This window comes from Rhizobium sp. NZLR1, from assembly GCF_017357385.1.
Taxonomy (GTDB): domain Bacteria; phylum Pseudomonadota; class Alphaproteobacteria; order Rhizobiales; family Rhizobiaceae; genus Rhizobium.
In genome coordinates this window covers 338947-454289 of record NZ_CP071633.1, presented here as the reverse complement: position 1 = coordinate 454289, position 115343 = coordinate 338947, and the positions used below count along the sequence as shown (strand labels likewise).

At 60.4% G+C, this 115343-nt stretch carries 97 protein-coding genes and 2 pseudogenes (1 of these 99 running past the window's edge); 44 read left to right on the top strand and 55 right to left on the bottom strand.

Going from position 1 to position 115343, the window contains the following annotated elements:
* Positions 1 to 133: 133 nt before the first annotated feature.
* Entirely contained in the window at positions 134 to 7177 is a 7044-nt protein-coding gene (locus tag J3O30_RS24520) for a DUF4082 domain-containing protein (RefSeq protein WP_207585164.1), read from the bottom strand.
* Between the two features lie 578 nt (positions 7178 to 7755).
* Between J3O30_RS24520 and J3O30_RS24515 the strand changes: the two genes are divergently transcribed.
* Both J3O30_RS24515 and J3O30_RS24510 read left to right on the top strand, forming a co-directional pair.
* Positions 7756 to 9066, top strand: a complete 1311-nt coding sequence (locus J3O30_RS24515; protein WP_207585163.1) for a polysaccharide biosynthesis/export family protein — start codon at positions 7756 to 7758, stop codon at positions 9064 to 9066.
* A gap of 192 nt (positions 9067 to 9258) precedes the next feature.
* On the top strand, positions 9259 to 10767 hold the full coding sequence (locus J3O30_RS24510; protein ID WP_207585162.1) for an O-antigen translocase: 1509 nt from the start codon (positions 9259 to 9261) through the stop codon (positions 10765 to 10767).
* A gap of 72 nt (positions 10768 to 10839) precedes the next feature.
* Here J3O30_RS24510 and J3O30_RS24505 read toward each other — a convergent pair whose 3' ends face one another.
* Genes J3O30_RS24505 through J3O30_RS24480 form a run of 6 tightly spaced genes read right to left on the bottom strand, consistent with a single transcriptional unit; the run spans position 10840 to position 16383 of the window.
* Positions 10840 to 12069 carry a DegT/DnrJ/EryC1/StrS family aminotransferase gene (locus tag J3O30_RS24505; protein WP_207585161.1) on the bottom strand — a complete coding sequence of 410 codons (1230 nt, stop codon included), beginning with the start codon at positions 12067 to 12069 and terminating at the stop codon, positions 10840 to 10842.
* Positions 12066 to 13037: an NAD-dependent epimerase/dehydratase family protein gene (locus tag J3O30_RS24500; protein WP_207585160.1), complete on the bottom strand. Its 972-nt coding sequence runs from the start codon at positions 13035 to 13037 to the stop codon at positions 12066 to 12068. Before J3O30_RS24500 ends, J3O30_RS24505 begins: the two co-directional genes overlap by 4 nt.
* Positions 13034 to 13753 carry an acyltransferase gene (locus J3O30_RS24495; protein ID WP_207585159.1) on the bottom strand — a complete coding sequence of 240 codons (720 nt, stop codon included), beginning with the start codon at positions 13751 to 13753 and terminating at the stop codon, positions 13034 to 13036. The genes J3O30_RS24500 and J3O30_RS24495 overlap by 4 nt, the downstream gene beginning before the upstream one ends.
* A complete protein-coding gene (locus tag J3O30_RS24490; protein ID WP_207585158.1) occupies positions 13743 to 14846 on the bottom strand; it encodes a DegT/DnrJ/EryC1/StrS family aminotransferase in 1104 nt (367 codons plus the stop codon). Before J3O30_RS24490 ends, J3O30_RS24495 begins: the two co-directional genes overlap by 11 nt.
* Positions 14843 to 15880 (bottom strand): Gfo/Idh/MocA family oxidoreductase, encoded by a 1038-nt coding sequence (locus J3O30_RS24485; protein ID WP_207585157.1) that lies wholly within the window; start codon positions 15878 to 15880, stop codon positions 14843 to 14845. The genes J3O30_RS24490 and J3O30_RS24485 overlap by 4 nt, the downstream gene beginning before the upstream one ends.
* Positions 15877 to 16383 carry an acyltransferase gene (locus J3O30_RS24480; RefSeq protein WP_207585156.1) on the bottom strand — a complete coding sequence of 169 codons (507 nt, stop codon included), beginning with the start codon at positions 16381 to 16383 and terminating at the stop codon, positions 15877 to 15879. Before J3O30_RS24480 ends, J3O30_RS24485 begins: the two co-directional genes overlap by 4 nt.
* 562 nt (positions 16384 to 16945) lie before the next feature.
* Between J3O30_RS24480 and J3O30_RS24475 the strand changes: the two genes are divergently transcribed.
* Positions 16946 to 17707: a response regulator transcription factor gene (locus J3O30_RS24475; RefSeq protein WP_207585155.1), complete on the top strand. Its 762-nt coding sequence runs from the start codon at positions 16946 to 16948 to the stop codon at positions 17705 to 17707.
* A 221-nt stretch (positions 17708 to 17928) separates the two neighbouring features.
* Here the strand turns inward: J3O30_RS24475 and J3O30_RS24470 are convergent, their stop codons facing one another.
* From J3O30_RS24470 to J3O30_RS24450, 5 genes are all read right to left on the bottom strand, one after another.
* Complete coding sequence (locus tag J3O30_RS24470; RefSeq protein ID WP_207585154.1) at positions 17929 to 18921, bottom strand: glycosyltransferase; 993 nt, start codon at positions 18919 to 18921, stop codon at positions 17929 to 17931.
* Between the two features lie 214 nt (positions 18922 to 19135).
* Complete coding sequence (locus J3O30_RS24465) at positions 19136 to 19945, bottom strand: glycosyltransferase family 2 protein (RefSeq protein ID WP_207585153.1); 810 nt, start codon at positions 19943 to 19945, stop codon at positions 19136 to 19138.
* Between the two features lie 129 nt (positions 19946 to 20074).
* Positions 20075 to 21127: a UDP-glucuronic acid decarboxylase family protein gene (locus J3O30_RS24460; RefSeq protein WP_207585152.1), complete on the bottom strand. Its 1053-nt coding sequence runs from the start codon at positions 21125 to 21127 to the stop codon at positions 20075 to 20077.
* Between the two features lie 39 nt (positions 21128 to 21166).
* On the bottom strand, positions 21167 to 22660 hold the full coding sequence (locus J3O30_RS24455; RefSeq protein WP_207585151.1) for a sugar transferase: 1494 nt from the start codon (positions 22658 to 22660) through the stop codon (positions 21167 to 21169).
* Positions 22661 to 22675: 15 nt separating this feature from the next.
* Positions 22676 to 23533: a WecB/TagA/CpsF family glycosyltransferase gene (locus J3O30_RS24450; protein ID WP_207585150.1), complete on the bottom strand. Its 858-nt coding sequence runs from the start codon at positions 23531 to 23533 to the stop codon at positions 22676 to 22678.
* Positions 23534 to 23688: 155 nt separating this feature from the next.
* Between J3O30_RS24450 and J3O30_RS24445 the strand changes: the two genes are divergently transcribed.
* Complete coding sequence (locus J3O30_RS24445; RefSeq protein WP_207585149.1) at positions 23689 to 24015, top strand: hypothetical protein; 327 nt, start codon at positions 23689 to 23691, stop codon at positions 24013 to 24015.
* A gap of 85 nt (positions 24016 to 24100) precedes the next feature.
* On the opposite strand, the gene J3O30_RS24440 is transcribed toward J3O30_RS24445, so the two are convergent.
* Positions 24101 to 26227, bottom strand: a complete 2127-nt coding sequence (locus J3O30_RS24440; RefSeq protein WP_207585148.1) for a right-handed parallel beta-helix repeat-containing protein — start codon at positions 26225 to 26227, stop codon at positions 24101 to 24103.
* Positions 26224 to 27543: an O-antigen ligase family protein gene (locus J3O30_RS24435; RefSeq protein WP_207585147.1), complete on the bottom strand. Its 1320-nt coding sequence runs from the start codon at positions 27541 to 27543 to the stop codon at positions 26224 to 26226. The genes J3O30_RS24440 and J3O30_RS24435 overlap by 4 nt, the downstream gene beginning before the upstream one ends.
* Before the next feature lie 395 nt (positions 27544 to 27938).
* Between J3O30_RS24435 and J3O30_RS24430 the strand changes: the two genes are divergently transcribed.
* The 8 genes from J3O30_RS24430 to J3O30_RS24395 all read left to right on the top strand — a co-directional run bounded on the left by J3O30_RS24430 (position 27939) and on the right by J3O30_RS24395 (position 37546).
* The gene (locus tag J3O30_RS24430; protein WP_207585146.1) at positions 27939 to 28166 is read left to right on the top strand and encodes a hypothetical protein; all 228 of its coding nucleotides are present in this window, start codon (positions 27939 to 27941) and stop codon (positions 28164 to 28166) included.
* Positions 28167 to 28175: 9 nt separating this feature from the next.
* Positions 28176 to 29126: a glycosyltransferase gene (locus J3O30_RS24425; RefSeq protein ID WP_207585145.1), complete on the top strand. Its 951-nt coding sequence runs from the start codon at positions 28176 to 28178 to the stop codon at positions 29124 to 29126.
* Positions 29123 to 30223, top strand: a complete 1101-nt coding sequence (locus J3O30_RS24420) for a glycosyltransferase family 4 protein (RefSeq protein WP_207585144.1) — start codon at positions 29123 to 29125, stop codon at positions 30221 to 30223. Before J3O30_RS24425 ends, J3O30_RS24420 begins: the two co-directional genes overlap by 4 nt.
* Entirely contained in the window at positions 30217 to 31359 is a 1143-nt protein-coding gene (locus tag J3O30_RS24415) for a glycosyltransferase family 4 protein (RefSeq protein WP_207585143.1), read from the top strand. The genes J3O30_RS24420 and J3O30_RS24415 overlap by 7 nt, the downstream gene beginning before the upstream one ends.
* Entirely contained in the window at positions 31356 to 33560 is a 2205-nt protein-coding gene (locus J3O30_RS24410; RefSeq protein ID WP_207585142.1) for a polysaccharide biosynthesis tyrosine autokinase, read from the top strand. Before J3O30_RS24415 ends, J3O30_RS24410 begins: the two co-directional genes overlap by 4 nt.
* Positions 33561 to 33656: 96 nt before the next feature.
* On the top strand, positions 33657 to 34760 hold the full coding sequence (gmd, locus tag J3O30_RS24405; protein ID WP_207585141.1) for a GDP-mannose 4,6-dehydratase: 1104 nt from the start codon (positions 33657 to 33659) through the stop codon (positions 34758 to 34760).
* Positions 34753 to 35823, top strand: coding sequence for a GDP-L-fucose synthase (locus tag J3O30_RS24400; protein ID WP_207585140.1), 1071 nt, complete (start codon positions 34753 to 34755; stop codon positions 35821 to 35823). Before gmd ends, J3O30_RS24400 begins: the two co-directional genes overlap by 8 nt.
* Before the next feature lie 583 nt (positions 35824 to 36406).
* Complete coding sequence (locus J3O30_RS24395) at positions 36407 to 37546, top strand: ROK family transcriptional regulator (RefSeq protein ID WP_207585139.1); 1140 nt, start codon at positions 36407 to 36409, stop codon at positions 37544 to 37546.
* Positions 37547 to 37645: 99 nt separating this feature from the next.
* Here J3O30_RS24395 and J3O30_RS24390 read toward each other — a convergent pair whose 3' ends face one another.
* The gene (locus tag J3O30_RS24390) at positions 37646 to 38725 is read right to left on the bottom strand and encodes a Gfo/Idh/MocA family oxidoreductase (RefSeq protein WP_207585138.1); all 1080 of its coding nucleotides are present in this window, start codon (positions 38723 to 38725) and stop codon (positions 37646 to 37648) included.
* 346 nt (positions 38726 to 39071) lie between these two features.
* Between J3O30_RS24390 and J3O30_RS24385 the strand changes: the two genes are divergently transcribed.
* From J3O30_RS24385 to repC, 9 genes are all read left to right on the top strand, one after another.
* Positions 39072 to 40370 (top strand): ABC transporter substrate-binding protein, encoded by a 1299-nt coding sequence (locus tag J3O30_RS24385; protein ID WP_207585137.1) that lies wholly within the window; start codon positions 39072 to 39074, stop codon positions 40368 to 40370.
* An 89-nt stretch (positions 40371 to 40459) separates the two neighbouring features.
* Positions 40460 to 41389 carry a sugar ABC transporter permease gene (locus J3O30_RS24380; protein ID WP_207585136.1) on the top strand — a complete coding sequence of 310 codons (930 nt, stop codon included), beginning with the start codon at positions 40460 to 40462 and terminating at the stop codon, positions 41387 to 41389.
* Complete coding sequence (locus J3O30_RS24375) at positions 41386 to 42228, top strand: carbohydrate ABC transporter permease (RefSeq protein WP_007635896.1); 843 nt, start codon at positions 41386 to 41388, stop codon at positions 42226 to 42228. The genes J3O30_RS24380 and J3O30_RS24375 overlap by 4 nt, the downstream gene beginning before the upstream one ends.
* A 40-nt stretch (positions 42229 to 42268) precedes the next feature.
* Positions 42269 to 43507: an ROK family transcriptional regulator gene (locus tag J3O30_RS24370; protein ID WP_207585135.1), complete on the top strand. Its 1239-nt coding sequence runs from the start codon at positions 42269 to 42271 to the stop codon at positions 43505 to 43507.
* 48 nt (positions 43508 to 43555) lie between these two features.
* Positions 43556 to 44410: a sugar phosphate isomerase/epimerase gene (locus J3O30_RS24365; protein ID WP_207585134.1), complete on the top strand. Its 855-nt coding sequence runs from the start codon at positions 43556 to 43558 to the stop codon at positions 44408 to 44410.
* A 22-nt stretch (positions 44411 to 44432) separates the two neighbouring features.
* Positions 44433 to 45494, top strand: a complete 1062-nt coding sequence (ugpC, locus tag J3O30_RS24360; RefSeq protein WP_207585133.1) for a sn-glycerol-3-phosphate ABC transporter ATP-binding protein UgpC — start codon at positions 44433 to 44435, stop codon at positions 45492 to 45494.
* 272 nt (positions 45495 to 45766) lie between these two features.
* Positions 45767 to 46975, top strand: a complete 1209-nt coding sequence (repA, locus tag J3O30_RS24355; protein WP_207585132.1) for a plasmid partitioning protein RepA — start codon at positions 45767 to 45769, stop codon at positions 46973 to 46975.
* 69 nt (positions 46976 to 47044) lie between these two features.
* On the top strand, positions 47045 to 48022 hold the full coding sequence (repB, locus tag J3O30_RS24350; RefSeq protein ID WP_207585131.1) for a plasmid partitioning protein RepB: 978 nt from the start codon (positions 47045 to 47047) through the stop codon (positions 48020 to 48022).
* 213 nt (positions 48023 to 48235) lie between these two features.
* Positions 48236 to 49534: a plasmid replication protein RepC gene (repC, locus tag J3O30_RS24345; RefSeq protein WP_207585130.1), complete on the top strand. Its 1299-nt coding sequence runs from the start codon at positions 48236 to 48238 to the stop codon at positions 49532 to 49534.
* Here repC and J3O30_RS24340 read toward each other — a convergent pair.
* The 3 genes from J3O30_RS24340 to J3O30_RS24330 all read right to left on the bottom strand — a co-directional run bounded on the left by J3O30_RS24340 (position 49516) and on the right by J3O30_RS24330 (position 53024).
* A complete protein-coding gene (locus tag J3O30_RS24340) occupies positions 49516 to 51321 on the bottom strand; it encodes a methyl-accepting chemotaxis protein (protein WP_207585129.1) in 1806 nt (601 codons plus the stop codon). The two genes, repC and J3O30_RS24340, sit on opposite strands and share 19 nt — an antisense overlap.
* 10 nt (positions 51322 to 51331) lie before the next feature.
* On the bottom strand, positions 51332 to 52321 hold the full coding sequence (locus tag J3O30_RS24335) for a cytochrome c peroxidase (RefSeq protein WP_207585128.1): 990 nt from the start codon (positions 52319 to 52321) through the stop codon (positions 51332 to 51334).
* A 220-nt stretch (positions 52322 to 52541) separates the two neighbouring features.
* On the bottom strand, positions 52542 to 53024 hold the full coding sequence (locus tag J3O30_RS24330) for a ProQ/FINO family protein (RefSeq protein WP_207585127.1): 483 nt from the start codon (positions 53022 to 53024) through the stop codon (positions 52542 to 52544).
* 277 nt (positions 53025 to 53301) lie between these two features.
* Here J3O30_RS24330 and panC point away from each other — a divergent pair, with 277 nt between their 5' ends.
* Entirely contained in the window at positions 53302 to 54195 is an 894-nt protein-coding gene (panC, locus tag J3O30_RS24325; protein ID WP_207585126.1) for a pantoate--beta-alanine ligase, read from the top strand.
* Positions 54192 to 55013: a 3-methyl-2-oxobutanoate hydroxymethyltransferase gene (panB, locus tag J3O30_RS24320; RefSeq protein WP_207585125.1), complete on the top strand. Its 822-nt coding sequence runs from the start codon at positions 54192 to 54194 to the stop codon at positions 55011 to 55013. The genes panC and panB overlap by 4 nt, the downstream gene beginning before the upstream one ends.
* 13 nt (positions 55014 to 55026) lie before the next feature.
* On the opposite strand, the gene J3O30_RS24315 is transcribed toward panB, so the two are convergent.
* Positions 55027 to 55941, bottom strand: coding sequence for a hydrogen peroxide-inducible genes activator (locus J3O30_RS24315; RefSeq protein ID WP_207585124.1), 915 nt, complete (start codon positions 55939 to 55941; stop codon positions 55027 to 55029).
* 141 nt (positions 55942 to 56082) lie between these two features.
* On the opposite strand from J3O30_RS24315, the gene katG reads away from it, so the two are divergent.
* Entirely contained in the window at positions 56083 to 58269 is a 2187-nt protein-coding gene (katG, locus tag J3O30_RS24310; protein WP_207585123.1) for a catalase/peroxidase HPI, read from the top strand.
* A 77-nt stretch (positions 58270 to 58346) separates the two neighbouring features.
* Here katG and J3O30_RS24305 read toward each other — a convergent pair whose 3' ends face one another.
* The 3 genes from J3O30_RS24305 to J3O30_RS24295 all read right to left on the bottom strand — a co-directional run bounded on the left by J3O30_RS24305 (position 58347) and on the right by J3O30_RS24295 (position 59718).
* Entirely contained in the window at positions 58347 to 58757 is a 411-nt protein-coding gene (locus J3O30_RS24305; RefSeq protein ID WP_207585122.1) for a type II toxin-antitoxin system VapC family toxin, read from the bottom strand.
* Entirely contained in the window at positions 58754 to 59014 is a 261-nt protein-coding gene (gene vapB / locus J3O30_RS24300; protein ID WP_207585121.1) for a type II toxin-antitoxin system VapB family antitoxin, read from the bottom strand. The genes J3O30_RS24305 and vapB overlap by 4 nt, the downstream gene beginning before the upstream one ends.
* A gap of 248 nt (positions 59015 to 59262) precedes the next feature.
* On the bottom strand, positions 59263 to 59718 hold the full coding sequence (locus tag J3O30_RS24295; RefSeq protein ID WP_207585120.1) for an SgcJ/EcaC family oxidoreductase: 456 nt from the start codon (positions 59716 to 59718) through the stop codon (positions 59263 to 59265).
* 412 nt (positions 59719 to 60130) lie between these two features.
* Here J3O30_RS24295 and J3O30_RS33310 point away from each other — a divergent pair, with 412 nt between their 5' ends.
* Positions 60131 to 60676, top strand: coding sequence for a hypothetical protein (locus tag J3O30_RS33310; RefSeq protein WP_246762856.1), 546 nt, complete (start codon positions 60131 to 60133; stop codon positions 60674 to 60676).
* Positions 60677 to 60716: 40 nt separating this feature from the next.
* On the opposite strand, the gene J3O30_RS24280 is transcribed toward J3O30_RS33310, so the two are convergent.
* Positions 60717 to 61685: a zinc-dependent alcohol dehydrogenase family protein gene (locus tag J3O30_RS24280; protein ID WP_207585119.1), complete on the bottom strand. Its 969-nt coding sequence runs from the start codon at positions 61683 to 61685 to the stop codon at positions 60717 to 60719.
* Between the two features lie 53 nt (positions 61686 to 61738).
* Here J3O30_RS24280 and J3O30_RS24275 point away from each other — a divergent pair, with 53 nt between their 5' ends.
* The 3 genes from J3O30_RS24275 to J3O30_RS24265 are packed head-to-tail and all read left to right on the top strand — an operon-like array spanning position 61739 to position 64884.
* Positions 61739 to 62149 carry a thioesterase family protein gene (locus J3O30_RS24275; protein WP_207585118.1) on the top strand — a complete coding sequence of 137 codons (411 nt, stop codon included), beginning with the start codon at positions 61739 to 61741 and terminating at the stop codon, positions 62147 to 62149.
* A gap of 28 nt (positions 62150 to 62177) precedes the next feature.
* The gene (locus J3O30_RS24270; protein WP_207585117.1) at positions 62178 to 63701 is read left to right on the top strand and encodes an AMP-binding protein; all 1524 of its coding nucleotides are present in this window, start codon (positions 62178 to 62180) and stop codon (positions 63699 to 63701) included.
* Positions 63679 to 64884, top strand: coding sequence for a thiolase family protein (locus J3O30_RS24265; RefSeq protein WP_207585116.1), 1206 nt, complete (start codon positions 63679 to 63681; stop codon positions 64882 to 64884). Before J3O30_RS24270 ends, J3O30_RS24265 begins: the two co-directional genes overlap by 23 nt.
* Positions 64885 to 65002: 118 nt before the next feature.
* On the opposite strand, the gene J3O30_RS24260 is transcribed toward J3O30_RS24265, so the two are convergent.
* Positions 65003 to 65461 (bottom strand): carboxymuconolactone decarboxylase family protein, encoded by a 459-nt coding sequence (locus tag J3O30_RS24260; protein ID WP_207585115.1) that lies wholly within the window; start codon positions 65459 to 65461, stop codon positions 65003 to 65005.
* A gap of 384 nt (positions 65462 to 65845) precedes the next feature.
* On the opposite strand from J3O30_RS24260, the gene J3O30_RS24255 reads away from it, so the two are divergent.
* Both J3O30_RS24255 and J3O30_RS24250 read left to right on the top strand, forming a co-directional pair.
* Entirely contained in the window at positions 65846 to 66610 is a 765-nt protein-coding gene (locus J3O30_RS24255) for an SDR family oxidoreductase (protein WP_207585114.1), read from the top strand.
* 37 nt (positions 66611 to 66647) lie between these two features.
* A complete protein-coding gene (locus J3O30_RS24250; protein WP_207585113.1) occupies positions 66648 to 67061 on the top strand; it encodes a cupin domain-containing protein in 414 nt (137 codons plus the stop codon).
* Positions 67062 to 67108: 47 nt separating this feature from the next.
* On the opposite strand, the gene J3O30_RS24245 is transcribed toward J3O30_RS24250, so the two are convergent.
* Both J3O30_RS24245 and J3O30_RS24240 read right to left on the bottom strand, forming a co-directional pair.
* Positions 67109 to 68392, bottom strand: a complete 1284-nt coding sequence (locus J3O30_RS24245; RefSeq protein ID WP_207585112.1) for a cystathionine gamma-synthase family protein — start codon at positions 68390 to 68392, stop codon at positions 67109 to 67111.
* 86 nt (positions 68393 to 68478) lie between these two features.
* Positions 68479 to 69558 (bottom strand): YihY/virulence factor BrkB family protein, encoded by a 1080-nt coding sequence (locus J3O30_RS24240; RefSeq protein WP_207585111.1) that lies wholly within the window; start codon positions 69556 to 69558, stop codon positions 68479 to 68481.
* Positions 69559 to 70771: 1213 nt separating this feature from the next.
* Between J3O30_RS24240 and J3O30_RS24235 the strand changes: the two genes are divergently transcribed.
* Complete coding sequence (locus tag J3O30_RS24235; RefSeq protein ID WP_207585110.1) at positions 70772 to 70909, top strand: hypothetical protein; 138 nt, start codon at positions 70772 to 70774, stop codon at positions 70907 to 70909.
* A gap of 1415 nt (positions 70910 to 72324) precedes the next feature.
* Here the strand turns inward: J3O30_RS24235 and J3O30_RS24230 are convergent.
* The 20 genes from J3O30_RS24230 to oiaX all read right to left on the bottom strand — a co-directional run bounded on the left by J3O30_RS24230 (position 72325) and on the right by oiaX (position 93706).
* Complete coding sequence (locus J3O30_RS24230; protein ID WP_207585109.1) at positions 72325 to 73218, bottom strand: rRNA adenine N-6-methyltransferase family protein; 894 nt, start codon at positions 73216 to 73218, stop codon at positions 72325 to 72327.
* Between the two features lie 298 nt (positions 73219 to 73516).
* Complete coding sequence (locus J3O30_RS24225) at positions 73517 to 74026, bottom strand: GNAT family N-acetyltransferase (protein ID WP_207585108.1); 510 nt, start codon at positions 74024 to 74026, stop codon at positions 73517 to 73519.
* Positions 74027 to 74165: 139 nt separating this feature from the next.
* Complete coding sequence (gene ugpC / locus J3O30_RS24220; RefSeq protein ID WP_207585107.1) at positions 74166 to 75236, bottom strand: sn-glycerol-3-phosphate ABC transporter ATP-binding protein UgpC; 1071 nt, start codon at positions 75234 to 75236, stop codon at positions 74166 to 74168.
* A gap of 14 nt (positions 75237 to 75250) precedes the next feature.
* Positions 75251 to 76777: a DUF5060 domain-containing protein gene (locus J3O30_RS24215; RefSeq protein ID WP_207585106.1), complete on the bottom strand. Its 1527-nt coding sequence runs from the start codon at positions 76775 to 76777 to the stop codon at positions 75251 to 75253.
* 32 nt (positions 76778 to 76809) lie between these two features.
* Positions 76810 to 77694 carry a carbohydrate ABC transporter permease gene (locus J3O30_RS24210; protein WP_207585105.1) on the bottom strand — a complete coding sequence of 295 codons (885 nt, stop codon included), beginning with the start codon at positions 77692 to 77694 and terminating at the stop codon, positions 76810 to 76812.
* Complete coding sequence (locus tag J3O30_RS24205) at positions 77691 to 78590, bottom strand: sugar ABC transporter permease (RefSeq protein WP_207585104.1); 900 nt, start codon at positions 78588 to 78590, stop codon at positions 77691 to 77693. The genes J3O30_RS24210 and J3O30_RS24205 overlap by 4 nt, the downstream gene beginning before the upstream one ends.
* A gap of 93 nt (positions 78591 to 78683) precedes the next feature.
* A complete protein-coding gene (locus tag J3O30_RS24200) occupies positions 78684 to 79937 on the bottom strand; it encodes an ABC transporter substrate-binding protein (protein WP_207585103.1) in 1254 nt (417 codons plus the stop codon).
* A gap of 46 nt (positions 79938 to 79983) precedes the next feature.
* Positions 79984 to 80655 (bottom strand): dihydroxyacetone kinase subunit DhaL, encoded by a 672-nt coding sequence (gene dhaL / locus J3O30_RS24195; RefSeq protein ID WP_207585102.1) that lies wholly within the window; start codon positions 80653 to 80655, stop codon positions 79984 to 79986.
* A gap of 3 nt (positions 80656 to 80658) precedes the next feature.
* The gene (locus tag J3O30_RS24190) at positions 80659 to 81663 is read right to left on the bottom strand and encodes a dihydroxyacetone kinase subunit DhaK (RefSeq protein WP_207585101.1); all 1005 of its coding nucleotides are present in this window, start codon (positions 81661 to 81663) and stop codon (positions 80659 to 80661) included.
* A 56-nt stretch (positions 81664 to 81719) separates the two neighbouring features.
* The gene (locus J3O30_RS24185) at positions 81720 to 83564 is read right to left on the bottom strand and encodes a hypothetical protein (protein WP_207585100.1); all 1845 of its coding nucleotides are present in this window, start codon (positions 83562 to 83564) and stop codon (positions 81720 to 81722) included.
* Positions 83561 to 84595, bottom strand: a complete 1035-nt coding sequence (locus tag J3O30_RS24180) for a Gfo/Idh/MocA family oxidoreductase (protein ID WP_207585099.1) — start codon at positions 84593 to 84595, stop codon at positions 83561 to 83563. Before J3O30_RS24180 ends, J3O30_RS24185 begins: the two co-directional genes overlap by 4 nt.
* A gap of 1 nt (position 84596) precedes the next feature.
* Positions 84597 to 85661 (bottom strand): ABC transporter permease, encoded by a 1065-nt coding sequence (locus J3O30_RS24175; protein ID WP_207585098.1) that lies wholly within the window; start codon positions 85659 to 85661, stop codon positions 84597 to 84599.
* Positions 85658 to 87208: a sugar ABC transporter ATP-binding protein gene (locus tag J3O30_RS24170; RefSeq protein ID WP_207585097.1), complete on the bottom strand. Its 1551-nt coding sequence runs from the start codon at positions 87206 to 87208 to the stop codon at positions 85658 to 85660. Before J3O30_RS24170 ends, J3O30_RS24175 begins: the two co-directional genes overlap by 4 nt.
* A complete protein-coding gene (locus J3O30_RS24165; RefSeq protein WP_207585096.1) occupies positions 87205 to 87849 on the bottom strand; it encodes a DUF2291 domain-containing protein in 645 nt (214 codons plus the stop codon). The genes J3O30_RS24170 and J3O30_RS24165 overlap by 4 nt, the downstream gene beginning before the upstream one ends.
* 72 nt (positions 87850 to 87921) lie before the next feature.
* A complete protein-coding gene (locus tag J3O30_RS24160; protein WP_207585095.1) occupies positions 87922 to 88863 on the bottom strand; it encodes a D-ribose ABC transporter substrate-binding protein in 942 nt (313 codons plus the stop codon).
* A 97-nt stretch (positions 88864 to 88960) separates the two neighbouring features.
* Complete coding sequence (locus J3O30_RS24155; RefSeq protein ID WP_207585094.1) at positions 88961 to 89788, bottom strand: phosphogluconate dehydrogenase C-terminal domain-containing protein; 828 nt, start codon at positions 89786 to 89788, stop codon at positions 88961 to 88963.
* A gap of 79 nt (positions 89789 to 89867) precedes the next feature.
* Positions 89868 to 90314, bottom strand: a complete 447-nt coding sequence (locus J3O30_RS24150) for an RpiB/LacA/LacB family sugar-phosphate isomerase (protein ID WP_207585093.1) — start codon at positions 90312 to 90314, stop codon at positions 89868 to 89870.
* Between the two features lie 34 nt (positions 90315 to 90348).
* On the bottom strand, positions 90349 to 91110 hold the full coding sequence (locus J3O30_RS24145) for a triose-phosphate isomerase (RefSeq protein WP_207585092.1): 762 nt from the start codon (positions 91108 to 91110) through the stop codon (positions 90349 to 90351).
* Positions 91110 to 92444, bottom strand: a complete 1335-nt coding sequence (locus J3O30_RS24140; RefSeq protein WP_207585178.1) for a four-carbon acid sugar kinase family protein — start codon at positions 92442 to 92444, stop codon at positions 91110 to 91112. The genes J3O30_RS24145 and J3O30_RS24140 overlap by 1 nt, the downstream gene beginning before the upstream one ends.
* Before the next feature lie 5 nt (positions 92445 to 92449).
* Positions 92450 to 93706, bottom strand: a complete 1257-nt coding sequence (oiaX, locus tag J3O30_RS24135) for a 3-oxo-isoapionate-4-phosphate decarboxylase OiaX (protein WP_207585091.1) — start codon at positions 93704 to 93706, stop codon at positions 92450 to 92452.
* Positions 93707 to 93886: 180 nt separating this feature from the next.
* Here oiaX and J3O30_RS24130 point away from each other — a divergent pair, with 180 nt between their 5' ends.
* From J3O30_RS24130 to ugpC (J3O30_RS24090), 9 genes are all read left to right on the top strand, one after another.
* A complete protein-coding gene (locus J3O30_RS24130) occupies positions 93887 to 94591 on the top strand; it encodes a transcriptional regulator NanR (protein ID WP_207585090.1) in 705 nt (234 codons plus the stop codon).
* 171 nt (positions 94592 to 94762) lie between these two features.
* Complete coding sequence (locus J3O30_RS24125) at positions 94763 to 95083, top strand: hypothetical protein (RefSeq protein ID WP_207585089.1); 321 nt, start codon at positions 94763 to 94765, stop codon at positions 95081 to 95083.
* A gap of 154 nt (positions 95084 to 95237) precedes the next feature.
* On the top strand, positions 95238 to 96242 hold the full coding sequence (locus J3O30_RS24120; protein WP_207585088.1) for a LacI family DNA-binding transcriptional regulator: 1005 nt from the start codon (positions 95238 to 95240) through the stop codon (positions 96240 to 96242).
* Between the two features lie 36 nt (positions 96243 to 96278).
* Positions 96279 to 97571, top strand: coding sequence for a sugar ABC transporter substrate-binding protein (locus J3O30_RS24115; RefSeq protein ID WP_207585087.1), 1293 nt, complete (start codon positions 96279 to 96281; stop codon positions 97569 to 97571).
* 32 nt (positions 97572 to 97603) lie between these two features.
* Positions 97604 to 97855, top strand: coding sequence for a hypothetical protein (locus J3O30_RS24110; RefSeq protein WP_207585207.1), 252 nt, complete (start codon positions 97604 to 97606; stop codon positions 97853 to 97855).
* A complete protein-coding gene (locus J3O30_RS24105; RefSeq protein ID WP_207585086.1) occupies positions 97794 to 98732 on the top strand; it encodes a sugar ABC transporter permease in 939 nt (312 codons plus the stop codon). The genes J3O30_RS24110 and J3O30_RS24105 overlap by 62 nt, the downstream gene beginning before the upstream one ends.
* Positions 98725 to 99618: a carbohydrate ABC transporter permease gene (locus J3O30_RS24100; RefSeq protein ID WP_207585085.1), complete on the top strand. Its 894-nt coding sequence runs from the start codon at positions 98725 to 98727 to the stop codon at positions 99616 to 99618. The genes J3O30_RS24105 and J3O30_RS24100 overlap by 8 nt, the downstream gene beginning before the upstream one ends.
* A gap of 4 nt (positions 99619 to 99622) precedes the next feature.
* The gene (locus tag J3O30_RS24095; RefSeq protein ID WP_207585084.1) at positions 99623 to 101341 is read left to right on the top strand and encodes a GH32 C-terminal domain-containing protein; all 1719 of its coding nucleotides are present in this window, start codon (positions 99623 to 99625) and stop codon (positions 101339 to 101341) included.
* A gap of 20 nt (positions 101342 to 101361) precedes the next feature.
* The gene (gene ugpC, locus J3O30_RS24090) at positions 101362 to 102405 is read left to right on the top strand and encodes a sn-glycerol-3-phosphate ABC transporter ATP-binding protein UgpC (protein ID WP_207585083.1); all 1044 of its coding nucleotides are present in this window, start codon (positions 101362 to 101364) and stop codon (positions 102403 to 102405) included.
* 193 nt (positions 102406 to 102598) lie between these two features.
* On the opposite strand, the gene J3O30_RS24085 is transcribed toward ugpC (J3O30_RS24090), so the two are convergent.
* The gene (locus tag J3O30_RS24085) at positions 102599 to 103669 is read right to left on the bottom strand and encodes a saccharopine dehydrogenase NADP-binding domain-containing protein (RefSeq protein ID WP_207585082.1); all 1071 of its coding nucleotides are present in this window, start codon (positions 103667 to 103669) and stop codon (positions 102599 to 102601) included.
* Positions 103670 to 103771: 102 nt separating this feature from the next.
* Between J3O30_RS24085 and J3O30_RS24080 the strand changes: the two genes are divergently transcribed.
* Positions 103772 to 104362 carry a TetR/AcrR family transcriptional regulator gene (locus tag J3O30_RS24080; RefSeq protein ID WP_207585081.1) on the top strand — a complete coding sequence of 197 codons (591 nt, stop codon included), beginning with the start codon at positions 103772 to 103774 and terminating at the stop codon, positions 104360 to 104362.
* 234 nt (positions 104363 to 104596) lie between these two features.
* On the opposite strand, the pseudogene J3O30_RS33305 reads toward J3O30_RS24080, so the two are convergent.
* Together J3O30_RS33305 and J3O30_RS24075 are read right to left on the bottom strand one after the other, a co-directional pair.
* A pseudogene (locus J3O30_RS33305) lies at positions 104597 to 104833 on the bottom strand (Curdlan synthase); the annotation flags it as partial.
* A 260-nt stretch (positions 104834 to 105093) separates the two neighbouring features.
* A complete protein-coding gene (locus tag J3O30_RS24075; RefSeq protein WP_207585080.1) occupies positions 105094 to 105294 on the bottom strand; it encodes a hypothetical protein in 201 nt (66 codons plus the stop codon).
* 667 nt (positions 105295 to 105961) lie between these two features.
* On the opposite strand from J3O30_RS24075, the gene J3O30_RS24070 reads away from it, so the two are divergent.
* Both J3O30_RS24070 and J3O30_RS24065 read left to right on the top strand, forming a co-directional pair.
* Positions 105962 to 107104 carry an AraC family transcriptional regulator gene (locus J3O30_RS24070; protein WP_207585079.1) on the top strand — a complete coding sequence of 381 codons (1143 nt, stop codon included), beginning with the start codon at positions 105962 to 105964 and terminating at the stop codon, positions 107102 to 107104.
* A gap of 53 nt (positions 107105 to 107157) precedes the next feature.
* Positions 107158 to 107265 (top strand): annotated as a pseudogene (locus tag J3O30_RS24065) (fumarylacetoacetate hydrolase family protein); the annotation flags it as partial.
* Positions 107266 to 107582: 317 nt separating this feature from the next.
* On the opposite strand, the gene J3O30_RS24060 reads toward J3O30_RS24065, so the two are convergent.
* The 3 genes from J3O30_RS24060 to J3O30_RS24050 form a co-directional block, all read right to left on the bottom strand.
* Positions 107583 to 108608: an ABC transporter permease gene (locus J3O30_RS24060; RefSeq protein WP_207585078.1), complete on the bottom strand. Its 1026-nt coding sequence runs from the start codon at positions 108606 to 108608 to the stop codon at positions 107583 to 107585.
* Positions 108609 to 108650: 42 nt separating this feature from the next.
* Positions 108651 to 110192 (bottom strand): sugar ABC transporter ATP-binding protein, encoded by a 1542-nt coding sequence (locus J3O30_RS24055; protein WP_207585077.1) that lies wholly within the window; start codon positions 110190 to 110192, stop codon positions 108651 to 108653.
* A gap of 81 nt (positions 110193 to 110273) precedes the next feature.
* On the bottom strand, positions 110274 to 111236 hold the full coding sequence (locus J3O30_RS24050; RefSeq protein WP_207585076.1) for a sugar-binding protein: 963 nt from the start codon (positions 111234 to 111236) through the stop codon (positions 110274 to 110276).
* Between the two features lie 325 nt (positions 111237 to 111561).
* Between J3O30_RS24050 and J3O30_RS24045 the strand changes: the two genes are divergently transcribed.
* Entirely contained in the window at positions 111562 to 112671 is a 1110-nt protein-coding gene (locus J3O30_RS24045; RefSeq protein ID WP_207585075.1) for a substrate-binding domain-containing protein, read from the top strand.
* 66 nt (positions 112672 to 112737) lie between these two features.
* Here J3O30_RS24045 and J3O30_RS24040 read toward each other — a convergent pair whose 3' ends face one another.
* The 3 genes from J3O30_RS24040 to J3O30_RS24030 all read right to left on the bottom strand — a co-directional run.
* Entirely contained in the window at positions 112738 to 113619 is an 882-nt protein-coding gene (locus tag J3O30_RS24040) for an alpha/beta hydrolase-fold protein (protein WP_207585074.1), read from the bottom strand.
* A 398-nt stretch (positions 113620 to 114017) separates the two neighbouring features.
* Entirely contained in the window at positions 114018 to 114743 is a 726-nt protein-coding gene (locus tag J3O30_RS24035) for an amino acid ABC transporter ATP-binding protein (RefSeq protein WP_207585073.1), read from the bottom strand.
* Positions 114721 to 115343, bottom strand: the 3' portion of a protein-coding gene (locus J3O30_RS24030) for an amino acid ABC transporter permease (RefSeq protein ID WP_207585072.1). Its footprint extends 37 nt past the window's final position; 623 of the gene's 660 nt are visible here — the last part of the coding sequence; its start codon lies off the right edge, out of view; the stop codon is at positions 114721 to 114723. The genes J3O30_RS24035 and J3O30_RS24030 overlap by 23 nt, the downstream gene beginning before the upstream one ends.

The following is a 115343-nucleotide window of genomic DNA, read 5'->3' as shown; positions in this document are numbered from 1 at the left end:
GTGTGAGCGATCTTCTTATGACATCATGCTCTAACTCTTTAAATTAGAACAGGATTCAGATTTTGGGCCAACCGAGCCTAAACCATCCTGTTCTACCCTCATTCGAAACCGGTTCGTAAACTTGTCCTTTGCTTTACCCGACGAGCTGCGGCCGGAAGACAACGTCGGCATAGTAATTCGCCGAATTGTATGAGTTGGTCGGGAAGAGACCTGTGGTGGCGGAGCCGCCATACGCATAGACACCGTTGCCACCGGCGACCGCGCTTGTTTGGGCCGTCAACGGACCGTTGGTGACGGCAGTGGCGAAGAAGGCATCCGTTGCCACGTAGCCTCCGGTGGTGTGGTAGGACGCGACATAGTTGGTATTGGCGGCGATGGTGACGGGCGTTGTGAAGTTCACCGTCTGCCAACCGCTCCCTGTGGTGCTGGCGAAGGTGGCGGTGGCGAGCTTGGTGCCCGTCGTGGTCCACAGGTCGACGACGTTCTGGCCGTTGTCGTTGGCGCTGCGGTAGAACTTGATGCCGGTAACGTCACCGGCAACATTCGACTGGAACTTGACGCCAAGCTCGAGCTGCTGACCATCGTTGAGGTTCGTCTGGGTCGGCGTGCTGGAGGCGGAGAACAGGCTGTAGGTCGTTGCCGTCGTCGACACGGCGACATTGAAGCTCTCGTTGGCGGCAAGGCCGCCAAGATCTGTCGCCGTCACCTTGACGCCATAGGTGCCCGATGCCGTCGGTGTGCCGGAAAAAGTCCGCGTCGTGGCATTGAAGCTCAGCCAGGCGGGCAGCGCCGTGCCATCGGCAGCCGTTGCTGAGTAGGTCAGCGTCTCGCCGCTGTCGACATCGGTGAAGGTCGTCGTCGGCAGCACGAAGGAGAAGGCCGAGCCCACGGTCGCATTCTGGGCGACGGTCTGGACGGCCAGCACCGGCGCATCGTTGGCGCCATGGATGGTGACGGTAAGACTTGCCGTGGCCGTCGCGCCGGCGGTATCGCGCATCGTATAGCTGAAGACATCGCTCAGCGTGTTGGTCGACTGGCGCAGCCCCTGGACGGCGGTATTGCTCTCGTTGACGGCATAACTATAGGCGCCCGATGCACTGAGCACGAGACTGCCATAGGTGCCGCTCAGTGCCGTGCCGAGCGTGCCTGATGTCGCACCAAAGATCACTGCCGTGACGGTCTTGGTGTCACCGGCATCCGGATCGGTGTCGTTGGTCAGCACGTTGCCGCTAGCAACCACGCCGCCCGAACCGTTGGCCACCCCGCCCTTCTCGGTCGCATTACCCACATCGGCAACTGCCGTCGGCGGCGTATTGCCAGGCGTCGACACGGCGACATTGAAGCTCTCGTTGGCGGCAAGGCCGCCAAGATCTGTCGCCGTCACCTTGACGCCATAGGTGCCCGATGCCGTCGGTGTGCCGGAAAAAGTCCGCGTCGTGGCATTGAAGCTCAGCCAGGCGGGCAGCGCCGTGCCATCGGCAGCCGTTGCTGAGTAGGTCAGCGTCTCGCCGCTGTCGACATCGGTGAAGGTCGTCGTCGGCAGCACGAAGGAGAAGGCCGAGCCCACGGTCGCATTCTGGGCGACGGTCTGGACGGCCAGCACCGGCGCATCGTTGGCGCCATGGATGGTGACGGTAAGACTTGCCGTGGCCGTCGCGCCGGCGGTATCGCGCATCGTATAGCTGAAGACATCGCTCAGCGTGTTGGTCGACTGGCGCAGCCCCTGGACGGCGGTATTGCTCTCGTTGACGGCATAACTATAGGCGCCCGATGCACTGAGCACGAGACTGCCATAGGTGCCGCTCAGTGCCGTGCCGAGCGTGCCTGATGTCGCACCAAAGATCACTGCCGTGACGGTCTTGGTGTCACCGGCATCCGGATCGGTGTCGTTGGTCAGCACGTTGCCGCTAGCAACCACGCCGCCCGAACCGTTGGCCACCCCGCCCTTCTCGGTCGCATCACCCGCATCGGCAACTGCCGTCGGTGTCGTGTTCGGCGTTGTCGATGCCGGGCGGAAGACCACATCGGCATAGTAGTTGGCGGCGTTGAAGGTGGCATTCGGGAAAATGCCTGCGGTAGCGGAGCCGCCATAGGTGTATACGCCGTTGCCACCGGCGACCGCGCTTGTTTGGGCCGTCAACGGACCGTTGGTGACGGCAGTGGCGAAGAAGGCATCCGTTGCCACGTAGCCTCCGGTGGTGTGGTAGGACGCGACATAGTTGGTATTGGCGGCGATGGTGACGGGCGTTGTGAAGTTCACCGTCTGCCAACCGCTCCCTGTGGTGCTGGCGAAGGTGGCGGTGGCGAGCTTGGTGCCCGTCGTGGTCCACAGGTCGACGACGTTCTGGCCGTTGTCGTTGGCGCTGCGGTAGAACTTGATGCCGGTAACGTCACCGGCAACATTCGACTGGAACTTGACGCCAAGCTCGAGCTGCTGACCATCGTTGAGGTTCGTCTGGGTCGGCGTGCTGGAGGCGGAGAACAGGCTGTAGGTCGTTGCCGTCGTCGACACGGCGACATTGAAGCTCTCGTTGGCGGCAAGGCCGCCAAGATCTGTCGCCGTCACCTTGACGCCATAGGTGCCCGATGCCGTCGGTGTGCCGGAAAAAGTCCGCGTCGTGGCATTGAAGCTCAGCCAGGCGGGCAGCGCCGTGCCATCGGCAGCCGTTGCTGAGTAGGTCAGCGTCTCGCCGCTGTCGACATCGGTGAAGGTCGTCGTCGGCAGCACGAAGGAGAAGGCCGAGCCCACGGTCGCATTCTGGGCGACGGTCTGGACGGCCAGCACCGGCGCATCGTTGGCGCCATGGATGGTGACGGTAAGACTTGCCGTGGCCGTCGCGCCGGCGGTATCGCGCATCGTATAGCTGAAGACATCGCTCAGCGTGTTGGTCGACTGGCGCAGCCCCTGGACGGCGGTATTGCTCTCGTTGACGGCATAACTATAGGCGCCCGATGCACTGAGCACGAGACTGCCATAGGTGCCGCTCAGTGCCGTGCCGAGCGTGCCTGATGTCGCACCAAAGATCACTGCCGTGACGGTCTTGGTGTCACCGGCATCCGGATCGGTGTCGTTGGTCAGCACGTTGCCGCTAGCAACCACGCCGCCCGAACCGTTGGCCACCCCGCCCTTCTCGGTCGCATTACCCACATCGGCAACTGCCGTCGGCGGCGTATTGCCAGGCGTCGACACGGCGACATTGAAGCTCTCGTTGGCGGCAAGGCCGCCAAGATCTGTCGCCGTCACCTTGACGCCATAGGTGCCCGATGCCGTCGGTGTGCCGGAAAAAGTCCGCGTCGTGGCATTGAAGCTCAGCCAGGCGGGCAGCGCCGTGCCATCGGCAGCCGTTGCTGAGTAGGTCAGCGTCTCGCCGCTGTCGACATCGGTGAAGGTCGTCGTCGGCAGCACGAAGGAGAAGGCCGAGCCCACGGTCGCATTCTGGGCGACGGTCTGGACGGCCAGCACCGGCGCATCGTTGGCGCCATGGATGGTGACGGTAAGACTTGCCGTGGCCGTCGCGCCGGCGGTATCGCGCATCGTATAGCTGAAGACATCGCTCAGCGTGTTGGTCGACTGGCGCAGCCCCTGGACGGCGGTATTGCTCTCGTTGACGGCATAACTATAGGCGCCCGATGCACTGAGCACGAGACTGCCATAGGTGCCGCTCAGTGCCGTGCCGAGCGTGCCTGATGTCGCACCAAAGATCACTGCCGTGACGGTCTTGGTGTCACCGGCATCCGGATCGGTGTCGTTGGTCAGCACGTTGCCGCTAGCAACCACGCCGCCCGAACCGTTGGCCACCCCGCCCTTCTCGGTCGCATTACCCACATCGGCAACTGCCGTCGGTGTCGTGTTCGAGCTCGGCGTCGTGAACATCACATCGACCCAATAGTTCGTCGACTGGAAGGTGCTCGTCGGATACAGGCTGGCGCTGCCATAGGTGTATACGCCGTTGCCGCTGGCTGGCGCCGTCAGCGGTCCGCTCGTCACATTGGCGATGAAGTAGTCGGTGGTTGTCGAGTAATTGCCGGTATTGGTGTGATAGGATGCCGTGTAGGTCTGCCCGGGCGTCAGGCTCACTGGGCTGGTAAAATAGGCAGTCTGCCAGCCGCTGGCGGTCTCGTTTGTGAAGGTGAGGGTCGCAACCCGCGTACCCGTGCTCGACCACAGTGAGCCTGTATGCGTACCGGTGTCCAGGCTGCCCTTGTAGAAACGAATACCGGTGACGGTGCCTGCCACGGAGGTCTGGAATTTGACACCGAGCTCGACGGCTGACGTATCGTCGGTATTGACGACCGCCGGCGTCGCCGCGCCAAAGAGAGAGGTAAAACTTGCCCCGGTCACGGTGACCGTGCGTCCTGTCGAGGGTGTTTCAAGGTTGATGTTATCGTCGACGGCCCGCGACCGAATCGTGTAGCTGCCCGCGACCTGCGGCGACCAAGTATAAGTCCAGTTCTCATCGCCTGTCGCCGGATGCCAGCTCGCGCCATTGTCGGTCGAAACCTCGACACTGGCGATGACACCGCCGCCCGTATCGGTGGCGGTACCTGTAATCGTGACTGTGGAGCCAACCGTCGCCGCTGACGGCCCCGTGATAACGGAAGTCGGTGCAACATGGTCCGTAGAACCGGTTGCGGCGGCGAGCCCGGATTGCAGCGTCCCAGGCTGAATACCCATGTCGGCCAGCAAATTCACCATTGCCTGCTGCACGCGGGGATCGGTTGCGGTCGCCTCGTTATCGTGATTGTCGCTCAGGCCCCATGTCCAGTAGACTGTGCCGGCCCCGAACACCAGTGCACCGCTCGGCGCACGATAGAGCGTCAGATTGTGGGTCGCGGTCGCATTGCCGGTCGTGTTTCCGTAGTCGAGCAAGTAAGAGCTGACCGGAAGCGTCGTCGACGACAGCTTGACGAGGCCGGCCGGATCGAAGCCGTTATCAGGCGCTTCGTCCCATTCGTAACCAAGATAGTTTTTGGTGAGCGTTGCCGTCTGGCCAGGCTGGAGATTGGCGACGCTCGTATTGCGCCAGAAGCGCAGATTGGCGTCGTCATATCCGACCGTGATCGCGCCGAGATTGCTACCGACATCGTCGACCTTGAATAATTGACCCGTTAGCGAGTTCTCAGGATTGCCGCCGCCGATAGCAGGTGGGCTGAGGCGTGGGTCGCGGAAGGTGCCGGTCCATTGGTCGGAAGGGTCGAGGCTGGTACCGGGCGGTCCCCATGTCTCCTTGTAGGAGATCAGGGTGCGATAAGGCGTTCCGTCGGCGCTGTAGGCATTGCCCCAACGCGTGCGCCAGTAGACCTCGTTACCGCTCCAGAACATCAGATTGACGCCCGCATCGCGTGCGGCTTCGACATTGGTCCTCTGCTGTCCCGACCAGTATTCGTCGTGCCCGGCATCGATATAAGTCTTGTGATTGAGCAACAGGCTGCCATAACGGTCGGCGTCGACACCCGACATGTACGAAACATCGTAGCCGTTCTGCTCCAGCCAGGAGATGCCCGCATATTCGGCGCCGAACAGGTAATCCTGCGGACCGGCATAGGTGCCGACGCCGCCGCGGGTCGCAATCGGCCTGTTGTAGCTGACCGCATAGGCACGACCCGCCCCCTGCCCCGTCGCCGGACCGTTGCCGCCGTAGAAGTTTGCACCACCCCAGCCGTTGTATGCCTGCCAGGTCTCGTCGGCGGTCTGGAAAACGATGTCGCTGTGGCTGGCATCGTCGCGCACGATGAACGGGATCTGATTTTCGCCGGAGGTGCCATCCTGGCGCACGAGCTTGGCGATATAGACGCCCGAGACGGCATCATCAGGTACCGCCCACGAGGCGGAGACTGCCCAGTTGCCGGCATCGACCGTGCCGGTCGTAGCATTGCGCAACGGATTGGGCTGGGTCTGCAATCCGGTGTGCTGCATGGTCGCAACCTTGCGCGCGCCCATGCCGCCATAATAGCCGAGCCGGTATATATCGATCCGGTAGTTGGTGGAATTGGTGTTGATCTTGAAGCTGACGGTCTTGCCGTTGTCGACGCTGATGTCAGTCGCAAACCCCTCGATGTTGGTGCTGCCGGCACCGTCGATGCCCCACTCGCTTTCCGGATTACCCTGCTTCTGGTTTTCCAGCACGATCGCGTTGCTGGCCGTCGCCGCAGCGGCCGCCAGATTTTGCGTCGTCAACGAGCGCTGCGCAGAAGGTTGAGGCGGCGTCGTCACCGAGCCGGAAAGGATGCCGACACCTTTCGTGGTGGTGCCCTTTCCGGTCTCTCCGCCGCCTGGCAATGATCCGTTCAGGGCCGTTGATTCTGTCCAATTTGCGGTTCCGCGCCAGCCCGAGAGAGGAGACAGGCTACGATCGAGAAGCGGGTCGCTGACCGAGGCTCCGATGGCCTTCTTGATCGACTCCACATAGTCCGGTCCTTCGGTCAGCCTTGTTCCCGGCAACTGACCATCTTGCTGAAGCAAGGCGCCGCCATGGGCCCAATCGAGAATCCGTGTGGGGGACGTATAGTAGCCGCACCCGCACACACCAAAGGGCATGCCAAACGCCAGCGCATTTGCTCCAGCATGCTGCCCGGTCGTCTGCGCCGTTGGCGTCGATTCCAGAATGACGACTTTGCCCGAGTGTGCACGCTCGCTAGCGACGGTGGCAGAACCGTGGCTCGACGCTGTCGGTGAAGGGCTTTGCGGCAGATACGGCGCCAAAGGATCGTCGCCTATGAGGTTCATCCCAGCGTAGGTGCGTAAAAGGGGTGATGCCGCCCCGAATGCAACTCCGTTCGCGTTCCCCTCGAAATGGGCAAAATCCGGCATATGAACTGACAATACGGACGCGGCTCTATCACCGCTTCGCTCTCCGATTTCGCGATTGATTGCGAAAGCGTCAGGCAAGGGCGGCGCTACGAGGCTGTCGTCGGCCCGACCGTCAGCGTCGCCGTTCACGCCCGCGCTCTGCCCAACCTCATGCTCGTTGAGCGCCGCGTCCTTATGGGGATCGCCGACGAGGGGGGCCTGCTTGTTTCCATCCGCCGTTTGCACCTCTGCCGCGAGTTGAGCATCGTCCCCGTGCTTTCCGGCAGGCTTGCGCGGCCTTTCCTTTCCGCCGACAGTCAACCATCGGGGAACCAACGAATCCAGCAGGAGTGAGCGCGAAGTCCACCGGCGAGCGTTGCGATACATGGCAGGTACCTCTCGCGAGATTGTCAGGGTCGAATCTATGAGGATCGCTTAAAGGCGAAGCTCTGAAGTATAGTCGAAATTAGCAGAGTATATCCTACGCCTTTCGCTCTACCGGCGGCATCCTTTGGGCAAGCGGCCGTGTTGCGTCGCCCACGCTACGTATCAGATGCCTGAGGACAGAGATTCGCCGTTTCCTGGGCAAGGCTCGAAGCCGCAGAGGTGGCGAAGCGGCGGGGCATCGTGCGGTAAAATCGGCGATCCGGAGCATAAAGACGCTGCCGGAGGGGTTGCGCTTTACCGAAGCGAGCGCGCCTATTTCTGCGTGCAGAACCTATTGATTTTCTGTGACGACGTCTGTGTGGCGCACCGACGATATATGTTTCTACCCAATTTAGTCTCCGCACCCTCCCCACCTCATCAATATTGATGTGGCAAAGCAGGCGACCTCCACCTTCCTCAAGGCTTCGCCAGACTGCACACTGGCGAAGCAGCTTCGGAATTGGCTTCCGGCGTTCGAGCAGAGTTCAAGTTATCGTATCAGCGTCCGTGTAAGAATGTTTTGCAGGCGAGACATATACATGAATCTATCGCACCGCGCCCCTAGCGTGTTCTTTCGCGCGACGTTTGTCGTCAGCGCACTCGTCTTTCTCGCCGGGGCTGTGTCGCCCGCTGTTGCCGACAGCGCCCCCTTGGCTCCACAAACGAGAATCCGCCTGACGATCGTCCAATGGATCCAGTCCAAAGGCCAGTTTGAGCGATGGGATGGGATTGGAGGCGACTATACGGTTTCGGATGCAGGTACGGTCTCCCTACCCTTTCTGGGGGCGCTGTCGGTTGGAAATCTGGACAATGCGAGCCTCACCAACGAGATTGCCAAGCGCCTTCAGGCGAAGATGGGTCTGGCCCAGGCACCTGCAGTGACCATCGATATCCTCGACTATCCGTCCATTTACGTCGTCGGAGACGTGGTGGCGCCGGGAGAATACAAGTTTCGCTCCGGCCTCAGCGTCCTGCAATCCCTGGCCATGAGCGGCGGCCCGTTGCGGGCTGCGGCACAGCAGCAATCGCAGACGATCAGGCTTGCCGGCGATTTGCAGGAAATCGACCATTCGCTGCTGCGCGGTTCGGCAAAGCTCGCGCGGCTGCAAGCGGAGATGGCCGACGCGAAGGAGATCGCCTTCGATCCGCCGCCCGCTGCCGATCGGCAATATGCCGAGAGTATCGACCAGGAGGAGCGGGTCATTTTTCAGGCCCGTGCAAACGCGCTGGACAAGCAGTCGGTGGCGCTCGTCGAATTGCGCAATCTCTTGACGGCGGAAATCGATACACTGGAAGAAAAGCTGAAAGGTTCGGATGACAATATCCAGTCGGTCGAAGAGCAACTGACGAGCGTGAAGACGCTGGTCCAGAAGGGGCTTACGATCACCTCACGCCAGATGGATCTGGAACGATTGCTCACCACCTATCGCTCCGACCGGCTCGACCTCGTGACTGCCATCATGCGGGGCCGCCAGGCGATCAACGAGACGACGCGCAATCTCGAGGGACTTTCCGACACTCGCCGCAGCGAGGTCGCTTCCGAGGTGCAGGCGGAAAAAGCCAATCTCGATCAGCTCAAATTGAAGCGCGACACCACGCAACAACTGCTTCTCGAAGAATTTTCGAACGGCGCCAACGTGAATGACCGCCGTGAAGAACTCCCTCTGACGTTCGTCGTGAACCGGCGGGACAAGGGACAAGTCAATCAATTCCAGGCCTCCGAAACGACCGAGCTAGCGCCGGGCGACGTGATCAGGGTAACCCGAGGCCGCATCGCCGATGCGCCGTCCGAAGACGCCGCTGCCCCGCCTGTTCAGACCGAGGCGCATGTCAGTCAGGTAAGCCGGTGATACGCGAAAAGCATGTGCTGCAATCGAGCCTGCGGCGGGCCGTTGAACGCCAGCACGGGATAAACGGCTCGAACAGGATGATTTTAGGCCTGATCGGCCTAAAGTCTGAATCCTGTTTCAAATTAAGGGTTAGAGCATGATGTCGTCCGAAAACCGAGCACACTTTTCGGCATCATGCTCTAGGGGCTTCCGATGACTTTGCGCATCACCCCACCCACCAGCCAGACCTACACTCAGATCCTCAAGTCGACGATGCTGATGGGCGGCGCTTCGCTCGTGAATGTCGCACTCAGCATTATCAGAAACAAGGCGATGGCCGTTCTGCTCGGGCCGGAAGGCATCGGGCTTATGGGCCTTTATAGCTCGATCGTCGATATCGCGCAGTCTATCGCGGGTCTGGGCGTTGGCGGCAGTGGCGTGCGTCAGGTCGCGGAGGCTGCCGGCACCGGCGACGCAGCGAGGATTGCCCAGTCGGCGACCGTACTGAGACGTATATCGGTGGTGCTGGCGCTGCTTGGCGCGCTTCTTCTGGCCGCTTTGGCATATCCTGTCTCAGGTTTCACCTTTGGTGATTACCAGCACGTCGGCGGCATTGTGCTGCTGTCGCTCGCCGTTTTCTTCCGGCTGGTATCTGCGGGGCAGAGTGCATTGATCCAAGGCATGCGCGGCATTGCGGATCTTGCTCGCATCAACGTGCTTGCCGGGCTCTTCGGTACAGCCGTGAGTATCCCGCTGATCTACCTGTTCGGGATCCAGGCGATCGCACCGTCGCTCGTGGTAATTGCAGCTGCCTCCATCCTTCCGACCTGGTGGTACAGCCGGCGGATCTTCCCGAATCCCTCGCCCATGTCGACGCGCCAGTTCAGCGGGGAGGTGTCGGCGCTGCTCCGGCTCGGTTTCGTCTTCATGGCAAGCGGACTTCTGACCTTTGGTGCGGCCTATGCCATCCGCATCATCGTGCTGAAGGAGGGCGGCGTCATGGCGGCGGGATTGTATCAAGCAGCTTGGGGCCTCGGCGGTCTTTACGCCGGTTTCATCCTGCAGGCCATGGGAACGGATTTCTATCCGCGCCTGACCGCAACGATCGACAACAATGCCGAATGCAATCGGCTGGTCAATGAACAGGCCGAAATCAGCATGCTGCTCGCTGGCCCCGGCCTGCTCGGCACGCTGACGCTCGCGCCGCTCATGATGAGCCTGTTCTATTCGGCGGAATTTCACGGGGCAGTCGAGCTTCTGCGCTGGATCTGCCTTGGAATGATGCTGCGGATTATTTCCTGGCCGATGGGTTTCATCGTCGTGGCGAAGCGTACCCAAGCGATTTTCTTCTGGACGGAAGTTGCGGCGGCAGTCGTGCACGTGGGGCTTGCCTGGCTCTTCGTATCGCTGCTCGGTACGCAAGGAGCCGGCATGGCGTTTTTTGGCCTCTATGTCTGGCACAGCATCCTGATCTATGGGATCGTGCGGAAGCTGACCGGTTTTCGCTGGTCCGCCGCCAATCGCAGACACGCGCTGCTTTTCTTGCCCGCATCGGCAGTGGTTTTCCTGACGTTCTCAATTATGCCGCTATGGCCGGCGACGGTGATTGGCTTCGTCGCCGTCGTTCTCTGCGGGCTCTATTCGCTGCGCATGCTGATCGACCTGCTTCCGCCGGAGTCCGTGCCAGCAACCATCCGCGGATGGCTCACGAAATCGGCATAACGAACAATGCGCGCATCCGGAGACACGCGCATTGTTCGGTATGCCGATTGTTGCGTCAGGCAAATTGCGGGTTCAGGCGACAGCGACATCCATGGCACGTTGCACGCTGGCGGCTCCGATGATCGCTTCCGCAAGGGCTGCGCGAAGTGCCTCAACAACCCGGTCCACGTCAGACACCGTCATCTGGGCATAAAGCGGCAGGATGATCGTTTGCTGCTGCGCAGATACGCCCCGCGTCAGGCTCGTGGCAGCGCGGTGGGAACTCTCATCGGAATAGGCTCCCTCCAGATGAATGTTCATCACACCACGCCGGGTCGAGATACCCTGATCGAGCAGGGTTTGCATGACGGCCCGCTGGTCGGCCGTATCGGGCAATCTCACACAGAAGCTCTGCCAGTTGCTGCGAGCCCAGCGCGGCTCGACCGGCAAAGATAGCCCGGCAATCGTCGACAGCTGTTCGCAATATTGCTCGGCAAGCAGCCTGCGCTGGGCAACCAACTCCGGCAGCCGCCGCAACTGCTCGCGTCCGACGGCAGCCTGAAGATCGGTCATCCGGTAATTGTAACCCAACTCGTCATAGTCTTCGAAGATGACCTGTTTCGAGCCGTGACGAACGGCATCGGTGACGCTCATGCCATGCTGGCGCCAGAGCCGGAACTTCCGGTCATATTCGGGATTGGCCGTGGTCAACATGCCGCCATCTCCCGTCGTGACGACCTTCCGGGGGTGGAACGAGAAGCAGGCAATGTCGCCATGCGCTTTGCCGATCTTTTCCCAACGTCCATCCCACAGGATTTCGCTTCCCGTCGCACAGGCGGCATCCTCGATGACCGGTATCTGATGGCGCTTGCCGACCTCGACGATGGCGCGGAGATCGCAAGGCATGCCGAGTTGATGCACGCAGAGAATTGCCTTGGTGCGGGGTGTGATCGCTCTTTCGATCAGACTGGCTTCGATGTTGTAACCATCTTCTTCGATATCGACGAAAACAGGCACTGCATCGCAGTATCGAACCGCGTTTGCGGTCGCGATGAAAGAATGGCTGACCGTGACGACTTCATCGCCGGCGGATACGCCGACCGCCTTCAGCGCCAGATGCAACGCGGTCGTGCAATTGGACATGGCGCAGGCATGCACGGCGCCCACAAAGGCAGCGAATTCACGCTCGAAAGCCGCGACTTCCGGCCCCTGCGTCACCCATCCCGACAGAATAACGCGGCGCGCAGCCTCAGCCTCTTCCTCGCCGAGGACGGGTTTGGCGACCGGAATTGTGGCCGGAATTGTGGATTGAGATGAACTCATGCTGCCTGCCCCCCTGCATCGGTCTGCTTTTGCCACCAGGCAACAAGATCACGAAGCCCTTGCTCCATAGAGATCTCCGCCTTGAAGCCGAGGAGCCGCTCGGCCTTGCTGATATCGGCGAGACGACGGGTCACGCCGTTGACCGTGCGGGCTTCCTTGTGCTGCGGTTCGAGTGAGGAACCCATAATGTCGCTTAGCATTTTCGCGAGTTCCAGCAGGCTTATTTCCTTGCCGCTGGCGACGTTGAACACCTCGTCCGTGACATCGCTTTTCGCGGCCAGAATGTTTGCGCGGGCGATGTCGCGGGCATCGACGAAGTCCATCGTCTGGCTACCGTCCCCGTAGATGAGGGGCGGCATTCCGGCCACTAGACGTTCCATCCAACGGATCAGAACTTCCGTATAGGCGCCGTAGACGTCCATGCGCGGGCCGTAGACGTTGAAATAGCGGAGCGCGACATAGCGCAGGCCATACATCTCCGCAAAGCTGCGCATCAGCCCCTCGTTGAATGTCTTCGCCGCGCCGTAGATCGTCCGGTTATTGTAGGGATGATGCTCTTCGGTCGTTGGAAAGCTCTCGGCCAGCCCCAGCACGGAAGCCGAGGAAGCAGCAACCACCTTCGAGACACCTGCCTTGACGGCAGATTCGAGAACGTTGAACGTGCCCTCTGCAAGGACATCGAAAGCCAGTCGTGGCTCTTCCGCGCATTGCGTGATGCGGATTGCGGCCTGATGAAAGACGATGTCGACGCCTTCGAAGATTTTGGCCAGAAGCGCCCTGTCGCGGATATCTCCCTCGATGATGTTGACGGACCCGCTGGCTATTGCCGTGCTGAGATTGTCCCGGCGTCCGCGCACGAAGTTGTCGAGGATGATGATCTCACGCGGTTTTTCCAATGCGACGAGATCGGCAATATGCGACCCGATCAGGCCGGCTCCGCCGGTAATGAGCACCCGTTGATTTCTCATGATCTTCCCTCACGCGACATGTTCGTCATCGGATCATTATCCGAACGCCAACGTATGAATTTCGCAGGTACACCTGCGACAACTGAGAACGGCTCGACGTCTGAAACGACAACTGCCCCCGCTCCAACGATCGCTCCCTTCCCGATGGTCACACCGGGTAGAATGGTCGCATTCGTCCCGATATCGGCCTCTGCACAGATGCGTACCGGCTTGATTTCAAGATCCGTGCGAATGATCGGCACATCCATCGGCAGTGCCGTGTGGGTCGAGCCAAGCACCTTGGCGCCAGGTCCCCACCCGACAGAATCCTCGATCACCAGATCGCGAGCGTCGAAATAAGCCATCGGCCCGATCCAGACATTGTCGCCGATCACGCAAGTACCGTCAAAGCGTCCCTGGATATAGGCCTGGGCGCCAATGAACACGCCATCGCCGATTTCGAAAGTTTCCGGATGTTTGAAACCGGCACCGCCTGCAACCTGCAATCCTGTGCCGCAGCTCCGCGCAATGGCTTGCCAGATGGCTTTTCGCATCAGCGTATCGATGACACCGTCACCGACCGCGAAACGACCGTAGAGCTCAATCAGGCCAGGGCGCCCATAAGATTGCCTGAGTTCTTCGGCCAACCCAGCTTGGTAGGCAGGGTCCGCCGGCCTTTCATGACGGCCATGGACCGCCTGCACGACCCGGGCCTCGTCGGCACGACTAGCTGACATAGGCGTACTCCAGCGCGGCGGCCACCTGATCGACGTGCCGCGCCGGCATCTCGGGATAGATCGGCAGCGACAGGACCTCCCGTGCGGCGACTTCCGAGATTGGGAAATCGCCGGGTCGGTAACCAAGGTCGGCATGGGCCTTCTGCAGATGAACGGGAATCGGATAGTGCAACCCGGACTGAATGCCCTCCGCGCTCAATACGCGCTGAAGCTCATCGCGATCGCGACTTCTGATGGCATAGACGTGATAGACGTGGCGCCGGTCGGTGATTTCGACAGGCGTCCTCAAATTCGCCGAACCGCCAAGCAGCAACGAGTAGCGGCGTCCATGGGCGCGCCGCGCTTCGGTCCAGGCTTCGAGATGCCGGAGCTTGATGCGCAGGATCGCACCCTGAATGGCATCCATGCGGTAGTTGAAGCCCTTCAGCAGATGGTGATAGCGCTGTTCCTGACCCCAGTCGCGCAACATGCGCATCGTTTTGGCCTGATCGTCGCTGTTCGTGACGACGATACCCCCCTCGCCGCAGGCCCCGAGATTTTTGCCGGGATAGAAGCTGAAACAGCCGGATGCGCCGATGCTGCCGGCACGCGCGCCTTTGTATTGCGCTCCGTGCGCCTGGCAGGCATCCTCGATCACCGGTATCCGGTAGTGGTCAGCAATCGCCCTGATCGCGTCCATATCGGCCATCTGACCATAGAGATGGACGGGAACAATGGCCTTGGTTCTGGGTGTGATCTTTGCCTCGAGCTGAGCTGGATCCATCGTGAGCGTCACGGGCTCGACATCGACGAATACTGGTCGTGCACCTGCGTAGCAGATCGCCGATACGGTCGCGACGAAGGTAAATGGCACGGTGATGACTTCATCGCCGGGGCCGACGCCTGCCGCAAGAAGCGACAGATGCAGGGCACTCGTCCCGGTATTGACGGCTATCGCATGTTTGACATCGCAATAGTCCGCGAATTCCTGCTCGAGGCTGGCGACCTCCTCGCCCAGTATGTATTGCCCCGAGGCAAGCACGCCGAGCACGGCGGCGTCAATTTCGCTCTTGATCGATTGATATTGTGCTTTGAGGTCCAGGAACGGGATCATGCGATGCGCCTCGCCTCTTCAAGCTCGATGATGCGACCGCGCTGGGCAAGCGACCGGCTTGCGGCTTCAAGGATGCGGACGACGCGCAGCCCGGCCTGGCCATCAGTGATGGGCCGCGAATTGTGCTCGATGCAATCGACGAACTGATCCAGTTCGCGTTTCAACGCTTCGGTCATATCGAGCTTGGGCGCCCACATGTCGCCGCTGCGGTAACCGACCATCATCTGATGCACCTTCTCGCCATACGCGTCGGAATTCGGGCACATGGTGATGCCCTTGTCATAGACCTTGATCTTTTCACTGGGCTCCAGATCGTCATAAACGATCATCTTGTTGCTGCCGCCGATCAGCGTGCGGCGGACCTTGACAGGGGCTAGCCAATTGACGTGGATGTGCGCGATGAGCTTGCTCTCGAAGAAGAGCGTCAGATAGGCGATGTTCTCCGGCTCGCCGAGTACATGGCTCATGCCCGTCGCAGAAACAGCCACCGGCCTTTCCTGCAGGACATGGTCCAGGATGGACAGGTCGTGCACCGCGAGATCCCAGATGACGCTGACATCGTGCTGGAAGAGCCCCAGATTGACCCGGACGGAGTCATAATAATACATGTCGCCGAGGCCGCTTTCGACGAGTTCGCGCATCTTGCGGACGGCGCCGGTGTGGACGAAGGTATGATCCACGGCCAGCACCAGGCGTCTGCGCGCGGCTTCCTCGACCATCCGCGCGGCTTCCTCCGTCGTCGATGCCATCGGCTTTTCGACGAAGACATGTTTTCCGGCCATCATAGCCTGCATTGCGAGCTTGAAATGGGTCGAGACCGGCGTTGCGATGGCGATTGCATCCACCCTCGGATCGCGCAGAACTTCCTCGAAATTGTCAGTGATCGTTACTGCGGGATACCGGCTTTTAACAGCCGCCAACCGTTCGACGTTCAGATCACAAACTGAAAGGAGGTTCGCGCCGGCCGCTTCCGAGATGTTACGAACCAGGTTCGGACCCCAATACCCATACCCAATAACAGCAATGCCGATCATCGCATTCCTCCCAACTCTTGCATGTTGACTGACCGGTCATGAACGCGACCGGTGATCCTCGCCGGAACGCCGGCAACAATGGTGCCGTCAGGCACATCCTTCGTTACAACCGCGCCCGCGCCGACTTGTGCGGCCTCTCCGATGGTCACGCCAGGCAGAATGGTGGCGTTGCTGCCGATCGACGCGTGGCGCTTGACCAGAGTGGGGATGACAACCCAGTCAGCCTCCGTCTGCAGACTGCCGTCCGAATTGACGGCGCGCGGGTAAGTATCATTGGTGAACATGACCCCGTGACCGATAAAAACGCCGTCCTCCAGCGTCACGCCTTCACACAGGAAGGAATGGCTGGAGATCTTGCAGTCTTTTCCGACGAGGACGTTTTTCTGGATTTCAACGAAGGTGCCGATGCGCGTTCCCGCGCCGATCGTGCAGCCGTAGAGATTGACAAGATCCCGATGGTGGATAACGCAGCCGTCACCCAGGTTGACGTTCGATGCAATCATCCCAACTCGCCCCCTACTCCTCAACAAACCCTGACTTGGGTGAAACCGGCAATCGCAAGAATGCATCCAAGGTTTCGTTTCGTCAGAGCAAATATTTCTTCCGCTTCAAAAAGAATTGTTTTCTTCCTTTTAGTAAAGAAACAAAACGTGGAAGCTCATCCACCTAAAGGCGTATCTGCTTACGAAATTTGATGACGATCGCATGCGAACGTCTATGGCCATCGATCATCAGCAGCGACAGGTCACGCAACGATCGATCCTGATCCTCCACGTCGAAGACGGGCATAGTTTACATGGGTTTAGCGAGTTAAATTGAATATGTGTAGCAACCCCATGGATCGACATACAAATGAACTAGACTCAGATTGATCAGTTTTAGAGATTCAACCATTTGTATCTTTCCATGGAACCTATGTGCTGAGGTAACCACTATTAATTAGTTTAACATCCCCGAAACTGTGGTATTAAATTAGCACTTTTGCTAATTAAACTCCCATATTTGCAGAGGAGTTTGATATTCGACTTTGAAGTACCGCGTAAAAAAGGCTGGGAGGATGGGGCGTTGGATACAATAAATATAAGCCACAGGCAGGAATCCGTATCTCTTCCGATAGAGATAGAAGATGGCTCGACGGCGTTTACCCGACCGTCAAAGTCAAAGCACTCACTAGTCATTCTTGACAGGAGGGAACTTGATCGGCACTGCCTTGCGCAATGCATGGCCGCCCACACGGCGGATTTCGTGATTCTGGCGTTCGGATCGATTGAAGAGTGGAAGCAAAAGCGCGAAGAATATCCTCCGCTTTCGGCAATCCTCTTGAACGTCGGTGGCAAGACGGTCGACGACCCTGTCGTTTCGGAGCAGATCAAGAGCCTTTCGTCGGAATTCGTGTCGACACCGGTCATCATATTGTCTGATAGTGACGATTTCGCTCAAATCGTCAGGGCGATCGACTACGGAGCCAAGGGTTATATTCCTGCCTCCGTCAGCATTAGCGTGTGCATGGAGCTGATTGCGCTATCGGTAGCAGGAGGACTCTTCGTGCCCGCAAGCGCCCTGTTCGCCATGCGTCACTTGCTGCAGTCGAACAACCCGACAGCGCACCCGCTGGCCGGGATATTCACGGACCGCCAGGCCGAAGTCGTCGCGGCACTGCGGCGCGGAAAGGCGAACAAGATCATTGCCTATGAGCTCAACCTGCGAGAAAGCACCGTCAAGGTACACGTTCGCAACATCATGAAAAAGGTCAAGGCAACCAACAGGACGGAAGTCGTGTTCAAGCTTAACGACTTGTTCCAGAGTGGAATTCCGGCACTAGCGTGAACAATACGTAGTGATGATACTAGGGCTTGGACAAATCTTTTCTTGCAACCACATTCTTGCTCAAATCACCCCCGGTGGCGCGAATGCGTCACCGGGTCTTCTTATACCAAGGCGATCTATTACGCTTCCCGCGATTTTGGCATGAGTAGCAATCGGGCGCTCAACCACGGCCTGTTTTTACCATACTTGCGGATGAACTGACCCGGCCCGATCCTGCCCATTCACGCCGCAACTCTTCGCCGCACAGAATTCAAGGCATACCAGCATTTTGGCCCGATCGTTTGCTTGCAGATCAACTTGATCCAGGGCAACGAATTTCGCACCTCAGGAGAAACCTCCAGTGCAAAACGCTGAATAGCCACGGCCGTCGCAACGTCGAAGTTGTTGAATGCAATACCAGCCTGTCGAAGCGCCTGTTTTCCGAGATCTCTGGCAAGAAAGCGTCGCAACATCTCATCTTTCCTGAGGCTATCGGCCGCTTGGTTAAACAGGATATCAAAAGCCATTTTTCTTTGTAGAAGGTCGGAGAGGATATTTTCCCCATAGTATTGCAGCGACATATTCGAAGCATGCTGGCGATAGACTGCTTGGTCGTCATTGATGTAGCCAACGCCGGCATGTGATGCGAGTCGCAGCCACATTTCCATATCGCCGGCATGCGGCAGTTCCTTGCGATAGCCGCCGACCTGCTTTTGCAGCGCCGTCCTCACAACAGCTGTCGGCGTTGGAACGAGATTGCGCGCTCCACTCAACCGCATGAATTGCCGACCGGACAAGACCTGCATGGGGTGCACGTTATTGTCGCCGAGAGGATCCGCGCGCTTGCTCGTAGTACCATCTGGCTCAGCTATGAGCGCGTTCCCGAACACCAACCCCACATCCGGATACTTGCGCATCAGCTCCGCCGAGCGGTCCAGCGCGCCCGGCAGAAGATAATCATCCGCAGAAAGAAGCAGGAATAAGTCACCGCCTGCCCAATCGATCCCTTCATTGTAGGTAGCGATGTGCCGCATGTTTGCAGTGTGCCGCCGATAAGTGACCCGCGTGTCGCGGGATGCCAGGGCCATCCCGACTTCCGGCGTATTGTCTGGCGAGCAGTCATCTATAATGAGCACGCGCACATCGACGCCCGCCTGCGAAAGGACGCTTTCAACGCATTCCTGCAAGAAATGGGAATAATTATAGCAGGGGACTACGACATCAACACGTTGCAAACTTCTTCCTCCGTAAGCACTGCGTCACTCCTGGTTTGACAAATCTTTCGGACGCGGCATCGTTTCTTTGTTATGCGTAATTTGTTTTCCGATTATTCTCGCATGCGTTGAGAATGTTTTCGCCTGGCTGATTTCACGCGAGGCCAGACAGTTGCCAACAAGGCGGACCGGGCAAGAAGACGGGATATAGCCGGCTCGGCAAGACTTTGGGTGTTCATATTTTGGCGCCGAGATAAGAGGTGGGGGAAAGCCTTGACAGCGCATATTGGCCGACCAGCTTTGCCACCGTGCGGCGCCTGAGGGGAAAGCCGAAATCCTGCCAGATGCGCCAGCGGTCCCGAGCCGGGAGAGACTTGAACCAGTGATATGGCTGGTCGGTGAACGCGAGGGTCTTGCTGCCTGCAGGAACAGGTTCTCCCATTCGCTTGTAGTCGGCTTCCCAAGTCGTCCGGTAGCATACCGTCGCGGTCGGTTCATGAGAGAGCGACAGCCGAGAGCTTCGGATCGAGCTCCAATAGACGGAATCTCCGACTGGATAGAGTTCCCTCGGCATGTGAGCCCAGCGCGCAATGATCGGCAGGGACGGTCGCGTGAGAAATAAGCAGTTCGTATCCACGTGCGTGCGACCGTCGCTCTTTGAGTCGTCGAACATGTAGGTGCCGTCCGCACGGTGCATCGAACGTCTCGATGTGCAAACCGCAGCACCGGTACGGCGGTGAAGCTCAAGCAAGCGCTGGATGTGGTCGGATCTGTACCAGTTGTCCGCATCGAGAAACGCCACCGCGTCATAGCCCTGGGCAAAGGCGCTGAGGCTGCCGATCACGCGAGCCATGTTGCCGGCGTCGCCGTGAGCATTCGGCAGAATGAAATGTTTTGCGCGCCAGCCACCGACGATAGCGTTCGGAAACCCGTCGGCAACAAAAACATGGTCGCATGCAACGGTTTGGTCGAGAACGCTCGCCCGGCATTGCTCAAGGAGCTCGTTAGGCTCCTTGTAGTATGGCGTAACAACGGCAACGCGCATGCCTCATTTCCTCATTGTTGTTTTTGCAGCGATTTGCACGTCCGACGGTTGCCGCTCATTTTGCAAACCGCGATTTGGGGCTCGGTCTATTGAAGAAACCGAGCCTTGATTTTCGCTTGCCGTTTCTGTTCACGTTCCCAGGGGCGCAGCTTGCGCAACAGGAAGGCCGACGGCCGGAGTAGGCAGATAGGTGTAAGCCGTTCGCGAGGACCGGACGCCAGGCACGCTCTTGGCTCCGCCAGAAAGCTTCCACTCGAAATACGCGATCGTTTTCTCGAGCCCCTCACGCAGGTTCACCGTCGGCTGCCAGCCCAGGTCCTGCTTTGCCCGGCTGATGTCGGGCTTGCGCTGTGTGGGATCGTCAATCGGCAGAGGATTGTAAACGATGCTTGATTTCGATCCGGTCATCTCGATGACCATTTCGGCCAGTTCCCGGACCTGGAATTCTCCTGGGTTGCCGAGATTGATCGGACCCGTGACGCCGGCCGGCGTACCCATCAGGCGGATGAAGCCCTCGATCAGATCGTCTACATAGCAGAAGGAGCGCGTCTGCGTGCCCTTGCCGAAGATGGTGATCGGCTCGTTTTGAAGCGCCTGAACGATGAAATTGGAGACGACGCGGCCGTCGTTGGTCTGCATACGCGGCCCATAAGTATTGAAGATCCGCGCCACGCGGATTTCCACACCGTATTGGCGATGATAGTCGAAGAATAATGTTTCGGCACACCGCTTGCCTTCGTCATAACATGCCCGCGGGCCTATCGGATTGACGCTGCCTCGATACTCCTCGGGTTGAGGGTGCACGGCCGGATCGCCATAAACTTCGCTGGTGGAGGCCTGGAAGATCTTCGCCTTGGTGCGTTTTGCCAAGCCGAGCATGTTGATGGCCCCGTGCACATTGGTCTTCACCGTTTGCACGGGGTCGTGCTGATAGTGGACCGGAGATGCCGGGCAGGCGAGGTTGTAGATCTCGTCGACCTCCACATACAGCGGGAAGGTAATGTCGTGGCGAAGAATCTCAAAGCGCGGGTCGTCGAGAAGGTGCAGCACGTTGTCGCGCGAACCGGTGTAGTAATTGTCCACGCAGAGGACGTCATTGCCCTCTCGCAAAAGCCTTTCGCACAGGAATGATCCCAGAAACCCGGTGCCGCCGGTAACCATAATTCTCTTGTGTCCGTGCATTGGTGTGCTCCGTTGTTGATGGTTGCCTCGTGGAAGTGGTCAGCAGGCTCCCCTGCGCTTGAAGACCGCGGGGATTGTGCCGAGAAGAATTTGGCAGTCGAACCACAGGGACCGGTTGTCGATGTAGAACTCGTCGAGTTGCTGCTGCAGCTCGATGTCCGCATCGCTTCGTTCAGAAATTTGCCAAAGGCCCGTGAGCCCCGGCGTGACGGAACGGCGCTTGTCCCGAAATTCGCCGTCCATCGCCGAAAGGTGATACTCCGGGAACGGGCGTGGTCCCACAAAGGCCATCTCGCCCGCAATGATGTTTGCCAATTGCGGGAGCTCGTCGATGCTCGATGAGCGCAGCATATGTCCTATAATCGGAAGGACGCGCGGATCGTCCTTGAGCTTGAAGTGGCTCAACCACTCGGCGCGCATGGCAGGGTTGTCTCGGAATAGTGCTTCGAGGCGCTTTTCCGCGTCTTGGTACATCGTCCTCAGTTTCAGGACGTGCACCGGCCTGCCGGACCGTCCTTCCCTGGCATGCCGAAAGAAGACCGGGCCGGGATCGATGGCATAGATTGCGGCCGCTGCCATCGCGATGAATGGCGCGACCACGATCGTTGCAGGGACGGCGATTGCGAGATCGAGGATCCGGCGAACCGGATCCGAGTTGATCGAACTCCCACCGGTGGTGAGGCGAATACCGATCTCTCCGCCGATATCCGCAGGTCGCAATCCACTTACCTTAAGGCTCGGCGTGTCGGACAGCAAAATGATTTCGGCGAACTTCCGACGCATCGCCGGCAAGTCGGACACAAGCGAGCCTGTGTCGCCGGCAATTACCGCAATGGATGGCCCGCCACCCGGCAATGCCTCCAAAGTATCGGAGGAAGAGGGCTCCGGCCTGATGCCATACTGCCAGTGGTCGTTGAAATGTGCCACGAGCGCGGGAGCAAGGTTGCGCCCCCCTATGACAACCGCGCGCTCCCCCCAAATTCCAAGTCTCCAGCACAGGCCACGTGCAAGCCAATGCACAAATGGCTGAACAATCAGCCCGAGACCGAGGAACACAATAATGGCAAGCAGCAGTCGTTCCCCCTCCGGCAGGACAATCGCTGCGAATGCCGCCAGGACAGCCACCTTGACGGCAGCCATAGTGCGCCGCCGCAGATGTTCGTGGTCATGCAGCCGATATCCAGGATAGAGGCCGGCCGATGCGTAAAGAACAATCGCAGCCAGTGCGGCGATCGTGAACGCGCGCTCCACGAGCGTGCCCTCCGAACCACTGGGAAGAAAGAACAGGAGAACGAAATAGGCAGTCAGATAGCTGGCAATGTCGCCGGCGACCAGGAAGGACGACGTTGCAAGCCGAGGAAGCTGGCGCCCTAGTGCGACGGGCATATTCAGTCCAGCCGGCGCAAAGGCATCGGCAGTCCTGGCTGCTATGGGCGGCACGGACCCTGCCGGAATCGCCCGCGATGTCATGTCATTTGGTGTGGATGCCTTCGACGGACCCGGTGTCATAGCTGACGGCACAAATATGGACATGACGCTTTTACCCCTCTACTGCATTTGTCCCGACGCGCCCGATTCAGAAATGGCGTCTTCGATCGGAAACTTCCGAAGTCCCAGTCTCTGGAATGCTGACAGTGAGATGAAGGTCGGCACGACGAGCGCATAGCGCCGCCACAGCCGCCGCGGCTCGCACATAAGACGAAACGCCCATTCGAAGCCGCTTCTTTGAATGAACCTCGGAGCCTGCCGCTTGAGGCCGGCGTGGAAATCGAACGCAGCTCCGACACCGATGAGCATCGATGCTTCCAGACGATCGCGCATGCGCGCCATCCAGAGTTCCTGTTTGGGACTGCTCAGCCCGACCCAGATGATATCGGCGCCCGACCGGTTGAGCCGGTCAGCAATATCCGTTTCCTCCCGCGTCGACAGTTTGCGAAAAGGCGGTGCATAGGAGCCGACGATCCGCGCTTGCGGATATTTTGCGAGAAGGCGCGCCTGCAGTTGTTCGAGCGTTTCGGCCGTTGCGCCATAAAGGAAATGGCGCAAGCCCTTGGCGCTGCCGGCATCGAAAACGGATAGCATGAGATCTGGTCCATAGACCCTGTCGCTTTCGGCATGACCAGCATGTCTCAGCGCCCAAACAAGCGGCATGCCGTCGGGGGTTACGAGGAACGCCCGGTTATGGATCGACCGGAGCTCGGGATCATCCTGACATCGGACGATGCCGTGTGCGTCGCGAACGCATACATATTCCTTCCTGCCGTCTTCGACCGCTTTTTGAATAAATCCCGTCGCGCTTTTGAGATTGACTGCCGAGACGCGAACACCAAGGACATTCGTCCATCCTAAAGAGCCCCCTGGATGAAGAACTGAAGTTGGGCTGCTGCCTACTGATTGTTTTCTCATGACCTACGCTTTCGCGACTGAAACTGTCATCAGAATATCCCGGCAGGTCGATTGCCTCCATACTTGCCGCTCCAGCTATTGGACGTAGAAGAGACTTCACGTTTACGTCTTACGCCGGGATGGCGTACGATATTCGAAGTAAGTCTACGTACCCCATGGCTTGCCATGTTGCTCTTTTTGATGACCGAAGAGCTGCAGAAGATATTCGCTCGCGCGAACAAAGCCGGGGAGGATCGTGTTCTATCGCCAGAATCGGAATGAACTCGCCGGCGACATTGAAGGTTCGACCGAAATCTCATCTCAAGGGTCTGGTAAAGGCCTTGCTAGAGAAGAGCCTGCGCGTACGAGCTGGCAATGCCATCATCTTTGATGTGCGGATCGAACATGCCCGGCAAATGCCGACGCTGGTTGACAGGAGCCAGCAGATCTTCGAGGCGATCTGGCTGCGGCTTCGCCTGACCCTCAAAAGGCCTTCGCCTTGACGCGATTGATCATTCGACGGATCGGCAGATCCCGGCGAACATTATCGCCGCAGAACACCGCTCGTCGCGGGGCGCGCGCCTTTTGTTACTCGGGCGGCGCGGCCACGCTCCCGGTGTCCGCCCCAGCCTTCTGAAGATCGCCTAGACTGCCAAATTCTCCCGAACGCATGATCCTCGGATCTATTCGGAAGCTCTTGTCGTTCAAGTTGCCGCTGTAGCGGTTGCGCGCGAATTGCACAAATCCAAGCCCAAGATCGGGAGCGTTGACGTACGCGACAATGCCGCTGTCACTGTCAACCGATACAACGTTCTCCTCAATACGATTGGGGCGTGCCCACGGTGGACGCCAACCCCTGCCGGTACCGTCATCAACGCGAAAAGCAGCGCCCGATCCGTTCGTGATGACGTTTCCCGCCACCAGGTTGCTCCAACCGCCATTGATACCGATCGCCGCGACGTTGCCCGAGAGCGTATTTCCCTCGATGCGCAGCCCGCTCGCCTTCCCATCCGTATAGATCGCCCAGCTGATAGGGGACGGCCATTCACCGGTATTTTCATATCCGGGAGGCCAGAACGTCCCATCGGCCCTGTTCATGAGATGACCGGTGCCGGTCACGAGATTGGAGCGGATGGTGCTGTTCAGAGGGTCGGCCTGCTCGCCCATCATCTTGATGGCACCGCCATCTGCCGTCTGCTGATTGGCGTTATGGATCACGTTGTGCTCGATGACAGCGTTATAGACGGCGTCATTGGAACCCCACAGCGAACCGCCGGCGATTCCGAACTGCGCCGTGTTTTCGATCAGATTGTCGGCGATCCTGACATTGTCAGCCGCCTGAAACCATATTCCGGCGGTTTCAATGTAAACCTTTCCGATGTCATGGATATGGTTTGAAAGGATCCTGGCGCCGTTCGACTTGCCGAAGGTGCCATAATTTGTGCCGACGTAGATCCCGTTGCCAGCCACATCCGCAATCACATTGGCGGCAATCAACGCATCCTTGCTTTCCGTCACATGGATCCCGACGCCGACATTCTCGATGCTGTTGCCGACAATCTTGACGCCATCAGCGTGTTCGATCCGAATGGCGCCAAATCCTCTGGTTTCCGTATAGAACTTGCCGCTGCCTTCGGGAGCTCCATCTCTAAACTCGAACCCTGATACAACCATCCCGCTGGCCCCATCCAACTTGAAGAATGTCGGCAGGATGCCAGCAACGACGACGGAATTGGGCAACGACTGATCGACAGGGATATAATGAAGCTCGCCCGCGACAAGGTCGTACCACCACTCTCCGGGAGCATCGAGCAAGGTCTTGGCTCCGGCAAGGAAATAGCGGCTGCCTTCTGCGGTAAAGAAATAGCCTGTGCCTTTCGTATGGACAGTCCGGCCGGCGTCATCGATGGATACAACGGGGAGCGTATCATTGCCCCACTGGCTTCCGGGTTGATACCCCCCAACGATGTCCACGACCAGTCCACTTGTATCACCCACTGCCGGAAGATCGCCGGCATGGAAACAAAAGCCCGTGTTTCCTTCCGACGCGTCGACGGTAGGCTGGCACTTTGCGGCAAACAACCATCCCTTGCGTGGATCGCCATCAGCGGGGGCGTTGGGGAATCGAGCTCTGGTTTGGCGTATCCCATCGACGAAAAGGTCACCGACCCCTTCATCCGGCGGCAACTTCAGCGGCGCCGTCCAGCGACCATCGGCTTGCTGCGCGAAGTCGCGCACGCGCGGCCCCCCATGCAAAATCGGCACTTCATTGCATCTTGCCGTCAGGATCAAGCCCGTATCGCGGGCATCAAAGACGATCGGCTGAGTAAGGTAGTAATCGCCTTTACCCAGCGCGATGGTGTTGGTGCCGCCCTTCTCACGGGCAGCATCACGGGCTCTTTCAATGCTGGCGAAAGGGCCGTCGCCACCCTGCTGAGTTGCGGTCGGAAGGAGGCCACTCCAGGTGTCTTTGCCATCGGGAGAAACGTAAAATATCGTCCGCACCCCGGTGCTGCTGCTCAATTCGTCGCTTAAAGAAGTCCCCTTCAACTTGGCTGACAAAGTCGCGGAAGCTTCCGCGCAAGTCGCCTCCCTGACGAGCACCTGCAGGCGCTCGGGCCCATCTATCTCTGTCCCAACTGGCGCCGGATTGCCGGGCTGGGGAAAGAGCATGACAGGCAAAATGCTCAGGATCCGTCCAAAACGCCGCCTCATGATGTCTGCAACCCGCTCGTAAGGCCATGCGCGGGCGCCTGCCAAGCTGGCGAACGGCTGGTCGAAACGACGGGCGCGTATAGCGAAAACATGATGATGGCTGTGGTAAACAGGATGAAGATGGCGTCATTCTGAACGAAAAAAATACTCTCGGTCAGATTCATCACCGGAATCATGATCGTAAGGACATTGAGCCAGAGCCACCCGTACTGCGGATCATGACAGTGAAGGAACGCGCCCTGGCGAATTGCGTAGGGAAGCATCAGAGCGAACGGAATCATTCCAATGATGCCAAAGCTCAACAGGATATCGCGGTATCCATTATGCGCGTGGGGCGCCGGCCATCCGATTTTTAACCAGATGTGCGTCGCTTCAGGGTTCGCGACTGTCCAGAAAGCCTGGTAACCGTAGCCAAGCAACCAACGATCGGATATTTCGCGGTCAACCAGCTCCCACAATGGCACCCGACCCGTCAAAGTCGCGTCCTTGCCGAGCGCTACAAGGGCCGGAACCAGGAATTCGTGCAGCGAAATCAGAATGCCGACAGACAGCTGAACGAAAAACAGGACGATGACGACGCGGCCAATGCTGCTGCTTCTTTGCAGGAGGGAATAAAAGCCGATCAGGCAATACGCCACTGACGTTGCAATGATCGCGGTCATCGATCCGGAGCTTGCAAGGCAGATCACACCCGCCGCCAACAAGATGAACGCGGTTCGCCGCAGACCGAGCGTGCCGTCGATCAGCACCGCCGTCGCCACCAAGATCATCAGAGCCGCGTACCAGCCCAGGACGTTCTTGTGAATGAAGACGCCCCGCATAGCACCGTCCGGCATACTGGCGAGGCTTGGTGACACCACGGAGATAACCACACTCAGGCCGATACAGGCTCCAAGCGTCACAAATAGCAGGAACAGCAGCTGCCTTGGCGTGAAACGTATCGCCAGGACATAGGAAAGAAGCATGCAAAACAAAAGGCCGATTGCGCGCCTCAAGGTCGTTGGCGGTGATATTGACCACAGGGCAGACAAAAACGGCAAGACGAGCATCAGGGGAAGAATCAGATTTCGTCTGAGCGCCGTTAGAAACTGCGGAAAATTGCGTATCAGGATCACGATTGTAAATGCATAAACAGGAAAGCAAGGAAGACGCAGTATAGATTTGGCAGATTCGCTGAGCGTTCCGTCCGCATCAGCCAGGATAAGTGGCAGAAGAGCGCCTGCCTGAAGAAAAAGGGATATGCCGGCGCCCCAGCATTCTATGGCCCGCCAACTGATGGTTGGTCCGCTGGCAGTTCTGAGGCTATCTACTCTCATTATCCGTCCCGACTGACTTGAACAGACAAGCGGCTGTTGATCGCGGCAGATCAAAAAAACAGGTGTCGGCCTTTGTGGCTGCGCTGCTCTCAAGCAATCATCCGGCCACATCCCCGGTCAACCTGTTCTAGTGAAGGGCGGGCTACGCCTAATGCACCTTCGCTCCACCCAAAGACGATGTTGCGCCTAAGCTTTCAGCCGGCATTTACCCAAAAGGTGGGTCTTCATGCCCGCGAATTGCCCTTAAGAGCAGATGTTGCGCTTGTCCGTTCACCGGTACCGTGGCGATGAATCTCTCGTGAAGCGTGGTGGGTAAGCCGCGGTTCCACTGCAATGAGGCAACAATTCTGACAGAGGCTATCTCTGCAGTCGAAGCCTGGAAGGTTAGGATTACTATGTTTCTGCGTCATGATCCTAGTTCTCTATGCAACACGACCGGCGCTCTGCTCGTCGTGGCATTGTCAGCGGCGATCTCATCGGCTCTGCGCGAGATGCTGTTCGGCCGACATGGTATTTTGAATATCACCATCACCGAGGCTCCAAGCCTCGATGGCTACCTAAAGGTCGACCTCTCAAGCAACTTTGCGCTGCTGCACAGCAGCGCATCGCGGCAACCCGCCTGAGCGCGCGCCATGGAGCGGCCGGCCCTCAGTGTCCTCATCAATAATTACAACTACGCTCGCTTCGTTGGGCGGGCGATAGACAGCGTGTTGAGCCAGGACGCGCGCAACGTCGAGATAATCGTCGTCGATGACGGCTCTACCGACCAGTCGCGGTCTGTTCTGGAAGTGTATGACAACCGAGTAAAGGTGATCTTCCAGGAGAACGCAGGACAGGCGGCTGCGATCAATACCGCTGTGAGATCAAGCACGGGCGAGATCCTCTGTTTTCTGGATGCTGACGACTGGTGGGCGCCGAGCAAGCTGTCGGCGACGGCTGCAGCGTTCCGCGCAAACCCGCAAGCATCGCTCGTCTATCACCGACTGCAGCCAACGCTTGTCGATGGCACGCCGACTTCCAAGCCGATCCCTCGGACCCTGTGTTCGGGCGCTTTGTCGCCGCTACTCACCAGATCGGCTGGCTGGTGGCCTTTTCCGATGACGTCAGCCGTCGCGGTACGGCGTAGCGCATGGAATGCTGCCGGCAGCATTCCCGAACAATTCCGCATATCGGCCGACGCCTGGCTCGTGGGGATCTATCCGTTTCTGGGGGACGTCATTGCCATGCCGGATCCGCTTGGATTCTACCGCATCCACAATAACAACTGGTATCGCTCGACCGAGGATGCCACCACGCTAAGGAGGCGGATGACGCACTGGCAGCGTACCGTTGAAGCGACGAACCTGTTTCTCTCAACCCATCAACTGCCGGCAAGACTACGTCTGACGGATCACCATCCCTATCGCATCGCGTCGGCAAAGCTGCAGGGAGCCGATACACGCACCCGGTTCAAGCTTGCCGTCGAAGGCCTCTTCTTTGCCGGCGAACCGAACCTGCTCCGACGGACGCGCGATAGTTTGCGCTCTGCGCGCGGCCTGTCACGGCTCGGCCTGGACGTCGGCTTGTCGGAGGCAGCGAAATGAAGGCGCTGCTATTGGTTTCCGAACTGGAAGACTATACCATCTCCTTCGCCAGCGGCGTTGCCCAACACCTGAACGTTGTGCTTGCCGTGCCTCGCCGGCGCTATGCACATCTCGCCTCTTCTTTCGATCCGGCTGTCGATCTGCACCTTCTGGACTGGCCGAGACACCGTTCTCTCTCCAATCCCTGGTTTCTCTACCAGCTTACGCGTCTGATCCGGCGGGAACAGCCAAACCTCATCCATCTCCTCAGCAATTCTACGCTTTGGCTGAACCTTGCCGTGCCGTTCTGGCGCCCGATCCCGCTTGTGACGACCGTTCATGACGTGGAAATCCATCCCGGCGATTCCGATACGCGGACGCTGCCCGACTGGGCCCCCGAATTGATGGTGAAACAATCCGGACATGTTGTCGTCCACGGCGAGGGACTGAAGCGGCTTGTCCTCGATCGATATTCAAAATCGCCGGACTGTGTCCATGTCCTGTCGCATCCCTCCATCCTTCGCTATGCGGAACTCGCGCGGCGACAGAAGATGGCACCGCGCGAAGCGGATGGTACCATACGCGTCCTGCTCTTCGGACGGATTTTCGCCTACAAGGGCCTGGAACATCTGGTTCGGGCCGAGGCGATGCTCAAGGACGCCCTTCCCAACCTGCGCATCACGGTCGCAGGCCGTGGCGACAATCCGCTGATATTCCAGCCGCTTATGGGGGATGCCGGCCGCTACGACATTCGCAATCGTTTTATCGAGGATGCAGAGGTCGCCCAGCTTTTCCTGGACACCGACATTGTCGTGCTTCCCTATACTGAAGCATCCCAAAGCGGTGTACTCAACCTTGCTGCCGCATTTGGCAAACCGGTGATCGTCACGGATGTCGGCGAGTTGCGGGGCACCGTTCAGCCCAACGGGTTGGGAATGGTGGTCCCTCCCGGAGATGCCAAAGAGCTCTCGGCAGCAATCAGGACATTGGCAGACAACGGCGAACTGAGAAACAATTTCGGCGCCAATGCGCTCGAATGGGCCAAAGGACCGAATTCGCCTGAACGGGTCGGCGCCCAGGCCGCGGCCGTTTATCGGGAGGTGATCGGGTCATGCTGATGGAGGCCGTGACGGACAGAAGTCGAATGGCACTACGGAGCACGGCCAGCGTCCGCCACTATGTTCCGGGCGGCTGCGAGAACGGCGGCGGCATTGGCAGGCTGGTCGGCTATATAACAGAGACAGCGAACGAGACCGGCAGCGAACATTTCGTCACCGATACCAGAGGGGCTCGATGGTCCAAGGTGACGTCACCCGCACGCCTGCTCGGCGCCATCCTGACGATGGCAAAGGACCGGATTGTCGCGCCGGCCCGCATTCACCATATCCATATCGCCGGCCGCGGCAGCACCTCCCGAAAACTGATCCTGACCGAGGCTGCCCGTTTGTTCGGGTGCTGCCACATATTGCACCTGCACGACTACGACTATGCCGGCGACTTTGCGCAACGCTCGCCGCGCCAGCAACGGCTCATCCGTCGGATGTTTCAGAATGCCGATTGCGTTGTGGCGCTCGGCCGGCGCGATCGCATGACGCTGACCACACTTCTGGGCGTTGACGAGCGTCGCACGGTCGTTGCCCATAATTGCGTCCCCGATCCCGGGGCGCACGATATTCGCGTCGGCCAGACACCGCTGATCGTATTCCTCGGCCGGTTGAGCGAACGCAAGGGCGTCACGGAGCTTTTGTTGGCCCTGAGCCACCCGCTCATGAAAGAACTCCAGTGGCGGGCTGTACTGGCAGGCGACGGACCTGTCGAGGATTATCGCCGTCAGGCTGACGCCATGGCGCTTTCCGATCTGGTAGAGATGCCCGGCTGGCTCGACGCCGGTGAGGCGCGAGCCCTGTGTGCGCGTGCAGATATCCTGGTTCTGCCTTCGCACGCCGAAGGTCTGGCAATGGCCCTGCTCGAAGGGCTGTCCCACGGGCTCGCGGTCGTCACCACGCGTGTCGGAGCGCATGACGAAGTCATTACCGACGGTGAAACCGGGATTTTCGTGCCCGTCGGAGATCCGAATGCCTTGGCTGCAGCCATGGCGAAACTGGTGACCGATCCAGAAACCTGCATCCGCCTCTCAGTCCGGGGGCGCACGCATTACCTCAACCATTTCAGCATGAAGGCCTACATGCGGTCGCTCGAGAAACTATACGAAACCGTTTCCGCGAAACCTCAAGCAATGGTTGGCGCACGATGACGATTTCCACTCTTCCGCCGGACCGCAATCTTCCGATCTCGCCGATGCGCTATGACCCACGCTTTCAGGTAGAGACCAAGGCGGACAACTTCGATCTGGCATCCATTTACCGTCTCGTTCGCCGAAGAATGATCATGATCATCACGATAACCATGCTGCTCATGGCGCCCGCGGCGATTATGATCTTTGGGCTGAAGCCCACCTACCAGGGCTGGGCCCGGTTGATTGTCCACCAGCCCCTCGCAACATCGCTTGATACGGACGATGCCAACCACAGTGATCTACTTGACGCGAAATCGGAGACTGAGCGGCTTCTATCCAGAAGTATCGCAGAGCGAGTTGTCCGCGAACTGCAGCTTGACGTGCGGGAGGAATTCAATCCAGCGCTGCGGGAGACCTCGTTCATCGAAAGGATCCGGACAAAGGTGCGCGCCCTGTTCGACACAAAAAACCCCACCTCGCCTTTACGGGACAACATCAACGCCATCATCCCGGAATATTTTAGGGCGCTCGGCGTGTGGCATGAAGATAAGAGTGACGTTATCCAGATCAGCTTCAATTCGACTGATCCTGAACTCGCAGCCGCGGTTCCGAACCGGGTCATCGGCATTTACCTCGATGAGCGGAAGGAGAGTGTCCGTGGCCGCCTGGATGCGGCGGAAGAGTGGATACGACAGCGCATCACGGAACAACAGGTTCGCGCTGACACTTCTCGAGACGCTGCCCGCAACTATCAAGAATCGATGGACGTCGTCTCGAAAGAGGACGCTCAGGAGGAACGGATCAAGTCATTTCTGGAACTCACTGGCCGAGAAGGGAAAATCGAAGAAAGCCGGGTTGAGGTAGAGGCGGCGATCTCGACGCTGGAAACAGCCGATAACGCTTCGGTCGCAGCGCAGAACATCGTCGTCCCCGACAGCATTGCCATAAAGCAACGCGATCTTCGCGGACAGGAACAGGATCTCGCCCGTCTTCTCGAGACATATGACGGCAATGCCGACGCCGTGGTGGAGCTACGTGGAGAGATCCAAGAATCCCGTGCCGATCTCGAACTTGCGACCAAACAATATCTCCAGACAATGCGGATCAAGCTCGTCGCACTTGATCATGAAGCTGAAGCAGTACAATCCAGGTTGGTTGTTGCTAATGAAAAACGCATACGCGATGCGCTGGTGCAGACGGAATTGTTGCGACTTCAGAAGATCGCGGAAAAGGAACAAACGGCACTCGACAAGCTTGAGAACCAGCGCCGTGACCTCGCCGCGAGGGCCCTGCTGCCGGGGGCGGAGTTGGAAGTTTTAACACCGGCTACAGTGCCGCTTGCATCACAGGGACGTGGACGGCTTTCCTATCTGGTGGGCGCCCTCCTGGCCGCAATCTCGGCCGCCATAACGGCCGCTTTCGTGATCGAAATGTGGGACCGGACGGTCCGGAGCTTCGACCAGATATCTGGAATGGCGCGCACGATACCGGCTGGACTTATCCCGCGTCTGGCGCGAAGGGAACATTCGAAGACGATGTTCACACATATACCGGTCCCGATGTTTGACGAAGCAATCCGTACCGTGGTGCTTTCACTCAAGCAGTCCAATGGCGGTAAGTTGCCGAACAGCATCGTCGTTACGTCGGCTCACAGCGGGGACGGCAAGTCGCTTGTCGCGCGATCGCTGGCTATCGAACTTGCCGCCGCCGCGATTCCGGTGCTGCTGGTCGATGGCGACCTTCGGCGGGGAAAACTCGATTCGTTTTTCAGGTCGGAGCTAACGCACGGATTGAACGAATTCCTGAATGGTCAAGCCGATTTCCGCGACATCGTCTACCACCATCCAAGCGGTATCGATTTCATTCCGTCTGGAAATTTCAGTCTCCAGCGGCGCGTCCGTCCGAACGGCCTCGCAGAAATCATCGAGATGGCGGTCGCGGCCGGCCAGGTTGTCATCTTCGACAGCGCGCCTGTGCTCGCCTCGACAGATACCGTGCATTTGACTGCCCTGGCGGAAAGAACACTGGCAATCGTTGGATGGGGAAAGACGAGCCGCCGCGCCGTCGAGTTCAGCCTGCAGCAAATGAAAAGCTCGCGGAACTCGGAAATCGTTGTCGCGATCAACAAGGTAAATCCCGAAAAGCACGCACTGTATAATTTCAGCGACTCGGAGCTTTTTTCAAAATCCCTGATGAAATACTACAAACTCAAAGTGTGAATACATCACACGCACTGATTAAATGCTCATTTTTTGAAATTGCACGAACTACACAGCATAATTTGCTTCTGCATTGGCATCCAAGTTGGAGGACCCATGGATACGAGAATGAGAGAGAACCGAAAAGTTGCGCTGATTACCGGTATAACAGGTCAGGACGGCGCGTATCTGGCCGAAATGCTCTTGGAGAAGGGCTATATCGTTCACGGCCTCAAGCGACGCTCATCGTCCTTCAACACCAGTCGTATCGAGCATCTCTACGAGGATCCCCACATCGAGAATCCTCGCTTTATTCTGCATTTCGGGGACATGACCGATTCAACGAATCTCATCCGTGTCGTTCAGGAAACGCAGCCGGACGAGATCTATAATCTCGCCGCACAGAGCCACGTTCAAGTCTCTTTCGAGACGCCGGAATACACGGCTAACGCGGATGGAACCGGCACTCTTCGGCTACTTGAAGCAATTCGCCTCCTGGGGCTGACCAAAAAGACCCGCTTCTATCAAGCGTCCACCTCAGAGCTCTACGGCAAAGTCCAGGAAGTCCCGCAGAGCGAAACGACGCCTTTCTACCCCCGATCACCCTACGCGGCGGCCAAGCTCTACGCCTATTGGATTGTGGTCAATTATCGCGAGGCATACGGCATGCACGCCTCGAACGGCATTTTGTTCAATCATGAAAGCCCAATCCGCGGCGAAACATTCGTGACACGCAAGATCACCCGGGCGGCGGCGGCGATCCATCTTGGCCTGCAGGAAAGGCTCTATCTCGGCAATCTGGATGCCAAGCGCGACTGGGGACATGCACGAGAATATGTCCGCGGCATGTGGCTGATGCTGCAACAGGACGAACCGGAGGATTATGTCCTGGCGACAGGCGAAACGCACTCGGTTCGTTCCTTTGTCGATAAGGCTTTTGCCAAGGTGGGCATGCCAATTGATTGGCGTGGGAACGGGGTTGAGGAAAAGGGATACGATAAGACATCCGGTCAGTGTGTGGTGGAGATCGATCCAGCTTACTTTCGTCCGACTGAAGTTGATCTTTTGATCGGCGATCCGACGAAGGCGCACACCAAGCTTGGCTGGAAACACGAGACCAGCCTTGATCAGCTGGTTGCGGAGATGGTTCGCGAGGATCTGAAAGTCATGGCACGAAATGTTCCGTCGCTAGGCGCAACCAAAGGCTTTGCTCATGCCTGAGGTGATCTACAGCCTTGCCGGAAAAAGGGTCTATGTCGCGGGCCACCGCGGCATGGTGGGCTCTGCGATCGTGCGGCGTCTCGCTTCCGAGGGTTGCGAGATTTTGACGGCCACCCGCGCCGAGGTCGACCTCAGACGGCAGGAGCAGGTGGAGGCCTGGATGAGTAAGAATCGTCCCGACGCCGTCTTCCTGGCTGCGGCGAGGGTCGGCGGCATTCTGGAGAACGCTACCTATCCGGCCGACTTTCTTTACGACAACTTGATTCTCCAAGCGAACGTCATCCACGCAGCCCATAGAACTCACGTCGAAAAACTGATGTTTTTGGGCTCGTCCTGCATTTATCCGAAATTCGCCGACCAGCCGATCGTGGAGGACTCCCTTCTGACTGGATCGCTTGAGCCCACGAATGAATGGTATGCGATCGCCAAAATTGCCGGATTAAAGCTCTGCCACGCCTATCGCAAACAGCACGGTAGAGATTTCATCTCGGCCATGCCGACCAATCTTTATGGTCCCGAGGACAATTTTGACCTCGGGTCAAGCCATGTCATGCCGGCGCTCATACGCAAGGCGCATGAAGCCAAGGTCAACCAGCAGCAAGAGATCTGCATCTGGGGTACTGGCACGCCGCGGCGCGAATTCCTGCATGTTGACGATTGTGCCGACGCCTGCCTCCATCTCATGAAGACCTATTCCGCCGAAAGTCATGTGAATGTCGGTTCCGGCGAAGACATTTCCATCCTCGAATTGGGACAACTCGTCTCCAAGGTCGTTGGCTTCGAAGGCAAGATCAAGCACGACCTCACCAAGCCAGATGGAACGCCACGTAAACTCTTGAGCATCGACAAGCTTCGCGCTCTCGGCTGGTCTCCCAAGATCGGTCTGAAGGAGGGTATCGAAGACGCCTATCGCTCTTTCCTTGACGGTCATTATCTCGAACGCAGCAACAGGATTATTTCCGGCGACCTGGTCGGCCAAAGCGACATCGGTATTGAGAGAGCCGAGACTTCGGCGCTGCATGCGTCCACGCTCTCTTCGGTCGCACATCATCCTCGCGCATAGCGAATTTGCGCGAGGCACAATGAGCTTTTGTCTCGGGGGGACGCATATGCGGGGATGGAGCAAACAATGCGACCGGTAGAAATCAGGATTGTAGCGCTCATTTTCCTGATAGTCGTGTGGGCGCTGATTATCGGTGCGGCAATGGATTTTTTCGCGGTCGAGATGCCGATATCGCTTGTCGCTCTATTAAACGGATAACCACGTCGGATGGCTCCACGAGATCGCCTTCGGCCGGGCTGTCGGACGACGATTGCTACGGTAAAGTCGGCAGGCGCGGCCGCACCCACATGCAAACCGTTGCTCGAGCCAGTTTGCCAAACCAGCTCCGACTTTGCCGGGCTGCGCCTTGAGACAGGGTGGTTTCTGGAGCAATAGAATCAGTTAGTTACGCGCATCCACAGGAAAAATTGTTACGAGCATCGACCGGAAGCGTGGTACACAATCGAAATGGTGCTTTAGAACAGGATGATTTTAGGCCCGGTCGGCCTAAAATCTGAATCCTGTTCTACATTAGATAGTTAGAGCATGATGTCATGAGAAAACCGCTCACACTTTTCGGCATCATGCTCCAGGGAAGACGATCATGCGGTATCTTCGATCAGGGCCGCGTCGGCTTCAAACCCAGGACATGGGTGCCCCGCGCGCCAAAACAATTGGCCTCAGGTCCGGTGAAATCGCCGATCGAAATATTCGCGTCATTCTGGAAGCCATCCGCCGCCATGGTCCGTTGACGCGGATGGAGCTTGGCCGGCATAGCGGCCTGTCAGGCCCCGGCATCACCAATATTCTTCGCCGATTGGCCGACCAGAAGCTTGTCACCTCCCATCGCCGCAGCGGTGCCGGTGGCGGGGCGACCGCCACCGAGTTCGCCTTGCGTCCGGAAGGCGCCTTTTCGATCGGCGTCAAACTCCGCCAGCGGCGCGGCGAGATCGTGCTCATCGATCTCAGCGGCCAGGCTCATGATCGGGTCTATTTCAGCCTGGGCCCCACAGACAGGGTCGGCGCGGTGCACGCCGCCGTCAAGGACATCGCCGATCGCCACGCCGCCATGCCGATCCTCGGCCTTGGCATCGCCGCCAACGATTGGACGGACGAGCAAAGCGATCAAATCGCCGCACTGTCGGCGATCGCCCGTCCCTATGCCGAGAACGAGTGCACCGCGAGCCTACTCGCAGAGCGCACGATCGGCAGCTCTACGCGGGAGGGCGGGCTGGCGATGATCATCATCGATGACGACGTTCAGGCTGGTTTTCTCATTCGCGGCATTCCCTATTCCGGCGTCCACGGCAGGGCGGGCAGCATCGGCGAAATGCTGACCGGCCCCGACAATGTCCAGCTGAACACCGTCGTCGGTTTCGAGTCCCTGCGGTCGAGGATCGGCGACCAGGAATTCACGCGCTTGCTGGACGGGGAAGAATTCTCCTCGCCATCATTGTCGCAATGGATACGCGAGGCCGCCGGCCATCTGCTCGACCCGATCATCGCCATGGCCGGCTTTCTTGCGCCCAGCGTCGTCATGATCGGGAGCGATTTGCCACAAGGCGTGATCGAAGCCCTGATCCATCAACTTTCCATCGAGCGGCGCGACACCTCGACGAGGCCGTTGCTGACACCATGGATTTCGCCGATGAAACCGGCGAGCTTCAGCGGCGGCGGGGTGGCACTCGGTGCCGCCCTCCTGCCCTTCCTCAACACTTTACTGCTGCCGCCAGCTTCCGCCTGACGCCATTGCGTATCATGCATCACGCTAGAGCATGATGCCGAAAAGTCTGGGCGGTTTTCGGACGACATCATGCTCTAGCTATCTAATGTAGAACAGGAATCAGATTTTAGGCCGACCGGGCCTAAAATCATCCTGTTCTAGCGCTTCGTCGGCATGGCTGAGATCGGATGCCAGCGCCTTGTCGAGGATCTTCTGGATATTGGCGGCGCGGCGGAACGACGGTTCCTGCGTCCTGCCGGCTCGCACGGCCTGGACGAAACGCTGGTAGTTGGTCTCGACAGGATCGAACGGCACGTCGCTCCAGGTCGCAGTATGCACGTCTTCGCCGAGACAGGCGCGCAGCGTCGATTGTCCCGTATCGTAAATCATCTCGATCGAGCCGGTTTCGCCGTAGACCCTGAGGCGCAACTGATCCATCTGGCCGGCTGCCGTGCGTGTGGCCTGAATCGTGCCGATCGCACCATTGGTGAAATCGACATTCATCGTGAAGCTGTCGTTCGCATCGAGATCATATTCGCCGATCTTGTGGCCTGGCGCCTTGTCGAAGGTTTTCAGCCGCGCGAAGACATGGGCGACGTCGAGCCCCGAACCGTATGAGGCGAAATCGACGATGTGGATGCCGATATCGCCGAGTGCGCCGTTCGATCCATGCTTCTTGCTCAGCCGCCACAGCCATTTGCTTTCGCTCTTCCAGTCGCCCCAGTGTCGACCGACCAGCCAGCTTTGAAGGTGGGAGGCCTCGACATGGCGCACCGCGCCGATTTCGCCGGCGAGCACCATCTGCCGACCTTTCTGCAGCGCCGGCGAGTTGCGATAGGTGAAATTGACCATGCCGACCTTGCCCGATCGCTCGATCGCCTCGGTCATCTCCATCGCCTTGACCGCATCGGTGGCAAGCGGCTTTTCGCAGAAGACGTGTTTTTCGGCGGCGATCGCCTGAAGCGTCGTCGGGTGGTGGATGTTATCAGGCGTGACATTGGCGACCGCATCGAACTCGCCCCAGGCGAGAGCCTCTTCGAGGGAAGTGAATTGATTGGCGATGCCATGTTCGGTGCAAAAGGCAGTAAGCCTTTCCGCAACGACATCGACGCCTCCAACGACGCTGACGCCTTCGATCGCCTTGAATCTCGCGGCGTGCTGGTTGGCCATGCCGCCTGTGCCGAGAATGAGTAACCGCATCTTATCCTCCATGAGTTCGCTTCCGGCTACCGCGCAGCCGGACAAAACCTTTGCCTTGCCATCGCGGCCATCCGCGATCGCCTCGTGCTCTTCTTCAGGAAAATTGCGGATGGATGCGCCACGTGTCCGAAAGGCACGCGCTCCGTCACTTTAATTGGCGCATATCCCTTCCGAAAACCAGCGTGCGCGCTAGCTGCTGTTGAATGTCGCCAGCATTTCGATCCTCCCAAAAGCTCTGGCTTGACATCAAATCAAAGTAACTTAATCTATTTAATGCAGCACGGAAATGAGGAGAGGTCAACTGACCGCCAGGCTGTATTCGTTCCAAATGGGGAGGAGACCCATCATGAAGAGCGCCACCGTCAGCGCATTTGCGCTGAGCACAATGTTATTTTCAGCATCCGTTTCATTTGCCCAGGAACTCGCTACCAAGGACAGGATCGGCTTGGCCGATGCCCCGAAATCCCTCGTCGTCCGTCTGACGAACGACAGTCCGAACAATGCGGATCCGGCGATCGCCGAGGGCTATCAGAAGCTCTTCGTCGATTTCATCAAGAAGCATCCCGACTGGAAACTGCAGATGCAGTTCATGTCGTCGGACATCGGCACCGAACAAGCCAAGATGCTGGAGCAGGCCAAGGCCGGCAATGCGCCCGATTGCGCCGCCGTCGATTCCTTCGTGCTTTCACAGTTCATGGTCAATCACGTGCTTGCGGACTTCACACCCTACTTCTCGAAGGAAGAAGTGGCTGACCTCTTCCCCTTCATCCGCAGCGGCATCACCGACAAAGACCAGACGGTCCGGGCATGGTGGTGGGACACGGACCTTCGGGTGCTCTACCGCAACAAGTCGATCGTCGCGGATGCGCCGCAGACATGGGACGACCTGAAAAAGGCCGCGCTCGCCTCCACCAAGGAAGGCATGGAAGGCGTGCTCTTCAATGGCGGGCGCTGGGAAGGGACGACGTTCGACTGGCTCGCAAATTATTGGGCGCTCGGCGGCAAGCTCGTCGACGACTCCGGCAAGCCGGTCTTCGGCGAAGGCGAGAACAAGGAGAAATTCCTCAAAGCGCTGAATTACTTCAAGGATCTCGTCGATTCCGGCGCAGCGCCCAGGCGCGTCAGCACGATCGCCAATTACGACGACATGAATGCTGCGGCCGCAGCGGCGACGACGGCGCTCTTCATCGGCGGCAACTGGCAATATGCGCAGTTGAAGACGACGCTCGACGCGGACGAATTCAAGAACTGGACCTTCTCGCCAATCCCCGGTCCCAGTGCCGATCAGCGCTCGACCGGCACCGGCGGCTGGACGATCGCCTCCTTCAGCAAGGACAAGGACAAGGTCGAGATGTGCGCCAACCTCGCACGCGAGGTCTATATGGGGCCGGCAAACGCGCTGCAGCAGCAGCTGCCGACCCGCAAATCGCTCTTCGACAAATATGAGGTGTTCTCCACGGAGGCCAACAAGACCTTCGCCGCGGCTCTGGTCGACGGCCAGGCACGCCCCGGTGTGCCGATCTATCCGGAGATCTCCAACCAGATCCAGATCATGATGGGCGACGTGCTCTCCGGGACCAAAAAGCCGGAGGACGCTTTGAATGCCGCCTTCAACGCGGCAATGGAGGCTTACAAGCGCCTGTAACCCCGCGCCAAGCAATCGTAACGCTTCAGACAGCGGCGACGCCTGCCCTTCAGGCGTCGCCGACTTTGCCAAACCCGGACAGAGAGCTAATGAGCCCCATTGCCATCGAGGCTGACAGCCCGCCTCAAAGCAGAACGTTCATGCGCCGTTTCGCCGGCGCGCCCTTGCCCTGGATCATGCCCGTGATCATCGTCATCGGCATTTTCTATCTTTATCCGGTCATCGACGTTTTCAGGCTGTCATTTACCAATGCGACGCTGATCGGCGACAATCAGCAATATACGCTGGGCTCGATCACCAATGCCTTGAGTTCGCCGCAGCTGCCCGACATTTTATGGGCGACGCTGATTTTCGTCGGCGGCAGCGTTATCGGCCAGCAAATTCTGGGCATTGCCGTTGCCGTCGTGGTTATCCGCGGCGAAAAACGCGGCCTGTTCGGCACCACGATCCTGAGAACGACGGCGCTGATCGCCTGGGTCGTCCCCGGCATTGCCGGCGGCATCATCTGGCAGATGCTGTTTTCCGAAGCGCCTTACGGCGCATTGAACAGCATTTTGCGGCTGATGCACATGCCTGTTGTCGCCTGGCTTTCCGATCCCGCAATCGCCCCATGGTCGACGCTGATCTCCAACATATGGCGCGGCACGGCCTTTTCGATGGTCGTCATGTATGCGGCGCTGAAGGCGATCGATCCCTCGCTCTACGAAGCCGCCGAGGTCGATGGCGCAACCGCATCGCAGCAGTTCTTCTTCATTACCCTGCCGCAGCTGCGCGCGGCGATCCTCGTCAATATGATCCTCATCACGATTCAGACGGTGAATACTTTCGATGCGATCATCACGCTGACCGGCGGTGGTCCGGGGCGCGCGACCGAGGTCATCTCGCTCTACGTTTTCAATATCGTCTTTAGAAACTACGATCTATCAGGCGGCAGCGTGCTCTCCGTGCTCATGCTGATCATCAGCCTCGGGCTTGCTTTCGTCTATGCGTCATTCCTACCGAAGGAGGAAGAGCAATGAGCGGACGGACCGGAACGCGGCTCGGCGATGCCTTCAGCTATCTCTTCATGCTGGTGATGTTCATCTTCTTCGCCGGCCCCCTCACCTATCTCCTGTCGATGGCGATGCGTGACAAGCGCGAGATCTATCGCGGCGCGGCGCGCTATATTCCCCAGAATCCCACCATCGACAATTTCATCACCGTTCTGAACAACAGCTATTTCCCGGTCTATCTCTGGAACGGTCTCAAGCTTGCGGCCTTGAGCGGCTTCGGCGTGCTGATCGTAGCACTGCCCGCGGCTTACGCCTTTTCCCGCTTTCAATTCCGCGGCAAGGGCCTGTCGATGATGGGTCTGCTGCTTTTCCAGATGATTTCGCCGCTTGTCATCATGGTGCCGCTCTACCGCTACATGAACCGCCTCGGAATGCTGGACACCCATTTTGCCGTCGTCATGGTCTATATCGCCCTCGGCGTTCCGCTGGCGACCTGGCTTTTAAAGAGCACCGTCGACGGCATTCCGCGCAGCCTCGACGAGGCCGCCATGATCGACGGCTGCAACAGGTTTTCGGTGTTCTGGCGTATTGTTCTGCCCTTGTCGGCGCCGGGCATCGCCTCGGTCTTCATCATCACGGTGATTGCCGGCTGGTCGCAATTCCTGGTGCCTTTCCTGCTACTCACCAAAAATGACCTGATGCCGATCGGCGTCGGAATCTTTAACTTCCGCGGCATGCAGACCGACTCGTCCATCCAGCTTCTCGCCGCCGCCTGCCTGATCTCGGTCGTTCCGGCGATCGTGGCCTTCCTGTCGCTCCAGAGGCTGATCCTCGGCGCAATGACCAGCGGCGCGGTGAAGGGATGAGGGACGGCCAATCTCCATGCGTGAGGAAGGATACGACCCCATGAACCAGACGCTCGGCGCCAGGCTTTCCCCGGATTTGACCGGCGCCAATGTCGAAGATGCAGGCGAGCACAACAGGGCCGTCGTCCTGCGCTGCATCCATCGCCAGGCACCGATTTCACGCGCCGAAATCGCTCGGCAGACGGGTTTTACCAAACCGGCAATCGCTCGCATCGTCGATCGTTTGCTGGATGAGGGCCTGATCATGGAAGCCCGTCGGCGGCATGGGCTGAGAGGGCAGCCGGCGATTGAACTGGAGATCAATCCGGACGCCTGTTTTGCGATCGGCATCAATATCGATCGCGATCATCTGACCGTCCTGGCCGTCGATGCTGTCGGCAATGTCCGTGCCCGCGTGCATCATGAAAAGCGCTTCATCCTGCCGGCAGAATTCCTGCAGCTGACATCAGATGCGATTTCGCATTTCCAGCGCAGCCGGCTGATCGACGACGCGCGCCTGGCCGGCATCGGTCTGGCGATGCCGGATTGGCTTGGGGAGATTTCGCTGCTCGGTAAGCCCAAGGCCTATCAGGAATGGACGGCATTCGATGTGCGCGCGGCACTGGAAAACCTGACACAGCATCCTGTCTTCATCGAAAATGAAGCCAATGCCGCAGCCCTTGCCGAGCTCGATTATGGACTGGGGGCCGAAAGCAGCAGCTTCTTCTACATCGCCATCAATGCCTGCCCCGGCGGAGGTCTCGTGCTTGACGGCAACGGTCATCGCGGCGCCATGGGCCTCAGCGGCGAGATTGGCTGGCTTCCAATTGCCGACGGCAGAGACGAAAAGAGCCAAAAGGTCCAGCTTCTCGGCGAGATATTTTCGCTGTTTTCCCTTTACGATTTTCTTGCGCGGCACGCCGTCGAGGTGAGTGTTCCGCACGATCTCCTGAGCCTGGATGCGCATGGCAGGCGCCTGGTTTCGCAGTGGCTGAAGGAAATGAGCGCGCACCTGGCCGTCGCCGTCAAGCATATCGGCATGATCGTCGATCCCGACGCCGTCCTCGTCGGCGGCAGACTGCCGATCCGCATCGTCGACGAGTTGCTGCGTTATGTGCACGAGCATCTCGACCCCGAGGATACCAACCTGCCCTCGCTTCATCGCGCCTCGCTCGGCGAGGATGCCTCGGCGATGGGGGCGGCAGCCATGCCGATGGCGGCAGCACTGATGCTCGCATCGGCCGACGCGGCTCAACGCACCCGGTCGCCGCTCAAAAACATGGATCGCCTGAACAGCTGAAAACGGCCGGCACGGCCCCAGGCATTTGGTGAAGATGGGAGGATTTTGGTGAAGATCGGCTTTTACACCTCGACATTCAATGATCGCCCACTGGAGGAAGTGGTGGATTTCGCCGCATTGGCGGGGTTCGATGCCATCGAAATCGATGTCGGCGGCCATATCAAAACGCCCGACCGGGTTGAGGCCGCCGTCGCCCTCGCCCGCAGCCGCGGCCTCTTCGTCTCCTCGATCACCTATTTCGGCAATCAGCTCGACGCCGACCGCGACAAGCGCCGGGAGCTTCGGGCGAAAACCGCCGATTTTGCCAAGGCAATCGGTGAGGCCGGCGTCCCGATCTTCGTGATTTTTCCCGGCCGCGACGACAGCGCCAGCGAAGACGCCAATTATGACGACTTCGCCGAATTCGCAATCAGGCTGATCGGAGAGACGCAATCCGTCGGCCTGAACTTCGCGATCGAAAACTGGCCGGGTCCGAAGGACAGTTTCATCGGCACGACGCCGAGAGGATGGCAGGAGCTTTTTCGGCGAATCCCGGATCCTCGCTTCGGCTTGGAATTCGACCCGTCGCATCTCATCCGCATCGGCGTCGATCCTTATCAGGCGATGGAAGCAGTGAAGGATCGCATCGCCATCCTGCACGCCAAGGATACGGCGATCGATAAAGATGTGCTGGAGGCTGTGGGGTATCACGGCAAGGGCTGGTGGCAATACAAGCTGCCCGGTCTCGGCCTCATCGACTGGCCGCGCTTTCTGCGCCAGGCGCGTGGGGCCGGCTTCGACGGCACGCTGTCGATCGAGCACGAGGACGCCGCCTATGGCTGGCCCGGCAAGGATTTGTCGGCGCGTAAGGAGGGCGAGCGTCTCGGCCTCGATTATCTCAGAAATGTCTTGAGCAGGCTTTGATAGCGATTTCAGGAGGACTGCAATGGCCCATGTTTCGGTCAACAATGCACGCAAGGATTACGGCGCTTTCAAAGCCATTAAAGGCGTATCGGTCGACATCGGCGACGGCGAGTTCGTCGTTCTGGTCGGCCCCTCGGGCTGCGGAAAATCCACGTTGCTCAGGATGATCGCCGGCCTGGAAGGCATCACCTCAGGGCAGATCCAGATCGGCAGGCATATCGTCAACGAGCTTGCGCCCAAGGATCGGGACATCGCCATGGTGTTTCAGAATTACGCGCTCTATCCGCACATGACCGTTGCAAAGAATATGGGTTTTTCGCTGCGGCTGAAACGAATGCCGAAGACGGAGATCGATCAGCGGGTCGGCAATGCCGCCAAGATCCTCGGCCTGGAAAGTCTGCTGGAGAGATATCCGAAACAGCTGTCGGGCGGCCAGAGGCAGCGCGTCGCCATGGGCCGGGCGATCGTGCGCGACCCGGCCGTCTTCCTCTTCGACGAGCCGTTGTCGAACCTCGACGCCAAGCTCAGAGTACAGATGCGCTCAGAGATCAAGGAACTGCATCAACGGCTGCAGACGACCACCATCTACGTCACCCACGACCAGATCGAAGCCATGACCATGGCCGACAAGATCGTCGTGATGAAGGACGGAGTGATCGAACAGTCAGGCTCGCCGCTGGAATTGTACGACCGCCCCAACAACCTTTTCGTTGCTGGCTTTATCGGCTCACCCGCGATGAATTTCATCAGCGGCAACATGACGCAAGACGGGTTCCGAACCGCCGACGGGCTGCTGCTGCCGAGCGAGCGCCGCCCGGATGATGCCGTGACTTATGGCATCCGTCCCGAGCATATTTTGCTGGATTCCAACGGCATCGAAGTGACGACCGTCGTCGTGGAGCCTACGGGTTCGGAAACGCTGGTTATCGTCCGGTTAGGAACGCAGACGCTCACCTGCGTCTTCCGGGAGCGGATCAGGGCGGCTCCGGGCGAGGTGCTGAGGATTGCTCCGGTCCCTGATGCCGTTCACCTGTTTGCCGCCGGCGAGCAACGGATCACATCAGGCGAAACCCCGGTGAATTAAGCCGGCCGATTGCCCCTCCCCTTCGGCCGGGTGTCGGCCGGGGGCGCGTTTTCCGCGCCCCCGGCCGCGAAAACTCTTAAGTCTTCAGGCACTACAGCGCAAAGGACGCTGTAACTTGGAATTGCTGCAGCACCGGCCAAGTGCTTGAACCAACGCCGAAAAGGTTAATATGCGTTAACCTTAAAATTCTTGGCTGGCATCGGAGAATCGCGGATAATAACGGTTAGCAGGGCTTTTGATCCCGAAAATCGTTATCCGAGAGATTGCTGCCAATGAACGCTAGTTTGATGCCTTTGAACAAGGCGCCGTTGCAATTCGAGGATCAGATCCTCGAACATGGCGACGTGATTTCAAAGAAGCTGCATCTGCTCAGCGTGCAGCGCTTTCCGCCCAATGCGAAGAAAACGCTGCGCAACTTCTCCCTGGCGGAGGTCGCGAATTTCGTCGGTGCCTCGCAAAGCACGCTGAAGAAACTCCATCTCGAAGGCAAAGGCCCCTGCCCGCAAACGTCGCCCTCCGGACGCCGCTCCTACACCGCCGAGCAGATGCTGGAACTGAGACGATATCTCGATGTCCACGGCCGCTCCGAAAGCCGCATGTATGTTCCCCATCGCCGCGGCAATGAGAAGCTGCAGGTGCTGGCCGTCGTCAATTTCAAAGGCGGCTCCGGCAAGACGACGACGGCCGCCCATCTTGCCCAGCATCTTGCGCTGACCGGCCACCGCGTGCTTGCCGTCGATCTCGATCCGCAGGCATCGCTCTCGTCCCTGCATGGGTTCCAGCCGGAGTTCGACCAGGCCGCATCCATCTACGAAGCGATCCGCTACGACGGCGAGAAGAAGCCGCTCGCCGACATCATCCACAGGACGAATTTTCCCGGCCTCGATATCGTGCCGGCCAATCTCGATCTGCAGGAATACGAATACGACACGCCGCTCGCCATGGCCGACAAATCGACCAATGAGGGCAAGACGTTTTTCACCCGCATCTCGCGCGCCCTTGCCGAAGTCGACGATCGCTACGATGTCGTCGTCATCGATTGCCCCCCACAGCTCGGTTACCTCACCTTGACGGCGCTGACGGCGGCAACAAGCGTGCTGATCACCATCCATCCGCAGATGCTCGACGTCATGTCGATGGGCCAGTTCCTGCTGATGCTCGGCGGCATCCTGAAGCCGATCCGCGCGGCCGGCGCCGAAGTGAACCTCTCCTGGTACCGCTATCTGATCACCCGCTACGAGCCGACCGACGTGCCGCAGGCGCAAATGGTCGGCTTCATGTCGACGATGTTCCACGAGTTCATGCTCCGGAACCAGATGGTCAAATCGACGGCGATCTCGGATGCCGGGATCACCAAGCAGACGCTCTACGAGGTCGAGCGTTCGTCGATGAACCGGGGAACCTACGATCGGGCGCTGGAGGCGATGGGCTCGGTCAACGCAGAGATTGCCGATCTCATTCACCAGGCATGGGGGCGATGAACTTGTCGGCTGACAAATTCATCGTTTCCTTAAACCGAATCAATTGATTGACCGCAATCGGAGGACGTGATGGCACGAAAGAATCTTCTGGAAGGGCTGGGCGACATGCCTGACGAGGGCGCAGGCGCGCCGAACTATCCGATGCGCGGGGCAGGCCGGTCGCTTGTCCGCTCGCTGGATGAACTGGCCAAACAGGCGGAGAAGTTCCTGGAGGGCGAGGCGGTCGTCGATCTCGACCCGGATGTCGTCGATGTCTCCTTCGTCAAGGACCGTCTGTCCGAGGACGACGAGGAATTCCGCGCGCTGGTCGAAGCGATCCGCGCCCGCGGGCAGGATACACCGATCCTGGTGCGTCCCCATGGCAAGATCGACGGACGCTATCAGGTTGTCTTCGGCCATCGGCGCCTGCGCGCGGCCCGCCAACTCGGCCGCAATGTCAGGGCCGTCGTCAAGGCGATCGACGATCGGACCCATGTCATCGCCCAAGGGCAGGAGAATTCGGCCCGGGCCGATCTTACCTTCATCGAGCGCGCCCTCTTTGCCAGCCGGCTGGAGGAGCTTGGCTACGACAGGGAGGTCATCTCGACCGCACTCGCCGCCAATGCGGCGTCGATTTCGAAGATGATAACGGTAATGGATCGCATCTCGCCGGAGGTCGTCGAGGCGATCGGCGCTGCGCCCGGCATCGGCCGTGAGCGCTGGGTGGAGCTTTCGCTGCTCGCCGGCAAGTCGGCCAATGCGGCCGATATCGCCAAGATCCTGGAAGACGACGATTTTCTTGGATCGCCCTCCGACAAACGTTTCGAAGCGCTCTACACGGCGCTGAACAAAAGCGCCCGGCCGGTGAAGAAAACCCAAGCCGCGGCAGGCAAGGTCAAATGGCAGCCGCGGGACAAGGCAGTTCAGGCAGAAATGAAGAATGACGGCAAGGCATTTTCGCTTTCGATGAAAGCCAGGAATGCCGGCCGCTTCGGAAAATTTCTCTCCAGCAGGCTGGATGTGCTCTATGAGCAATTCCTCGCCGAGGAGAGCAATCAAGGAGACTGAAACCGCAAAAGAAAAAGGCCCCCAAACGACCAGGTCGTGGAAGCCCTTCTCCTATCCTTAAGCAAGACAGAGAATCGCATTTTCACGAATCCCAGTCAAGAGTCCTGCAGCGCCGCCCGTGTCTTTTTCAGACACGTAAGGAACGCTGTAGCGCTTTGAAGCTACGCGCCGTTTGGTGAGCGGATTTCTTTTGCCTGATGAAAGGTGAAGGAAATGGAGAGTGAATGTGTGACGACGCCCTTCGGGCGGCGGCCAATGTCGCTTGCCATGCTGCTGAAACAGCGGCGAGGCGAAGCGATCGAGCCCGGGACGAGACGCAACAAGTGGAAACTGTTCAGATCTGTCTGCGAGGCCCGCGCGCGTCTCGGCGTGAGCGACCGGGCGCTGACGGTGCTCGATGCGCTGCTGACATTTTTTCCCGACGACGAGCTGTCCGGTGGGAAAGGACTGGTCGTCTTTCCCTCGAACGCGCAACTTTGCCTCAGGGCACGCGGCATGGCCGCCGCGACATTGCGCCGGCATCTCGCAGGTCTCGTTGAAGCCGGCCTCATCTCCCGCAAGGACAGCCCGAACGGCAAGCGCTATATCAGGCGCCACAGGGAAGGCGGGCTCGACGAGGCCTATGGCTTCAGCCTGGCGCCGCTTCTTGCCCGCGCCACCGAGATCGAAACGATCGCCGCCCGCATCGCCGCTGACCGACAGATGCTGCGCGCAATGAAGGAGCGGCTGACGATCTGCCGGCGCGATATCGCCAAGCTCGTTTCCGCAGCCGTCGCGGAAGCGGTTCCCGGTGACTGGGAGCGCACCTCTTCGATGTTCCAGGCGCTCCTGCAGCGCATTCCGAGGGCAGCAACGCCCGAAAACCTCTCGCCGGTCCTCGAAGAGCTCGAGACGGCGCGCCGAAACATCATCAACACATTGGAATCGCACGATAAAATTCAGATAGCGAGCACCAATGAATCCCAGATTGAGCGCCACATACAGAATTCGAACCCTGAATCCACATCTGAATCTGAACCGGGCTTGGAAACGGGGCAGAAGGCGAACCGAGATTGCGAGCCGAGGGCAGGGCTGGAAAGGTGCGAACCCAGAATGGTGGGGAAGGACGGGGAGGGATCGCGGGCCATCGCCCGGACGAATGCTGCGGGATTGAAATCTTTCCCGCTCGGCATGGTTCTGCAGGCCTGCCCTGACATTGTCGACTATGGGCCAGGCGCCGCGATCGCCAGTTGGCGGGACCTGATGATGGCGGCGATCGTCGTGCGCTCGATGCTGGGCGTCGGCCCGTCGGCCTATGAGGAAGCGGCGAAGGTGATGGGACCGGAGAACACCGCTGCCGTCATGGCCTGCATCCTGCAGCGGGGAGAGAGCATCAACTCCGCCGGCGGTTATCTCAGGGACCTGACGCGACGCGCCGAACGCGGCGAATTCGCGCTCGGTCCGATGCTGATGGCGCAGTTGCGCACGAGGGGCTCATCTCCCTCGCACCCCGCTCAGGCAGCATTGCGATAGGCCCGCGTGCCGGACGCCGCCCTGCCCAGTTCGAACTGGGTAACCAGCTCGCGCAGGCGCTCGGCCTCGCCGGCAAGCGTGACGCTGGCGGCTGTGGTTTCCTCCACCATTGCGGCGTTTTGCTGGGTCACCTGGTCGAGTTGGTGCATGGCCGCATTGACTTCCGACAGGTTGGTAGACTGTTCGCGCGCCGCGCCTGCCAGTGCTTCCATGAACCGATTGATATCGACGATGAAGCGGCCGATATCACCAAGTGCTGCGCCGGTCTGGTTGACCAGTTCGACGCCGGTGGTGACCTTGGCGGACGACCGCCCGATAAGGTCCTTGATCTCCTTGGCGGCCTGGGCCGAGCGCTGTGCGAGTTCGCGCACCTCCTGGGCGACAACGGCAAAACCCTTGCCGGCCTCGCCGGCCCGGGCAGCCTCGACACCGGCATTGAGCGCCAAGAGGTTGGTTTGGAAGGCAATCTGGTCGATGACGCTGATGATGTTGTTGATCTGCTTGGACGATTCCTCGATCTGCCCCATGGCATCGACTGTCTGGGCCACGACCTTGCCCGAGGCTACGGCGCTGCGATTGGCACTGTCGGCGACACCGCGGGCCTCTTCGGCGATCTTGGAGGCTTCGTTGACCTTGGCAGTCACGGCGCTGAGCGCCGCGGCGGTCTGTTCGAGCGTCGCCGCCTGCCGCTCGGTGCGGCCGGAGAGTTCGTTGGAGCCGTCGCTGATCTCGCGAGTGCCGGAATTGATGATCGATACGCTTTCGGAAACGGAAAGGAGCGTGCCGCCGAGCTGCTCGACGGAGGCGTTGAAATCATTTCGGAGGGGCTCGAATTCCGGCGCGAACCGGTCCAAGAGCTTGAAGGCGAGATCGCCCTCCGCGAGCCGCTTCAGCCCGGCCGCGAGACCCGACGTGGCAACCGTCAGCCGCTCGGCCGCGCTCGCCTCCGCCTGCTCCTGGTCAGCCAGCCGGTTTGCTTCCGCCAGCCGCCGGTTTTCCGCGGCTTCGCCTTCGAGCCGGGTGCGGGCGATGGCGTTCTGGCGGAAGACTTCCACCGAGCCCGCCATCAGGCCGATCTCGTCGCGGCGCCCCGCATAGGGGATCGCCTTGTCCGTCTCGCCGCTCGCGAGCTCCTGCATGGAGTGCGTGATGCGCTGGATCGGGCGCGACACGTGCCGGGCGATGGCGATCAGTATGCCGAGACCGATGATGGCGGCAAGGCCCGCCAAGGCCAATTCGATTTCGATCTTCGTCTCCAACGCGCTGCCGGCGTCAGCCACACTCTCCGTCGCAATCTGATCGACGATGGCATTGACGGCGGCAATTCCGGTCAGGATCGCCTGCTGCGAACGCGCCAGCTTTTCGGCCGTCGGGACCTCTTCCGCCTGCTGCAGTCCAAGGCTGATCCTGACATTCTTATCCCAGACCTCATGCGCCTGGCGGAGCGATCGTACCCCCTCGGTCAGCGAAGCGGCGAGATCGATGCGGCCAAGCTCATCGAGCGATTGCGAGAGCACGCTGTCGGTCGCGTCAAACTCGGCCTTGACCTCGGTCGCCGGCACGAAGTTCGTCATCGACAGCACCCGCTCGACCACCGATGTGGCTTGCCGGAACTGCTGTTCGATATGAGCGGAGGCCAGCTTGGCGTTCACCGCCTCCTGCACCACCGCGGCGACCCGGGTCTGGCCGGTGACCGCCTGGTAGCCGATCAGGAATGCGCTGCCGAAGCCGACGACGATCGTTGCCACCATCGGCACGAGAATCTGCATGCGTATCGAGAGTTTCATTGCCTGCACCTCAGTTCGGCAGCGTCGGCAAGGGGATGTCTTGCTTTTCCGCGGTCAAAGTTCCCAGAAAGGCGATCAAATCTTTGCTCTCCTCTTCCGTCAGCAGGAAGGGCGACATCGCCGGATCGAGCGACGGACGGCTGACGCCGCCGCTTTCATAATGGGCGATCACCTCGTCCATGCTCTTCAGGCTTCCGTCATGCATATAGGGACCACGGTAGAGCGTGTTGCGCAGGCCGGGTGTCTTGAAGGCGTATTTATTGTTCGGGCTGCTCGCGTCGATCTTGTAGCGGCCGATATCGTCGCCTGGCAGACCGATGTCATGGAATTTGTTGTCGGTGAAATTCCAGCCCGTGTGGCAGGAGGAACAGCCCACAGTGCCGGTGAACAACTCAAAGCCCCGCTTGGCGCTGTCCGAAACCGCCTTCTCGTCGCCATCCACCCAGCGATCGAACGGCGACCAGTTGGAAACCACCGTCCGCTCATATGTGGCGATCGCCGTCAGCAGGGTCTCCTTGCTGATGCCCTTGTCGGGAAACACCTCACCGAACCAGTTCTTGTAATCGGGTATGCCCTGCATTTCGATCACGGCGTCGTCGAGCTTTCCGTTCATTTCGGCGGCAGCGGTGATCGGACCTGCCGCCTGCTGCTCCAGGTTCGGCGCGCGCCCGTCCCAGAAGAAGGGCGACACCCAGGCAACGTTCAGAACCGTCGGCGCCTGGCGCGCCAACGGGGTATTGGCGGCGCCGATCGGCGTCGTCACCGGCGTCTCGAAGCCGAAGGAAGGATTATGACAGCTGGCGCAGGTCATGTTCTTGTTGCCGGAAAGCCGGGGATCGAAGAACAGCATCTTGCCGAGCGTCGCCAATTGCGGGGAATAGGCCGTCACCCCCTCGAAAGGGACCGTCAGCGGTCTTTTATAGGCGGAAAGATCCGCGGCCGCGCTGGGCTGGACTGCGGCCAATGCGAAGAGGGAAGCTGCAATCAGGAGACGCGTCATTCTAGCAGGTCCGGAGAACGTTTCTGGCTGATGCTAAAATTAGCGCAATTGCATTAATGGTATGTAAAGCAAAATCTATTTGAGGCCGACGTGAAGATTTTGCCAGCCAGCATTGCAATGCGGATATTTATCCCAGCGAAATACAATACCAGGTCTACTTATATCGATGTTGCGGATGCACGAACGACTTAAAGGAAGCCGGATATGGGCAAACCCAATGTCATCCTGCTCTGGCCGACGCGCCCTTCTTGCCGAGAAGAGCTGCGCGGATCTGTTCGCTCTTGCTCAGCAGGGGAAGGGGAACCGGTACTGGCGCTTCGGGCGCTTCGGCCTTGCCGGTGCTCTGCTTGAGACTCAGGAAGCGTTTTTGCGCGACCAGCCGGTCTTCGGGCGTCATTGGTTCGACGGGTTCGCCCTCGAGGCCGTGGCGCATGGAATCGGGCTGGGCGCTTGCAAAATAGTAGCGCCGGCAGTGAACATAGGCGGCGGTCGCCCGACGCAGCGTCGTCACGCCGGCTTCGGGCTTCAGCAGCGGACGCAGTTCGTTGAAAAGGCCGACGGCAAAGGGAAGGATCGGATCTCCTGCTTTGGCCGGAAGGACGGCGACCGACCGGATCAACAGCATGTTGATCGCGGTTGCCTTCTCAACGTCGAGCTCGGTTGCCGCAATCGGTCCGCGGCTGATCTTCCAGGGCTTGTCCATGCGTCCTCCATATAACGTCCATAGCGACCGACTATGATGGTATTTTGACGAAAAGGGCGAGTAACGGACGTGGCACATCGTCGGTCCGGCTGCAAGCCGCACTGAAGCGGTGCGGCAGCCCTGTGGCGAAATGCCGTTTCCTGGGTTGATGTCGCTCGGTGTTTTCGGAATGCCGTTTCATCTAATCGTTTTTATCGAGCAATATGCATTGACCTCCAGCATCGATTACAGTCCTTATCCGCGCCCAAGATAGAGTGACCGGCCGCGGGGAGGATGTATGCGGGTTTTCTCGAGTATTGACGAGCTGCGCCACACGCTGGATGCGCTGAAGCGGCAGGGGAGGACTGTCGGCCTCGTTCCGACGATGGGCTATCTTCATGCCGGTCATATGGAACTCGTCTCGCGCGCGCGCGCCGAGAACGACATCGTCGTCGTCTCGATTTTCGTCAATCCGCTGCAGTTCGGCCCGGCCGAAGACCTGAGCAAATATCCGCGCGATCCGGAACGCGACGCAGCCATGCTGAAGCAGGTCGGGGTCAATTTCCTTTTTTCGCCCGACGTCGAGGATATGTATCCCCAGCCGATGCTGACCGTCGTCGACGTTCCCGATCTCGGACACGAGCTCGAAGGGGCGGTCAGGCCTGGGCACTTTGCCGGTGTCGCCACCGTCGTCAACAAGCTCTTCAACATCGTGCAGCCGCAGACCGCCTATTTCGGAGAAAAGGACTATCAGCAGGTCGTCATCATCAAGCGCATGGTGGATGATCTGGCCGTGCCGGTGCGGGTGATATCGGTGCCGACGGTTCGGGACGGCGACGGCCTCGCATTGTCGTCGCGCAACGTCTATCTCAGCGAGGCGGAGCGGCGTGCCGCGGTGATCGTGCCTCAGACCCTCGACGAAGCGGAGCGTCTCATCGCCGGCGGCCTGACGGATCCAGCTGAACTCGAGAAAAAGCTCAAGGCGTTTCTCGGTCGAGAGCCTCTGGCAAAGCCCGAGGTCGTTGCCGTCAGGGATGCTTCGACGCTGCAGCCGGTCGCGTCGATCACAGAACCCGTCGTCGTGGCGCTCTTCGTTCGGCTCGGCACGACACGGCTTCTCGACAACCGGGTCCTCGGGGGTAACAGAGTGATCGGCGGGCGGGGCTTGCCGGGAAAGGGAGTGACCAGATGAGTGCGGCCGGAATTCAAAAGCGCCTTACGCCAGCCCGCATTTTAGCAATGAAGGGCGGCAAACCGATCGTCTGCCTCACCGCCTATACGACGCCGATGGCGCGGCTGCTCGATGAGCATTGCGATTTGCTCCTGGTCGGGGATTCGCTCGGCATGGTGCTCTACGGCATGGAGAACACCATTGGCGTCACGCTCGACATGATGATCGCACATGGCAAGGCGGTGATGCGCGGCGTCGGCAAGGCTTGCGTCGTCGTCGACATGCCGTTCGGCAGTTATCAGGAATCGAAAGAGGTTGCCTTCCGCAACGCCGTCCGCATCCTGCAGGAAACTGGCTGTGATGCCGTCAAGCTGGAGGGGGGCGAAGAGATGGCCGAGACCATCGCCTTTCTGACGAAGCGAGGGGTCCCGGTGATGGGGCATATCGGCCTGATGCCGCAGCAGATTAATACCGCAGGCGGTTATCGTTCCGTCGGCCATTCCGAACACGAGACGTCGAAGATCCGGCGTGACGCGCACGCCATCGGCGGCTCGGGCGCCTTTGCCGTTGTCATCGAGGGCACGGTGGAACCGCTCGCCCGAGAGGTGACTTCAGCCATGCACATCCCGAGCATCGGTATCGGCGCCTCCTCAGCCTGCGACGGCCAGGTTCTGGTCTCTGACGACATTCTCGGGCTCTTCAACGATTTCACGCCGCGTTTCGTCAAACGCTACGACGAGCTCGGCAAGCGGGTCACCGAGGCTGCCGCCGCCTATGCCGCCGAGGTGCGATCGCGAAAGTTTCCGGCAGCAGAGCACACGTTCAAGCGGCGATCCTGAGGACATCCGGCCATCACCGTGCGACCTGTCGTTCGCGCATAATGTCGGCCGACCGGCGAACCGCCTCGGAGACCTGCAGGAGCTGTTTGGCCATGGGGGTCGAATTGCGCCAGACCATGCCGATCGTTCGCGACGGCTGCGGAGACTGGAAGCGGGAGATCGAAACGTGCGCCGAGCGCGTTTCCACAGGAACCGCCATCTCCGGGATCAATGTGATGCCGATGCCGGCGCTGACCATCTGGACCAGGGTGGAGAGCGAGCTGCCTTCCATGACTTCCCGGGGGCGGGCCGACCCGATCTTGCAGAACGACAAGGCCTGGTCGCGGAAGCAATGGCCTTCTTCCAGCAGCAGCAACCGCATTTCGCGCAGCGCCTCGCGTTCGGGCACCGGCTTGCCCTCGTCTTCTGGCCGCCGCACCAACACGAATTCTTCCTTGAAGAGCTCGAGCTCGGTCAGCGACGGTTCCGACACGGGCAAGGCGACGATTGCCGTGTCCAACTGGCCTTGGGTAAGCTCCTGAACAAGCTTTGCCGTCTGCGTCTCGCGCACCTCGATCTGAATTCCGGCGAAAGTTTTGTTCAGATCGTTTATGATGACCGGCAGCAGATAAGGCGCGATGGTCGGTATGATACCGATGCGCAGCCGCGTCAGGAAGGAGTCGCTGGAGGCGCGCGCCAGCTCCCCCAGCTCGTCCACGCCGCGCAGGATCGCGCGGACCTTGAGAGCGAAGGTCTGGCCGAAGGCCGTCAGCTTTACTTCACGCGCGCTGCGCTCGAAAAGCGCGCTGCCCAACTCCTGCTCAAGTTCTTTGATCTGCATTGAGAGTGCCGGCTGGGAGATGGCGCAGGCGTCGGCAGCGCGCCGGAAGCGGCCATCCCTCGCCAGGGCTTCAAAATAACGCAGCTGTTTCAAGGTCAGGTTCTTCATAAGCTCAGCTTATCGCAGCAATCAGTAAATCCAACTTAAAATTATCATATGCTTCCGATATGAAGACAGCAAGGGAGAGCGGGGCGCCCACTCGGCTCAACGTTTGAATGGCAGACAGATCAAGCAATGAAGGAGACAATCATGGACAACCCCGCTGACAGCACAGGCAAATGTCCTGTTGCGCATCACAAGGCTCCAGCCGCCCGGTCGAACCGTGACTGGTGGCCGAACCAGCTGAACGTGCAGATTCTTCACCACAACTCCGGCCGCGCCGACCCGCTCGGCCAAGCCTTCGATTATGCCGAGGAGTTCAAGAAGCTCGATCTCGAGGCGCTGAAGGAGGATCTTCATGCGCTGATGACGGATTCGCAGGATTGGTGGCCGGCCGACTTCGGACATTACGGCGGCCTGTTCATCCGCATGGCCTGGCACAGCGCCGGCACCTACCGCATCACCGACGGCCGCGGCGGCGCCGGCCAGGGCCAGCAGCGTTTTGCGCCGCTCAACAGCTGGCCTGACAATGCCAACCTCGACAAGGCCCGCCGCCTGCTGTGGCCGATCAAGCAGAAATACGGCAACCGCATCTCCTGGGCCGACCTTCTGATCCTCACCGGCAACGTCGCCTTGGAATCCATGGGCTTCGAGACCTTCGGCTTTGCCGGCGGCCGTGCCGACGTGTGGGAGCCCGAGGAACTGTTCTGGGGTCCTGAGGGAACCTGGCTGGGCGACGAGCGCTACAGCGGTGAACGCCAGCTGGCAGAGCCACTCGGCGCCGTGCAGATGGGTCTCATCTACGTCAATCCGGAAGGCCCTGGCGGCAATCCCGATCCGATCGCTTCGGCGCGCGACATCCGCGAAACCTTTGCCCGCATGGCGATGAACGACGAAGAGACCGTGGCGCTGATCGCCGGCGGCCACACCTTTGGCAAGACGCATGGCGCAGGCGATCCGTCCCTTATCGGCGCCGAGCCGGAAGGCGGCGCGATCGAGGATCAGGGCCTCGGCTGGAAGAGCTCGTTCGGCAGCGGCGTCGGCAAGGATGCCATCACCGCCGGTCTGGAAGTGACTTGGTCGCAGACGCCGACCAAGTGGAGCAACTACTTCTTCGAAAACCTCTTCGCTTTCGAGTGGGAACTGACGAAGAGCCCGGCCGGCGCGCATCAGTGGCAGGCCAAGAACGCCGCCGCCTCCATTCCGGATGCCTATGATGCCTCGAAGAAACATCTGCCGACCATGCTGACCAGCGACCTGGCACTGCGTTTCGATCCGGTCTACGAGAAGATCTCGCGCCGCTTCCTCGAAAATCCAGATCAGTTCGCCGACGCCTTCGCCCGCGCCTGGTTCAAGCTGACCCACCGCGACATGGGACCGAAGGTCCGTTACCTCGGCCCTGAAGTGCCGGCCGAAGACCTGATCTGGCAGGATGTGATCCCGGCCGTCGATCATCCGCTGGTCGACGACAAGGACATCGCCGAGCTGAAGGCAAAGGTGCTGACAACCGGTCTTAGCGTGCAGGAACTGGTCTCGACCGCCTGGGCGTCGGCCTCGACCTTCCGCGGTTCCGACAAGCGCGGCGGCGCCAATGGCGCGCGCATCCGCCTTGCCCCGCAGAAGGACTGGGACGTCAACCAGCCGGCACAGCTCACCAAGGTGCTCGGCGTTCTTGAAGGCATCCAGAAGGACTTCAACGCTGCCCAGACCGGCGGCAAGAAGATCTCGCTCGCCGACCTGATCGTTCTCGCCGGTGCTGCCGGTGTGGAGAAAGCGGCAGCCGCCGGGGGTCATCCCGTCAGCGTGCCGTTTACGCCGGGCCGCACGGATGCATCGCAGGAACAGACCGATGCTGCCTCCTTCGCTGCCCTTGAACCGCGCATCGACGGCTTCCGCAACTATGTGAACGGCAAGCGCCTGCAGTTCATGAAGCCGGAGGAAGCCTTGGTGGATCGCGCCCAGCTTCTGACGCTGACTGGACCCGAAATGACGGTCCTCGTCGGCGGCCTGCGAGTCCTGAAAGCCGGCACGCCCGATCATGGCGTCTTCACCTCCGGCCCGGAAACGCTGACGAACGACTTCTTCGTCAACCTGCTCGACATGGCCACGCAGTGGTCGCCCGCAGCTGGCAAAGAAGGCGTTTACGAAGGCCGCGACCGCAATACGAACGCAGTCAAGTGGACCGGCACCCGCGTCGACCTGATCTTCGGCTCGCATTCGCAGCTTCGCGCCTTTGCCGAAGTCTACGGCCAATCCGACGCCAAGGAGAAGTTCGTGAGAGACTTCGTCGCGGCCTGGACCAAGGTCATGAACGCCGACCGTTTCGACCTCGTCTGATCGGTAAGCATTCCCCCGGGCGCAGCTTCGGCTGCACCCGGGCATTTCTTTCTTTATGGAATGCCGCGCATCGGGAACTACCGCCCGACCATCCAATCCTCGACGCGCAAGCCATCCACGCGCCGGAACTCCCCGACATTGTTGGTAATGACAAACAGATCCCGGGCCTTCGCCTGGGCGGCGATCAGAACATCGTAGGGACCGATTGGCCTTCCCTTTGCCGCCAATGCCGCGCGGATCTCGCCGGCGGCCAGCGCATCCTCGCGTTCGAAACCAATGGCTGGGAAATCCGCCATGAACAGGCGCAGGGTCTCAAGATTGTAGGAAATTTTCGCGCTCCCATAGGCGCCGTAATAAAGCTCGTGCATCACGATCGTCGACAGTCCGATCGATCCCTCGTCGCTCTCAATCACGCGGCTCAAGAGTATGTCGGACTTCCGGCCGATCAAAGCGATCACTGCATTGGTGTCGACGAGATGGGTGATCACTTGAACAGGTCCTGTAGCCCAGGCCTCTCCTGATCCTCCGGCTGCCCGCGTCCTTCCGCCATGAAATCGTCACTGAAGCCGCGCTCCAAGGCGCTCTGCAACGACGCCCAGCGCCTGCCGTGATCGGTCCGCGGCCGCAGGATTATGGCATCGCCTTCCCGCGTCACTTCTACCTGGTCAACGTCGAAACGGAATTCCTTCGGCAGACGAACCGCTTGTGAATTGCCGGATTGAAACACTCGTGCATATTGCGGCATAGGAGCCTCCGCGATTTGTATATATTAGAACGTATATACGCGGTGCGCCATGTTTTTAAAAGAAGGAGAAGGCGTGCCAGGCACACCCCTCCTGTGTCATGCCGGCTCCGTGCCTCGAGCATCTGCCATCGATCGATGACAGATGCTCGAGGCACAAGCCGCGCACAACGAATATGCAGTCAGCAGTAGGAGACCCCGTGTGGGGTGAACACGGGATCTCCCTGCCGGACCAATAAGTCGATGAAACCTTACTTCTCCGGCATCATCGACGAGTGGTGCGAGGTGATCAGCCAGGTGCCATCCTTGAACTCATAGGTGTAGGTATAGCGGGCCGGCACCTTCGAACCGTCCTTCAGCGCGAATGTATAGGTGCCGGTATCGACTGCCCAGTTGCAGCCGGTCTTGATGTCGCGGCTGTCGATGTGGCCCTTGGGCTCCTTCGCCAGGAAGTGCTCGAAATAATCGATCCGTTCCGCCTGGGTCAGGCGAGGTTTGTCGGACAGGGTGGCGAGAAGCACGGAATCCTCGCTATAGTTCTTTGCGACTTCCTGCGGGCTCAGCGTCGCCAGCGACGTATTCCAGCGGTCGAAAAGCTTTGCCACTTCCTCCTCGCTGACTGGCGCGCAAGTCGCCGTTTCGGCCGCTGCCGCCGACTGGACCTGAACGAAACCGAGGACGAGGGCGGCAGCGATGATCATACGCATGTTTGACTTTCCTTTATGGCGGCTCCAGCGGACATCGCATCGGTCAACCGCATGACCAATATCTAAGCGGCCGGCGCTGCGGCCCCATCTGCCGGGTGGCTCCGATCCGATTTGCCGAACGGCATAGATGACATTCCCACCGGAATGACTATCGTGCCCGCGTCATTCATTTCAGGAGCAGTCCCGTTGGGTCTGGAGCGTAACACAGATACGGCGCATTCGCCTGATGTCGCGGAGATGAGAGCCCTTTACAGCGCGGGCGGCACGTCTGCGTTTCATCATCGAAGTGCGGAACCTTCTCGACACACACGCCTTCGAAACGGCCGCCCCAGAGGTCTTGTCCCGGCTTGCCGATTTCGCCGGAGCGCCGCTTGCCAGGCTCGTCTTTCCGCCCTTGCAGGGAGAGGCGCCCGTGCAGCTTACGGTCGTGCAATCGAGGAGCTCGGAAAGCGACGGCATCCTGTTTGCCTCGCAGGATGGTTCCGCTCTCCATCTGACGCTCATCGGTCCTTCGAGGGCGCGCGCATACGATGCCGACGACCGGCAGACCTTGGAGGTGGTGGCGGGCCAGCTCGCCGACGCCTGCAATCTCGAACGTCAGGCGGCAGAAAAGCAGGCGCTGCTCGGCGATCTCGAACGGCAGCGCAGCGAGCTTGCCGCCCTGGTCGCGCAGCTGATCCAGGCACAGGAGCAGGAGCGGCAACGGGTGGCGCTCGATCTGCATGACGGCTCGGCGCAGCCGATCCTGGTTCTCACCGCCGACGCGACCTTGCCGACGCGCAGGCGGGCGCTGTCCCTCGGCGCCAAGGATTTCCTGACGAAACCCTTCGATGCGATCGAGGCGGTCCTGCGCATCTTCAACCTTCTTGAAACTCGCATTCTGACGTTGGAGCTCGCCAGACACGGGCTGGCGACGCCGAAGTCGGAACGGCCGTGGGTCGATCCACCCTTATCTTGAAGGGGCGTTGGCCGTCGGCGGCGGTTTGCGCGCTCGCGCGTCAGGCGAGCAGCACCTTACCGCCCGTCCGGAAGGGAAGGGCGGATTGCAGCGCCTGGCGGATATTTTCCAAGGGAAAAACCTCCCGCACCTCGGTCGCGATGATCTTCGAGGCGATCTGCGCCGCCACGTCGCAATAGGCGTGCTGGACGTCGCCCATGGCTTCGGAATGAACCCATTCGCGGAGATGGAAAAACGAAAAAGTCATATCGGGATGGGAGGCCCAGAAGGAATTCGGGATGCTTTGGCCTGAGAGCAGGCCGTAATGCACGAAGTGCCCGCCCGGCCGTAGCGCGTCGGCGAGCAGGCCGGCGCGGGCGCCGCCGACGCAGTCGAGTACCGCGTCGAGCCCATGCCGGCCGGCAAGCCCCGCGGCCAGGTCGCCGTTCGCCCTGTCGATGATCACGGCCTCGAGACGACCGTGGAGGCGCTGGAGGGATTGTTCGCTGCGGACGATCGCCACCGGTTCCACGCCGCCGGCATTTGCCAAGCCGATCAATATCGATCCGATCGAAGAGGCGGCGGCATTGACGGCGATGCGCATGCCCGGCCTCAGCCCGATCTTCTCGTGCAGCATCAGCCAGGCCGTCATCGGGTTGACGTAGCTCGTCGCGGCTTCGAAGTCGGAGAGCGCCTCCGGCACACGGAGACACCAGCTGGGATCGGTATCCTTGAACTCCTGCCATCCACCGGCGCTGCGCACCGGCAGTACACGCGTTCCCGGGGAAAGGCCATGAACCTCCTCGCCGCACGCTTCGACCACGCCGAAGGCTTCGAAGCCGGGGATGAACGGCAAGGTCGTCCGCCCCGCATAGGCGCCTGAAATGGTGATGATATCGGACGGATTGATCGAACGCGCGAGCAGGCGCACCCGGACCTGATCGCGCCGCAGCGTCGGCAGTGCGGTCCGTTCGATCTCGACGACATCCTGGGCCGGCCCGATTTTTCGCACGACCGCCTGATATTGCATTGCATCCCCCAGACAACAGCGGTTAGAACAGCCCACCAATTTTCGGTGATCGAATGAGTGTTGACGACAGGCCTTTAGCATCCTTCCGGGTGTCGATGCGAGACATCGACATCTATGGTCATGTCCATAACTCGGTTTACCTCGACTATTGCGAGGATGCTGTCGTCGAGTTCCTGCGGCACCGGCAAATTCTCAGCCACTTCCGCCACACCTCCTCGGGTGTGGCCTATCACGTGAAGAAGGCGGAGATCACCTTTCACAACCCCATCGACGTCGATGATGTCGTCGAGGCCAAGGTGGCTGTCGAGAAAATCGGGCGCACGAGCCTCTCCTTTGCGCTCGAACTGTTTCGCCGGCGCGATGGCGCTCACTGCGCCTCGGCCGGGCTCGTCTGGGTCTGCGTCGGCCTCTCCGACAGCCGCCCGACGCCAATTCCCGACGCCACCAGGGCCGCTTTAGGCTGACGGCCGATCTTCAAACCAGCGGGTGTCCATGCCGATCCATGCGCAGCTTCTTCGACATGCAACGGAAAGGCCTGACAAGCCGGCCCTGGCGATCGACGGCCGCTCCCTGCGCTACGGCGAACTCTCTTTACGCGCCAAGGCGATTTACGGTTTTCTCCAGGAATTGCCGCACTCGACCCGCCGCACGCTCGATCTGCCCGGCGTGGAGAAACTTGCGGCCCTCAGCCTTGGCAACCACATCGGCTTTGCCGAATATTTCATCGCCGCCACCGCCTGGCCGCATGCCGCCGCGGTCATCGACCCGATGATGCCGCCGGAAAGGATCGAGCGCATCATCGAGCGGCTGGCGCCCGACGTGCTCATCGTCGACGACGAGGCGAGCCCGAGCGCCGAGATCGGCCGCAGGCTCGGCATATCAGTCATCACCGCCGGAGCGGAGCCCTTCGATTTCACCGAGACGGAAGGCGATCTGCCTGATGATGCCGAGGGCATCTTCCTGATCGGCTTTACCTCAGGCACGACAGCCGAGCCGAAAGCCTATTATCGCTCGCGCGGGCAATGGCGCCGGAGCCTTGATCGCGGACGCGTCATTTTCGAACTCGAAGATGCTCCGTCCACCATGTGCCCCGGCGCCCTGGCGCATGGGTTGGCGCTTTACGCCATGGTCGAAGCCTTGGATGCCGGCGCCACCTTCCATTCGGTCGGGAAATGGGATGCCGCTGGCGTCGCCCGCACCCTCTCTTCCGAAGAGATCGAACGGCTGGTCGCCGTGCCCACCCATATAGCCGGCATATCAAGGGCCTGGGCCGCCAAACCGGCTCTGACATCCCTGCGCGATGTCCTGACCGCCGGCGCAAAATTGGACGTGAACGGGGTCGAATCCATGCGCCGTCTTTTTCCGAAGGCGCGCATAAGGGAATATTACGGCGCATCCGAAATCGGTTTCATGACGGTCTCGACGCTCGTCGGCGGCGCGGTCGATTTTCCGATCGATCGGGTGGGACAAGCCTATCCCGGCGTGGAAATTTCCATTCGCGACCCTGATGAAAACAACGTCGGGACCGATGTGCCGGGAACCATATTCGTCAGGAGCGACCTGATCGCCGACGGCTATCTCTGGGGTGACGACGGTCAGGCATTCCGGGTCACCGAGGCGGGAGCGACGGTCGGGGACCTCGGCGAACTCGATGAAAACGGCATGCTGCGGGTGATCGGCAGGGCAGGCGGCATGATGATATCCGGCGGCAATAATGTTTATCCCGCCGAAGTCGAAAGCGCCCTAAAAGCTTGCCCGGGGGTCGACGATGCCGTCGTCTTCGGGCTGCCGGATGCCTATTACGGCCAGCGGATCGTCGCGGTCGTGTCGGGAGAGGCGACAGATCCAAAAATCCTGGCCGATTATTGCGCGGATAAGCTCGTCAGGTACAAGATCCCCAGGCAATTCTACCATATCGGATCCTGGCCGATGACGAGCAGCGGCAAGATTGCCAGGGGGCACGTGGAAACGGCTGTGATCTCGGGAGACGATCTTGTCCTACGCCTATCAGCCTGACGAGGATTGGCAGCCGGTCGTGGTTGCCGCTTACCGCACGCCGATCGGGCGGGCTTTCGGATCGCTTTCGACAGTTGCGGCGGAAGACCTGCTCGCGCCGATCATCCGTCGGATCCTTTCCGAAACGGCAATTGCGCCCGACGTTATAGACGACGTCCTGGTCGGTAACGCCGCCGGCGGTGGTGGCAACATCGCGCGGCTGGCGGCACTCGCCGCAGGGCTGCCCATGGCGGTTCCGGGTGTGACGATCGACCGGCAATGCGGTTCAGGCCTGGAAGCGATCATCATGGCCGCCCGCCTGATCCAGGCGAAAGCGGGCTGCTGCTTTCTGGCCGGCGGCGTCGAGAGCGTCAGCACCGCGCCATGGCGTGTCGAACGACCAAAAGCCAATGGGGCACTACCGCGCTTTTATGGGCGCGCCCGGTTTTCGCCTGATGCCGTCGGCGATCCTGAGATGGGAATTGCCGCCGAAAACGTCGCCCGTCAATTCGGCATATCGCGGCAGAGACAGGATGAATTCGCGCTCCGCAGTCACCAGCTCGCCGCCGCGGCGGCCGATGCCGGCATCTTTCGGCCCGAGATCGTCGAAATCTCCACCGGCCACGGACTGGTCGAACGCGACGAATGCCCGCGCCCATCCACATCGCTCAAGGCGCTCGCAAACCTCCGGCCGGTCTTTCTCCCCGGCGGTTCGGTGACAGCAGGCAATGCCTGCCCTGTGAATGACGGCGCCTGCCTGGTGCTGGTCATGAGCCGCGGGATGGCGAAAAGTCTCGGCATCGACAAGGGCCTCGCCTTCATCGACAGCGCGGCGGCCGGTGTCGACCCCAACCTGCTTGGCATCGGTCCGGTTGCCTCGACCAAAAAGCTCTTTCAGCGTCAGCCCGGGCTCTCGCTCGCCGCCGTCGATGCCATCGAATTCAACGAGGCTTTCGCGGCCCAGGTTCTGGCATCGCTGGATCAACTCGAAGTTTCCGCGGACGCGGTCAACAGCAATGGCGGCGCCATTGCCTTGGGTCATCCGTTCGGCGCATCCGGTGCAATCCTCGTCACCCGGCTCTACAGCCAGCTGATCCGCGCCCATAAAAGCGGCTCAGCTGCCGGCGCGACCGGCCTGGCAATGATCGGCATCGGCGGCGGCATCGGGCTGACCGCCATGTTCGAGACCGCCACGCTTTCCTGATCATAAGGGTATCGTGTGTCGTCGCCACCAAACATCACACCGAGTAACAAACCAGGTTTTTAGCAAACTGAGCCGGGCGAAGCTCTTCGCCCGGTCCGTTCTTCATGCTGCGATCCCGTCAGGCGGCGATGCGCTTGTGATCCGCGGGGTGCTGAAGCCGGAAGCCGATCGCCAGCCTGTTCCAGGCGTTGATCATCGCAATGCCGATCGAAAGGGCCACGAGTTCGTCATCCGAAAAATTGCTATGCGCCTCTTCATAAACATTATCAGGCGCATGGCTTTTCGCGATTTCTGTGAGCGCCTCGGCCCAGGCGAGGGCGGCCCGCTCCCGTTGGGTGAAGAGCTGCGACTCGCGCCACGCATTCAGAAGCAGCAGCCGGTCGTCCGTTTCGCCGAGCTTCAGGGCGTCCTGACGGTGCATATGCAGGCAGTGAGCGCATCCGTTCATCTGGGAAACGCGCACTTTGACAAGTTCGAGCAGCTTCGGGTCGAAGCTCTTGGCGATCCAGGCTTCGACGGCGACCAGACCGTCAACGCCGCTGTTCTTATGGGCTATGAAGTTCAAACGCTTGATCATTCTCGTCTCCATCGAGAGGGTTGATGACGCAAGCCACGGCTTGCCCGACAGTGGATACGCCGTGCCATCAGGCTCGCCTATCTGCTCCGAGGGTAGGTTCGGCCGATCCCGGATGACGTGAAACTCCTCCATTTCGGCCGGATGGATCGAGCGCAGGGCGAGCCCGGCTACTGCCTACGCATAGGGTGACCGCGACTGGGGGAGAATGGTTCGGGGCCGCGATCCGGCGCATTCTGCAGCCCGTCGGTTCCGGCCGGCCGCGCCGGAAAATCCCCGCGGCGACGGTCCCCATTCCGATGAAGTCGCTTGCCTCGCCGAGGAGGCGATTTCGGCAGCCACCTCAGGTCAACAGAGGAAATCCTCGCAAGGACAAGGAGACTACCCATGAAGATCGTCATTATCGGCGGCACCGGGCTGATCGGCTCGAAGACCGTGGAAAGATTGCGCAACAAGGGACACGAGGTGCTGGCGGCGTCGCCGAATTCGGGCGTCGATACGATCACCGGCAAGGGCCTGACGGAGGCGCTCGCAGGTGCCCAGGTGGTGCTCGATCTCGCCAACTCACCCTCCTTCGAGGACAAGGCGGTCCTCGAATTCTTCCAGACTTCGGGCCGCAACCTGCTCAAGGCAGCGGCTGCCGCCGGCGTGAAGCATCACATCGCGCTGTCGATCGTCGGCATGGAGCGGCTGCAGGGCAGCGGCTACATGCGCGCCAAGATGGCCCAGGAAGAGCTGATCAAGGCTTCCGGCATCCCCTACACCATCGTGCACTCGACGCAGTTCCATGAATTCATGGCCGGCATCGCCCAGTCGGGCACGGTCGGTCAGATGGTGCATCTGTCGCCGGCCTATGTGCAGCCGATCGCATCGGACGATGTCGCCGACGTCATGGCCGAAGTGGCGCTTGCCGAGCCTGCGAACGGCACGATCGAGATTGGCGGACCGGAGAAAATCCGCCTCACCGACATCGTGACGCGCCTCCTGAAAGCGACGAACGATCCGCGCCAGGTGATGGCGGATCCCCACGCCCGCTATTTCGGCGTCGAGCTCGAAGACGACTCGCTGGTAACCGGAGCCAAGGCGCGGCTCGGCCGGATCCGCTTCGACGATTGGCTCAGCCGGCAGCCGCCGCAGAAAAAGAGCGCCTAACAGCGAGACCACGTCCCATCAACGCAGGAGACCACACATGCTCAGAAAAATGATCTCGGCGGCCGCGCTCGCCATTGTCCTTGCCGCCGGCACTCAGGCTTATGCTGCAGGCGGCGACGCGAAGGTTCGCGTCGTTTTCGACCAGAAGCTTCCCAATGTTCCCGGCAAGAGCATGCGGGCGGTGCTCGTCGAATATGGGCCGGGCGGCTCGTCGCCCGGCCATACGCACCCGGCCTCGGCCTTCATCTACGCCACCGTTCTCGAAGGGGCGATCACCAGCAAGGTGAATGACGGGCCGGAGAAGGTCTATAAGGCCGGCGAAAGCTTTCCCGAATTTCCGGGTGATCATCACGCCGTCAGCAAGAATGCCAGCAAGACAAAGCCGGCCCGCCTGCTTGCGGTCTTCGTGCTGAATACCGACGAGACGGAACTGACAACCGACGACAAGTGACGTCCCCACGATGCCCGGCGCCGCCGGGCATCGATTTCCCCGCCGTATCAGGCCGCCTGCAGCGCCATCTCCAGGTCGGCGATCAGATCGTCCGGATGCTCGATGCCGATCGACAGGCGGATCGTCGATTCCAGCACGCCGATGCGCTGGCGGACATCGGCGGGCACGCCGGAATGCGTCATGGCGGCCGGATGGCTCGCAAGCGATTCCGTGCCGCCGAGGCTGACCGCAAGTTTGAAGACCTGCAGCGCGTTCAGGAATTTGAAGGCGGCCGGCTGGCCGCCGCGAATGTCGAAGGAGAAGGTGGAGCCGGCGCCGGTGCATTGCGCGGCGAAGGTCCGGCCGGATGGTGAATCCGGATCGTGATAGGGCAGGTAGTGGACTTTCTCGACCTTCGGATGATCGCGCAGAAAATCGGCAACGGCCCGCGCATTGCTGTTTGCCCGTTCCATGCGCAGCTGCAGCGTTTCCAGCGACCGGCCGAGCATCCAGCAGGAATGCGGATCGAGCTGCGTGCCGATCGCGCCGCGCAGCGCCTTGACCTGCTTGATGACAGCCTTGCGGCCGAGAACGGCGCCGGCGATCAGGTCGGAATGGCCGCCGACATATTTGGTCAGCGAATAGAGCGAGATATCGGCGCCGTGTTCGATCGGCCGCTGGAAAACCGGGCCGAGCAGGGTATTGTCGCAGACGATGATCGGCGTATGCCCCTGCTTTGCGCCGATCGTGTGGGCCACGCGCCGGATCATCGCGACATCGACCAGGCTGTTGGTCGGATTGGCGGGTGTTTCGATCAGGATGACGGAAACGCGGCCCTTCGCCATCGCCTCTTCCGCCGCCTTCTGCACCGATCCCTCGCTGACGCCATCGGCAAAGCCGACGGCGCCGACGCCGAAATTGAGGAACGTCTTTGCCAGCAAGGTTTCCGTGCCGCCATAAAGCGGCTGCGAATGCAGGATCGCATCGCCCGGCCGGACGAAGGCGAACAAGGTCGTGGCGATCGCCGACATGCCTGAGGAAAACAGCGCGCCGCTTTCCGTCCGCTCGTAAACGGCGAGCCTGTCCTCGACGATCTCGCTATTGGGATGATTGAAGCGCGAATAGACGAGACCCGCGCCTTTCCCCGCCGGCGGCTCGCGGCGGCCCGAGACGTAATCGAAGAAATCGCGGCCATCCTCGGCCGACTTGAAGACGAAGGTGGAGGTGAGGAATACCGGCGGCTTGACCGCCCCTTCCGAGAGTTCGGGATCGTAGCCGTAATTCAGCATCTGCGTTTCGGGATGCAGTGCATGATTGCCGATATGGGTTTTGGAAGGATGCGGGGCCGTCATGATCGTCTCCTCTGTCGGGGTTGCGGAAGGATAAAATACATCAAAACCACAGGTGAGGCGCAGTCATTGATGATGCTCCTCAATGATCAGTTGACGGCCTCGCCCAGAGTGTCTGCAACATAGGCGCCACGCGCGCCCATCGGCAGCGGCGTGCCCGTCGTCGTATCCCTCGCGGTCTGATGCTCCAGTTCGGCGTTGAGCTCCGCGCCGATGACGAGAATGACGACGGAAAGCCAGATCCAGATGAGGAGGCCGATCAGCGCACCGAGCGTGCCGTAGGTCGCGTTATAATTGGCAAAATGATCGAGGTAGAAGGAGAAGCCGAGAGACATGGCGGCCCAGGCGACCGTCGTCAGAACGGCGCCCCACGTCATCCACCGGAGCTTGGCAGGCTCCCGGCTGGGGCCAAAGCGGTAGACTGAGGTAACCGCCACCGCGACGACCAGCAGCAGCAGCGGCCACCGCAGGAGAAGGGCCATGTGCTCGTTGAACTGATCGAGCCAGAGATAGGAAAGCACAACCGGCATGACGCCGACAAGCGCCACCATCACCACCGTCAGAAGCATCGCGCTCAAGGTGAAGCAGAGTCCGACGAGGTTCAACCGGATAAGACCGCGCTTTTCATTCTCCTCATAGGCGACGTTCATCGCATCGAAGATCGCCAGCGTGCCGCTATGCGTGCTCCATAGCGCGATGCCGAGACCGACGAAAAAGGTGATGCCAAGTGCACTGTCGCGCTTATTGACGAGTTCCTTGATCTGATCGGCAAGTAGATCGAACGCTCCCGGCGGCATGAGGCCGGCCAATTCGCGAAGATGTTCGGATATGGTGATCGGATCGGCAACCAGCCCGTAGAGCGCCACCAGAGCCGCCATGGCGGGAAACAGCGCCAGCAGCAGATAAAAGGTCACACCCGCGGCAATGAGTGTGACCCGGTCGTTCAGGACTTCATGGTAGACGCGCCAGAACACATCGCGAAGTCCGCGGAGCGGAATAGCCTCGGGCGTCGCGGCGCTGCGGCCATGATCGTCAACCGCGCGGCGGGGTTCGGCACTCGGGGGAACGGAACTGCGCTCCGTTGCCTGCATCAACGCAAGTGCGCCGATCGCCGCAGCCACCATCGCCGCTGCGATCGACATCTTCTTGAGGTGAAGCACATCTGGCATGAGGATGCTCTCCGCTCTGGTGCGGGGATAACGCAGAGTGCCGCTAAAGGATGCAAGCCGCTGCCTCCCGCGACCATTCGAGCGGGGGGCAAAATCATTCCGTTCCTCGAGCCTGTCGAGTAACGGCAATTTTGACCGATTCGGGCTTGTCAAACCGGTCGCTGCGGGGGAATCTATCGCCTGGTGGCGGGGGGTATGGTGCAGCTTACAAAATTCTAAGCCATTGATCTCGTTATTATCACTTCCAGTTATGGAAGTGAATTCGCACTTTAGTTTCGTTACTGACTGGGCGGTCTTTTCGACAAGCCTGCCCGACAACCATCGTTTCGGTCTCAAAGGCAGCGAATTCTGGCTCCAAGCGTCTGCAATGTTGCGACCACAGCGCCTGTCAGCGATCGACAAAACAATAACGCCAGTGGCAATCCCCTGCAATAGCTGCTCTCGTTATCGACCGCGAATATCGGGAACCGGACGCGGAGGTGCTTCTGCCCGGCATCATCCATGCTGCCCGCCGCCGAAGCCGGAGCATTGCCTGCCCGCGATCGAGATCGAGATCTCAATACCTCGGTCGCAGCCGGACAACGCATTCACGATACGCCCCCGAAAGTCTCGTCTGCAGACCGGGTCGGCGCTGCTTGAGAACCAGCCCCTCCCCTGCTTCATGGTCATTCGGTTCGGCCGCATGGCGAGGCCGGCCAGACTGCCGTGCGCCTCGACCAGCCATCGCGCGATGGATGCGGTGTCACATGGCGGAAGGGCAATCGGCTCGATATCTCCAAGCATCGACCGATGAAAAATGCACGTCCGACGATGCACGCGATCGCCTCGTCACGGGCGTGCGACAGCCGAGCCTCGGCCGGGTCAGACCTCGGCCAAAGGCTCTTCCCGGCACGAGGCCTGGCGCGTCACCAGGCGAATCCCTGAACTCGGATGTAGGTCCGCTTGCCTGATTGCCCGTTGTCCGCGGACAACTTCCAATCAGACGATGGCCGCAAAGCCTATTCAACACGCCCCGCAACTGGTGTGCATGGCAGCGAAATGCGAGGGGCGCACCGACGCCGAATGGATGCAAAGAGCAGCGCTGCGGCGTCTCCCTCGAGGCAATGGCCTTCGGCCTGTGCCCCTTAGGATGAGGGACGCCTAGAGGGTGCCGCCGTCCATAGGAGACGCCAGGAATCTGCGCCCAACAACGAGCGCTGGAGAATGCCGTGCCGTGGCCCACGAGAGCCTCATCCCGAGGCGCACCGCCTCGAAGGACGAGGCGGGCGCGCCGACGTCGAAGGAATGCAAGGAGCAGCGCTGGAGCGGACCCTTCGAGGCTCCGGCCGTCGGCCTGCGCGCCTCAGGATGAGGAACGCCCTGAGGGTGCCGTCCTCAACAAGGGACACTGCGGATCTGCGCTCCAATAGTGCGCGTTGAAGAACCCGCGCCACCGCACACGAGAGCATCATCCTGAGGCGCCCCGCAAGAGGCCTCGAAGGGCGAGGCCGGTGCGCCGACGCCGAAGGAGTGCAAGGAACGGCGCTGAGCACGTCCTTCGAGGCTCCGGCTGTCGGCCTGCGTGTCTCAAGATGAGGCGCACGCTGGAGGATGCGCCCCCAACAAGGGGCGGTAGATTTCCTGCGTCTCAATTTCAGGCGTTGAAGATTCCGATACTACCCCCGAGAGCCTCACCCTGAAGCGCGCCGCTCGGGGCCTCGACGGGCGATGCGGGTGCGCCGACGTCGAGGGAAATGCAAGGAGCAGCGTCGGCGCCGCGCGCTAAAGGTGAGGAAGGATCAGCTATGCGAAAGCCTGAGCGTCGAGAATACGGGATTGATCGTAAATGGGTTGTCCGCGGACAACCCGGTGACCATCGAGACAGAACAAGTTCTCGAGAACACTTCACCTTACGCTGTCGTCCAATTGAGCCTGAGGCGCTCCCCGCAAACGCCTCAAAGGACGCAGCGACCTGCTCGCTTCGGGAATGAGTGGCGGCGCAGCGCAAGTTGTCCGCGGACAACGCCGCCGAATCCGGCCGCGAGCAATAATCAAAAGCTGCGCCCAATTCGACCCTCTTGCAGCGTCACCCGTCTTGCCACCCAGCCGCCAAGCTTGAATTTGCCGCGTCGCGGCACTACCTCGTGATGGACCGAAGCGCTTCACCCCTCCGAGCCGCTTGGGTCCGACAGACAGTCATTCCTCCTCCCAGGCTGTCGCTCACTATCGAAGCCCGGTGCCTCTCCCGCGCCGGGCTTTCGCTGTTTCGGCAAACCACTGGAGTAGCCGGACAGGCCACATCCTCCATTTCTTCCGCTCCTATCGATCCGGTCCTCAAACGGGATCGGCGGAGCCGGCGGCAAAGTTCATTGCCTGCGTCGCCAACCTGCGCCGAAGCTGCCGCCTTGCCGCCGGCGGTGGTGCGCAATTCATATGAACTTTCGCCGCATGGCCGCGGCTCGAATACTCGGCGCCTCCGGCTCGATCTCGAAGATCATCGACAGCAAATTTCAACAGCAGAGTTTCCCGCTTCAACTGGGGAGAGGCGCCGTTGGCGAGCTTGCGCTAAGCTTCGGGAAGGCCGGATCTAAGGTCGACACTCCGAACGTGTCATCGCCCATACCATCTCCGCCGGATGCTCGGGTGTTGCGATGTCGTCGCTGATCAAACCTGCGGCCGACTGATCGCGCCGGGCGAAGGGGCGAGGGGCATCGAGATCTTCGGCGTGGTGGGCTGCGTCGCTGTTCGCAACGGAGATGCAGCAGTCGGCACTCTGGAAGGAATGCTTCAGGGATCGTCATAGCAGAGCGCCCATTGGTCGCCGATATACCAGCAGCGTCCTATCCGCGGGTCCGTCTTCCAGAGCAGGCTTTTGATGAACTCGATGCCGCCGCGCTGGAAGGCGGTCGTCAGCGCCTCGATCTCGTTCTCCTCGATCATCAATCCACCATCGGCGCAGACAAAATAGGCTGTGCCGATCCAACGCGCTGCAAATCCACTCGCGCCGCGCTCAATACGAAGTGCGGCGCCGTGAGAGGCATGACGACCGCCATTCGCCGGCCGGCCCTGGCGCGGTACAACGAGGGGCAACACCAGGCGCCCTCCGGCTCGCAGCTTTTCGATCCACGGCGCTGCGGGACGCCCGACGGCGAAATTCACGCAGATCGCATCCACTTCTTGCTGCGGCCATTGGTTGCCGTCGGCGGTGATGACGCTGACATTGGACCGGTCGGCAAGCGCTGCTTGGGCATGGCCGGCCAGATCGGGGTCCATTTCTACGGCATAGACATGCCCGGTGGCGCCCACCAGCTCCGCGAGAATGGCGCTATAATAACCGGTGCCGGCACCGATATGAGCGATGCGATCACCGATCTGGGCGTCCAATTCCGCCAGGAGACGGGCATGCAGCGACGGGCTGCCATTGTTGACGCCCTTGTCGGGCTGCAAGGCGAACAGCGCATCCTGATAGGCCAGAACCACATCTGAGGAGAGCAGGGGGCGATATCCGCCACCGAGATTGGCGATCTGCCATGGCGGCGCACCGAGGAATTTTTCGCGGGGGACAGCGGCAAAGGCAGCCTCGATCCGCGGGTTCGTCGTTCCGGCGGTTGCTGCCACCTGATGGGCGTAAGCGCGGCGGATCAACGCAAGTTCGTCGGTCGTGAACATCGCAGCGGACATGGCTAATCTCCGGATATGACTTTGATCTGTGCCGTTTTCTCCGTCTTTGCGCCTGCAAATCTATCCACGCTCGACACCTGGCCGCTGTCGACGGCGGATAGCATCCTGCAGCAGTCCGCACGTATGGCGGAAGTTAAGCCCATGTTTGCTTCCATTACAGAAAACTACGTTGTTACGTCATAGACTTAACATGGCAACGCTATATAATTCGAACCCGCCGCCGCAGGTCAGAACCGACCTGCACGCGGGCATCACCGGCGCGTGGCGTCGACACCTCCCCATAACGTCGTCGAGGCATTCAGCCGTGCGGCGTCGCGCGACCCATGGCGTTTACGCTGAAACGCTTCTTGATCCTGTCGACTTGCGTTCCGTCCTGAAGCGGAACCTGAACCAGCCTGTCATAGGTCTCAAAGCCCATCTTCGCGTAATAGCCAAGTCCGCTGATATTGTCGGCGCGGATGGTCGCATTGATGAATTCCAGCCCGAGCTCTTTTGCTGCCGCTCTTGTCGCGGGAAAAAGCGCGCTGCCGACGCCCGCGGTCTTTGGGCTCAGGCGGGCAAAGGTCGCAATGTCGGCGACGCCTTTCGGCGGATCGCCGTATAAGCTCAGCGATTGAAAGCCGACAAGCGACTGATCGTGCTCTGCAACATGGCAGACAAGCGGAAACTCGCCGTCGATGAACCAATCGACGAACTCGCCGGCCGAAAGCGGGGTCTCGAGCGCTGTCGTTCCGCCTGCCCGGATGAGCTCGTTCAGGAGAGCGCTCAGCTCCTCTGCGTCGGAGGAGGCGGCTTTTCGGATGTGCATGTCTTGGCTACCTCGTCGTTCGCCAACAACCTATCGGCGAAATTTCGAGATGACAAGTCACCATTTCGTCTGCCAGATGAGGCATCGTCCAGCGCACCCGACACCGATTTCGCGTTCGCCGATTGCGCGCAAACTGTCGTCAGGCGTTCAATCGCTGCTGCGTCTGCCGGTCGAAGAAATGAACCTTGGAGGTTTCGAAGGAAAGCTTCACCGGCTGTTCCGGGACGAGCTCGACACGTTCGCGCACGACCCATGTCAGCTCCCGGCCGTCGACTTCCACGGCGACATGGGTTTCCGATCCTGTCGGTTCGACCACCTTGACCACGGCATCCACCCCGTTCTCGTCGCCGAAGGCGATGTCTTCGGGACGGATGCCGAGTGTCAGCGGCCGTTTGGCGGAATTGGCCGGCGCCCGCGAGAGCGCTACGCGCGAACCGCTGGACAGCGCCAATGCCGGCTTTCCCCCATCGTCGATCGTCCCTTCGAGAAAATTCATGGCGGGGGAGCCGAGGAAACCGGCGACGAAGATGTTGCGCGGCCTGTCATAGAGCTCGAGCGGGCTGCCGATCTGCTCGACGCGGCCGGCATGCAGCACGACGATCTTGTCGGCCATGGTCATGGCTTCGATCTGGTCATGGGTGACGTAGACGATGGTGGTCTTCAGCCGCTGGTGCAGGGCCTTGATCTCCGCCCGCATCTTTACACGCAGTTTCGCATCGAGATTGGAGAGCGGCTCGTCGAACAGAAAGACTTTGGGATCACGAACGATGGCGCGGCCCATGGCGACGCGCTGGCGTTGCCCACCGGAAAGCTGGGCCGGCTTGCGGTGGAGAAGCGGCTGCAAGCCGAGAATAGCGGCGGCTTCGCCGACCTTCTTCTCGATCTCAGGCCGCTTGGCGCCGGCAAGCTCCAGCGCGAAGCCCATGTTCTGGGAGACGGTCATCTGTGGGTACAGCGCGTAGTTCTGGAAGACCATCGCGATATCGCGATCCTTCGGCTGCAGATTGTTCACCACCCGGCCGTCGATGCTGATCTGGCCGCCGGTGACGTCTTCGAGCCCGGCGATCATGCGCAGCAAGGTCGACTTGCCGCAGCCGGAGGGGCCGACGAGAATGGTGAATTCACCATCGGCGATCTCGACGTCGACACCATGAATAATATCGACGGTGCCGAAGGATTTCTTGACGTTTCTGATGCTCAAGCCTGACATTTTGGACCCCTTGATTAGTTCTTCCCGCGCCGGCGCACGCGCAGCGCCTGGTATGGCTTGGGCGGGATTTTGACGCCGAAGGCCGCGTCCGGCTTGCCGCCGCGCACGATCGAGCCATGGCGGGTCGGATGCGGAACGGGCGCGGCCACCTTTTCAGCCGGCGTGATCGTCATCTCCCAGGTGTCGATGATATCGACATCGTAATCGTCGCCATCGACAGGCAGGCCAGTGGACCAGATGACCGGCTGATGTTCGCCGAAATAGATCAGCCGGAAATCGCCGTCGCCGTCACGCGCGCCCGATACCCGCGACCAGGGCCATTCGCCGATGATACCGAGCGGCTCGAGCCCATGTTTGACGTCGGCCTCCAGCAGATCGCGAAGGAAGCCGATGCGCTTCCAGGCCTCGCCGCGCAGCTCGCCGCCCTTGGCCCACCAGATCAGATCCTCGGGATGGGAATAGGTCTCGCCATGGCCGGCATAACCGCCGCGCGCCATGGTGATCCAGAAGCGATGCACGAGTTCCCCCGCATGGAGATTGCCCCATGACTGCAGGATGTCGCCCTCATATTCCGGCTCGTCGTTGACGACAGGCTTGCCATAGGCATCGCGCCATTCCTGGGTGCGCTTGACGTCAGGGTTCTGAATGCAGCTATGCGTGACCCACGGCTTGCGATGATCGAAATTCGCCGTAACGTCGCCATTGTGGATGGAACGCAGGTGCTGGTAGGGGTCGTTTTCCTCCAGGATGTGGAAGTAGCGGTCCCACTGCGCCATCGGTTTGGTGTCGATGAGGAAATCATATTCATTGGCGAGCGACCACCAGACGTTCCGGCAGGCGGAAAGACGCGCGGCCAGATATTCGACATAGCGGAAATCCTGCGCGGCCGACATGTCGGCATAGCCCCAGCGGTCATAGGGGTGGAAGATGATGATATCGGCCTCGATGCCGAGTTCGCAAAGCGCCGCGACCTGCTTTTCGAAATGCTGGAAGGCGGCGGGGTTGGGCCGGTCGAAATCTTGGCCGCCATCCGCGCCGCGTTCGAAGCAGGCATGCAGCGGCTCGTTGACATTATAGGGATAGTCCTTTGGAAACACGCCCATGCGCATCTTGTTGAAACGCGCCGTCTTGAGGGTTTCCAGCGTCTGCTTCTGCATGTCGAGCGGCTGGTGCGTCCAGGCGTAGCAGGTTGTTCCGAAGGAGAGGAACGGCGTGCCGTCGGCATAGGCGAAGTGGAATTTGTTGCGCACGCGCACCGGGCCGTGATTGCCGGCCGAAGGTGCGGTCGCGGTCAAAACACCGGTCTTGCCGTCGAGGGCCGCGGTCTTGGAGCGCGTCTTGAACGACCACTCACCCTCACTGTCGGGCATGAAACGGATGCGATAAGTGCCGTTGCCGTCATAGAAGCCCGGTACGCGCACATCGCGGCTCTTCTGGGTGAACACGGCATCGAATGCCACGTCGAGATAGGGATTGCCGCCGGCCGGCCCCTCGAAGGCGGCCTCGAACACACCCCATTTTTCGACTGTTGCATCAGACATTCTGTCTCTCCTCGTGAGATAAGATTTCGCGATCAGCCCTTGACGGCGCCGGAGGTGAGGCCGGAGACGAAGTAGCGCTGGAACATGAGATAGACGATCGTCGCCGGCAGAACGGTCATGACGATCGCCGCGTTGAGCTGGCCGTAATTGCTGGAGAACTGCCCCTGGAATGACATCAGGCCGAGCGGCAATGTCCACATGTGCTGGTCCTGCAGCAGCACCAGCGCCATGGCGAATTCGTTCCAGGTGGAAACGAAATCGAGGATGAGCAGCGCGGCAAGCACGGGCAGGCACACCGGTAGGAAGATCCGCCGGAAGATGGTGAAGTGGGTTGCGCCGTCGATCAGGGCCGCTTCCGACAGCTCCTTGGGAATGCCCTTGAAGAAGCCATGCAGGATGAAGACCTGATAGGGAACGCCAAAGGCGATATAGGGAAGGATGACGCCGGGATAGGTGTCGATCAGGCCGAAGGAATTGACCAGGGTGAAGAGCGGCGCCAGCATCACCTGGAAGGGGATCATCGTGCCGAAGACGACGACGAGCAGCAGGGCCTTGCTGATCTTCAGCTTGATCTTGGCCAGAGCATAGGCGGCCATGGCCGACAGGAACAGGCCGAGCGGCACCTTGATGACGGTGATGACGACGCTGTTCAGAAAGGAGTTGGCGAAATTGCCGCGGCTCCAGGCAGCGCTGTAATTGTCATAGGCAAGCTGGGTCGGCGGCATGAAGGCGCCGGTGCTCGTCACCGCCGCCGGCGTCTTCAGCGAGGTAAAGACGATGAACACGAAGGGCGCGACCCAGACGAGGGCGACGATGATAAGCGTGATCCAGAGGCCGATCAGAACGGGATCGCGCTTCATCGACGACGGCTGGACTTCGAGATGCACGGCGGCGGTATCGCTCGGCACTGCTGTCACGATTCGACCTCCTCGTGCTTCTGGGTCCATCTCAAATAGGGAATGACGACGGCCATGGTGATCAGCAGCAGGACGACGGAGATCGCCGCACCCCGGCCGAAATCGAAGATCTGCATGGCCTGCGTGAAGGCCCAGAGCGCCAGCATCTGGGTGGACTGCGCCGGCCCGCCGCCGGTCAGGCCGTAGACGATATCGAAGGCCTTCAGCGAGGAGATGATCGAAAGAACGAGAACGATGGTGATCGTCGGGCGCAATGCCGGCAGCGTCACATGCTTGAACACCGCCCAGCGGCCGGCGCCGTCGATGCGCGCGGCCTCCACCAGCGTCTGCGAGACATTCTGCAGGCCGGCCAGGAACAGCACCATCGAGAAACCCACCGTCTGCCAGAGATAGGCGACGAAGACGGAATAGAGGGCGATATCCCTGTTGCCGAGCCAGTCCTTGATCCAGCTCTGCATGCCCCAGGAGGTCAGCAGCTGGGCGAACAGGCCAAAGAAGGGATCGTACATCCATTTCCACATGGTGGCGACGGCGATCGGCGCGATGATGACGGGCAGATAGAAAATCGCCCTCAGGCCGTTGCGGCCGAAGATCTTCTGATTGAGGCTGAGCGCCAGGAGCAGTCCGACCATCGGCGGGAAGATCAGGCTCATCAAAGTCCAGATCACCGTGTTGCGGAAGGCAACCCAGAAGACCGGGTCCCGGGTGAAGATCGCCGAATAATTGGCAATGCCCACGAATTGCCGGTTGGCATCCAGCCCGTTCCACTTCTGGAAGCTCAGGATGACGACGTTGAGCATCGGGTAGAGCGCAAAGACCGCATAGATCGCCAGCGCCGGCACCAGCAGGATCGCCGCTTGCACGCGCGGATCATGAGTCGATTGTCGAAGTGACATGCTTTCCTCCTGAGGGCAAAGCAGCCGCCAGCTGATGAAAGAATGTGCCAGCCGATCAACTCAGCGGTCGATCGAATGGCGCCTTGGAAGGAATCAGCTTCTGCTTGCGATGAAGCTCTGCAGCTGCTTGACCGCGTCGGCCGGCTCGGTGTTGCCGGAGGCGACGTCGTTGATGACACGGAAATATTCCGTCGTGACATCGAGCGGGAAGGCCTGATCGCCGTTCATGTAGACCTTGCCGAATTTCTGGAAGATCCCCAGCCATTCCGCCTCGAGCGGCTTCTGGTTGGCGTACTGCACGTTCTTGTTGACGGAAGTCGAGCTCAGCTGGCCGAGCAGATCCTGCTGCACCTTCGTCGACAGGAAATAGTCGAGGAATTTCGCGGCGGTGTCAGGATTTTTGCTCTTGGTGCTGATGTAATTGTACTCGGCGAAGCCATAGAGACGGTCGGTATTGGTCGGGAAGGGGAAGATGCCGTAATCGTCGAGATTGGCGCCGGAGCCGTTGAGCTGGCTGACCAACCAGTCGCCTTCGAGCATCATCGCCGCGCGGCCTGCGGTGAAGAGGCTGTAGGACTGCTTGTTGTCGATGCCCATGAACGGCTGCAGCGTATAATCCTTCGTCCACTTCGCAAACTCGGCGAAGGCCTCCGTCGCACAGGGTTCCTTGGTCCAATCCAGCGTCATAGCCTTCAGTGCATCATGCTTTTCGGCGCCGCACTTGGTTTCGAGGATGACGTCCATCAGGCGCATGACGTGCCAGTTGACCGTGCCACCGAAGGTGAAGGCAGGGATGCCGGCGGCTTTCAGCTTGTCGGCCGCGGCGAGAAATTCCTCATAGGTCTTCGGCTCTTCCTTGATGCCGGCCTGTTCGAAAAGCTTCTTGTTGTAATAGACGGCTTCGCCCTTGAAGGTGAAGGGAACGCCATGCTTGCCACCCGGATAGAGGTCGGCGAAAGCCGCAGCGGCGGGCAGCAATTCGTCGTTCCATTTATATTCGGCATAATATTTGTCGAGCGGCAGGGAGAGACCGGCCTTCACATATTCGCCGCCAAGGCCGAGGCCCGCCCAGCTGAAATAAATGTCGGGGCCTTTGTCGGAACCGGCCGCGACGCGGAGCGCCGTCTTATGCTCGTCGACGGCGCGCTGAACGATCTCGACATGGGTTCCCGGGTTTGCCGCTTCAAAATCCGTCGCAACCTTCTTGAGCGCGCCGTTGGCGGCGTTGTTGTCGAAGTTGAGGGTCCAGAGCGTGATGTCTTCGGCAAGAACCGGCGTCGCGGCGAAAGACGCCATGGCGATCGCGACGATGCTCGCAGTCTTCAATTTCGCGGATAGGGTCAGCATTACCGTCCTCCTCTTGATAAGCGGCCCCCTTGTTGCAGATAGTCATTCACATGTCAACTGGTATGATGAGATAACCATCATGCTGCCGAACGAATTTTGCGATCGCGGTGATGATGATGACGGCCGAGGCCGCTCCGGGGTCGATATGGCCGATCGCTCGTTTCCCCAGCCGCGATGCCCGCCCCTTGGCCGCCGTCATATCCCGGGTCGCTTCGCAGCCTTGGCGCGCTGCCCGCTCCGCCATGTCGAAGCATTCAGGAAGGGCGGTTCCCGACGCCCAGGCCTTGAGCGCCGCATCGGCCGCCGGCTTCCAGGCGTCGACCATGGTCTTTTCGCCGGGCTCCGCCTTGCCGCGTTCCTGAATGCCTTGCGCCATCGCCGCGAAAGCCCGCACAAAATTGTCATCGCTCAGGTTAGACCTGTCCTTGACCGAAGCGCCTGCGCGCATAAAGGCGGTGGCATAGAGCGGGCCCGATGACGCGCCGACCGCATTCAGAAATGCCTTTGCCGCAGCGTTGAAGGCAGGCGTCGGCGCAGTCTGCGCGGCATCGAGCCCGCCGACGGCCTTGGCGGCGGCTTCACAGCCGGCGTCCATGGCAAGGCCGTGATCTCCGTCGCCGATGGCGCCATCCAACTCGCAGAGATGATCGCGCTGCGCGGCGATGCCCTCGGCGATCAAGGCAAAGAGGTGCTGCAGGTCTTTCGTCGTGATCAGCATCGATCACCTCGTAAACATGGCGCAATCGCAGGGATGGTCGATTAGCCGCTGAAGCTCGTCGTCGAGGTGCATGAGCGTCACCGAAGCGCCGGCCATTTCGAGCGAAGTGCAGTAATTCCCGACGAGCGAGCTATGGATGACAAGCCCCGCCTCGTCGAGCCGCGCCTTCACGCGCCGCATCATGATGTAGAGCTCCATCATCGGCGTGGAGCCCAGCGAGTTGACGAGCACGGCGACACGGTCGCCCCGTTCTGCCTTCATCTCGCGGAGGATGCTGTCCATCAGTTCGTCGGTCACCGCGTCGGCCGCCTTCAGCGGCTCGCGAGCCATGCCGGGCTCGCCATGGATGCCCATGCCGATCTCCATCTCGCCGTCGCCGATCAGGAAATTCGGTTTCAAGGTCTGCGGCAGCGAACAAGGCGCGAGCGCCACACCCATCGTATAGGTTCGCGCATTGGCATGGCGGGCGGCGCGCTCGACCTCGTCGAAGGAATAGAGAAGATCGCAGGCAGCACCAGCGGCCTTGAAGATGAAGACATTGCCCGCCACGCCGCGCCGCCTGTCCCTCTGATCGGCGGGGGCGGACGCGACATCGTCGGTGGTCAGGACGGTGCGCACCTCGATCTCGTCAAGCGCCAGCATTTCGGCGGCCATGTCGAAGTTCATGACGTCGCCGGCATAATTGCCGTACATGAAGAGCACGCCGGCGCCGCCGTCGACGGCTTTGGCGCAGGCGATGATCGGATCGGGGGGCGGCGAGGCGAAGACATTGCCGATCGCGGCGGCATCCGCCAGCCCTCTGCCGACATAGCCGAGGAATGTCGGTTCGTGCCCGGACCCGCCGCCGATCACCAGCCCGACCTTGCCCTTGCGCGGTCCGTTTCGGGCAATGATGGCGCGCGGCATGTCGTCCACGGCATAAAGGTGCCCGGGATGGGCCGCGAGAACGCCTTGCAGCATCTCATCGACGGCATCTGCGCCTGCATTGATAAGCTTCTTCGTCTTCACGCCGATCCTCCCCAGAACGAGCTCCGACTGCATAGATGCGGCTGGCGCGCCGGACGTCAATCCGCCCGCGGCAAGACGACAGTCCCGAAAGGCGCGAGCCGCAGCTCTTTATCCAGTGCGCCGCCGTCGACCCTTCGCTCTTCGCTGGTCAGATTGACCACATAGATCCTGGCGCCTGCGGCATCCCGCGCCACGAAGGACAGCACTTCGGACGGCGAAGACGAGACGCATTCCTGCCAGGACGCGCCGGCGAGGGCCGACAAGGTCCGCACCGTGTTGAACAGCGGCCGCCGCCCGCCTTGCTCGACCGGTTCATCCGGGCCGGCGATCAGGCCGAAAGGGCCGGTCAGTGCCGAAAGCGTCAGGCATTCGAGATCGGCATCCAGCACCCGGATCGCGTAGCCGAGCGCGAAAGCCTCCGCGAAACGCCCGTTGTGGCGCGGGTCGCGATTGGCCATCGGGATGCGTCCGCCCGCAGGATTGTCCATGGTGCGGCTACCATAAGGGTTCTGCCGCATCGGGATCGTCGACGGGCCGATGCGATAGGGCTTGTCGCCGTAGACCGCGCGGACGGATCGCGTGATGAACGGCAGCGCTTCCAATGTCTGCATGACGCTGAGATCGTCGGCCGCATGCACGATCGGATTGGTGCAATGGCTGACGAAATCGATCTCGCCGGCCGGCACGCGCTTGCGGTTGAGTTCGGTGAAATAGCTCAGCATGCCGCCGCCGATGCGAGTGCCGGGGAAGGCGGCGCGGGCCGCGGCATAGATCTCTTCGAGGGGAGGGCAGTCCGGCCATTTGCTGCCAGGCGGCGTCGATTGCCGATCGACGGAAGGCGAGATCAGGATCGCTTCCGGCTCGAAGTCCGCGCGCTGCATCTGGCGGGCAATCTCGGCCGCTTCGCTCGATGGCGACGACTTGCAGGCAAGCGCGATCTCCAGCGTCGTACGGCCATGATGGGCGGCAGCGATCGCGGCAAATTTCTGCAGCGCTTCGACGCCATGTCCAGCGTTCGCATCGAAATGGAAGACAAGCTCGCGCGGCGCGATCTCCGACAGGAGGGACCGGGCCGAGAGCGTCGCATCGGCCTCCTGCGGCGTAACGACCACGCCGATATCGGGCATGGTGCCGGTCCGTGTTCCAAGTTCGAGCCTTATGACATCGCTCGACGTCGCGGCTGAGACCGCTGCGGAACGGCTGGCGTGGCTGATCATGAGCGACGTCTTCTGCCGAACCGGTTGGTTGGCGAAAATCCGATAGGGCCAGGGCAGGGCGAGCGGCCTGACATAGGTCTTGTAGGAGGCATCGGACCAGTTCCTCTGATCCTCCATTTCGAAAATGTCGCCTTCCATCCGGCATTCCGCCGCAACTCCGGGCACGACCTCATGGGAAATAGCGCGCATATCCTGGAACGGCTGCCAGGGTTCGATCACATCGGGAAAGCGTGTCTCGACGATCCGGCCGTCGACATGCTCGACCGTCGCCGCTGAACCGGCCACACCGACGATCGGATGCAGGATGCAGAAGCCGCACCGATTGGTCTCGAAGCCGGTCTCGCTCGTGGCTTCGGCCTCGAAATCGAGCCGGTCCTGATATCCGATGATGCGGACGTCGATGACGAGGCTCGTTCCGTCGGATGCCTCGCAACGTGCCCGATAAGCGACTTCGAAACGGTCGTCGCCCTGCTCGATCCTGAGATCGGCGATCTGGGGGCTGTAGGTGCCCCAGTCCCGGTCGCGAACGAGATAGGAAATCGCCCGCAGCACCTCGACACCGTCGTAACGGATGGTGCGGAGATTGCCATCGGCGAGATCGGCGGCCAGCTTTCCGGCCGTCAGGCGAACCGGCGGCGTTTCCAGAGCGTGGGTGCCGTAAAGCTGGAAGGCATCGACCGTCATCGCAGCATCGCCCCGACGTCGATGGTCTTTCCCCCGGCAGCACTGTCATAGGCAGCCTCGACAAGGGCGAAGGTCTTCAGATTGTCGACCCCTGACGTCGAGTGATCCGCGCCGCGCTTGAGTTGGTCGACCCAATGCTGCTGGATCGCGTAGACGCTCTCCTGGATATTGTGCCAGGGCCGCGAGGCCCATGATAGCAGCTTCGGAGAGACATCCATTTTGGTGGTGCCCTCGGCGTTGTTGATTTCGAGGCCATAACCCTGACTCAGGCGGATCGTGCCCTCGGTGCCATCGAGCTCGATCAGGGTCTCCGGGAACGGCTCTTTGGAAAGCTTGGTGGCGTAGCTGACATCGACGACCGAGGTGGCGCCATTTTCATGATCGAGCAGAATGGTCGCGACGTCCTCGCCCTTGATTTTTGGATTGACCCGCCTGGTGCGCGCCGTCAGCGAGCTGACATCGCCGAGGATATAGCGAGCGATGTCGAGCGTATGAATACCGAGATCTTCGATGATGAAGCGCTCGCCTTCGGCGAGATAGGGCTGGCCGGAAAAAACGTCGTAGCCCGAGCGGAAGGAGAAGCGGCCCCAGAAGGGCGTGCCGATCACGCCGGCAGCGAGCGCCTTGCGAACCGCCTGGATCGGCGCCTGCCAACGAAAATTCTCGTGCACCATCAGGGCGACGCCGGCATTGCGGCAGGCCTCGACCATCGCCTTCGCATCCGACAGCGTCTTGGCGAACGGCTTCTGGCAGATGGCCGGCACCCTATTGCCGGCGGCCATTTCCACCAGCGCGCGGTGGCTCTGGACGGTGGTGGCGATATCGACGAAATCGAAGCCGCCATCGGTAAACAAGGCCTCGGCATCGCTATAGCGGCGCTCGATGCCGAACTGGTCGCCGACGATCTTCAGCCGCTCCGGATCGCGGTCGCAGATCGCGACAATCGTGGCGCCGTCGACATCGCTCCAGGCGTGCATCTGGTTGATCGCAAAGAAGCCGCAGCCGATCAACGCGCCTTTCAATTCGGTCATCTCAACCCGCCTTTGCCATTTGCATGAGGGTGACGCGCTGCTGCAGGCGGCGCTGCGCCTGGTCGACGACCACGGCGATGATGATGACGAGACCCTTGATGACCATTTGCCAGAAGGAGGAAACGCCCATCATGACGAGCCCGTCGGAAAGGATGCCTATGACGAAGGCGCCGATAATCGTTCCGCCGATCGTGCCGCGGCCACCCGACATCGAGGTGCCGCCGAGCACGGCTGCCGCGATCGCATTGAGCTCGAAGCTCTCGCCCGTGGCCGGATGGGCGGCCATCAGTTCCGAGGAGATGACGACGCCGACGATGGCGGCGCAAAGACCGGAGAACATGTAGACGAAGATCTTCACGACATCGACGCGGATACCGGACATGCGCGCGGCTCGCTCATTGCCGCCGACGGCAAAGATGTGGCGGCCGATCGGCGTCGAGCGGGCGACATAGGCGGCCACAAGCGCCAGCACGATCAGGATCCAGATCGAGACCGGCAGGCCGAGAATGCGTCCCGCGCCGAAGAAGTCGAAGCCGGTCGTGGCATATTCCGGCCGGCCGACGAGGTTCGGAAAGGTCTGACCATCAGACGACAACAGCGCCAGGCCGCGGGCGATATAGAGCGTGCCGAGTGTCGCGATGAACGGCGCAACGTTAAGCTTGGTGATCAAGAGGCCGTTGATCAGACCGATGATAAGGCCGATCGACAGCGTGATCAGCACGATCTCGAAGAGGTTGAAATAGATGGTGTAGCCGATTGGCAATTCGATGCCGTAGAGGATCAGGCCGCCGGCAACCATGCCGCACAGCCCGACGATCGACCCGACGGAGAGGTCGATGCCGCCGGTGATGATGACGAAGGTCATGCCCATCGCCAGGAAGGCGTTCAGCGCCACATGTTTCGACATCAGGATCATGTTCGCTGTCGAGGTGAAGTTCGGCGCGAAGATCGCAAAGAAGATGATGACGGCGAAAAGCGCGATGAAGGTCCTGAGCTTCATCAGTGTCAGAAGCGCGGAGCCGTTGGCGCCTTTCGGCGCAAGAGTGGTAGATGTAGCCGCCATCATGACGCGAGTTTCCCTTGATGTCCGTGTCCCTTGGCCGAAGCCGCGATGATCGCTTCCTCAGTCGCCTCATCCCTGTCGAAGACAGCGACCAGCTGGCCGTTGCTCAAGACCGCGATGCGATCGGATAGCGCCATGACCTCTTCGAGGTCGGAGGTCGAAAACAGAATGGCGAGCCCGTTTGCCGCCAGCCGGCGCATGGTGCGGAAGACGTCTGCCTTGGCGCCGACATCGATGCCGCGGCTCGGCTCGTCCATCAGCAGCACCTTCGGATTGGTCATCAACGCCTTACCGATGACGACCTTCTGCTGGTTGCCGCCGGACATCGAGGTAACCTCGAAATCCGGATTGGGCGCCTTGATCGAGAGATCGCGGATCGCCTCCTGAATGGCGTTCTTTTCCGCGCTGCTGTCGATATGGAAGAGCCGGGTGAAGCGCGAAAGGCTTGCAAGCGTCAGGTTGGAGGCGATGGAGAGCACCTGCACCAATCCCTCCCGCTGCCGGTCTTCTGGGATCAGAGCAAGGCCGCGGCGGATGCGCCGCGTGGTGTCGCGGGCGCGCACTTCCTTGCCGTCGATGAAGATCCTGCCGGTCGAATGCGCATGGCGCCCGATCACGCATTCGAAGAATTCGCTGCGCCCGGCGCCCATCAGGCCGTAGATGCCGAGGATCTCGCCTGCCTTGACCGACAGGGAGACATCGTTGACGGCAAGCCCGCCGGTCGGCCTGGGAAGGCTGATATTTTCGGCGCGGAAGACCTCTTGGCCGATGGAATGGGTAACGGATTTTGCAAAATCCTTGGCGTCCGAGCCGATCATCGAGCGCACGATCCAGCGCGTGTCGATATCGCGCACCATGGCATGGCCGGTGATCTGGCCGTCGCGCAGCACCGTGATGTAGTCGCCGATCCGCATCAGCTCTTCCAGCCGGTGCGAGATATAGACGATCGCCACACCGTGGGCTTTCAGCTCGGCGATCACCTTGAACAGGATTTCGACTTCCGCCGCCGAAAGCGCGGAGGTCGGCTCGTCCATGATCAGGATGCGGGCATCGAGCGACATCGCCTTGGCGATCTCGACGAGTTGCTGCTGGCCGATCGGCAGATCCTCGACCATCGTATCCGCCTCGATGCCGGCATCGAGACGCCGCAGAAATTCATTGGCCTTTTCGACCTGCGCCTTGTGATCGATGCCGAGCAGGCCGCGGGTGATCTCGCGCCTTGTGAAAATGTTTTCGGCCACCGACATGTTGGCGAAGAGATTGAGCTCCTGGAAGATCATGCCGATGCCATTGGCCTGCGCGTCGGCCGGACTGTCGAAGGATATGGGCTTGCCATCCAGGATGATGCGGCCGAGCGTCGGGCGCTCGACGCCGGCGATGATTTTCATCAGCGTCGATTTGCCGGCGCCATTTTCGCCAACCAGAACGTTCACCGCGCCGCGGCGCAGCTCCAGATTGGCGCGCTTGACGGCGACGATGCCCGAATAGACCTTCGACACATCGTCGAGGCGCAGGATGATGTCGTCCTCTTGTGCCTCTGCCGCTGTCATGAGCCCACCTTCAGTTCCGAAGGTGTCACGAGCGGAAGCTCGCCGCTTTTCGGCAGCGGAAAGGCGCCGATCACCGTCACCGTCTTGCCGGCCAGGCCGTCGCGCGGAACGGCGGAGAGAACAGCGGCATTGGCCTTCTCGTTGAACGCCTTACCGAACTGCGCCCATTCGATCTGGTTCTTGAATTCATTGAAATTGACGAAGTCTAGCGTGTCGCGCAGTGCGGTGCCGCGCAGCGCCGGCCCGATCTGCACCTTGGCATCGGCCTTGCCGTCGCCATCGGCGTCGAGATCGAGCGTTGCCGCGCGCGACGCCGTGTCGGCCGCAACGACCGTGCCGGTGATCTTCACCGCATAGGTCCAGGGCGAGCTGCTCTGCTTGCGAGTATTGCCGTATTTCTCGCCGGCGGCATCCGGGTTGGAGGCGGCAAGCTGCATGACGTCCTTCAGCTCGCCGGCGCGCTTTTCGAAATACGGCACGACGTCAGGCTGCCAGATCGCCTCGACCTTGGCATTCGGGTCGAAAGCGGTCTTGGCCGCTGCCGCCGCCTTCTCCTCTGTAGTCGGCGTCTTGATGATCTTGCAGCCGGGCAAGGCCGCCGCCACGACGGCGGCTAGCAGGGCGCCCTTCATTCTCAACATGCGATGAACCTCGACGTCTTGCAAAATGCATTGCGGAGGGCGCAACACTGCACCCTCCGCAATTGGCGCTGATCAGTTCGTCAGGGCGAAGGTCTCGAGCTTGCCGGCATTGTCGGCATTGACGAGAACACAATCCATCAGCTGCTTCTCTTCCTTCGGCGTCGTCTTGTTCTTGATGTAGGCGTCCGCCTGTTCCACCGCCAACTGGGCCTGCGCATAGGCGGGCTGCAGCACGGTCGCCTCGATGCCACCCGACTTGATGGAGTCGCGCACGTCGTTGGAGCCGTCGAAGCCGACGACGATCACGTCCTTGCGGCCGGCCGCCTGAAGGGCTGCGATCGCGCCCATGGCCATGGTGTCGTTGCCGGAGATGACGCCCTTGATATCGGGGTTGGCCTGGAGGATGGTTTCCATCTTCGAATAGGCTTCCGTCTGGCTCCAGTTGGCCGACTGCTTGGCGACGGACTTCAGCTCCGGATAATCGTCGATGACGTCGTGATAGCCCTGTGAGCGGATGCCGGCATTGGTGTCGGACTCCTTGCCCACCAGCTCGACGTAATTGCCCTTCTCGCCCATCAGCTTGACGAATTCCTGCGCCCCGAGCTGGGCGCCCTGATAGTTGTTCGAGACGATCTGGGCGACGGCAACGCCGGTCGCATTGATTTCGCGGTCGATCAGGAAGGAGGGGATGCCGGCATCCTTCGCCTTCTTGACGGCGGCGACGGAAGCGTCCGCGCCGGCATTGTCGAGGATGATCGCCTTGGCGCCGCGCCCGATCGCCGTATCGATCATTTCCGACTGCTTGTTGGCGTCGTCGTCATGGGTCATGACGAGGGTCTCGTAGCCGAGTTCCTTCGCCTTGGCTTCGGCGCCGACGGCTTCGGCCTTGAAGAAGGGGTTGTCATGTGCCGGCGTGATGATGGCGATGAGGTCGGCCGCAAAGGCCGGCATGGCAGTTCCGAGCGCCAGCGCGCCGGCAAAGGCTGCAAGTGTTAGTCTGCGCGTCAGTTTCATTTTTTCCTCCCGTTGTGAATGAAGCCCCGTTCTCCCCGGAGCGGTTGCCCCGTCTCCGGGGCGGTAGAGGGGGAGGGACTTGCCTCCCCGGGCCGGTTCAGGTGATGCGCCGGATGCTCTCGGCGATCTCCTGCGGTTCGAATACGTTCTTCCAGTCGTCGCGCATCAGCGCCGGAATGCCGAACTCGATCGCCTTGTTGCAGGCGTCCGAGAACACGCCGTCGACCTCCTTGAAGATGACCGCGCCGAGCACGTTCATATGGCCGAGCAGAAAGTCGCGGGCTGCTTGTTCAGGCACGCCGCGCGCCACGCATTCGTCCATGGCCTGGCGCATGACGACGAGCAGCGATGCGCAGACGGTTTCGGAAAGGCCGGGTTCGAGCATGGCGAGCTGGTCGACAGTAACCCGGTGCGAGCGCATGACCGGCGCCCAGATGAGCTTGGCAATTTCCTCGCCGAGTGCATAGGCGCTGTCGGGCCCCTGCATCAGCGCTGAGACGATGTGCTGCTTGGCGAACAGGCCGCCGAAATGGTCCTTCTTGGCCTGCATATCCGTCTCGTCGTTGAAGATCGGCGGATGGCAGGGATGGGTGACGAAATAGGTGAGGTCGTCGCGCTTCGGCAGGTGGCCGGCAAAGGGAGCGGCGGCATCGAGCGCAACCACCATCGTGCCGGGTGCGAGCTTGTCGACGATGCCGGCTGCGACCTTGCCGATCGCCGTATCCGGTACGGCGAGGATGACAACATCAGCGCCGTCGAGCGCGGCCTCGACAGGCACGCAATCGAGACCGAGATCGTTCTTCAAACGCGCCTTGCCCGCGTCGCTCACCTCGACATGGCGCACCTGGAAGCGTGAGCCTTTGAGATTTTTGGCAAGCCGGTATCCCATTTTGCCGCCGGCGCCGAAGAGAGCAATCTTGGTCATGTTTTCCTCACTTTTTCAGTTCTGGATAGGATCATAAACTGGTATGATGAGTCAATCACCATATCACTACTTTAGTTGTTCAAGACCCATGTTTTTCGGCGTCGAGCCGGTCGATCGCCTCAACGTTGCCTGCCGATGGGCCGTCAGGGTCGAATTCGGATGCAAGCCAGACGTCGACGATCGATTTCGCCAGTTCCGGCCCGATGACGCGCGCCCCCATCGTGATGATCTGGGCGTTGTTCGATTTGGCCGCGCGTTCCGCCGAATAGGTATCGTGCGTCAGCGCGGCGCGGATGCCCGGCACCTTGTTTGCGGAAATGCACACACCGATGCCGGTGCCGCAGAACAGGATGCCGCGCTGATGTTCGCCGTCGACAATCGTCTGCGCGAGACGCTGGGAGAGATCGGCGTAGAAGCCGGCCTGACTGAGATCGTGAACTTCGAGATCCGCCTTGCCGGCGAGATGGGCGGCAATAACATCCAGGAGCGGTTTGCCGGCGCTGTCGGCGCCAATTGCAATCTTCATAGCAGTTTCCTTTCATCGCCCTCGGGCATGGAAATCACCTTTCGATCGCCGCGCTGACGCGGCGAAGAATGTCGAGGTAACCGTCGACGCCCCAGGCGGAGCGGCCGATGAACAGGCCGTCGATATGCGCCTCGGTGATCAGTTCCTCGCAATTTTCCGGATTGACGCTGCCGCCGTAGAGAACCGGCACCGCACGTCCAACAATGGACTTCGCCACCTCGGCGATCTTTCCGTGTCGCTCCGACGCGTAGTCGGCGGTCGCCGGTATACCCTTGGCGCCGATCGCCCAGACCGGCTCATAGGCAAGCAGGACCGGAGCCTCGGCCCCGGCGTCGACGCCCCTCAAGGCGGCCTCGACCTGCCGCCGTAAAACCGCGTCGGCCCGACCCTCCCGGCGCTCCTGCAACGTCTCGCCGATGCAGATCAGCGGCGTCAGGCCATGGCAGATCGCGGCGGAAACCTTGAGGCCGACGGTTTCGTCGGTCTCGCCGAAATGCTCGCGCCGCTCGGAATGACCGAGTTCGACGATATCGAGTTCGCAGTCCTTCAGCATCAGAGGCGAAATCTCGCCGGTCCAGGCGCCGGCGTCTTCCCAGTGCATGTTCTGGGCGCCGACCTTGACCGATGTCTCGGCCAGCACACGCTTGACCTCGCGCATCGCGGTAAAGGCGGGAATGACGAAGCGCTGCACGCGGATGTCGCGTTCGCTGTCTGCCTGGGCGAGGTGGCGCGCGAAGGCGAGCGCTTCCTCAACGGTCTTGTTCATCTTGAAACTGGTGCCGACCCAGACGACCATCAGCTTTTCCTTCCGTCGCGGATCTGCGCGAAATAGCCGTCCGTCCCGACCTGGCCGCCTTTGAGCGCGATCTGCAGGCCGTTGGTCGGCGGAAAGTCGCCATGGGCGAGGCACAGCGGCGACCCCGGCGTCTGGGGAAGCGGCAGAAGCGTCGTCAGCGCGTCGATCTTCAATTGCCGGAGTGCGTGACTGGAGGTGTCGCCGCCGGCGACGACCGCACGCGACAGCCCTTCCGCCTCGACCAACCGGCAGAGGATTGTGCCAAGCGCGCTTCCCAGCCGGTGACGCGCGCCAGGCAGCCGGTCGATATCGGCGCCGCGGTCCGCGGAGGGGCCGAGAGCCGTGTAGAGGATGACGCTCTTGCCTTCTTTCAGCTTTTGAATGCCTGCCTGTATCGCTCCATCCACGGCGCCTTCGCCATTCGAGACCAGCGTCAGCGGATCGAGCGCAATGCTTTCGAAGCCGTTCTCGACAGCGGTGCGGATTTGCCGCTCGGTCGTCGGCGAGACGCTACCCGAGACGACGGCGAGGCGGTCGACGGGGCCGACATCGGGAAATTCGCCGCTGCTCGCGCCGACCAAGCCGGCCCGCCGCCATGCGCTGAGCAGGGCATATTCGACCCCCGAGGAGCCGGCGACAAAGCTTGCCGAGCGGCTGGTGACACGCAGCATCTGCCCGCCTGCCGCGATCTGTGTTGCCTCGGAGTCGACATCGAGGAGCAGGATCCCGTCCGGGCTCGACGCTAGCGCGTCTATCCGTTGATCGGCGTCCGCCGCGGTGATCGTGACAAGATCGGCAAGCAGGACGGGGAGGGAGGTCTGCTTCGACAGGTGGACCGTAAGGTCCGCCTCGTCCATCGGCGTGACCGGGTGGCGGCTCATGACGGGATGGCGGTCGATGCGGAAGACGCGGCCCTGATAAGCGGCGAAGAGATTGCCGAAGGCGGTATAACGCTTCAATTGCGGCGCGCCGACGATAACTGGCACAATGGATTGCCCGAATATCGTGCGGCCGATTTCGATCGCCTTGCCGATATTGCCGATCTCGGGGCTGGAATCGAAAGTCGAGCAGACCTTGTAATGGCAGATGGCAGCGCCGAGCGATTTCAGCCAATCGAAAGCAGGCGCAAGGTGCTCCTCCATCCAGTCCGGCGTCTCGGAGCGGCTCGTTCCGGCAATGCCGATCGCCCGGCAGTGTTTGAAGCGAGCGAGCAATCCCGGCGTCGGAATGTCGAGGAAGAGTGCCGTCTCGACACCGTTCGAGGCGAGCGCCTCCATGACATCGGTCGAGCCGGTAAAATCATCCCCGTAATAGCTGACGAGAAGTCGATCCATATCGGTCACGCGCCTTTGCCGTCGCTGAATTTCGCAATCGAGGCGGCAAGCTCCGGATGATCTCTCGCGTAGATCTCAAGTGGTATGTCGGCGACAGCCGCCTGCCAGGCCTGCTGCACCGCCCGGACGCCGGCAGCCGGGCCGCCGGGATGGCTGACGATGCCGCCGCCGCAGAGATAGAGCAGATCGACAGTGCGGCCGGTGCGGCGATAGGTTTCCGGCGCCTGTCCGCCCCACTGGCCGGAGCCCGCGACCGGAAGCGGGCAATCGGCGGCGTCGAACAGCGGCGTGCTGACCGCCTTGAAGGATGAGACGAAGCTGTCGTCCGGCTCCCAGTATTTGACCCTGATGCCGTTGATCTGAAACTGATCGACCCCGAGCAGCCGCCAGAACTGCTGATAGACCTTGAAATCCAAGCCGGCGCCCGGATCGCGGGTCAGCACGTCCCAGCCGTTTCGATGCGCGTGCAGCACCAGGCTCGAGCGTTTGCGTAGAAAGCTCATGCCGCCGAAGCCGATCGAGTTGATGTTGACGACGGCGCAATTACCGCCGGCCGCAGCCACGATGTCGTGGTTGCGCATCATCTCGTCGGGGTCGGCATGCGAGATGCCGAAGGCATACATGACCTTTTTGCCGGTCTTCTGCTCGTGATCGAGAATGCGCGGCATGATCGCCGCGACGCGGTCCTTGAGCGGCGAGTAGGCCGGGCTCATCAGCTTCTCGTCGTCCTTGATGAAGTCGACGCCTGACGCAATCAGCTCGCCGACGAGTTCCGCCGTCTCGTGCGGCCTCAGCCCAAGCGCCGGCTTGACGATCGTTCCGATGATCGGCCGGCCTTCAACGCCGGTGAGGCGGCGGCTTCCAGGAATGCCGAACTGCGGCCCGGGATGGGCGCTCTTGAAGGCGTCGGGCAGCTTCATGTCGACGATGCGAATGCCGGTCATGCCCTTGATCGAATAAACGCCGCCGATCGCGATGGTCATCAAGGCCGAGAGATCGGTGCCGATCGCCTCCAGCGGAAAGCCGATGTCGACATCGGCGCGTCGGAGCAGCGTGCCGGCAGCGACCTCAGGCCAGGTCGGATGGCGCGCATCGTCGAGCGGCCGGATGGCCAGCACGCGGGCGGCGACACGCGCTTTCAGCTCCTCGGTTTCGCCCGGGACCGGCACGAAGGTTCCGGTCGACTGGTCGCTGGCGATCTTGTCCGCCATCGCCTCGACGCTGCCGGCCGTTTCGATGCGGTAGGTCAGGGTAATCATCATGAAACGGACGGCTGCTCCTCTCGCCAATGCAGATTGCCATGGCGTCAACTCATGATCTGGTATAATGAGTATTCCAACCAATGAAAAGCGAATTTTTTGAGTGTGCAAATTTCCAGTCGCAAGCTTTGTCCTTGGTCCGGAAAACTGTTAGGAGGAGACATTTTGAGCCAGCGAGATGTTATGACCCAGCCCCTCGAACAGATCGTCCGCCGCAAACTCTCTGACGAAGTGTTTGATCGACTTGAGCGATTGATCACCTCAGGCGAGCTTCAGCCCGGCGATGAAATGCCCTCCGAACGGGTGCTGATGGAGCGCTTTGGGGTCGGCCGGCCGGCGATCCGCGAGGCCATGCAGTCGCTTGCCAACAAGGGTCTCGTCAACATTTCGCACGGCGAGCGGGCGAAGGTTCTGAGGCTGACGGCAAAGTCGATCTTCCGCCAGGTCGATCTCACCGCCAAGATCATGCTGGCACAATCGGCTGACTCGCTGGAGCATCTGAAGAGCGCCCGCATCTTCTTCGAGCGCGGCATGGCGCGCGAGGCCGCGCAGCGCGCCTCGGCAAATGATATTGGCGACCTCAGGGAGATCATCGAGCGCCAGCGCAGGTCACTCGGGCAGCCCGAAGAATTCATCGATGCCGATATGGAGTTCCATACCCGCATCGCCCAAATCTCAGGCAACCCGATCTACGTCGCCGTCAGCGAAGCCATGCTCGCCTGGCTGAAGGAATATCATACCGAAATGCTGATCTGGACCGGCAAGGAAAAGTTCACGCTCGCCGAACACGACGAAATCGTCGGCCGCCTTGAAGCCAATGACGTGGACGGCTCGGAAATAGCGCTGCTCAAGCATCTCGAACGCTCGCGCGCGCTTTACGCGAAATAGCCTCAACTCTGTATGTGAGCGGTGCGCCGCCCACCTTCCTGCTGACGCTCAACCCTCGGCCGGCCCGGCTTCCGAACGGTAGCGTGCATTTATCCGCAGCAGCGGAACAATGCTGTGCCGGCGAGGTTGTGGATAGGCCAAGCACGCAAAGATCCCCAAGGAGGACACCACATGCGTATGAAACTCGTAGCAGCTTCGCTTCTCGCCCTCGGCATGGCCACTTCAGCCTTCGCCCAATCCAATCCGGCGCCGGCCGGTGCCACGATCGACAAGAACCAGGCCGATCAGGGTGGTGGTGCAACCAGCGACCCGAAGACTAAAAAGCCGATGGCAACCGATTCCACCATGACCAATTCGACGACCGGCGGCACGATGAAAATGGACAAGACCAAGTGCCCCAACCCGGTCAACAACTCCGCCAATCTCCAGACCCAGGGCGGCACCAGCAACGCCACACCGATGGATGAGGCCTGCGCGGCCCATAACAACTGATCGGCCTCACCACAAAAAACCCCGCTTCGGCGGGGTTATTGCGCGAGCCGACCCCCCCGGCAGGCGGCATTTGCGTCAGCGATTCCATCATAACTTGACTTACTGCAAAACGCGCGATATCAATTTGGGTAATCGATAACCCAAAAGAGATCCCGTGACCGCCTCACTCAACGACATAGCCGCCCGTGCAGGTGTCTCCGTTAAGACCGTGTCAGGTGCATTGCATGGCGGCTCGGCGCGCATGTCGGAAGACACCCGCCAGCGGATCAAGGAGATCGCCGCGGAGCTCGGATATGTCACCAACTTCGCCGCACGCAGCATGCGGCAAGGCTGGATGCCACTTGTCGGCCTGGTCGCGGACGACTTGATCACCTCGCCTTTCGCGACCGAAATCATCAGGGGGCTCGATGGCGCCGTGCGCGCCGCCGACATGGCCGTCTTCGCCATGACGCTCGGCGGCCATCGCAGCGTAGCGTCGATCCTCGACGAGATGCGCCGCTTTCGCCCGCGGGCGATTGCCTATGCCGCCATGTATCACAAGAGCGTCGACCTGCCGCCTGGATTTGCCGACACGGTCGGCGTCATGATCAACTGCCGTGATGCCAACGACCGCGTGACCTCGCTGGTGCCGGATGAAACGGGGGCGGCGCTCGAGATTACCAACTATCTGATCGATGCCGGCCGGCGCAATATCGCCTTCATCAATCTGCCGGGGCTGCTCGCCGGGGACCTCCGTGAACTCGGCTTCCGACAGGCGCTCGATCATGCGGGCATCGACGGAGCCGGCGCCATCGTCTTGCCTGCCGTCAGCAAGGCGATCTACAGCGACCGGGCGCACAGCCTCGTGGCCACGCATGTGCATGAGCTGATGAACGGCCCCCGGCGCCCCGATGCCATCCTGTGCGGCAATGACCGCGTGGCCATGGAGGTCTATGCCGCGCTGCACCGGACAGGCGCGGCCATTCCCGACGATGTCGCCATTGCGAGTTTCGACAACCAGGTCGAGATCGCCTCGCGTCTCGACCCGCCGCTGACCACCATGGCGCTGCCGCACCGCGCCATGGGCCGCCAGGCGGCGCAAATCCTGCTTGCCGAAGACCGGGTCCCGGTCGGGGTGCAGAAACTGCCGTTCCAGCTGGTGGAGCGGGCATCCGTATAAATTGAGATAGGCCCATCCAATTGAGGAGGAATTCTAATGGGTAAACGTTTACTTTGGTCTCTGATCCTGTCCTCGGCGTTGACCGCGCCATGGGCCCAGGCAGCCGAGAAAACCACAATCCAGGTCATGCATCAGGGCGATCCCGGCTTTGTCGCCGCCTATGGCAAGGTCGCCGAGCGGTTCGAGGCGGCCAACCCCGATGTCGACGTGCAGTTCATCTATGCGCCGCACGATGCCTATAACGAGAAGTTCAGCGCGGCCGTCATGGCCAAACAACTGCCCGACGTCATGGAACTCGATGCGCCGTTCCTCGCCAATTACGTCTGGTCGGGCTATCTTCAACCCATCAAGCCGCTGATCGACAAGGACCTCCTCGACGATATGACGGAGTCCAATATCGCCCAGGGCACATACCCGATCGACAAGGACCTCTATGCACTCGGACTGACCGACTCGTCGGTCGTCCTTTACGGCAACAAGAAATATCTCGAAGCGATCGGCGCCCGCATCCCGAAATCCGTCGACGATGCCTGGACTCGGGAAGAATTCGAAACCTATCTCGAAAAGCTTTCCAAGCTCGACGGCGTGAAGTGGCCGATCGATACCTTCCGCGGCTACGGCATCAAGACCGAATGGATCACCTATGCCTATGGCCCGATCCTGCAATCGGCCGGCTGCGATCTCATCGACCGCAAGGCTTGGAAATCCGAGGGCACGCTGGATAGCGACGCCTGCGTCGATGCTCTCGCCATGATGCAGAAATGGGTCAAGAACGGCTGGGTCGTGCCGCAGTCGGCCGGAACCAACCAGTTCTTTGCCGAAGGCAATCCGGCGGCGCTGGCGCTCGGCGGACACTGGGTCTATGCGGAGGCCGCCGCGACCATGAAGGACAACATCGTCGTGCTGCCGCTTCCAAAGTTCGGCGCCAAGGGCGCGAGCCCGAATGGCACCTGGATCTGGGCGGTCACCAAGACCTCGACGCATCCCGAGATATCAGGCAAGTTCATCAGCTTCCTGCTGAAGGACAAGGAGTTCCGGACCTTCGCCGCAAGCCAGTCGGGCTATCCCGGCTTGAAGAGCTTCGCTGCCGAATCTCCGCTCTATGCCACTGGCGGCCCGATGGCGATCGCCTTCGAGCAGGCATCGAAGACGGCCGTCGCCCGCCCGCCACATCCTGCCTATCCCACAATCACCTCGGCCTTCATGCAGGCCGTCGACCAGGTGTTCAATGGCGGCGATCCCAAGGAGGCGCTGACGTCAGCCGCCAAGAAAATCGATCAGGATATCGAGGACAATGACGGCTATCCGCCATTCGGCGACGGGCAATAAGCGTGATCGCTGCCGATAGGCGAACCCCTGCGATGTCTCAGGCAGATATCGCAGGGCGCGACCGGCATCTAAAGCGCGTCGCGATCTTTCAGATTCGCTCCTCGCGCTTTAGCTCTTTGTTTTTACGCATGTCGTTTGCGGCAAAAGCGCTCAGCGCTTTGCCTGGCAAAGCCGCTGCTCACTTTTGCGCGACATGCTTTAGGCTTGGAAAGGAGGAGTTGCATGGTCATGCAACAATCGACATCTTCGACATCCGTCCGAAAGGCTCCGGCGCGCCGGCATAACAAGGGACGGCTGATGCAGGAAGCCGCCATGCTCGCGCCGGCCATGATCCTGTTGACCCTCTTTCTGATCCTGCCGTTCCTCTTGTCATTCTGGACGGCAATGACCAACCAGCCTCTGGTGCCGCGGCCGACGCCCGTCCGGTTCGTCTGGTTCAACAATTTCATCCGCATCTTCCAGGACGATCTTTTCTGGACCGCCCTTTGGAACGTCGCGCGCTTCACCTTCTGGATCATTCCAGCGCAGTGCGGCCTCGCTTTCGCGACGGCGCTGCTGCTTCATCAAAAGCTGCCGTTCCGCAATCTGCTGCGCGGCATGTTCTTCCTGCCGGCGATCACCTCGATGGTCGTGGTCTGCGTCATCTGGGGCACCCTGTTCCAATATCCCACGGGGCCGTTCAACCAAATCCTCGGCTTTCTCTCAGGCGGAGCGATCCAGCCGATCGATTGGCTCGGCGATCCGCAATGGGCGATGTTCTCGCTCGTCCTGCTCTCGGCCTGGCAGGCCTACGGCTTCCAGATGATCGTCTATCTCGCCGGCCTCCAGGGCATTCCGGACGAACTCTACGATGCCGCCAAGATCGACGGTGCGAACGCTTTCCGGCGCTTCTGGCATGTGACCATGCCCGGCCTGCGGCCGACCCATGTCTTTGTCCTGGTGATCACCACCATCCAGGCGTTCAAGCTCTATACCCAGGTCGCCATCCTCACGCAGGGCGGACCGAAAAGCAGCACCGAAACGGTGGTGCACTACATGGTCCGCGCCGGCTTCGAAGAGCAGAAGATGGGCTACGCATCCGCCGTTTCGGTCATATTGTTCGTGATCGTTCTCGTCATCGCGCTGATCCAGCGCCAGCTGCTGAGGCGCTTCGATGTCTGATATCGCACTCTCGATCCCGCAGGCCCGCACAGCGCGGCCCCGTTCCGCCGTAAAGGTTCTTCGTATCATCCAGACGACGTGCATTTTCATCATCGCATTGGTGATCGTCTCTCCATTGCTGCTCCTGGTCGTGGCAAGCCTCAAGGATGACCGGTTCCAAATTCTGGCCGATATGGGCAGCTTCCGGGCCTTCTGGGTTTCGAACCCCACGCTTAACAACTATGCCGAGGTCGGCCACCTCTCGGGTGAACTCGCCTTCGGACGCTACCTCATCAACTCGCTGATCATTCTGGTCACGACGGTCTGTTCCGGCCTGATTGTCAATTCGATGGCGGCGTTTGTCCTGGCCTGGGGATCGCTCAGGGGCCGCGCCGTCATCCTGTCGATCGTGATCGCACTCTATGTGATCCCGCAGGAAAGCATCATCATGCCGCTCGTTATCATGGTCTCGCGGGCGGGAATGTCCGATACCTTCGCGGTGCAGATCGTGCCGTGGATCGCCAGCCCCCTCTATATCTTCCTGCTCTACCAGTTCTTCGCGCAACTGCCGAAGGAATTGCTGGAAGCCGCCGAGATGGATGGCGCATCTTTTTTCCGGGCCTATCGTTCCATCTTCCTGCCGCTCAGCCTGCCTGCGCTCGCCACCGTGTCGATCCTCATGGGCATCGAGACCTGGAACCAGTATCTCTGGCCGATCTTGGTGACGCAGACGGACTATGCCCGGCCGATCGCCGTCGCCATCGCGACCTTCTTCGGGCAGGACAGCATCTACTGGGATCGTGCGATGGCAGCCTCCGTTTTAATGATGATCCCGATCCTGGGGCTCTACCTCGCATTCCAGCGCTGGTTCGTGAGTTCCTTTATCGGCTCTGCCGTGAAAGGTTGAATTGATGACAAGCCAAGCGACTTCTCCGTCCGATGAAGCGGAGCTGGAGACGATCAGCGCCTTCCTGCCCGCAGGGTCCACGATTCATGCCTGGATCAGGGCGTCGCATGGCGACGCTCCGGGAAGGTTGACGGCACATGTCGATGGGAATCCGGCCTGTGCTGTCGAAACTTCAAATCCGCATGAGTTTGAGTTTCGGCTGCTGACGCTGGAAAGAGGCGGAGAGGCTGCTTTCTCCTACGATCCCATGACGACCGACGTCTCGGTCCTCTATGCCTTCCTTCAGCCCCACGTTCTCGAAGAAGGCGTCCGGCTGCTGCATATCAGCCCTGCCAATGCCACACCCGAGGTCCCCGGCAGCTATCACTTCCGCCCGCCTTTCGGCTGGATGAACGATCCCAACGGGTTTGGAAGGTTCGGCGGCAAGCTGCACCTCTTCTACCAGCACTATCCCCACAGCCTTCGGTGGAACAACATGCATTGGGGTCATGCGGTCTCGGAGGACTATCTTCGCTGGAAGCATCTGCCGATCTTTCTTTTCCCTTCGGATGAACTCGCTGCGCGGGCCGACGGGCGGGGCGGGGCATTTTCCGGCTCCGCGATCGCTCTTCCCGGCGATGAAGCCGGCCTTCGCATTTTCTTCACCGAGCATATGAAGGATCGGGAACCGGAGGAACAGGTTCAGTTCACGGCCACCAGCCGCGATCTTGTCAATGTCGAGCCGGCGAGCCTGATCCTGCCGGCGCGTCCCGCCGGGCTCGGTCTGACGACCGACTTCCGCGATCCCTATGTCTTCCTCGGGCCCGACGGCCAATGGAAGATGTTGCTCGGCACGCGAGACCGCGAGGGCGGCGTTATCCTGCTCTACCAAACCGATGACCCGGCTGCGGCGACGGGATGGAACTTCCTCGGCATGCTTCACCGTGAGAACCGCTTCGGGATGACGGCGGCGGAGTGCCCCTGCATGGTGCCGCTCGATGGTCCCGCCAATGATCCGACGACGCGCTGGGCCCTGATCTTCGGTCTGCTCACCAGCCGCGACCCGGCAACGGGCCGGCGCAACATGACGCTTGCGACTGTCGGCCGTTTCGATGGCCAACGGTTCTCAATGGAATTCGAACAGGAACTGGACTTCGGCACCGACGCCTACGCGTTCCAGGCCTTCGTCGACGAGGGCGACCCGATCGGCATCGCGTGGCTTGCGAACTGGACGGATATTTCCAGAGAGATCGACATGCCGACGGCGATGACCCTGCCGCGCCGGCTGGCATTGCAAAGTGGGGCGCTGATCACGCCGCCGGTGTCAGGTGTCGAAAGCCTGCGGCAACGGCGACTGGATGCCGGAGGTTTTCTCGATGGCCGGACCGTCGATCTTGCCAACGGCTCCGTCGAAATCCTTCTCACTCTCAGGCAAGCCGGCAATGCGTTCCGCCTCGATCTCGAACATTCCGAGGCGACGGTCGCGGTTCAGTTGGATGAGGCCGGGCTGAGCATTCCCTTCTCGGTGGCGAATGCCAAGGCATCGCCCCGCTATATCGCCGCCGGCGCACGCCCATCGACCATCCGGATCTTCCTCGATGCAGGCTCGATCGAGGTCTTCGCCGACGATGGCCGCTGGACGGGAACCAAGCGGCTGCCCGGCGTCAAGGGGGTAAGTGCTGCGCGTCTGACCGCATCCGAGGGAAATATAATCGCCGCTGAAATCTGGCAGCTCGGTCTTTAATCGCTGGAGGATAAAACGACATGGCATCGGTTACGATAGACGAAGCCCGCAAGCATTATGGCGCCGTTCCGGTGATCCACGGCGTCTCCGTCGATATCGAGGACGGCGAATTCGTCACGCTCGTCGGTCCCTCTGGCTGCGGCAAGTCTACCCTGCTCAGAATGCTAGCAGGGCTGGAGGAGATCAGCGACGGCGAAATCCGCATCGGCGGCCGGGTCGTGAACGACGTGGCGCCGAAAGAGCGGGATATTGCTATGGTGTTCCAGAGCTACGCGCTCTACCCGCACATGACCGTCGCGGAGAATATGGGCTTCGCTCTGAAGCTCCAGGGCCAGAACAAGTCGACGATCGAAAAGCAGGTGAAGGAGGCGGCTGACATCCTGGCGCTCGGACCTCTCCTCGACAGATTGCCCAAACAGCTGTCGGGCGGCCAGCGCCAGCGCGTCGCCATGGGCCGCGCGATCGTCCGTCACCCGCAGGTCTTTCTCTTCGACGAGCCGCTCTCGAACCTCGACGCCAAGCTGCGTGTGACGATGCGGGCGGAAATCAAGGAGCTTCACCAGCGACTGAAGACCACCACCGTCTATGTCACCCATGATCAAGTCGAAGCCATGACCATGGCCGACAAAATCGTCGTGATGCGCAGCGGCCGCGTGGAGCAGATCGGCAAGCCGCTCGAGCTCTTCGACCGTCCGGCAAACACCTTCGTCGCCTCTTTCATCGGCTCGCCCGCGATGAACCTGTTCGAAGGTGAAGTCAGGAACGGCAGCTTCGTTTTGGGCGGAACCAGCCTGCCTCTGCCGCCCGGCCGGCAAGAGGCGGACGCCGTCACCTATGGCATCCGCCCGGAGCATATGGCGATCCGCGAGGACGGCGTGCCGGCCACCATCGTCGTCGTCGAGCCGACCGGATCGGAAACCCACATCAACGCTAGGCTTGGAAGTGCCGATATCACGCTGCTTCTGCGTGAACGGGTCGACTTCAAGCCGGGACAACAAATCTCGATCGCCCCTGACCTGTCGAAGGTGCATTTGTTTGGAACAGGCGGCAATCGCCTAAATTAAGATGAATGCCCTGTGGGTCGCTTTGGGCGGCGTGCCGATTGTGAGCGTCGCAGAGGTCCCTCGCAAAATGCCCAACTTTTGCGAGGGACTTCTTCCATAGATCGTTCGGGAAGATCAAAGCGGGTGGCTCCGCAGGATTTGTGCAGCAACGGGCTCCGTGATTACGCTGGAGACTTGCGGTCCCTCACGCCGTTTATGGATGGCCCTTCTGAAAATCTGAGGTTTCTGATGTCTCAACCGACAGATTGGGGCCGAGAGCGCCCAGGAAACTCGCGGCATGGAAAATGGCAGCCGGCGGCTTTGCGCCGGTATCGCGGATATCACCGGACAAGATACGCTGGACCGCTTCGCAGATGATCGGCGCCGTGACGGCATAGATGTCCTGTCCCTGGGCGAGAATCCGGCGGCGCAGGTCGCCTTGCGTGACGATCACCTCAACGGCGAAGCGCTGCGCCGAACGTCCGGTTTCATCGATGGCCTGGGGCGGGGGCGTCGATGGATCCCGAACATCCCGCAGGGCTGTCGTGCTGAGAAAGGTGTGCAACTCCTTCGTCCGGACGTGGCGGGCGATCAGCGGCACTTCCGAAAATGGAAGCTCGACGAATGTCTGCTGGCCGAACGGGGCCGGTAAAACGGATACCTTCTCGGCCGGCGGCTGATGCACGGGTCCAAGCTGCCCGCCGCTGACGGCCAGGCGCTGCGCGGTGTTCTTCTCCCCGGTCACGCGCGTGCCTTTCGTGGGCAGCCAGCTGTCGAGCGCAACCCGGATTTCGACAGTGTCGGCATGCAGCCATTCGTCCATCAGGGCTGCCACCAGCAGGTCTGCCAATCCGCCGTAAAATCCCATGGCCGGGATGACGGCTACGCCCGCTTCCCGGGCCGCAACCTCATGCCGGTCGAATGTGGCCTGTACGCTCGGCTGTTCAGCCGTTACGTCGAGATAATGGATGCCGGCCCGGAGCGCGGCACGCACGACCGCGTCGGCCGTGTCCATGAACGGGCCGGCGCAGTTGATGACCGCCGCCGCTCCTGCGAACGCGCTGTCCAGCGCCTCGTCATCCTCTATCGCTGCTTCGCGGCATTCGACGCCGCGTTCCGGAAAGCCCGCCTCTGCCAATCGTCTGGCACTCCGTCCGATCGCAATCGGCGTCAGCCCGCGCCGCAACAGTTCGGCGACGACAAACCGGCCGGTATGGCCGTTCGCTCCAAGGACTGCCACCACGGCGTGGAGTGTTCCAGTGTTGTCGGTTTGATGAATGGTCATTGCTCTCTCCTGCGCTACCGACCTGTCTGTAGCTATAAAACATACAGGTCTGTAGCGTGTCAATCCGCTTTCTGCTAGTGTGGCTGAATTGGAGATGAGCGAATGACGAAAAACACAGCGAACGCCCCGGCCGTGAATGAGGTACGGGATAGAATTCTCGAGACTGCATCGGAACTCTTCTACCGGCGCGGTGTACGCGCCGTGGGCGTCGATCTGGTGGTGGAAAAATCAGGTGTCGCCAAAACCAGCCTTTACCGCCATTTCGGCACAAAGGACAATTTGATCGCGGCCTTCCTGAAGCGCGAGGACCTGGATTTCTGGAACACCTGGCATAGGATAACCGAGCGGCATGCGGATGACGCCTTAGCCGAACTCGACGCCCATTTCGAGTGGATCGGCGAAAGGGTCGGGCGGGATAATTACCGGGGCTGCCCGCAGATCAACACGGCGGCCGAGTTCCCGGAAGCCGGTCACCCCGCCCGCAAAGTCGCCGAAGCCCATATGCATGAAATGCGGCGGCGCTTGATGGCCATCGCCGGGAGACTGGCGGTTGCTGCACCCGACCGGCTTGCCGGGCAACTCGCGGTGCTGATCAACGGCGCTTTTGTCAGCATGCAGGTCTTCGAACCCGGCGAGGCGACGGGTTTGCTCCGCGATGCCGCGCACGCCCTGATCGCCGCTGGCCGCAATTGATTCACTGGAGGCACATTTCCCAGAATTGGGAAATGGGTCAATAGGAACTGGCCACGCATCGGGATCGAGAGTTCCCGACATTCGTCGACGTGCGGCACAGCCAAAATTTGTACCGCAACATCTACTGTCAGCGCTTTTGGCCGCCGGTTCGGATCCCTTCAAGGCGATCAAGCGGGGCCAACTTCGTCAAAGACGCGACGAACCCTCGCATGAGCCGGGCTACAAGGTGCGCGTTCACCCGAATGACCGCAACAACAGATTAAGAGAGACGGCAACCTTGTCGATGTCGCGAATATCCCGCGAATATTGACCGGTGTAGAGTTTGACAATCATGCTGTCGCGAGCAGCGCCGCTGAGTTCGAAATACAGGTGCAGGTAATAGGCTTGCTTGTCGCCGCTGCGACTTACGCTCCTTCGTCGCTGAGTGACCTGTCCGAGCTCCGCTTTGAACGGGGCGAAGCCGGGGAGTTTCTCCCGCTTTGACCAATATGGTCAAGCCATCTCCGGCGCGGCGACTGACGTGATGGGTGATGATGGAGTGGGAAATCACTGCGCCGCGCCTGACAGTGCTGCCATCTCATTCAGTCAGAAACAGCATAATTCCACGCGATCTTTTTTCTAGAGCATGATGCCGAAAAGTGTGAGCGGTTTTCTCATGACATCATGCTCTAACTCTTTAATCTAGAACAGGATTCAGATTTTAGGCTGGGTCGGTCTAAAATCATCCGGTTCTAATGCGGTCGAACCCTTTTGGTCGCGATCAGCATGACGAGATCTTCGGAGGCATCTGCGAGCTCCAATGCCAATTCCGCAGCCGACCATCCACGTTTCTGCAAAGTGACGAGCATTTCCACCATCGCGACTTCGACCTCTCGTCTGCAGCTCGAAATCGGCTTCAATTCGATATGTTTCTCATCACATGCGGTGGTCATCTTAGCCTCCGATCTGCCATAGAAATGGGCAGCGTTACAAAATTCGCCAATGGGTGGATATGGTAAGGGTTGCGTGCAAGCCTCGGCCTCATTACGCATCGACACAGACGGCCTCGGCCTGCGCGCAACCCCTTCGCGTCCTTATTTGCCGATTTCCGGCATCAGGAGCGTCTCGCACGAAGGTGAGCAGAGGAAACCCGCACTATTGGCGATAGGAATTTTTCCCGGCGCCTGAGGGTTATGCGGAGAAGAATTCCTGTCGTAAGCCGATGCTCGCGCAAAGCGCGCACGAATATTGCCCCGATAGTTCACGACCTATCCTCCTCTGCTTGCATATTTTGTTGTGAATTAGTGTCGTTTCACGTTGAGAGTGCTTGGAAACTGCATTGCACTGGCAAGTGAGTATTTGGGCTTTCCGAACGTCCTTCGGAACTAACCCTTGCTCATTTAGATACAGGAACAGGACGCAATTGTCGTTATCGCCGCATCCCGAAAATTATCGGTCCGTCCATTTCTGCTCGTAAAGGAATATGATAAGTAGCTTATGCACGTAGGACTTCAGTCGATTCGGTTTTGTCGGATGGGCTGCGCGGACGTTTCAGCCGCGAAAACGATTTTTTGCCTCAGTTTCAACAGCCCGGATCGGCTTATGCGCTGGAGGAATTGGATGGTTACGGAGTCTGGAGATGACCCCGCTGCTGGACAGGAATGGCCGGCCCACCTCGAGCGGCGGCGCTGGCCGCGCGAACCGTCCTCGCAGAAAGAACATCGGGTGGACGTTCCGCCTGCATTGGTGCCCTTGCGATTTTCGACGCGAGACCTGCCGCCGAAAGAACAATTCCAGTCCTGGCGATCACATATGGCGCCGCTTGTGGATGTTCATCTGCCGGACGGACAACCAGAGGACGACGGTTTTCTCGCGGAACAGACCGGCTGGCATCTCGGCGATATCCTCATCGTCCAGCAGCGGACGCAGGCATGCAGCTATGTTCGCGATCAGGCCATGCTGCGATCGAGCCCAATCGATCACTGGAACGTCGGCGTACTTCGCAGCGGCCGGGCCTGGACCGAGGCCAATCGGCATGTAACGGAGACCGGCCCGGGTGAGATATTTTTCAGGTCTCTTGGTTACCCATACCGGGGGCGGATGACCGATTCAGCCGCTGTGCTCGTCTTCTTGCCCTATGAACTGTTGACCCGTGATACGCCTCTTCTGCAGAGCGCCAACAACATCGCCCCCTCCGGTAGCCTCGCCGAATTGCTCGTCAGCTATATCAACGGCCTGGAGGCGAACCTGGGCAATTTGACGGTGGAGGAGGTGCCGCGGATCATACGGACGATCGGCGATATGGTCGTTGCATGCGCTGCATCGTCCGCAAGTTTGGATCGCGGTCAGGAACAGAACAATATGGGCCTGATGGAGCGGGCGCATCGCTATATTCACCTCAATCTTCTTTCAGATAGCTTGACGCCTGACGTCATGTGCCGTGCGCTGGGCATCTCGCGGACGCGGCTCTACCAATTGTTCGAAACGAGCGGGGGCGTCTTCAACTACATTCGCAAACGTCGATTGCTGCAGGCATATGCGGATCTTACCAACCCGACCGACAACAGGCCGATCTCGGAGATTGCCCAGGCCGCCGGCTTCGACGTTGCAGCCAATTTCACGCGCGCGTTCAGCCATGAATTCGGGCTCAGCCCGCGTGAAGTGAGAAAGACCATAGCAACTGAGCGCCCCGCCATCCCCACAACACGTTCCATGCAACGTTTTGGGACAACGATCGGCGATTGGCTAACGCTCGCACGTTGATGCGGTGGGCTAAGCTTTCCTCAACTCAGTCTGAGATCCACCCGAGGATTCACCTCGGTCAGATGATTTTCGACATCGCACGGCAGATCGAATATTGCTCCAGTTTCACGCGCCTGGAGTCGGGCGATGTCATTGTCAGCGGCACGCCAGGCGGCATTGGCTCGTAGGGAGGCAGCCGAATGAACTGGCATTCACAGTCTCAAAGCTGAAGCCGAAGAGGCAATTCCCTCACCCGCCCGCTCCTCCCTTGCAACCCGGCCCAGCCGGTCGGATCGGGGGCTGATCAACAGTGCCAGTGTCGCATCTCTAACTGGCTGGCGGCGTCGCATCTCTATCAGCTTTGACATTATTTGTAGCCGCAAAGTTAGAATGTCCTGTTTCTGCAAAGTTGGAATGCCACACTCTGCCCGTTTTGATGACGGCGGAGATTGCAGAAGGGATTGATAGCGATGAGCGAGCGTGATCTGCAGCGGATGACCTAATCCTGATTGGCAGCCACCGGCAAACTGCCTTCGCTCGAATGACGGGTTTCGGTCTGCCGGGCGGCAGAGACGACGCGGCGTTTTGCGCGGATGGCGTGCCATTGTTGGTCGATCAGGACGCCGATGAGGATCACGCCGCCCATGACGGCGAAATTCAGAGACGACGGGATGCCGAGCAGATTGACGAGGTTCTGCAACTCCTGGAGCAGGACTGTACCCAGCACGACGCCGACGATCGATCCCTCGCCGCCGCGGAGCGAGAAGCCGCCGAGCACGGCCGCGGCAATCGCGTAGAGTTCGTAGAACTGGCCATGGCTCGCCGGCGAGATCGAGCGCGTGTACATGGCGAAATAAATCGCCGAAAGCGCCGTCAGCAGCCCGCAGATGACATATGCCGACATGATCATGCGGCTGGTCCGAATACCGGAATAGCGGGCCGCCTCCTCATTCTTCCCGATCGCGTAGAGATAACGCCCGAAGACGGAGCGATGCAGCATGATCCACATGACCACGGCAATGATCACGAGGGCAGTGAAGGTATTGGGAACACCGTAGAACCGTCCGGCGGTCAGGAATTCGAGGTCCGGAAAATTTTGGCCAAAAGCAAAGCCCGCCGTTCCGTCGGCCGTATAGAAGCGCGCTGCCCCACGATAAATCAGCAGGCCGCAGAGGGTGACGACGAAGGGTTGCAGGTTGAGCCGGGTGATCAACCAGCCGTGGACGGCACCAACGACTGCGCCAAGCACGAGAATGAGCGGCAGCGCCAGCATCCACGACATATCCTGGACGGCGATGAAATCGACGAACAGCACACCGAGAAGAGCGACGAGTGAGCCCACGGAAAGCTCGATGCCGCCGGTAATGATGACAAAGGCCTGACCGATCGACAGAATGCCGAACAGGCCGATCAGGTTGGCGGTGTTGGCCAGGTTGATCGGCAGCAGGAAGCGCGGATTGATGACGGCGACGACAATGCCGACGACGACGATCAACAGCAGCAGTCCGAGATCTTTCTTGATCATTCGAGATCCATTCCCCGATACCTATTTGTATTGCCGCAGCCGCTATTTTACCCTTTTGCCGACCGCAAGCAAAAGGACGTTTTCCTGGCTGAATGCGTCCTCTTCCAATATGCCGGCGATCTGGCCCTCGTGCATGACGGCGATGCGGTCGGAAACGCCGATCACCTCTTCCATGTCGCTGGAGATCATCAGGATCGCCACTCCGGCATCGGCTAGCGCTCGCATCAGGCCGTAGATCTCGTTCTTCGCGCCGATATCGATGCCGCGCGTCGGCTCGTCGAAGATCATCACCCTCGGGCTCATCGACAACCATTTGGCAAGCACGACCTTTTGCTGGTTGCCGCCGGACAGAGTGCCGGTTCGCGTCGAAACGGATGGCGCCTTGATCCCGAGGCGAACCCGCTGCTTTTCGGCCGCCGCCGTCTCCCGTTCAGCAGAAAGCATGAAGCGGCTGGAAAGCCTGGGAAGATCGGAAAGGGTTATGTTCTGGGCGATCGGGAAATCGAGAAGAATGCCGTTGCGCTTGCGATCCTCCGGCACCAGGAAGATGCCGCGAGCGACGGCGTCACGGGCAGAACGGACCGAAATTTCCCGGCCGTCCTGCAGGATGGTTCCGCCGTAGCTCCGGTCGATGCCGAAGAATACCCTTGCAAGCTCGGTGCGGCCCGACCCGACGAGGCCTGCAAGCCCCATGATTTCCCCATACCTGATCTCCAGATCAACGGGACGGCCGGGATAGGCTTCAGTGCGCACGCCGCTTGCCTTCAGCGCAACCGAGCCGGGCGAGCGCTGCGGTTTTGCGGTCCGGGCCGCAAGCACCCGGCCGATCATCAGCTTGACCATCTGGTCGTGGCCAATGTCCTTCCTGGCGAGCGTGCCCACAAGCGTACCGTCCCGCAGGACGACGACCCGGTCTGCGACGCGCTCTACCTCGTGGAGGCGATGCGAGATGAAAATGACGCTGATTCCGTCGGCTTTCAGCGATTTGATAATGCTCAGAAGCCGCTCGGTTTCGGCCAGCGGCAGGCTGGAAGTGGGTTCGTCGAAGATGACCAGCCTGGCGTTGATCGACAGCGCCTTGGCGATTTCCACCATCTGCTGCTCGGCAAGGGAAAGCGACGCCACCGGTGTGTCGGCGGAAAAATGAGCCCCGACGCGTTTCAAGAGCGGCTTCACCATGTCGCGCAGCCGATCGCGATCGACGAGCTTGAAAGGTCCCGCCTTCAGCGGTTCGCGACCCAGGAAGATGTTGGCGGCAACGTCGAGATTTTCAAAGAGATTGAGTTCTTGGTGCACGAAGGCAATGCCGGATGAGATGCTCGATTCCACCGTCAGAGAACGAAGCTCCGCACCGTCGAGCAGGATCGTGCCTCGGTCGGGTGCGATCACGCCGCCAAGGATTTTCATCAGCGTCGATTTTCCAGCCCCGTTCTCGCCGACGAGGCCGATGACCTCTCCCGGCATGATGTCGAGCGACAGGCCCTCAAGCGCCACGACGCCCGGATAGGTCTTGCCAACGCCGGAAAGCGAGAGGAACGGCGTTGCAAGCGGGTCCGGTGACGTGATGTCGGAGCTATGGTTCATCGCCTGTCCATGGCAGCTAATGCTGTGTCGGCATAAGACGTCTATCGCGGCAGCGGCGAGTGCCGCCGCCGCGAAGGAGGGCTATTTTCCAGACATAGCCTTCAGGCTGGCGGCATACTTGTCAACGTCATCCTTGCCGATGACCACCGTCGGGATGATGATCAAGCCGTTGCTGGGAACGCCGGATTTGTCGCCCTTGAGGTAGGCGGCCATCAGCTTCATACCCTGATAGGCCCACTCGAATGGCTGCTGCACGACGGTTGCTGCGATCGTGCCTTCCTTGACGCCGCCCAGTGTGATCGGATCGTCATCAAAGCCAACGACGGTGATCTGGCCGAGTTTGCCGGCGTCGCGCAGCGCCTCATAGATGCGCGGCGTATTGTAGGAATAGAAGCCGACCATGCAGGTGACGTCGGGGCTCGCCACCAGCGCATCCTCGACGTTCTTCTTTGCACGCGTCTGGTCGATATCGTCGCCGCGTACATCTGTCAGCTCGATTTTCGTGCCCTTCAGGCCGTCTTTCATGCCCTGGATACGTTCCTTGGCATTATCGGCGCCGAGCAGGCCGACGAAGCCGATGCACTTGCCGCCGTCCGGCATCGCCTTCTTGGCGATTTCGGCGGCCTGCATCCCGGCGTCGACATTGGATGAGCCGATATAGGCGACGCGGTTGGTCTGCGGCGCGTCACTATCGGTCGTGAAGAGAGCCGTCTGCGAGCCGATCTTGCTCAAGCCCTCCGTCTGGGTCTTGGGATCGACCGCGGAGACCATGACACCCTTGACGCCGGCACTGACCAAGTCTTCCATCAGGCGTTGCTGAACGGCAACCGATGCCTGCTCAGGGTATTTCAGCTCCATCTGATAGTCCGGCATTTCGGCCTGCGCCTTCTTCACACCGGCCTCTGCGGCTTTCCAGAAGTCGGACGCTCCGTTGACGACGAATGCAAGCGTCGGTTTGTCGGCGGCATGGGATACGGCAATCGGGGCCGCGCTCAGCATCAACCCGGCGAAGAACAAGGCTGCATTGCGTTTCAGCTGTTTCATAATACACCTCCCGAGGGGCCGCAGTGCATGGGCCCGTTTTCGACTTACGGCCGGCCGGATGCGCCCCCTCCCAGGGCCGCCGCAAAGCGACGAGTGGCATTGGTTCCGATCGCTCCGTGACGGTATAGAAGAATTTTAATTAGTAAATAGTATTATCAATCCAGATCAAAACATTTCATCGTGCGTCGACACGGACGCGATTTTGTACTGGAAATTACCATTAACTGGCGGCGTTGCAGCAATTGATGCAATTGCCAGCGCTTTCAGATGGATGCTAATAGTAATTACCAAAACGGCAAATCCAGGCAAAGACAGTTTTCCGCGAATGCGACAACCCACGACCCAAAAGAGCAATAAGCCCGCCGCGGACAAGCCTGCCCGCGTGACGATGATGGATATCGCCGCCGCCGCCGGCTGCTCGCAGGCGGCCGTGTCCTTCGTTCTCAACGATACACCCGGCACCCGTATCTCACAGCAGACCCGCGACCGCGTATGGGAGGCGGCGCGCGCACTTGGCTACACGGGAACGACTTATACGACGAAAGCCTCTTATTCGGGGCTGGACAATGTGATCGGTTTCGCGGTGGATCAACTCGCCACCAGCCCGGAAGCGATCGTTGCGATCGAAGGCGCGCGGCAAGCCTCATGGAACGCCGGCAATGTCCTGTTGGTAACCCAGACACTCAGTGATCCCGTCATGGAGCCGAAAGCCATCAAGGCGTTGACGAGCGGAGGCATTTCGGCGCTCATCTATATGACGATCTATACCCGCCAGGTAGAGCTTCCTTCTTACGTCAGCAAGCTCAACATCCCGACGGTCCTGCTGAATTGTTATACGGCGGACCATGCCTTTCCGGCGGTGGTGCCGAGCGAGATCGCCGGAGGGCAGAGCTCCACCCGGCATCTGATCACGCACGGGCACCATCGCATCGCGACGATCACCGGTGAAATCTGGATGCAGGCTGCACAGGACCGCCTGACCGGATATCGGCGCGCGCTTTCGACCGCCGATATCCCCTTCGATCCGGAATTGGTCATCGAAGGCGACTGGTCGGCCGGTGCCGGCTATGCCTCCACGATGAAGCTGCTTGCTCTGAAAGAGCCGCCGACCGCGATCTTCTGTCAGAACGACCGCACCGCCATCGGGTGTTATGAAGCGCTCAAGGATGCAGGGCTTCGCATTCCCCAGGACATGTCGGTGGTGGGTTATGACGACGAGGAAATTTCACGGCATCTCGTCCCCCCGCTGACGACTTCGGTCCTTCCACATCTTGCCATGGGGCAATGGGCGATCGAACATCTCAACCCGGAAACCATGCCCGGCAAACGCTATCCGATTGCCAAGCTCGAATGCTCGCTCGTCAAGCGTCATTCCGTCGCCGCGCCAAGGGCCGAGGCGCGGCAGATGCTCGATGGCGTACATACCTCGCCATAGGCGCCGGACCGAAGGCCGGCAGCGGTGGCCGGGAACAGATCACCGACGAAACCCTTGCAAAGAACCTCACCTGTCGGTCGATCCTCCGACCGCGAACGCGATGCTGACCGCACGTTTCACGGCGGTCGCAAGAACGGACATGTGGGTCTCACCGGCGTAAAGCTCGAATTCGGCACGCAACCCGTCGGCCGTGCTATTTAATCGCTCCGCCATCTCCTGCGCCAGGAGGATCGTCCGCTCCATCTTCCTCTTCTCCAGGCGTATGGCGGCATCCTCGTTCCGATACTGAAAGGGTGCCAGTTCATCGCCTTCGTATTCTCCGGCGGACAAATGCAGGAAGGCGGAATTTCCCGGGATGAGTTGACGCTGCGCCTCATTGTTGAGGATTTCACTGTTCTCCCAATAGATGGTTGGGCTGGCCGCAATCCAATTGGCAAACAGACCCGGACGCTCGAACAAGGCATAGAGGGTAAAGAGGCCGCCGAAGGAATGCCCGAAAAGCGATCGGCGCAGCGGATCCAGGGTCACCATCTCCGCAATCCGCGGTATCAACTCGTTCTCGATGAAATCCACCAGTTTACCGGTCCCTCCGATGACAACCGGAGGACCGCCCTCAACGAAGGGCGGATAGGATTTAACCGGCGGAGGACCGAGGTCCCAAGACCGGCGGAGCGCATCATAGGGCTCGTCAGACGGGTAGCCGATCGCCGCGATCACCCCCCAATCGACATTCGTGCCCGTGGGATAAGGTGCCTGCGTGACCAGGCTGGCCACCGCGAAGGGAAAAGTGGCATTGCCGTCGGTCATAACCAGAAGCGGCCATCCTCCTGCCGGCGGTCTCTCCGTCGGAATGGACAGGAATATGCGATAAGGCTCGCCGCCCGCAGCCGGAGCCAGATCGAAAAAGCCCGTTCCGGGCAATGAATAGACGCTGACAGGATTAGTCATGAGAAGGTTTTCTGATGTTTGCACGAGAGGATAGGAGGAGCAAAATTGATGTTGGTGCGATTCATTGGTTGCTTTTGAAGGGTGGGGTCAAGGATGAAGCCTGACTTGCGACGGGTAATGATTTATCACCCGCAAGGAAAGCGCAATGAACCTCACCTACTCTCACGTCAACCTGGATAAACGCTGCAAGATCGCTCGGCAGCGCATGGCCGGCATCAATTGAAATCATTGCCGAGAAACTCGGGCGTCATCGCTCGCCGATATGGGATGCGGGCAAGGCGCCTATATCGGGTTGGCGGCAGCTGGAACAGTAAGGGTGTTCGCACCGAACGAGTAATCGAGGCACAAACGCAGCACGCGAAATGCGCGTCCACCACGGTGGCTGTTGTCACTGCGTCTTAGCTGACGCCAAGAAACTGTTTCAGTTCTGCAGTCTGTGGATTGGCGAAGACTTCCTCCGGGACGCCGACTTCGTGGACCCGGCCCTGATGCATGAAGACGACGCGGCTGCAGACGTCGCGGGCAAACTTCATCTCGTGCGTTACCATCAGCAGCGTCATTCCCTCAGCGGCAAGCTCGCGCACGACGGCCAGAACTTCGGCAACCAGCTCCGGATCCAGCGCCGAGGTGATCTCGTCGCAAAGAAGCGCGCTCGGCTGCATGGCGAGCGCGCGGGCGATGGCGACGCGTTGCTGCTGACCACCCGAGAGCTCATCGGGATAGGCGTCGAACCTGTGGGCCAGCCCCACGCGCTCCAGCATCTTGCGGGCGATGGCTTCGGCATCGGGCTTTGAAGTCCTCTTGACCACGGTCTGAGACAGCATGACGTTGCCGCCAACGGTCAGGTGGGGAAAGAGGTTGAACTGCTGAAAGATCATGCCGACCTTAAGGCGCAGCGCCTTGAGATGCATCTCGTCACCGATGAGTTGCGCACCGGCCACGGAGATGGAGCCGTCGGTGATGGTCTCCAGGCCGTTGATGCAGCGAAGCAGGGTCGATTTGCCCGAACCGCTTTTGCCGATAATGGCGATGACTTCGCCCACCTCCACATCGAGATTGATGCCTTTCAGCACTTCTGTGGTTCCGAAGCTCTTTCGGACTTCAGTGATTTCGATGAGCGACATTAAGCTTCCTTTCCAGGATCTGGCTGCTTTTTGACAAAGGCCAGCAAAGGGCAAAGTAGATAAGGGCGACGAGCCCGTAGACGATGAAGGGTTGGAAGGTCGCATTGGTGACCACCGTGCCCGCTTTCGACAATTCGACGAAGCCGATGATCGAGGTCAGCGCTGTTCCCTTGACGATTTGCACGGAGAAGCCGACCGTGGGCGGTATGGCGACCCTCAACGCCTGCGGGAGGATGACGTAACGCATCTGCTGCAGCCGGCCCATGCCAAGGCTGGCTGAGGCTTCCCATTGCCCCCCGGCGACCGCTTCAACGCAGCCTCGCCAGATTTCGGCGAGGAAGGCGGCGCTCCACAGGGTGAGCGCCAGCCCAGCAGCAAGCCAGGCCGGCACATCGATGCCGAAAAGGCCGAGACCGAAAAAAGCGATGAAGAGCTGCATCAGCAGCGGGGTGCCCTGGAAAAGTTCGATGTAATATTTCGCGAGCACCTTGAATGCCTTGCGCTTGCCGATGCGCAGGAACAGCAATCCCAGTCCGACCGCACCGCCGCCGACGAACGAGACGAGCGAAAGCAGGATCGTCCAGCGAGTGGCGAGCAACA

Coding starts and splice junctions, on each gene's coding strand:
- oiaX (WP_207585091.1), bottom strand. CDS start 93,706: ATGATGATTACCCTGACCTACCGCATCGAAACGGCCGGCAGCGTCGAG.
- J3O30_RS24435 (WP_207585147.1), bottom strand. CDS start 27,543: ATGAGAGTAGATAGCCTCAGAACTGCCAGCGGACCAACCATCAGTTGG.
- J3O30_RS24410 (WP_207585142.1), top strand. CDS start 31,356: ATGACGATTTCCACTCTTCCGCCGGACCGCAATCTTCCGATCTCGCCG.
- J3O30_RS24445 (WP_207585149.1), top strand. CDS start 23,689: ATGGCTTGCCATGTTGCTCTTTTTGATGACCGAAGAGCTGCAGAAGAT.
- J3O30_RS24510 (WP_207585162.1), top strand. CDS start 9,259: ATGACTTTGCGCATCACCCCACCCACCAGCCAGACCTACACTCAGATC.
- J3O30_RS24200 (WP_207585103.1), bottom strand. CDS start 79,937: ATGCTGACCCTATCCGCGAAATTGAAGACTGCGAGCATCGTCGCGATC.
- J3O30_RS24375 (WP_007635896.1), top strand. CDS start 41,386: ATGAGCGGACGGACCGGAACGCGGCTCGGCGATGCCTTCAGCTATCTC.
- J3O30_RS24115 (WP_207585087.1), top strand. CDS start 96,279: ATGGGTAAACGTTTACTTTGGTCTCTGATCCTGTCCTCGGCGTTGACC.
- J3O30_RS24330 (WP_207585127.1), bottom strand. CDS start 53,024: ATGGACAAGCCCTGGAAGATCAGCCGCGGACCGATTGCGGCAACCGAG.
- J3O30_RS24370 (WP_207585135.1), top strand. CDS start 42,269: ATGAACCAGACGCTCGGCGCCAGGCTTTCCCCGGATTTGACCGGCGCC.
- J3O30_RS24520 (WP_207585164.1), bottom strand. CDS start 7,177: ATGTATCGCAACGCTCGCCGGTGGACTTCGCGCTCACTCCTGCTGGAT.
- repC (WP_207585130.1), top strand. CDS start 48,236: ATGGAGAGTGAATGTGTGACGACGCCCTTCGGGCGGCGGCCAATGTCG.
- J3O30_RS24385 (WP_207585137.1), top strand. CDS start 39,072: ATGAAGAGCGCCACCGTCAGCGCATTTGCGCTGAGCACAATGTTATTT.
- J3O30_RS24230 (WP_207585109.1), bottom strand. CDS start 73,218: ATGTCCGCTGCGATGTTCACGACCGACGAACTTGCGTTGATCCGCCGC.
- J3O30_RS24280 (WP_207585119.1), bottom strand. CDS start 61,685: ATGCAATATCAGGCGGTCGTGCGAAAAATCGGGCCGGCCCAGGATGTC.
- J3O30_RS24175 (WP_207585098.1), bottom strand. CDS start 85,661: ATGATGGCGGCTACATCTACCACTCTTGCGCCGAAAGGCGCCAACGGC.
- J3O30_RS24160 (WP_207585095.1), bottom strand. CDS start 88,863: ATGAAACTGACGCGCAGACTAACACTTGCAGCCTTTGCCGGCGCGCTG.
- J3O30_RS24185 (WP_207585100.1), bottom strand. CDS start 83,564: ATGACGGTCGATGCCTTCCAGCTTTACGGCACCCACGCTCTGGAAACG.
- J3O30_RS24505 (WP_207585161.1), bottom strand. CDS start 12,069: ATGAGTTCATCTCAATCCACAATTCCGGCCACAATTCCGGTCGCCAAA.
- J3O30_RS24145 (WP_207585092.1), bottom strand. CDS start 91,110: ATGGTCGTCTGGGTCGGCACCAGTTTCAAGATGAACAAGACCGTTGAG.
- J3O30_RS24500 (WP_207585160.1), bottom strand. CDS start 13,037: ATGAGAAATCAACGGGTGCTCATTACCGGCGGAGCCGGCCTGATCGGG.
- J3O30_RS24460 (WP_207585152.1), bottom strand. CDS start 21,127: ATGCACGGACACAAGAGAATTATGGTTACCGGCGGCACCGGGTTTCTG.
- J3O30_RS24295 (WP_207585120.1), bottom strand. CDS start 59,718: ATGCGTATGATCATCGCTGCCGCCCTCGTCCTCGGTTTCGTTCAGGTC.
- panC (WP_207585126.1), top strand. CDS start 53,302: ATGCGGGTTTTCTCGAGTATTGACGAGCTGCGCCACACGCTGGATGCG.
- J3O30_RS24440 (WP_207585148.1), bottom strand. CDS start 26,227: ATGAGGCGGCGTTTTGGACGGATCCTGAGCATTTTGCCTGTCATGCTC.
- J3O30_RS24070 (WP_207585079.1), top strand. CDS start 105,962: ATGGTTACGGAGTCTGGAGATGACCCCGCTGCTGGACAGGAATGGCCG.
- J3O30_RS24100 (WP_207585085.1), top strand. CDS start 98,725: ATGTCTGATATCGCACTCTCGATCCCGCAGGCCCGCACAGCGCGGCCC.
- J3O30_RS24040 (WP_207585074.1), bottom strand. CDS start 113,619: ATGACTAATCCTGTCAGCGTCTATTCATTGCCCGGAACGGGCTTTTTC.
- J3O30_RS24480 (WP_207585156.1), bottom strand. CDS start 16,383: ATGATTGCATCGAACGTCAACCTGGGTGACGGCTGCGTTATCCACCAT.
- J3O30_RS24380 (WP_207585136.1), top strand. CDS start 40,460: ATGAGCCCCATTGCCATCGAGGCTGACAGCCCGCCTCAAAGCAGAACG.
- J3O30_RS24130 (WP_207585090.1), top strand. CDS start 93,887: ATGACCCAGCCCCTCGAACAGATCGTCCGCCGCAAACTCTCTGACGAA.
- J3O30_RS24340 (WP_207585129.1), bottom strand. CDS start 51,321: ATGAAACTCTCGATACGCATGCAGATTCTCGTGCCGATGGTGGCAACG.
- J3O30_RS24155 (WP_207585094.1), bottom strand. CDS start 89,788: ATGACCAAGATTGCTCTCTTCGGCGCCGGCGGCAAAATGGGATACCGG.
- J3O30_RS24045 (WP_207585075.1), top strand. CDS start 111,562: ATGCGACAACCCACGACCCAAAAGAGCAATAAGCCCGCCGCGGACAAG.
- ugpC (WP_207585133.1), top strand. CDS start 44,433: ATGGCCCATGTTTCGGTCAACAATGCACGCAAGGATTACGGCGCTTTC.
- J3O30_RS24245 (WP_207585112.1), bottom strand. CDS start 68,392: ATGACGGCCCCGCATCCTTCCAAAACCCATATCGGCAATCATGCACTG.
- J3O30_RS24165 (WP_207585096.1), bottom strand. CDS start 87,849: ATGTTGAGAATGAAGGGCGCCCTGCTAGCCGCCGTCGTGGCGGCGGCC.
- J3O30_RS24430 (WP_207585146.1), top strand. CDS start 27,939: ATGTTTCTGCGTCATGATCCTAGTTCTCTATGCAACACGACCGGCGCT.
- J3O30_RS24150 (WP_207585093.1), bottom strand. CDS start 90,314: ATGAAGATTGCAATTGGCGCCGACAGCGCCGGCAAACCGCTCCTGGAT.
- J3O30_RS24080 (WP_207585081.1), top strand. CDS start 103,772: ATGACGAAAAACACAGCGAACGCCCCGGCCGTGAATGAGGTACGGGAT.
- J3O30_RS24110 (WP_207585207.1), top strand. CDS start 97,604: ATGTCTCAGGCAGATATCGCAGGGCGCGACCGGCATCTAAAGCGCGTC.
- J3O30_RS24455 (WP_207585151.1), bottom strand. CDS start 22,660: ATGTCCATATTTGTGCCGTCAGCTATGACACCGGGTCCGTCGAAGGCA.
- katG (WP_207585123.1), top strand. CDS start 56,083: ATGGACAACCCCGCTGACAGCACAGGCAAATGTCCTGTTGCGCATCAC.
- J3O30_RS24335 (WP_207585128.1), bottom strand. CDS start 52,321: ATGACGCGTCTCCTGATTGCAGCTTCCCTCTTCGCATTGGCCGCAGTC.
- J3O30_RS24255 (WP_207585114.1), top strand. CDS start 65,846: ATGAAGATCGTCATTATCGGCGGCACCGGGCTGATCGGCTCGAAGACC.
- J3O30_RS24400 (WP_207585140.1), top strand. CDS start 34,753: ATGCCTGAGGTGATCTACAGCCTTGCCGGAAAAAGGGTCTATGTCGCG.
- J3O30_RS24170 (WP_207585097.1), bottom strand. CDS start 87,208: ATGACAGCGGCAGAGGCACAAGAGGACGACATCATCCTGCGCCTCGAC.
- J3O30_RS24415 (WP_207585143.1), top strand. CDS start 30,217: ATGCTGATGGAGGCCGTGACGGACAGAAGTCGAATGGCACTACGGAGC.
- J3O30_RS24515 (WP_207585163.1), top strand. CDS start 7,756: ATGAATCTATCGCACCGCGCCCCTAGCGTGTTCTTTCGCGCGACGTTT.
- ugpC (WP_207585107.1), bottom strand. CDS start 75,236: ATGTCAGGCTTGAGCATCAGAAACGTCAAGAAATCCTTCGGCACCGTC.
- J3O30_RS24490 (WP_207585158.1), bottom strand. CDS start 14,846: ATGATCCCGTTCCTGGACCTCAAAGCACAATATCAATCGATCAAGAGC.
- J3O30_RS24225 (WP_207585108.1), bottom strand. CDS start 74,026: ATGCACATCCGAAAAGCCGCCTCCTCCGACGCAGAGGAGCTGAGCGCT.
- J3O30_RS24125 (WP_207585089.1), top strand. CDS start 94,763: ATGCGTATGAAACTCGTAGCAGCTTCGCTTCTCGCCCTCGGCATGGCC.
- J3O30_RS24140 (WP_207585178.1), bottom strand. CDS start 92,444: ATGGATCGACTTCTCGTCAGCTATTACGGGGATGATTTTACCGGCTCG.
- J3O30_RS24270 (WP_207585117.1), top strand. CDS start 62,178: ATGCCGATCCATGCGCAGCTTCTTCGACATGCAACGGAAAGGCCTGAC.
- J3O30_RS24465 (WP_207585153.1), bottom strand. CDS start 19,945: ATGCGCGTTGCCGTTGTTACGCCATACTACAAGGAGCCTAACGAGCTC.
- ugpC (WP_207585083.1), top strand. CDS start 101,362: ATGGCATCGGTTACGATAGACGAAGCCCGCAAGCATTATGGCGCCGTT.
- J3O30_RS24420 (WP_207585144.1), top strand. CDS start 29,123: ATGAAGGCGCTGCTATTGGTTTCCGAACTGGAAGACTATACCATCTCC.
- J3O30_RS24485 (WP_207585157.1), bottom strand. CDS start 15,880: ATGATCGGCATTGCTGTTATTGGGTATGGGTATTGGGGTCCGAACCTG.
- panB (WP_207585125.1), top strand. CDS start 54,192: ATGAGTGCGGCCGGAATTCAAAAGCGCCTTACGCCAGCCCGCATTTTA.
- J3O30_RS24275 (WP_207585118.1), top strand. CDS start 61,739: ATGAGTGTTGACGACAGGCCTTTAGCATCCTTCCGGGTGTCGATGCGA.
- J3O30_RS24095 (WP_207585084.1), top strand. CDS start 99,623: ATGACAAGCCAAGCGACTTCTCCGTCCGATGAAGCGGAGCTGGAGACG.
- J3O30_RS24425 (WP_207585145.1), top strand. CDS start 28,176: ATGGAGCGGCCGGCCCTCAGTGTCCTCATCAATAATTACAACTACGCT.
- J3O30_RS24260 (WP_207585115.1), bottom strand. CDS start 65,461: ATGATCAAGCGTTTGAACTTCATAGCCCATAAGAACAGCGGCGTTGAC.
- J3O30_RS24495 (WP_207585159.1), bottom strand. CDS start 13,753: ATGTCAGCTAGTCGTGCCGACGAGGCCCGGGTCGTGCAGGCGGTCCAT.
- repA (WP_207585132.1), top strand. CDS start 45,767: ATGAACGCTAGTTTGATGCCTTTGAACAAGGCGCCGTTGCAATTCGAG.
- J3O30_RS24240 (WP_207585111.1), bottom strand. CDS start 69,558: ATGCCAGATGTGCTTCACCTCAAGAAGATGTCGATCGCAGCGGCGATG.
- J3O30_RS24060 (WP_207585078.1), bottom strand. CDS start 108,608: ATGATCAAGAAAGATCTCGGACTGCTGCTGTTGATCGTCGTCGTCGGC.
- J3O30_RS24250 (WP_207585113.1), top strand. CDS start 66,648: ATGCTCAGAAAAATGATCTCGGCGGCCGCGCTCGCCATTGTCCTTGCC.
- repB (WP_207585131.1), top strand. CDS start 47,045: ATGGCACGAAAGAATCTTCTGGAAGGGCTGGGCGACATGCCTGACGAG.
- dhaL (WP_207585102.1), bottom strand. CDS start 80,655: ATGCTGATCACGACGAAAGACCTGCAGCACCTCTTTGCCTTGATCGCC.
- J3O30_RS24205 (WP_207585104.1), bottom strand. CDS start 78,590: ATGTCACTTCGACAATCGACTCATGATCCGCGCGTGCAAGCGGCGATC.
- J3O30_RS24105 (WP_207585086.1), top strand. CDS start 97,794: ATGGTCATGCAACAATCGACATCTTCGACATCCGTCCGAAAGGCTCCG.
- J3O30_RS24395 (WP_207585139.1), top strand. CDS start 36,407: ATGCGGTATCTTCGATCAGGGCCGCGTCGGCTTCAAACCCAGGACATG.
- J3O30_RS24075 (WP_207585080.1), bottom strand. CDS start 105,294: ATGACCACCGCATGTGATGAGAAACATATCGAATTGAAGCCGATTTCG.
- J3O30_RS24180 (WP_207585099.1), bottom strand. CDS start 84,595: ATGACCGAATTGAAAGGCGCGTTGATCGGCTGCGGCTTCTTTGCGATC.
- J3O30_RS24215 (WP_207585106.1), bottom strand. CDS start 76,777: ATGTCTGATGCAACAGTCGAAAAATGGGGTGTGTTCGAGGCCGCCTTC.
- vapB (WP_207585121.1), bottom strand. CDS start 59,014: ATGCCGCAATATGCACGAGTGTTTCAATCCGGCAATTCACAAGCGGTT.
- J3O30_RS24390 (WP_207585138.1), bottom strand. CDS start 38,725: ATGCGGTTACTCATTCTCGGCACAGGCGGCATGGCCAACCAGCACGCC.
- J3O30_RS24085 (WP_207585082.1), bottom strand. CDS start 103,669: ATGACCATTCATCAAACCGACAACACTGGAACACTCCACGCCGTGGTG.
- J3O30_RS24050 (WP_207585076.1), bottom strand. CDS start 111,236: ATGAAACAGCTGAAACGCAATGCAGCCTTGTTCTTCGCCGGGTTGATG.
- J3O30_RS24315 (WP_207585124.1), bottom strand. CDS start 55,941: ATGAAGAACCTGACCTTGAAACAGCTGCGTTATTTTGAAGCCCTGGCG.
- J3O30_RS24450 (WP_207585150.1), bottom strand. CDS start 23,533: ATGAGAAAACAATCAGTAGGCAGCAGCCCAACTTCAGTTCTTCATCCA.
- gmd (WP_207585141.1), top strand. CDS start 33,657: ATGGATACGAGAATGAGAGAGAACCGAAAAGTTGCGCTGATTACCGGT.
- J3O30_RS24035 (WP_207585073.1), bottom strand. CDS start 114,743: ATGTCGCTCATCGAAATCACTGAAGTCCGAAAGAGCTTCGGAACCACA.
- J3O30_RS24055 (WP_207585077.1), bottom strand. CDS start 110,192: ATGAACCATAGCTCCGACATCACGTCACCGGACCCGCTTGCAACGCCG.